The sequence below is a fragment of the Escherichia sp. 20412-1 genome, from assembly GCF_003027595.1.
Taxonomy (GTDB): Bacteria; Pseudomonadota; Gammaproteobacteria; order Enterobacterales; family Enterobacteriaceae; genus Escherichia; species Escherichia marmotae.
Map to the genome: position 1 here is coordinate 1 of NZ_PYQM01000019.1, position 82,343 is coordinate 82,343.

Consider the following 82,343-nt stretch of genomic DNA (forward strand, 5'->3'; position numbering starts at 1 on the left):
CTATATCGTTGGATATTACAGCGCACTAAGACCGCACGAATATAACGGTGGATTACCCCCAAACGAATCGGAAAATCGATACTGGAAAAACTCTAACTCGGTGGCCAGTTTTTGTTGACCACTTCAGGCGATATTTTCCGGTTGCCAGCCCAGTACATTGAGAATAAACGCACCGGACTTATTCAGCGTGACGGCACGGACATAAGAGTAAATCACATCTTCCGGGCGCACCGGATTACCGGAGGCAAATTTCGCATCGCTTTTGAGTTTTATGGTCAGCGTTTTTGCTACAGGATCAGCCTGCCAGCTTTCGGCCAGAATCGGAGTGATTTTCGCGGGATCGTTACGATCCGGCTGCACAACGCGTTGATACAAGCTTGGTACAGTCTGAATACTGGAGAGTTCATTAGCTTCTGCCGGATCCAGACTCACAATATCATCCAGTCCCTGGGCAACAACCAACGTATTCGGCGGTGTCGCGGCAAAGGCGGTGGCGGAAATTGCGCTTAATACCAGTAAAGATAATAGTTTTTTAATCATATGCTTCCCAATCCCTGAAGTTACTTTGAGGTTATCAATACGCTATCTGACGGGGCATTACTGCATAAATTGCGCCAAAATATCCCTTTAATAGAGCATGTTAGACGGTCGATGATTTCTCACCTTGCCGAAATTTTAATCATCAAATGTAAAGTATTATTACGTTAGGTCGCGATGAGAATTGAGTAAAGATAATTCTCATTTGCACTTGTGATTGGATGAGAATAACAACGGAGAGGATGTCGCTGATAACCAGGATGGACTGGTCTGACTGCGCGGGTATGTATAAAAAATCCGGAAACGGATGAGCGTTCCCGGATTGATACAAAGGCGTTGGGTAATACCGTCGCCTTTAACGTGAGTTAAAGCGGTATTACGCCAGCGCCGCTTCGCGCAGGCGAGTTTTCAACTTGTTGTACTCGTCAATCACGTACTGCTCGGCGGCGCGCTGATCGGAAATCGGCTCGACGCGCACGGCGCAGTATTTGTACTCCGGCGTTTTGGTAATCGGGCTTAAGTTTTCGGTAACCAGCTCGTTACAGGCACCAATCCACCACTGGTAGGTCATGTAAATCGCCCCTTTGTTCGGACGATCGCTGACCTGCGCGCGGGTGATAATTTTGCCTTTACGCGAGTGCACCCAAACTAGTGCCTCATCTTCAATACCCAGACGTTTTGCGTCTTCGGTATTGATTTGTGCGTAGCCAGGTTCATCAGCCAGAGCTGCCAGTGCCGCACAGTTACCGGTCATCGAACGACAGGAGTAGTGCCCAACTTCACGCACCGTTGACAGTACCATTGGATACTCGTCGGTGAGTTTGTCGATTGGCGCTACCCAGTCGCAGGTGAAGAACTGCGCCAGGCCGTTCGGGGTATCAAACTTCTCTTTAAACAGATAAGAAGTCCCCTGATCGGCATCTGAAGTATCGCGGCAAGGCCACTGAATGAAGCCCAGTTCGCCCATTTTCTCGTAAGTCGCACCGTAGAAATCCGGGCACAGATGACGCAACTCGTCCCAGATCTCCTGGGTATTGTTGTAGTGCATCGGATAACCCATACGGGTGGCAATTTCACTGATGATTTGCCAGTCCGTTTTCAGATCCCACTTCGGTTCAACCGCCTTGAAGAAACGCTGGAAACCACGGTCAGCAGCAGTATAGACACCTTCATGTTCGCCCCACGAGGTTGACGGTAAAATGACATCCGCCGCTGACGCAGTTTTGGTCATAAAGATGTCCTGGACGATGACCAGTTCCAGATCTTCAAAGGCTTTACGTACTGCCGACAGTTCCGCGTCAGTTTGCAGCGGATCTTCGCCCATAATGTACGCCGCACGGACTTCGCCATGCGCTGCGCGGTGCGGTAACTCGCTGATGCGGTAACCGGTATGGGCTGGCAGACTTTCTACACCCCAGGCTTTGGCGAATTTCTCGCGGTTAGCCGGATCTTTCACGTACTGATAGCCAGGATACGTATCTGGCAGTGCGCCCATATCGCAGGCACCCTGCACGTTGTTCTGACCACGAACCGGGTTAACGCCCGCATGCGGCTTACCGAGGTTACCAGTCAGCATTGCGAGGCTGGTCAGAGAACGCACGGTTTCCACGCCCTGATAGAACTGGGTAACACCCATGCCCCACAGAATGGATGCGCTTTCCGCCTGGGCATACATCCGCGCCGCCTGACGAATCTCACTGGCACTGACGCCGGTGATATCTTCAACCGATTCCGGCGTGTAGCCTTCAACGATTTTACGATACTCTTCAAAGCCTTCCGTACGGGAAGCGACGAACGCTTTGTCGTACAGATTTTCTTCAATAATGACATGGCCCATCGCATTTAACAGCGCGATGTTCGAGCCGTTTTTCAGTGCGATGTGCATGTCAGCAATGCGCGCAGTTTCAATTTTGCGCGGATCGCAGACGATAATTTTCGCCCCGTTACGTTTAGCGTTAATCACGTGATTCGCTACGATCGGGTGGGAATCCGCTGGGTTATACCCAAAGACGAACACTAAATCGGTATTATCAATTTCGTTAATGGCATTGCTCATTGCGCCGTTACCGACCGATTGGTGCAGACCTGCAACCGATGGGCCGTGTCAGACGCGAGCGCAGCAGTCAACGTTATTAGTACCAATAACGGCGCGCGCAAATTTTTGCATTACATAGTTGGTTTCGTTACCCGTACCGCGCGAGGAGCCGGTCGTCTGGATGGCATCCGGACCGTACTTCTCTTTGATGGCGCTCAGGCGCTCGGCAACGTAATTCAGTGCCTCATCCCAGGAAACAGGTTCGAGTTTGCCGCCACGCTGGCGACGGATCATGGGGGTTTTCAGGCGCGGGGTCAGGATCTGGGTATCGTTAATGAAATCCCAGCCATAATAACCCTTCAGACACAGAGTACCCTGGTTGGTTTTCCCCTGCGCTGCCTCCGCCCGGACGATTTTGCCGTTATCGACGACCAGGTTGATTTTGCAACCTGATGCGCAATATGGGCAAACCGTGACGACTTTTTTCATCGGTCTCGCTCCAGTTAATCAAATCACGCATACGCGCTCTCGACTACAGTATGCATCTTTTATGCCACCTTTTATTTGGGGACATTCCCTGATATTACGGGCGCTTTTTGTTCAAAACTCTGACGAAAAACAGGCTGTCGTCAGTTTTGACGTGACGAAACGATATGCCGCGTGACAGCCATCACGCGACGTCTGTTTTATTTCTTCTCAACGATCGGGGCAGTCTGATACCCGCCGCCCAGCGATTTCATCAACTGAATACTTTGAATCACGCGGCGACTATCCAGCATGAGTAAGGACATTTCTTCGGCAAGTACCGGCAACTGGGCTTCGGTTGCCTGTAAGCGGCTGGTTAATCCACGTCTGTAGGCGGCGTCGGCGGCGCGCTGGGTGAAGCGAGTTGCTTCTACGCGTTCTGCCTGCATCTCCCGTTCTTCATTCAGCGTTTGCAAACGCGTGCCATTGACTGCAACGTCGCGCACCGCGTTCAGTACTGACTGGTTGTAACGTTCAATCATTATGTTGCTGGCGGCGCGCGTGCCTTCGAGATTGGCATTCAGGCGTCCACCGTCAAACAGCGGCAATTTCAGACCTGGTATGAAGTTGAACTGGCGGCTGGTTTTTTTGAACAAGGTGTCCAGGTGAATGGAATCCAGTCCGAAAAACGCTTTGATATCAAAGCTCGGGTAGAACAGCGCCCGTGCGGAATCCACCTGATTTAATGACGCCTGAACATACCAGCGCATGGCTTGCAGATCCGGACGTCTGGCGAGCAACTCATAAGAGAGCGTCGCCGGAATGCCAGTCTGTACTTGCGGTAACGCCACCGGTTTGATCTCTGGCATATCGCTGGCTCCCGCGCCAATCAATGCGCGCAGGGATTCTCGCGTTTCGGTGATTTGCCCTTTGACGGCAGCAATTTGTTTATCGACCGCCAGAATCTGTGCCCGCGCGCCGTGGAAAGGCACTTGCGCTTCCAGACCATGCGTCACTTTACTCTGGTGCGCTCTCACCGCGTAATCAATCACACTGCGGGTTTGTTCTAACAGATCGAGCATCTGGTAGCTGGCCTGCATACTGTAATAAAGCTGCGCCACGCCAGTGGTCAGCGATAACTCCACCGCGGCGGTTTCTGCCAGAGCCGCGTTATGCGCGCCAATGGCGGCAGCAAGCGCTGAGCGATGCACACCCCACAAATCGAGATCCAGTCCAGCAAACAAACCTACTGTAGCTTCGGTATAGTACGGCCCGTCCATTTCCAGTGCGGGCGCATCCATCGCATAAGGGCTTAAAAAGCCGTTTGCCGAAACGCGCTGGCGGTTAAGCATCCCTAACGCCGCAACCTGTAATTGTGAACCGGCATCTAACAAATCAGCTTGCGACTGCGTTTTTTCCTCCCGCAATTTCGCTTCAGCGAGGGTGTGCGAACCGCTTAACGTCCGTTGGATCAGCGCATCCAGTTGTGGATCATGAAACTGTTTCCACCACTGTGCTTGTGGCCAACCGGAACTGGCCAGATGGATATCATCGGCAAGTTTGATTTGCTCTGGTTCAAGTTGTTGATGAGGGGCTGAATCCTTACGCACCAACGCACAACCGGAAATCAGCGTCGCGCTGCTGAGAATGCTGCACAACAACAAGCGTGAAAGTTGACGATTGATCATTGAGTGGCTCCTTGTGCCTGTTCCGTGGCGGGCGTTAATGCCGGGGCAGTCCAGTCTGGCAAGTGGGCGATGAGCTGACAGACGTGTTGCTCCTGTTTTAATAAGGTGGGCAGGATGGCCTGCGAGGCAGGTGTCTCTTCAAGCGCTATCACTGGCGAATGGCTGATTGTGGTTGCCAGACCCGTGGAGTATTTCTCCAGCGCCTCAGCAAACTGGCTTGCCCTGTCCGGCTGGAGCGCGTGATCCAGTGCCTGCGCCGAGTTCCAGGTAGCGTCCCAGGCGTGAAGAAGGTCACGGCTCTGGCGAATCACTGTTTGCGAACGTTCAACCAACAAAGCACGCTCTGAGCTATCTAGTTGACGCTCCAGCGCCACACGTTGACACATCTCTTCACAGGCATTAATCGCTGCATGCAGACCAATACGAATTTGTATATAGGTACGCAGCGTTGTAGCTTCCTGCTGGCGAGGAATACGCATCAGTTTGCTTAACATACCCAGCGCGCCAGCCAGTTTTTGCGGTAGTGTGCGCGCTTCGCTTTCAGGCCAGACAAAGGTGTAAATCACTGCCGATACCGCAGTGCCGATAAGAATACCGATGGCGCGATCGCGTATTTCCACCAGGTCATACACCGGATCAAAAACGTTTTCGAGTGTGGCGAGCGCGAAGGTCACCACCATCTGCGTTCCGATATAAGAAGAACGTTCAGAGCTGGTGGCAATCCACGCCCCCAACAGGAAAATCGGTGCCAGCACAAACAGCAATTCGACAATATTGTCCAGCCAGGGGATGACTAAAATGGTCATTAGCAGCGCCAGAATTGCCCCACAAAAAGCCCCGCCAAAACGCAACGCCATTTTCTGGTACGATGAACCAACATTTGGGTTAGCGACGATCACGCAGGTCAACATACAGGTGTGAATGCCTTCCCAGTCCACGCCGCTATAGAAGGTGTAACAGATTAAACAGGCCAGCAGCGTTTTCACTGCATAGCGCATATAGTCCGGATTGGTAAAGGCATCGGGTACAAATGAAGGTGGTTTGGCGGCGGGTGTCAGCGGCGTATGCGGGTCCATCTGACCAAGCTGTAACAGCGTCTGGCAGATATTCTCCAGGTTACATTCCCGCGCCGCCATTGCTTCCTCTTCACTTAGCCGCCAGTTGCTTTTCCAGCATTGACCTTGTGCAATAGCATGTTGCAGTTTGTTGATTTCCAGGGCTAGTTTTTGCCGGAACTCAATGATTGCCAGCGAGTCAGCAAACGCGGTGGGATCGTAGCGATTCAGCGTCGAGTAAATGTAGGTTACCGTTGCCACGCAGCTTTGCCACCATGCGCTATGGGTTCGCCAGTCGGCGTCATCCGCGAGGCAAAAGACACTGAGTTTTTGCAGCGCCAGCGCCTCTCTTTCAATCCGCGTTTCAGGTAGTGGCGTGAGGCTTTCTGTCATGTGGCTTACCACTTCATCAAGTCGGTCATTAAGTGCCTGATGCATTTGCGTGATGGCGCGGCTGGGAAACCACAACACGCCGATTAACGTCATCAATAACGTCGGGTAGAGGCCGACAACAATACACCACAGCGTTAAGCGCACGACGACTTCCGGATAATCGAGCATGGCGGGGAAGGTTTGCCCGTAAATGGCGACGATAGCGACGGCAAAAAAGACCAGCCCCAGCCGATGGGTGCGCATCAAAAACATACAGCCCATCAGGATCGGCCCGGCGATGATCAGTCTGATCAACGGTTCGCTGTAAGACCATTTGTAGATCAAAAACAGGCTGCCGATCTCCAGCACTGTGGCGACCACAAACAGGAACGCCACAAATTTGGTGTAAAACGCGTTCGACTGAATACCGTAAAACAGCACTGCCAGTGATAACGCCACGAAGGGGATCTCGAAGGTCATCGAGATTAGCACTACCAGCAGGCAGCCTACCCAGAGCTGCACGGTCTGCGGCACGCGACCTGGCCGTTGCTCGCTTAGCTCTTCATGAAAGAACGCCAGCAGCCTGACCACCGGTAATGGCAGGGAGTTGAGGGCGCTCATTATTGCGGCTCAAGATTAGCGACTGCCGATGCGCCGATACGGAACATTTCCGGGTCAGGTTTATCGACCATGATTTTGACCGGAAAACGCTGGGCAACGCGGACCCAGTTAATAGAACGAGACACTTTCGGCAGACCGCCAAGCACCAGACCACCATCATCCGGCAACACACCGTAGCCAATGGAATCTACTTTACCTTCGAAGGTTTTGCCGCTGTCGCTCATCAGGCGAATTGTCGCAGGCGTACCGGCATGAATGTTTTTCAGATCGGTTTCGCGGAAGTTGGCGATCACGTACCAGTGACGGGTGTCGATTAGCGTGAAAATAGGATGCATCGCGGAGGCAAATTGCCCAACCGAGGTTTTGAGGGAAATCACCCGACCATCGAACGGTGCGCGAACGGTGGCCATTTCCAGATGCAGTTTGGTTAGGGCAATATCCGCTTCGACCGCCGCGCGTTGCGCGACCAGTGCATCGACGCCGCTAACGGCGCTGGCGGCTGACTGTGCCTGCAACAATACAGCATTAAGATCGGCTTCTGCCGCACGCTGTGCGGTTCTCGCGCGGTCTACATCTTCCGCAGAGACAAAACCTTCCTTCAGTAGCGGCTCGGTACGGCGTAATGTATCGTTGGCCTGTTTGGCAGCGGCGCGAGCTTTTTCTACCGTGGCGTTAACCGAGTCAGCACCGAACTGTTGGGCATTAACGCTACGCTGAGTGAGCATAATTTGCTTATCCAGCGCGGCGAGGGAAGCTTCGGCTTTCGCCAGATTAGCTTCGTACGGGCGCGGGTCGATGCGAAACAGTAAATCACCTTGTTTAACTGCCTGGTTGTCGGTGACTGCCAGTTCTACAATGCGACCGCTGACTTCCGGTACTACATCAATGGTATCGGCTGACGCGTAAGCGTCGTTAGTTGATGGCGCACTGTCGACGCGCCAGATAACAAAAACAGCGGCAACCAGTGCCAGCGCAACCACCAGCAGGGCAGGGAATTTACTGCGAGGAGCTTTTTTCGGCGTACTTTCCATGAGCGCATCTCAAAATAGATTAGAAAAATGCCAGCCAGAACAGCATGGCGTAGAGAGCAAAAAGGGCTGTATAAATAATTCCGACAAATGCCAGATTGATATTTGCCCGCTGAATAATTCGCCTTGTGATGAGAGTCACAATAAGGCTGGCAATAACGCAGAAAAACCAGCCGGGATAATAAGCGCCGATTACCGGGATCGCCGGAGATAATGAGCATCCCGAAACCATGAAGACGGGAATTATCCAGGTTGCTTTTTTGAGTTGCATCACCATGCGAGAGAGAACTGTTGGCATAATAAATACATCCTGTCTGCTGCGAACAATATCTGTAGTGAATGTCAATATCCATTGAAGGCGTCAGTATGGCTATTTTCTTGTGGAATAAAAATAGCTTTATTCAGCCACCGCATTCATAACTTATTTATTTTATGTATTAGTTAATGATTTATATTTTTGATATAAATGCTTTCGGGAGCTTAATTGCCCCCGAAAGTGAGTGGAATTAATTTGGGGTAACGATACTCACCCACAAATCAAAATTATCCAGACAGGCAATAATTTCTTCCAGTTTCGCACCATTGCCAATAATTTTGGCTTTCTTCGCTTTTACCAGCTCTGCCATTTTCGCCTGTCCGGTCAGCACCGCGTGCAGATCTTCACGGCTGATGTAGAAAGCGGCGTTGGCTTCAGGCTGCAGCGTTTTACGGTAGTTAAGCACGCTATCGTTCAGCGTCAGGTTGAGGTTATCGCCGTTACTCATATTGAAGTTCAGGCTGATATTTTTGCCAGCGGCTTTTTCGCTATCGAGGCGCACGGACATAAAGTCGAACAGCATTTCGACTGACATCCCGCGAATGGTGTCCGGGGAACCGGTGGTGCCGTGGCTGAACTTATGTACTCCTTCGCGCAGCTCTTTCGCACCAGTCAGGTAGAAACCGCGCCAGGTGGCGGACTCGGCCTGATAACCAAGCTGTTCAAAGTTTTTGGCTTGCAGATTTTTCGCTACCTGGTCACCCGGATTGGCGGCAATCACCTGTTTCAGTAATTCTGCCGACCAGCGGTAATCCCCTTGCTTATTCGCTTCCTGTGCCAGGTTGATCACGCGCGCGGAACCGCCCAGCGCCTGTACATAACGCTTGCCCATCTCCACCTGACCATATGGATGCAGGTTAGCCGGATTGCCATCGTAGTAGCCAAGATAGAAGTTATACACCGCGCGGGCGTTATGGCTAACAGAGCCATAGTAGCCGCGGCTGGCCCAGTTGTTGGCAAGTGCTGGCGGCAACTTAATCATGTCTCCGATTTCATTCATGGTGTAGCCCTGGTTTGCCAGGTGCAGGGTCTGATCGTGAATGTACTTGATGGTATCGCGATATTTACCAATATAATCATTGATATGCTTATTGCCCCAGACTGGCCAGGTGTGTGGCATAAACAGTACTTCCGCTTCGTTACCCCACATATCCAGCGTTTCGTTCAGGTACTCGGTCCACTTGCTGGTGTCGCGGGTTTTCGCGCCGCGCAGGGTGTAGAAGTTGTGCAGGGTGTGAGTGGCGTTCTCGGCGGTGCACAGCGCTTTCAGGGCCGGAATATAGAAATGCATTTCCGCGGGTGCTTCGCTGCCTGGGGTCATCAGGAAGTCAAACTCCAGACCATCGATAATCATCTTCTCGCCAGTTCTGACAATTGTTTTGGTTGGCGCAATAATGCTCGGGTCGCCGGTCGCCAGCGTGATACCGAGGCCATTACCCACGTTGCCCTGTGCGTTGTGCGGCAGTAACAGGCCGTAAGAGTAAAGGGCTCGGCGGCTCATGATGTTACCCGCCAGCACGTTTTCGCTGATAGCTTCGTCCATAAAGCCTGCCGGAGCGATTACCTGAACTTTCCCTGATTTAACATCAGCTTCAGTGATAATGCCTTTCACTCCGCCATAATGGTCGGCGTGGCTGTGGGTGTAGATAACGGCAACAATTGGTTTTTGCGGACGATGCTGGAAGTAAAGGTCAAGTGCGGCTTTCGCGGCTGGCGGCGTCACCAGTGGGTCGATAACAATAATCCCTTTCTCGCCTTCAACGAACGTAATGTTAGAGATGTCCTGACCGCGCACTTGATACATTTTATCGGTGACTTTAAACAGGCCAGAAATGCCGTTGATCTGCGACTGACGCCACAGACTGGGATTTACGGTTTCCGGTGCGGCGGCATTAATATCAAATTTGTAATCATCTGCCCGATAATAAACTTTTCCGTTAGCATCACGCAGAATACCTTCATCCAGTAGCGGGGCGATAAATCCACGTTGGGCATCGTCAAAATCCTGACGATCGCTAAACGGCAATGATTTGGCGTAGTTCTGGTTAATTTGCTGAGTATATTGGCTGGCAGCCTGAGCTTCTTCCTTCGCGTCAGCGGTATTTACCATCATGCCGCTGGCGGCGGTTAATGCAATAACAATCCTGCTCAAACGGAATAACCGTGAGTTATTCATATAAATCTCCATTTATCATTTGTGTCGTAAATATATGACCCATACAAAATACGTCATTTGAAACTGGCGTTATCATAATTGGGAAACTTCGACTTTAATAAGAGTAAGTGTGAGTAGAACACGCTATTTTATTAGGCATTAGTGCTGAAGAAGGAAGACAGCGATAGTTTTATTTTTTCTATAAATAATATGAAACGGTTTATTCTTTAATTATATATATTAACGGTAATATCGTTAGCATAGCGGGATTTTGATTTGTGGTACAGGTGTCGGCATTTCGATAGCGGCGAACAAGTTTGCCGGAGTTCGTGCGGTCGTCTGTAGCGAACCTTATTCCGCGCAACTCTCGCGGCAACATAACGACACCAACGTGCTGGCTTTTGGTTCACGAGTGGTTGGCCTCGAACTGGCGAAAATGATTGTGGATGCATGGCTGGGGGCGCAGTACGAAGGCGGTCGTCATCAACAGCGTGTGGAGGCGATTATGGCAATAGAGCAGCGGAGGAATTGAGATTCATCCACTGTTTGCATGGATGAGTAATGACTAATGTGGATAGAGTCTCTTTCTGAGGTTAGTTAATGAAACGCTATCCGCTGTTATTTTTATTTACCCTGCTCACGCTGACCGCTGTTCCGGCTCATGCCGATATTATCGATGACACCATTGGCAATATTCAGCAGGCGATTAACGACGCTTATAATCCTGACCGTGGACGCGATTATGAAGATTCGCGTGATGACGGTTGGCAGCGTGAAGTGAGCGACGATCGTCGCAGACAATATGATGATCGCCACCGCCAGTTTGAAGATCGCCGCAGGCAACTGGATGATCGCCAGCGCCAGCTTGATCAGGAGCGTCGGCAACTGGAAGATGAAGAACGGAGAATGGAAGATGAGTATGGGCGTTAGTCGGATCGTTTTTGCCTGATTGCTGGTTAACCCCGGTTCCAGTTTATCCGCAACGATCGCCTTCAGAAGCGTAACTCACTCCTCGACTCTGTGTATAACAAAGTCACTTGTGACAATAACGTCTGCTCACATCGCGGGAGGACGAGCCTCCCGGTGGGGCTTATTTTGTGGGCTGTTGTTTAACAACATTAATCATCCACGGCACTCCATATTTATCGGTGACTTTGCCGAAGCCATGCGCCCAGAAGGTTTCCTGCCAGTCCATTTCGATTTTTCCATTGGCGGCAAGGTTGTCAAACCAGCGTTTCCCTTCTTCGACCTGTTGCGAATCGAGCACCAGCGTAAAGCCGGAGTAGCTGGCTTTTCCTGACGGTATGGCATCGCTCATCATGATATCGCTACCGGCAATGCGCACGTTAGCATGGGCGATGGCAGTATCCGGGAATTGCATTCCTGATGGGCAGCCTTCGGCGCTTTCCTGTGCGGGTTTCGGCATTTCTCCGAAGCTGATTTTATACAGCAGTTCCGCGTCCAACGTGCGTTGATAATAGGCTATTGCGTCGGCACAGTTACCGGCAAAAGAGATGTAGGGACTTAACGGCATGATGGTGACCTCAGTGAAGAGAAGTCAGTTAAGTGTAGTTTGAATTTTGTACAGATGAAGAGTAGGCCTGATAAGACGCGGTGAGCGTCGCATCAGGCATTTGGCACAGTTGCCGGATGGTGTGGGAATTTGTAGGCCTGATAAGACGCGGTGAGCGTCGCATCAGGCATTTGGCACCATTGCCGGATGCGGCGTAAACGCCTTATCCGGCCTACGGATAGCGCGGGAATTCCCCGGCCTGATACGATGTGCAAGCGTCGCATCAGGCATTGGCACAGTTGCCGGATGCTTCGCACCCGGCAATCGAAATCAGTTCTTTTTCACAAACTCAGATTTCAGTTTCATCGGGCCAAAACCATCGATTTTGCAATCGATGTTATGGTCACCTTCAACCAGGCGGATGTTTTTCACTTTGGTGCCGATCTTCAGCATCGAAGAGCTACCTTTTACCTTCAGGTCTTTAATGATGGTAACGCTGTCGCCGTCAGCCAGCAGGTTGCCGTTAGCATCTTTAACGATCAGCTCGTCGCTTTCCTGTGCAGGTTCAGCGTCGTTCCATTCGTAGGCGCATTCCGGGCAGATGTACATGCCGTTATCTTCGTAAGTGTATTCGGAGTTGCATTTCGGGCAGTTTGGTAATGACATGTGGATTTCCTCAAAGTCAGCAGGGCAAAAGCGCCAAAAAACGGCAGATTGCCGAAAAAGGCCGCAATTATACACAAAATCCCTGAGTTTGTCGGGGGTACTGCTGATTTTAGACGACAAACGTTTTCATTTGAAAGACAACGCAAAAAGAAAATAATCTTTTTGCCTCCATTTATTATTTAAGTTAAGGTTAACTCTCTTCTTGTTCTTTTTTTAATTCAATTATTATTTCTATCTTTCTGACATTTTAAATGTATCGGAAGAGGCTTATTCATTCGGATAAAAAGACTATATTAATTATAAGAGTTATTTACTGCTGTAATTATAAAATCCGAAAGCAGAACTAAAAAACAATCTGGCTAAATAAAAGTAATAAAATTTGCTTTAAGGAAGAATTTTCCATGTACACACAGACAATATATGAGTTAAGTCAGGAGGCTGAACGCCTGTTACAGCTTTCCCGACAACAGTTGCAGTTACTGGAAAAAATGCCTCTCTCTGTACCCGGAGAAGATACACCACCACTGACTTTGCCCTGGGGGCAGCATAATATCGACGAGCGTCATGCCATGTTGAGTAATGAGCTGCGTAAAATCTCCCGTCTGGAAATGGTGCTGGCGATTGTTGGCACCATGAAAGCAGGGAAATCAACCACCATTAACGCTATTGTTGGCACTGAAGTTCTTCCTAATCGCAACCGTCCTATGACTGCGCTACCGACGCTTATTCGCCATGCTCCGGGGCAAAAAGAACCGGTGTTGCATTTTTCGCATGTCGCGCCAATCGACCGTTTAATCCAACAATTACAACAGCGCTTGCGTGATTTCGATATTAAACATCTGACCGATCTGCTGGAAATAGATAAAGATATGCGCGCACTTATGCAGCGGATCGAAAATGGCATCGCTTTCGAAAAATATTATCTTGGTGCCCAGCCTATTTTTCATTGCCTGAAAAGTTTGAATGATTTGGTGCGTCTGGCGAAGGCGCTGGACGTCGATTTTCCCTTTTCTGCTTATGCCGCCATTGAGCATATTCCAGTGATTGAAGTGGAGTTTGTCCATCTGGCGGGGCTGGAGAGTTATCCCGGGCAGTTAACGTTACTGGATACTCCTGGGCCAAATGAAGCCGGGCAACCACATCTACAAGAAATGCTTAACGAGCAACTGGCGCGCGCCTCCGCAGTGCTGGCGGTACTGGATTATACGCAACTGAAGTCAATCTCCGATGAGGAGGTTCGTGAGGCGGTTTTAGCGGTGGGGAAATCAGTACCGCTGTATGTACTGGTCAATAAGTTCGATCAGCAGGATCGGAACAGTGACGATGCCGAACAGGTGAGGGCGCTGATTTCCGGGACGCTGATGAAAGGTTGCGTTACGCCTGGGCAGATATTTCCGGTGTCGTCGATGTGGGGCTATCTGGCGAATCGGGCACGCCATGAGTTAGTCAACAACGGTAAATTACCAGCACCGGAGCAACAACGCTGGGTGGAGGATTTTGCCCATGCGGCGCTGGGCAGGCGCTGGTGTAACGCCGATCTGGCGGATATCGACCATATTCGTCATGCTGCCGATCAACTGTGGGACGATTCGCTATTCGCCCAACCGGTTCAGGCGTTACTCCATGCCGCCTACGCTAACGCGTCGTTATATGCTCTGCGATCTGCATCGCATAAGTTGTTGAATTACGCCCTGCAGGCGCGGGAATATCTGGATTTTCGCGCACACGGGCTGAACGTCGCCTGCGAACAATTTCGGCAAAATATCCGCCAGGTTGAAGAAAATATGCAGCTATTGCAGCTCAATCAGGTGCAGGTGAGTGGCGAGATTAAACATGAAATCAAGGTGGCCCTGACGTCAGCCACCGACTTTCTGTGTCAGCAGCAAAATGAGGTGAATGCCCAGTTAGCTGCGCTGTTTCAACATGATTCGTGGCCGTTAAGTGAGATCCGCACCCGCTGCGAGACGTTGTTACAGACGGCACAAACCAAAATCAGTCGTGACTTCACGCTGCGTTTTACTGAACTGGAATCAACCCTTTGCCGGGTGTTAACCGATGTTATTCGTCCCATTGAGCAACGGGTTAAAACGGAATTGAGTGAGTCCGGGTTTCGTCCTGGATTTCATTTTCCTGCTTTTCACAGCGCAGCTCCCCACTTCAATACTCGTCAGTTGTTCAGCAATGCAATATCTCGCCAGGAAAAAACGGATGAGCAGATCACCCGTTTTGGCATTGTGCGTGAGACTTTCTCGCGCTGGCTGAATCAGCCCGACTGGGGGGCGGAGTAGTGAGAAATCTCCGCCGGAGGCTATTGATTACAGCGCGCTACAACGAATGTTAACCGCGGAAGTCGACCTTTATTGCCAACAAATGGCTAAAGCTTTGGCGGTTCAGGTCGATGATTCTGTCACGGCAGACATGAGCACTTTTTTTGCTGATTTCGCTTTATGCTTGACGGAATTACAGACGCGTTTACGCGAAAGCTTGGCTCTGCGTCAACAAAATGAATCTGTAGTTAAGATGATGCAGCAGCAATTGCAGCAGACTGTGATGACTCACGGCTGGATTTATACGGACTCTCAGTTGTTACGCGATGATATTCAAACACTTTTCACGGCAGAACGATATTGACTAAGACGTTACTGGACGGCCCCGGTCGCGTGCTGGAGTCGGTTTATCCCCGCTTTTTAGTGGATCTGGCGCAGGGCAATGACGCCCGCTATCCACAAGCCCATCAGCAGCAGTTTCGCGAACGGCTGATGCTGGAGATCCTTGCTCGCACACAGCTTCAGACGTGGGCGAACGCAGGAATGTTAAATGCGCCGCTTAGCCTGCGCCTGACATTGGTGGAAAAACTGGCGGCGATACTTGATCCCGCTCATCTGGCGCTGACGCAGGTCGCGCAACATCTGGCACTATTGCAAAAAATGGATCACCGCCCACAATCTGCTTTTCCGAAACTTCCGCAGCAAATTGCCGCGTTGTATGAGTGGTTTTCCAGCCGTTGTTGCTGGAAGGAAAAAGCGTTAATGCAACGAGGATTACTGGTGCAGGCGGGCGAGCAGAGCGCGCAAGTTTTTACCCGCTGGCGTGCTGGTGCGTATAACGCCTGGTCGTTGCCTGGGCGTTGTTTCATTGTTCTGGAAGAGTTGCGCTGGGGGGCGTTTGGTGATGCCTGCCGTCTGGGAAGCCCGCAAGCGGCGGTGTTGTTGCTTGACGATTTGCGCGTGAAAGCGACGCAATATCTGGCCGAAAGTATCAACGCAGCACCGACTACTCGTCATTATTACCCTCAGTGGTTTACCTCTCCCACTACCCCGACTGGCGGAGATTATGCTGACTTTTTAAGCTGGCTGGGCAAGTGGTCCGATGCCGATAAACAGCCCGTTTGCTGGTCAGTAACCCAACGCTGGCAAACTGTCGCGCTGGGGATGCCACGGCTCTGCTCAGCACAGCGTCTGGCGGGGGCGATGGTAGAGGAAATCTTCACTGTAAATTAAGTGTAAATAATCGGTTACACCAATGAGTGTTAAACGAAATCCATGTGTGAAGTTGATCACAAATTTAAACGCTGGTAGGGTAAAAAGGTCATTAACTGCCCAATTCAGGCGTCAACAGGTTTGGTTGTACAGTTCTTAATCAGAACGTGTAAATAAACCCGCTACGCTTGTTACAGAGATTGCACCCTGCAATTCCCGCTCCCCTTTTGCGGGCGCCACGTCGATTTGCCTGACGTGTGCGGAAATGGGCTTACTCTGCGAGGAAAGCTATGCTGAAAAGGAAAAAAGTAAAACCGATAACCCTTCGTGATGTCACTATTATTGATGACGGTAAACTGCGAAAAGCCATTACTGCAGCATCGCTGGGTAATGCAATGGAATGGTTTGATTTTGGTGTTTATGGTTTTGTTGCTTACGCATTAGGTAAAGTCTTTTTCCCTGGGGCTGATCCCAGCGTGCAGATGGTTGCTGCACTTGCCACCTTCTCCGTTCCCTTTCTGATTCGACCGCTTGGCGGGCTCTTCTTTGGTATGTTGGGCGATAAATATGGTCGCCAGAAGATCCTCGCTATCACCATTGTGATTATGTCGATCAGTACATTCTGTATTGGATTGATACCGTCCTATGCCTCGATTGGTATTTGGGCACCGGTTCTGCTGTTGATTTGTAAGATGGCGCAAGGTTTCTCGGTCGGCGGCGAATATACCGGAGCATCGATATTTGTTGCGGAATACTCTCCTGACCGCAAACGTGGCTTTATGGGTAGCTGGCTGGATTTCGGTTCTATTGCCGGGTTTGTTCTGGGCGCGGGTGTGGTGGTGTTAATTTCTACCATCGTCGGTGAAGAGAACTTCCTCGACTGGGGCTGGCGTATTCCGTTCTTTATCGCTCTGCCGTTAGGGATTATCGGACTTTATCTACGTCATGCTTTAGAAGAGACACCAGCGTTCCAGCAACATGTTGAGAAACTGGAACAGGGCGACCGCGAAGGTTTGCAGGATGGCCCGAAAATCTCGTTTAAGGAGATTGCCACGAAGCACTGGCGCAGCCTGTTGACGTGTATTGGTCTGGTGATAGCCACTAACGTGACTTACTACATGCTGCTGACCTATATGCCAAGTTATTTGTCGCATAACCTGCATTACTCCGAAGATCACGGGGTGCTGATTATTATCGCCATTATGATCGGGATGTTGTTTGTGCAGCCGGTAATGGGCCTGCTGAGTGACCGTTTTGGCCGTCGCCCGTTTGTGATCCTCGGTAGTGTTGCGCTGTTTGCACTGGCGATCCCGGCGTTTATTCTGATTAACAGTAATATCATCGGTCTGATTTTTGCCGGACTGTTGATGCTGGCAGTGATCCTCAACTGTTTTACGGGCGTTATGGCCTCAACGCTGCCAGCGATGTTCCCGACGCATATCCGTTACAGCGCGCTGGCGGCGGCATTTAATATTTCGGTGCTGATTGCCGGTCTGACGCCAACGCTGGCGGCATGGTTGGTAGAAAGTTCGCAGGATCTGATGATGCCAGCGTATTACCTGATGGTAGTGGCGGTGATTGGTTTGATTACCGGCGTGACCATGAAAGAGACGGCGAATCGTCCGTTGAAAGGCGCGACACCGGCGGCGTCAGATTTGCAGGAAGCGAAGGAAATTCTCGTTGAGCATTACGATAATATCGAGCAAAAAATCGAAGATATTGACCACGAGATTGCCGATTTGCAGGCGAAACGCACTCGCCTGGTACAGCAACATCCGCGAATTGATGAGTAACCTGAAATAGATTACCTGATGCGACGCTGTCGCGTCTTATCAGGCCCCCAATCGGTTTGGCCCGACTCTTAAGGTTCACTTAATCTCTGGCGTGCATACTCTCCTCCAGTTCAATGGAGGAGAGTGCAATGAAAAACCGTATTTATGAAAGTTTAACTACCGTGTTTAGCGTGCTGGTAGTAAGCAGCTTTCTTTATATTTGGTTTGCCACGTATTGATCTTTCTTCAGCCGTATCCAGGCGCGCGTGCCGGAAGTCTCTTCCCGGTTTTGCAGGAAAAACTGCCCGTGATGCAACTGCGTGATGCGGCTGACAATACTTAATCCCAGACCAATTCCGCCATAACGGCTGTCCATCCGTACAAACGCTTTGCTCAACTCTCCGCATTTACTCTCATCAATACCAGGCCCTTCATCTTCAACTGCCATTACCGCACCGCCATCTTCTTGCAGTTTAATCATAATGTTGCTGCCTTCGGGACTATAGCGATGGGCGTTTTCTACCAGGTTACGCAACAACATGCGTAGTAGAGTGGCGTCGCCCTGGACAGTGATGTCGGCGGCGCTTTCTGGCAACAGCAAGGTTTGCTGACGCTGGTCGAGCATGGTGCTGAGTTCGTCATAGGAGGGCAGGATCACATCATCCAGCAACTTTACATGCTGGTAATTACCCGAAGAGAATGACTGTCCGGCGCGCGCCAGTTGTAACAACTGGGAGACGCTGGCCATCATCTGATCGAGCCGCGCGACTAACGGCGCTACGTCAATGTTGTGCGTTTTCGCCATTAACTCTAGATGCAAACGTACCCCTGCCAGCGGCGTTCGTAGTTCGTGAGCGACGTCAGCGGTAAACAGCCGTTCGTTATCCAGCGTGCTGGTCAGGCGACTGACCAGATCGTTCAATGCAGAAACTACCGCTTCGATTTCGAGGGTGGCACTGTGAATAGCAATAGGTGTCAGGTTGTCGGCGGTACGCGCTTCCAGCTCTTTTTGCAGTTCCGCCAGTGGGCGGGTGATGCGAAGTACCGCCTGATAGCAGATAAACAGCGTCAGACTGACCATAAACACGCCAGGAACAATCAGACTGGCGACCGCCTCACGGATTTCACGCATGATGTGGCGATCGTTGTTGCGATTGTCGCGCAGCGCCTGCTCAAATAGCTGAATCTGCTCGGTGCTTTCATGCCATAGCCAGAAAACGCTGATCAGCTCAAATACCAGCAGAATTGCCCCAATGGTCAATATCAGCCGTTGACGCAGCGATATTGGTCGACGTAGAAAACGCATCAGGTTCAATTAGTTTTCCTCATTAGCGACCAGCATATAGCCAAAGCCGCGCACGGTGCGGATACGGGCTTTGCCCACTTTGTCGCGCAAGTTATGGATATGCACTTCCAGGGTATTCGTTGAGGGTTCGTTGTCCCAGTTGTAAATGTCGTTGTAGAGAATTTCCCGATGCACCGGACTACCCGCCTTGAGCATCAGGCGCGACAGCAGGGCATATTCTTTTGGTGTCAGGATCAGCTCTTCACCGCCCATCCATACCTGACGGCGACCCATATTCAGCGTCAGGTTGCCAACCTTCAGCTCGCTTTCGCCCTGATTATTATGGCGTCGCAGCAGGGCGCGGATGCGGGCGTGCAACTCTTCCAGCGCGAAAGGCTTCACCAGATAGTCGTCGGCACCGACATCCAGCCCGGCGATTTTATCGGTAAGCGTGTCGCGGGCGGTGAGGATCAGTACCGGCAGGGTGTATTTTTTCTGCCGGATACGAGCGAGAAAATGCAGTCCATCTTCGTCGGGTAAACCTAAATCCAGCACCACCAGGCTGTAATGACCGGCTTCCAGGCTTTGTTCCGCCATCCGCGCGGTCGTGACGCCATCACACGCGTAGCCTTCAGTTTGTGCCGCCAGAATCAATCCCTGCAATAACAGTGTATCGTCTTCAACAATTAGAATTTTCATTCAGTCGTTCTCCTGCATGCCTGCAGAATATCATCCGCGGCTTGATAATACTTCGTCTCGACGCCGGTTAATCCCAACAGGGTTGAGAATAAATTGTCCTGTGAATAGTGCTGCGTTTGTGCTTGTTTTTGCAGGCAGCTTTGATCAACCTGATACCGTTTTTGATAATCCTCCGACAACCACAGCAGCATCGGAACCTGCTTTTGGCTATCCGGGGCGATGCTATAAGGCAAGCCGTGTAGATAGATGCCATTTTCACCTAACGATTCACCGTGGTCAGAAAGATAAATCAGGCTGGTGGTAAATTTATCCTGATGTTCTTTCAGCAGATTAATCGCTTTATCAACAATATAGTCGACGTAGAGCAACGTATTGTCGTAAGTATTGACCAGTTGCTCTTTGGAACAGGTCTGGATCTCGTTGGTGTCGCAGGTGGGAGTAAATTTCCTGAACTGCGGTGGATAGCGGTTGTAATAGGTCGGGCCGTGGCTGCCGATGGTGTGTAAGACAATCACCCCATCGCCTTGCAGATTATTGATGTACTCCTCCAGCCCGTGGAACAGCACTTCGTCATAGCATTCGCCGTTGATGCACTGACCGGGTAAGTTCAGGGCAGTGACGTTCTGATGAGGTACGCGGTCACATGCGCCTTTGCAGCCGCCATCGTTGTCATTCCATAGTACGTTGATGCCTGCCCGCTGAATGATATCCAGCACGCCTTCCTGGTGTTGTGCCAGCTCTTCTTTGTAATGCTCGCGCGGCATATCTGAGAACATGCACGGTACGGAGACAGCCGTTGCTGTGCCGCAAGACGCAGTATTAGGAAAATAGATCACGTTATCTTTCGCCAGTCGCGGGTTGGTTTCACGCGGGTAGCCATTGAGTGAGAAATTCTCCGCCCGCGAGGTTTCCCCGACGATCAAAATGGTTAGGTTTTTCCGGTTTCCTTTTTGCATTAACGGGTTGCGGTGTGCGTCCTCACCAATGCGTACCTGTGGCAGATTTGCCAGTCGCTGGTGGGAATACCATGACCAACTGGCAACAATGCTGTTGGAGGGGCTTAAAGATTTCACCAGCTCTTTGTTGTTGCGAAACAGCGAGGCGTAGTCTTTATAAAAAAGCACGGCAACCAGCACAATCAGCAGTACAGATATCAGGATACTGGCTCCACGGAAAAGAACACTGCGCAGGCGCGAGGCAGCAGGTTTGATTTTTATCCAGCAGGCAATCAGCGCAGCAAGTACGCCGCTTAACCCTAGCGTTAGTAACATGCGTGGCGTCATCAACGCATAACTTTCCGCCGGTGTGGTATCAATGATATTGGCAATCATCGAACGGTCGATGACGATGCCATAAGTCATGATGAAATATTGCGCAGATGCGCCAACGAGAATAAACAGACAGGCTAGTGGTCGATTAAGCCATAAGAAAGAGCCTAGTGTCAGAACAATATTAATCACGCTGAACGCGACGACTGGCATCGACAAGAAAACCAGCACGTTATGCAGCGAATCCAGCGGTAACGCCTGTAACACCTGTTTAAAAAAGGCAATGTTCAGGCAGATAGCAATATAAAAAGAGGCCAGCAATAGCCAGGCGAGTAAATTCAAAGAGGGGCTTTTTAAAAGGCGCTTTAACATCACGGTGTTTCCATCGAACAAAGTGCGCATATGCTCGCAAAGCAAAGTTAAGCCAACCTTAAGTTCTTAAGGTTGGCTTTTATGTTTGCTGGATTAAGGAGGCTTAATCTTTGCTAATGGGTGGATCTAAAGGATACGGGTTTTTATGCAGCCGGTTGTAGTTCAGCGTGTACATAGCGGTGATCACCATCAGAGTGACAAATGACCACATGACTTCTTGTGCACCAGAACCAACCACCGCCCAGATGCAATAAAGGAAGGCGATAGTTGTGATGACCAGATACGCCGGACGCGCTTTGCCAAAGTGACCGTGGCCTAAAAGCAGTAAAGCTGCACAGGTATAAAGATAAGGCACCAGGGTAAAGATAACCGATACGGAAGAGACCAGACCGAACTCTTTGGTTGCGTTTGGTGAGATGCTGCTGAACTGGAAGATAGTCATCAGGATACCAACGATAATCAACCCGGCTACCGGTGTGCCTGCTTTGTTGACGCGGGCAAAAATCGGTGGGAACAAACCGTCATCGGCAGCGGCTTTCGCCGTTTGTCCAGCCAGTAACGTCCAGCCGCCGAGCGAACCCAGGCAACCAGCCGCCGCACAGAAGGAGACAATGGCTCCTGCGGTATCACCCAGCGCCATCCGTGCAGCATCACCGAATGGCGAGGCGGAAACGCGCAGTGCGGCATTCGGGATCATCCCCATAATTGCCGTGGTCGAGAGCACATAGCAGACGGCAGCAATCAGTACCCCACCAATGGTGGCAATAGGGACGTTGCGTTTCGGGTTTTTCACTACACCCGCTGCAACAGAAGCACTTTCTACCCCGATAAATGACCACAGCGTTACGTTTAAGGTGCTTTGAATTGCGCCGAAAGTGCCCAGACCGCTAACGTTCCAGGCCGCCATATAGGTTTCTCCGTGGAACCAGAACCAGCCGAATACGGCAATCCCGACGATGGGGATCAGCGCCAGTACAGTGGCGATGGCCTGCACGCGGGTAATCATTTTCGGCCCGACGATATTAAGCAGAACGAAGATCCACAGCACCACAACACAGGTGATAGTTAATACCAACGGATCTTTCAGTACCGGGAAGAAATAGCTCAGGTAGCCGACGCCAATGACCACCATAGCAATATTGCCGATCCAGCAGGCCAGCCAGTAGAGAACGTTAGTTTGATACCCGAGGAAAGGACCAAAACAGCGGCGCGCGTAGGCATATGAACCGCCAGGGCTGGGATCGAGGAACGACATTTTGGCGTAAACCATCGATAAAGCCAAAGCACCGATAATTGTCACCAGCCAACCATATATAGCAATCCCCCCCGTCGAGGCCAGATTTGCAGGTAACAGAAAAACACCTGACCCCATAATATTCCCCGACACCATTAGGGTGACGGGGATTAAGCCCACTTTGTGAGCATCAGCATCCGAAGACATAATAAAACTCCTGCGAAGGCGAGCTTCGTGACAATAAATTACGTCATATCATACGCCTGCATTCGCGCGTTGAATTATCGTCGGCTGGCTTATCGCTGATGCTGTTATTAATATATCTCTTCGTTAAGGTTATAAATCAGGCGATAGAACGTTCTCTATGCTGGCTAACATAATGGAGTGGGGTCATGCCATAGAAATCTTTAAATACAGAAATAAAGTAAGACGTACTGTTGTAGCCACAGGACTGTGACACCTGTGAGATATTTTTACCATCCATCATTAATTCATTTACGGCATAACGCATCCGGCAGGTGGTTATTATTTGGCTATAACTGGTGTTTTCGCTTTTCAGCTTTTTCTTTAACAAACTTGGGCTAAGGCATAAACAACTGGCTACCATACTAAGATTCCAGTCTTTATGGATATCGCTTTCAATGATTTGATAAACGCTGTCGCTAACACAATTACGTAACATATGCATTAGCAGTGAAAGGAATTTTTTACTATCGAGAAAACGAGATAGTACAGTGAATAATAATGCACGTGTTCGTTCCTTTTCCGACTCTGTTTCAGCGGGCATTATGCTGTGTTGCGCTGCGACGCGAAACACCTCTGGTGTCAGGCATGACAGGGAAATAAAAGGCGTGGCGCTACGCTGCCAGACCGGTATTTTCGAGAGATCTTTATTCAGAAAACGGAGATAATCTTTGATGATGTCGAGGCTAATATACGCAACCAAAGTGTTATTCAGAGAGGAGACGTCGATAATATTGTTTTCACAACTTAATAACGTTATATGGTTAGCTTTCAAACTTATAGGTTCTTTCCCATTCACTCTTAGCCAGACATCTTTTTCAGTTAATAAAACTATACAAGGTTGGTTGCTGCAAATCCTCATACATGTACTCCTGAAATGCAAAGAAAATAGTGGATCTCGCCAACATAGAGAGATACCGGGGACTGGTTATATAATTGTATGACGAATCAAAACATGCATAAAAATAACGTGTTTTGCTAATATTACAAATTTTTATAGTAATTTCTCATGTACAAAAATTTTTACAGAGTGAAGAAGTGTAAATAACAAACAAAAAAAGCGCGGGGTGGGACCGCGCAAAAAGTATGACATTTTTGTTTGCAGCAATTTTTATGAAAACGTTGCCATACTCAAAAGGCCTCAGGCCAGGCGGCGTAATGTTATTTAAACAATTACGCCTTCAGCGGAATAGTGGTTACGCTTTCACACACATTACGTGGTAAATACCGTCAATAATTTCGGTGCCTTCCGTTTCGTGTTCAAAACCAGGGAAATGATGATCCCAGGATTGCAGTGAGCGTAAATAGCTTACTTGTGGGCTGTTTTTATCGCCAAAGTTTTCACCGGAAAGCAGCATTGGGATCCCGGGCGGATATGGGATGACTGAGTTCGCCGCAATACGTCCCGGCAGGTTTTCAATGGATACCAGTTCAACGTTGTTATCGACAATTGCGTTGTATGCTTCGCGCGGAGTGATTTCTGCCACCGGCAGGCCGGAATAGGCTTCGTTCAATCGTGCGCCAGGATTGTTTTCTTTCAGCCAGGCAAACATTTTGTCGCCCAGATCGTGAATGCCCATGTTCGCATAAGTGTCAGGATATTGTTCAACAAGTTCCGGCATTACCTGAGCCAGCGGGGTGTTAGCGTCGTAGTGGCGTTTGAAGGAACAGAGGGTGTTAGCCAGCGTTCCCCATTTCCCACGGGTTACGCCCATTGAGAACAGGAACATAATCTGGAAGTCGGTGGTACGGGTGGGCACAATGCCGTGGCGACCCAGCCATGCGGTAACCAGTGCTGCCGGAACACCGGTTTCTTCCAGTTCACCGTCTTCACCCATCCCCGGAGCGAGGATGCTGACTTTAATCGGGTCAAGCATACTCCAGTTATCCGGAATATCTTTGAAGCCGTGCCAGCTTTCGCCCGGATGCATTACCCAGCAGTCCTGAACGGTGGTCAGCAGTTTGTGCGGTGCGTCGGCAAAGTCATAGGTTTTGCCGGTTTCCGGATCGGTAACCACTTCTTTATTCCACGGCTTAAAGAACCAACTACCTTCGTCAGCAAACTCTTTATACAACCGTGCCATTGCCTGGCGGAAATCGACCGCTTCGTCGATCACTTCCTGAGTCAGCGACAGGCCGCTGTTGCCGTCCATCATTGATACAGCCACATCGTTTGACGCGCAGATGGCATATAACGGGGAAGTGGTGGCATGCATCATGTATGCCTGATTAAAGCGGGAGAAGTTAATCGCGCCGCGGCCTTCACGTACATGAATATAAGACGCCTGCGACAGTGCATTCAGCAGTTTATGAGTGGAGTGAGTGGCGAAAACGGTCGGACCGCTGTGATCACCCGGCTCACCGCGCATCGCGTAGTGATCGGCATAGATCGGATTAAAACGTGCGTAACCGTACCAGGCTTCGTCGAAGTGCAGACGATCGGCGGTTTTTTCCAGCAGATCCTGCGCGTCTTTGGCGTTATAGCATACGCCGTCATAGGTGCAGTTGGTTACCACGCAGTAAGAGGGTTTTTGCCCGACTTTGTCTTTGGTCAGCGGGCTTTCGCTGATTTTCTTCTGCAAGGTTTCAGGCTGCATTTCCTGCGGATAGATTGGCCCGATAATGCCGTAGCGGTTGCGGCTTGGCACCATGTATACCGGTTTCGCGCCAGTCAGCATTAAACCTTGTTCGATGGATTTGTGGCAGTTACGGTCAACAACAACCACGTCGTTATCTGTCATGCAGGCTTGCATGATGGTGCGGTTAGACCCTGAAGTGCCGACGACGACGGACCAGGAGTGGTCGGCACCAAATACGCGCGCGGCATATTTTTCGCTTTCGCCAAATGCGCCAGTATGGTCAAGTAAAGAACCGAGGGAAGTTCGTTCGATGCCCATGTCGGTGCGGAACAGGTTTTCACCATAGTAGTCATGGTAGAAACGTCCGGCGGGGGTTTTAGTGAAGCCAACACCGCCCTGGTGACCTGGCGCGGCCCAGGAGTACTCATGGATGTCGCTATATTTCATCAGCGCGCTGAACAGTGGCGGCAATAGCTGTTGGCGGTAGCGGGATATCGCTGCGATGGCGCGTCCGGCGATAAAGTCAGCGGTATCTTCCAGAATCCAGGCGAATTCATCGACAAGCTCCAGCAGATCGCGATCCAGCGCGGCGATTGATTTTTCCCGGTCGCCTAACAGGAATACCGGCACATTTTGCTGACGCTCATGAAGCTTACCGATCAATTCTCTGACATTTTGGTGTTCGTCCGGATGCTCCATTTGATAACTGAACATCAGACAATCAATGGCTTCATTTGAAGAGAGAATGGCAAAGCCATCATCAAAGGAGGTGGATTTAATCACGGTAACATTTTGTTGGCTCAAGGCATTTGCCAGACGCTCAACGGCGCTACCGACCCAGGTGTCCTGATGTAGAAACTCGCTTTCAACAATTAATACTTTCATCATTGCTTACCCGGTTGTGAAGGAATCTTCGCTGCGGGCAAGTATCTTCCGGGCATTTCAGGCTGTAAAGTGATTGAAAAACAAGCGTTTTTAAAATTTTTATATTATAAACAAAAGTTTAAATTAATTTTTTAATTAATTTTCAATGTTTATTATCGACAGCTAAATTATTTTTTTGGCTGATACTGATATCGTTTTTAGCCGGGAAGCATCTGGCGGCGTTGTTGGCTAAGTTTTCGGTATTGTTGCGGCGACATGCCGACATATTTGCCGAACGTGCTGTAAAAACGACTACTCGAACGAAAGCCTGCCGTCAGTGCAATATCGAGAATACTTTTATCGGTATCGCTCAGTAATGCGCGAACGTGGTTGATGCGCATCGCAGTAATGTACTGTTTCATCGTCAACTGCATGACCCGCTGAAATATCCCCATTGCATAATTGGCATTAAGTTTGACGTGCTCGGCCACATCGTTGATGGTCAGCGCCTGATCATAGTTATCCGCAATAAAGCCCAGCATCTGGCTGACATAAAACTGCGCATGGCGCGAGACGCTATTTTTGTGCGTGCGCGAAGTTTTATTGACCAGAATAGGCTCCCAGCCGGAGAGGCTAAATCGCTTGAGCATCAGGCCAATTTCATCAATGGCGAGCTGGCGGATTTGCTCGTTTGGGTTGTTCAACTCCTGCTGCCAGCGGCGTACTTCAAACGGACTAAGTTGCTGTGCCACCAGTGATTTAATCACCATGCCGTGAGTCACATGGTTTATAAGGTCTTTATCCAGTGGCCAGGAGAGAAACAAATGCATTGGCAGATTAAAAATTGCCATGCTCTTGCAGGTTCCGGTATCGGTTAGCTGGTGCGGCGTACAGGCCCAGAACAGCGTGATATGGCCTTGATTGATACTTACGTGTTCATTGTTGATCAGGTATTCCACATCGCCATCGAAAGGCACATTTACCTCAACCTGACCATGCCAGTGGCTGGAGGTCATGACATGCGGCGCGCGAAATTCAATTTCCATCCGCTGATATTCCGAGTATAGCGACAGCGGGCTGCGGGTCTGCTTTTCATCACTGCTGCACATAAATGTGTCTGTATTCATCGATAGCCCTCTTTCCTGGATTATCAGAATCATGGCAGAAGTTGGCAGGGGTGACTGCGAATGACGACACAAAACGTAAAGAGAGAGGAATGGACAGGGTTTTATAAGGGCTAATTACTCTGTTTTTTAGGCAATTTATTCCCGAAAACTAAGATTTACTGCTAAGCAACCCAGGATCTGAGTTTTTGGGAATGCTCAACGGGGAAGCCGGAGGTTTTCTGCGAAATCGCCTGCCATGATGAAATCATTCAAGCAAGCCAGGAGACCTGAATGATGTCTGCACCCAAAATTACTTTTATCGGCGCTGGTTCGACGATTTTCGTTAAAAATATTCTTGGTGATGTGTTTCATCGCGAGGCGCTGAAAACGGCGCATATTGCCCTGATGGATATCGATCCCACCCGCCTGGAAGAGTCGCACATTGTGGTGCGTAAGCTGATGGATTCAGCAGGAGCCAGCGGCAAAATTACCTGTCATACCCAACAGAAAGAAGCCTTACAGGATGCTGATTTCGTGGTGGTGGCATTTCAGATTGGCGGTTATGAACCCTGTACGGTCACCGATTTTGAGGTTTGTAAGCGTCACGGTCTGGAACAAACTATTGCCGACACGTTGGGGCCGGGCGGCATTATGCGCGCGCTGCGTACCATTCCGCATCTGTGGCAGATTTGTGAGGACATGACGGAAGTGTGCCCCGACGCCACCATGCTGAACTACGTTAACCCGATGGCGATGAATACCTGGGCAATGTATGCCCGCTATCCGCATATCAAACAGGTAGGGTTGTGCCATTCGGTGCAGGGAACGGCGGAAGAACTGGCGCGCGATCTCAATATCGATCCCGCTACACTGCGTTATCGTTGTGCAGGTATCAACCATATGGCGTTCTACCTGGAGCTGGAGCGCAAAACCGCAGACGGCAGTTACGTGAATCTCTATCCGGAACTGCTGGCAGCCTATGATGCGGGCCAGGCACCGAAGCCGAATATTCATGGTAATCCCCGCTGCCAGAATATTGTGCGCTATGAAATGTTCAAAAAGCTGGGCTACTTCGTCACGGAATCATCAGAACACTTTGCTGAATATACGCCGTGGTTTATTAAGCCAGGCCGTGAGGATTTGATTGAACGTTATAAAGTGCCGCTGGATGAGTACCCGAAACGCTGCGTTGAGCAACTGGCGAACTGGCATAAAGAGCTGGAGGAGTATAAGAATGCGTCCCGGATTGATATTAAACCGTCGCGGGAATATGCCAGCACAATCATGAACGCTATCTGGACCGGTGAACCGAGTGTGATTTATGGCAACGTTCGTAACGATGGCCTGATTGATAACCTGCCGCAAGGATGTTGCGTGGAAGTCGCCTGTCTGGTTGATGCTAATGGCATTCAGCCGACTAAAGTCGGTACGCTACCTTCGCATCTGGCAGCACTGATGCAAACCAATATCAACGTACAAACGCTGCTGACGGAAGCGATTCTCACGGAAAATCGTGACCGTGTTTACCACGCCGCGATGATGGATCCGCACACCGCCGCTGTGCTGAGCATTGACGAAATTTATGCTCTTGTTGACGACCTGATTACCGCCCACGGCAACTGGCTACCCGGCTGGTTGCACCGCTAATACGCTACTGCGCCGGGGTATGTCTTCCGGCGCACACCTATGACGATACCAATAACAGAAGGCGGGCGTTGGTAACAGCGACCCGATACCCTATGAGCATTTCAATGACGACAAAACTCAGTTATGGATTTGGAGCGTTCGGGAAGGATTTTGCGATCGGCATTGTGTATATGTACCTGATGTATTACTACACCGATGTTGTCGGGCTGTCGGTTGGTTTGATTGGTACTTTGTTTCTGGTGGCGAGGATCTGGGATGCTATTAACGATCCGATTATGGGGTGGATTGTAAATGCTACGCGATCGCGATGGGGTAAGTTTAAGCCCTGGATCCTGATCGGTACGTTGGCTAACTCTGTAATCTTATTTCTTCTCTTTAGCGCGCATCTGTTTGAAGGTACTACTCAGATTGTCTTTGTTTGCGTGACCTACATTCTTTGGGGCATGACTTACACCATAATGGATATTCCCTTCTGGTCACTGGTTCCAACCATAACCCTCGATAAACGTGAGCGAGAACAACTGGTTCCTTATCCGCGCTTTTTTGCCAGTCTGGCGGGTTTTGTTACGGCAGGCGTGACGCTGCCATTTGTTAATTATGTCGGCGGCGGCGATCGGGGATTTGGCTTTCAGATGTTCACACTGGTGCTGATTGCGTTTTTTATTGTGTCGACCATCATCACTCTGCGTAATGTGCATGAAGTCTTTTCGTCAGATAATCAATCGTCTGTCGGAGAAAAACACCTGACACTAAAAGCCATCATTGCGCTTATTTATAAAAACGATCAGCTTTCCTGCCTGTTGGGAATGGCTCTTGCTTATAATATTGCCAGCAACATTATCACCGGCTTTGCTATCTATTATTTCTCGTATGTTATCGGTGATGCGGATCTGTTTCCCTATTACCTGTCGTATGCGGGAGCAGCTAACCTGGTGACGTTAGTGTTCTTCCCGCGTTTAGTTAAATCATTATCCCGACGTATTTTATGGGCCGGAGCCTCTATTCTTCCGGTATTAAGCTGTGGTGTTCTTCTGTTGATGGCATTAGTGGGCTATCACAACGTCGCTCTTATTGTGATAGCCGGTATTTTGCTGAATGTGGGGACGGCGCTGTTCTGGGTATTACAGGTCATCATGGTGGCAGATACCGTTGACTACGGTGAATATAAATTGCACATCCGCTGTGAGAGCATTGCTTATTCCGTGCAGACGATGGTGGTGAAGGGGGGGTCGGCATTTGCGGCTTTTTTCATTGCAGTTGTGTTGGGGATGATTGGCTATGTCCCGAATGTTGAACAGTCTACGCAAGCCATATTAGGTATGCAGTTTATTATGATTGCTCTACCTGCTCTGTTCTTCATGGTCACGCTGATTCTCTACTTCCGTTTCTATCGCCTCAATGGCGACACGCTGCGCAGGATCCAGATCCATCTGCTGGATAAATATCGTAAAGTGCCCCCCGTACCTGTTCATGCTGATATTCCGGTCGGTGCAGTGAGCGATGTGAAAGCCTGACGGACGTTGGCAATAGCGAATGAAAACATTGCCTGATGCGACGCTGGCGCGTCTTATCAGGCCTACAATAAGAAATTCAATTGATTGAATTTGCACATTTTGTAGGCAGAATAAGGCGTTTACGCCGCATCCGGCATAAACAAAACGCAGGTTGTCATCCGGTTATCAAGCCATAGCGCCGTAACTGGTGGCAGTGAAAGCGAGCGAGGAATATCACCGCGGTTAGTGCGCCCAGCAGCGCACAGAACATATCGGATTGCGTATCCCACTGGTCGCCCTGGGTGCCGAGAAAATCATCCGCGCCCTGGCCCATCGCCAATGCTGCCCACCACTCAACCAATTCATACATTGCGCTTATCGCCAGCGCCACGCAGCAGACCAGAAACGCTACCATTTTACGTCCGCGCACGTACATCCCACGCACAAGGATCTCTCGCGCCACCAGTGCAGGCACCAGCCCCTGAAAAAAGTGCCCCAGCTTGTCATACGGATTACGACTCAGCCCCAGCCATTCCTGCACTTCAAAACCGATGGGAACTTTTGCGTAGGTATACTGACCGCCAACCATCAGGATGATGGCGTGAAAGAAAATCAGCGTATAGAGCAAGGGCGTTAATGGATAACGTCTGGCGGTGGCAAGCAGCAACGGTACGACAATAATCACTGGCGTCACTTCCATCAACCAGGTCAGTTTGTCATGAGCCGAAATGCCGGTGTAAATCAGGATGAATGTTAGCGCCAACGCGCCAGTGTTAAGAATTAACGGCTTGAGTGTGCGGATCATGGTGAGTTCGCAAGTCAGGGAAAATACTGACTATTCACCAGTAAGCGTGAAATTACAATCGCAAAAGAGGTGGCCCGGGGGGATCACCTGGCAGTATACCGCCAGGCGCCGGGCCGAAGAGGTTACTTAGTGCAGTTCGCGCACTGTTGATTGACGATCTGCTGGAAGAAGTCGTTGCCCTTGTCATCGACCAGGATAAACGCCGGGAAATCTTCCACTTCGATTTTCCAGATAGCTTCCATACCCAGCTCCGGATAGGCAACACATTCCAGATGCTTAATGCTCTGCTGTGCCAGCACTGCCGCCGGGCCGCCAATGCTGCCGAGGTAGAAGCCGCCGTGTTTATGACAAGCGTCGGTGACCTGCTGACTGCGGTTACCTTTCGCCAGCATGATCATGCTGCCGCCGTAGGATTGCAGCAGATCCACATAGGAGTCCATACGTCCTGCGGTAGTTGGGCCAAGTGAACCGGAAGGATAACCAGCAGGCGTTTTGGCCGGACCTGCGTAGTAGATCGGGTGATCTTTGATGTACTGCGGCAGTTCTTTACCGGCGTCGATCAGTTCTTTCAGCTTAGCGTGCGCAATATCGCGACCAACGATAATCGTGCCGGTGAGCGACAAACGGGTGGAAACCGGATACTGCGAAAGCTGGGCGAGGATCTCTTTCATCGGACGGTTAAGGTCGACTTTCACCGCTTCGCCTTCACCTGCCTGACGTAGCTCTTCCGGAATGTACTGGCCTGGGTTGTGCTCCAGTTTTTCTATCCAGATACCTTCGCGGTTGATTTTTGCTTTGATGTTACGGTCAGCGGAGCAGGAGACGCCCATACCTACCGGGCAGGATGCGCCGTGACGCGGCAGACGGATCACGCGGATGTCGTGGGCGAAGTATTTACCGCCAAACTGCGCGCCGAGGCCGAGTTTCTGGGCCTCTTCCAGTAGTTCCTGTTCAAGCTGGACATCGCGGAATGCCTGACCGTGTTCGTTCCCTTCCGTCGGCAGTTCATCGTAATAGTGAGCACTTGCTAACTTAACGGTTTTCAGGTTGGTTTCAGCGGAAGTTCCACCAATCACAAATGCGATATGGTACGGCGGGCAGGCTGCGGTGCCGAGGGTGCGCATTTTCTCAACGAGGAAGTTTTTCAGTTTGCCGGGGGTTAGCAGGGCTTTCGTTTCCTGGTAGAGATACGTTTTGTTGGCAGAGCCGCCACCTTTGGCAACGCAGAGGAATTTGTACTCGTCGCCATCTACCGCGTACAGGTCGATTTGCGCAGGCAGGTTAGTGCCGGTGTTAACCTCTTTGTACATATCCAGCGGCGCGTTCTGTGAATAGCGCAGGTTATCTTCGATATAGGTGTTATAGACACCTTTTGACAGGGCTTCTTCATCACCGCCGCCGGTCCATACGCGCTGACCTTTTTTACCGACAATGATCGCGGTGCCGGTATCCTGGCAGGTCGGCAGCACGCCTTTGGCAGCGATTTCAGAGTTTCTCAAGAATTGCAGCGCCACATACTTATCGTTTTCGCTGGCTTCTGGGTCGTTAAGAATAGACGCAACCTGTTTCTGGTGGGCCGGACGGAGCATGAAAGATGCGTCGTGGAAGGCTTGCTGCGCCAGCAGGGTCAGGGCTTCTGGTTCCACTTTCAGAATGGTTTCACCGTCAAATTCGGCAACGCTGACGTAATCGGAGGTGAGCAGATAATATTCGGTATTGTCTTTCCCCATCGGGAAAGGTGCCTGGTAGATAAATGGTTTGTTTGACATAGCTTCCAGCCTGTAACTCTGTATTTGTTATACGAAAATGGCGTGCCGCACAGCGACGGGCAGCACGCATAGTGCAATTACAAGAACCCGTACATCGCGGCGAAGATCCAGCCAAAGACGCAGGATACGCTCACGCCAATCAACCCTGGCAGAATGAAGCTGTGGTTGATGACGAAGCGACCGATGTGGGTGGTTCCGGAACGGTCAAACTGAATCGCTGCCAGGTCGCTAGGATAGGTCGGCAGGATGTAATAACCGTAGCAAGCCGGTGCTGAAGCCACGATGTATGCCGGGTCAACGCCGATCGCCAGTGCAACCGGAACAATGGCTGCCAGCGCTGCGGCCTGGGAGTTCACAAACTTGGAGACCAGCAACAGAACAATGGCATAAGCCCACGGATACTCTTTCACCATTTCGCCCAGTACGCCCTGAATTTCAGACATATGCGCACCGAACATGGTTTCCGCCATCCACGCGATACCGTACACCGCCACGATGGCGATCATACCGGAACGGAAGACTTCGTTTTTTGAGATAGACGCGGGATTGGTTTTGGTCAGGATAATAATCAGCGCCCCGGTCAGCAGCATAAACATCTGAATAACCAGTACCATTGATAGCGGTTTGCCACCAAAAGATGGACGCAGGTCTGAATCAGCACCGAGAAGCGCGACCACGGCGATTGCCCCGAGGAAGATCCACATTGCCAGCCAGTTGCTTTTCGGCAGTTTTTTATCCAGCAGCGTAGCGGTATCACCGTAAACATACTCTCGGTTTTCCGGTACAGAGATGAATTTCTGGAATTCTTCGTCTTTATCCAGATCTTTACCGCGGAACCAACTGAAGATACCGATCGCCAGGATTCCTAACAAGGTAGATGGGATGGTGATAGCGAGCAGGTCAAGGAATTCAAGATGACGACCGTCAAAGGTGACGTTACCCAGCATTGCGACGAGTGATACTACCGCAACGGACACCGGACTGGCGATAATTCCCATTTGCGCGCCGATAGAACTCGCCGCCATCGGGCGTTCCGGGCGAATGTTGTTCTTAATGGCGACGTCATAGATGATCGGTAGAATGGTGTAGACCACGTGGCCAGTACCGCAAAGAATGGTCAGTATACAGGTGACAAACGGCGCGACAATGGAGACATATTTCGGGTTGCGGCGCAGCAGTTTTTCGGCAATTTGCAGCATGACGTCAAGGCCGCCAGAGGCTTGCAAGGTCGCAGATGCCGCCACCACCGCGATGATGACCAGCATTACATCAACGGGGGGTTTACCCGGCTGAAGGTGGAAGACGAAGACCAGAATGACCAGGCCGATACCGCCTAATAACCCCAGCGCGATACCGCCCTTTCTGGCACCATAAAACAGACATATCAGTATTATGATAAGTTGGATAGTAAATAACATGTGTGAACCCTCGCGATAATCCCATTTAAATTCTTGTCGAATAGATCACAGTCACGTTCTGTTTTGGATGAACTGTTTTCAGAGCCTGACTAAATATCCGTTTGGTCGTTACTGGCTTGAGTAAATACTTCACAGTAAATATTGGCTGATTAAAACAGCAGAAAATTTATGCACTGTGATAAGTGACTTTTTCAGAGAGAAATACTCTCTGGCGATGGGTTTATCGTTTATGTTTTGCAGATGTTAATGACTTGTTTGTTTGCTATCTTGTTGATATTTATCGGTCTGTTTTTGTTCTACAGGAAGATGCCATTAAGTTTATAGATTATTCTGATCTACCTATTTGTGGGTAAAAATACACATAATGCAGGTAACATAATAGTTAATTAACTTTTGTTAGCGTTTTGAAATTAAAAACTCTATTTATCCGAAAGGATATTAATTTGCTGGACTGAAGAAGGGAAATTATATTTGATCTGGCACAAGTTTTACTGATAGGGGATGTAACTTGTGCCAGTGCTGGTTTGCGTTACTACAATAATTGTTACTTCCAGATAACGAATAACGCTTTATTGACAATATTGCTTCAGTAATGAGTAATGCTCTGCCTGAATACGGTAACGATAAACCGGACGACCAGTGACACCATAATGGATGCTGGTAACTAAGATGTGGCAATTCACCAGCCAGATCAAATATTTACGGCACGAAACGCGTGAGATGTTAACCTCGTTGGCCAACTCGTCGGTTGAAAACTCATAGTCCTGATGAGCGTCAATCCACTGGCACAGCGTGCGTAAAGTCTGTGGCGTTAAGCCTTTCGGCAGACGACGCGTATCCTGTTCGTTGGATGAACTGCCATGAATTAGCTGGTCCAGTTCCGCCTGGTCGTAATACTGCTGCTTCTCCAGCGCCATTTTCTTTTGTCGCCAGCCGGTGAGTGCCTCTTCAAAACGTGATGCCTGGAAGGGTTTAATCAGGTAATCAACGACGCCGTAATGTAGTGAATCTTTAATAGTTGCGGCATCGGCAGCGGAAGAGATGACAATCACATCGCTTTTGCAGTGAGCGTTGTGCAGGGCGGGCAGTAAATCGAGTCCATTCTCTTTTTGCATATAGATATCGAGTAATATCAGGTCGATGGAGGTGTCGCTGTTGAAGATAATCTCTTTGGCTTTCTCAAGCGTAGAGGCAGTGCCGCAGCACTGAAAGCCCGGTATCTGTGCGACATAGCGGCGATTTAGTTCCGCTACCATTGCGTCGTCATCGATAATTAATACATTAATCATTTGCTCGACCTCTCCCCATCCCAGGGTAATTGGACAAAAAATTGTGTGAAAATTCCGGGTTCTGATTCCACGGCAATGCTGCCGCCGAGATTTTCAACCTGTTGTTTGACAAGTGCCAGACCGATGCCTCGTTCGCTTCCTTTTGTCGAGACACCTTTGTCAAAAATGTGATCGATTTTATCGGGGGGAATCCCCGGCCCATCATCGTTAATTTCACAGTGCAGCAAGCCGTGACGGTAGTGTAACGTGACGCTGATTTCGCCACCAGGTTGCGGCCCTAATGCCTCCAGCGCGTTTTCTATCAGGTTTCCCAGCGTGGTAATTAGCGTCGCGACCTGATCTTCACTACCACTGTCTGGCAACTGGCTTTCACTGTTTAAAATCAGCGTATGGCCTAAATCGGTCGCACGGTTAATCTTGCTGATTAAAAAACCAGCGATAACCGGAGATTTGATCTTACCCAGCAGAGAGCCAATCTCTTCCTGATAGTTGTTGGCTGTTTTGAGAATGTAATCTTCCAACTGCTTATAACTCTTCAGATGCAATAATCCGAGAATCACGTGCAATTTGTTCATAAATTCGTGGGATCGTTCACGAAGGGCATCGGCATAGTTGACCAGACCGTCCAACCGTTGCATCAGCTTACGAACTTCTGTTTTGTCTCTGAAGGTAGAGATAGCTCCGATGATAATGCCATTACTGCGCACCGGAACGGTGTTGATCAGTAAGAGTCTGTCTTTAACGGTCACCTCTTCATCTCGTCGCGGCGTGCCGTCGCGTAACACTTCCGAGACATCAACTACCTGCGACCATGCCTGACTAAGTGTCGATAACTTTTCGTCATCCTGCGATTTGTGGTAGTTGAGCAGTTCTTGCGCGGCATCATTAATTAGTGTGACTTCGCCACGAGCGTCCACGGCAACGACGCCTTCCTTGATCGATTGCAGCATTGCCTGGCGTTGCTCAAACAGAGTAGAGATTTCGTAGGGTTCCAGGCCGAACAGGATGCGCTTAAGTACTTTGACCAGTATCCAGGTGCCCAGACCGCCAACCAGCACACCGAATAAAATTGACCAGATAATGCTCCAGCGGCTGTCATTGATCTGCTGTGTTACACGGCTTAACTCCAGACCAATCGCCACCACGCCGATCTGTTTATGATTTTCGTCGTAGACAGGGGTAAATACGCGTAAGGCTTGCGCCAGAAAACCGTGATTAATAGCAACATTTTCCTCGCCGTTCAAAGCTTTAAGGATGTCATCACCTTTAAATGGCTGACCAATTCGCGGGGCTTCAGGGTGTGAGTAGCGAAGACTTTGCATATCGGTAATGACAATAAACAGCAGATCGTTCCGTTTGCGTACATCTTCAGCGATGGCCTGGATACCGCTCTCCTGCGGTGTTTTTTGTAAGCCCTGGCGGATTTCCGGCGAGTCAGCAAGGGTTCGCGCCACAGCCAGCGCCTTGTTGGCTAGTCCGTCACGCGTCATATCGCTGATCTGCGAGAAGTAAATCAGATGCACTACCAGCAACACCGAGAACAGCACTGCGCTGACCATTAAGATCACCGTGGTACTGAGTTTCATCGGACGTTTGCGTAACATGCGGCAGGGCAGTGAATGTCTCATCAGCTTCCTTGTATGACAAATTTCCTAAGCATTATCCCTGATGATGCGGGTAATTCAAAGGGAGTAAGGGGGATTGGCTATTTGGAGCAGAGGAGCTGGTCATTGAAACTGCCAGTGTCGTCTGGCGATTCGGGAGCTATGCTTATAGCGAAAACCATACTTTTGATAGGGGAAGGTCATGGATCAAGCTCTACTGGATGATGGTTATCGCTGCTATACCGGCGAAAAGATAGATGTCTGGTTCAACACCGCGATGTGTCAGCATTCCGGCAACTGCGTACGTGGCAACGGCAAGTTATTTAATCTCAAACGTAAGCCGTGGATTATGCCGGATGAAGTTGACGTCGCTACCGTAGTGAACGTTATTGATACGTGCCCAAGTGGCGCACTGAAATACCGTCATAAATAAGCGAGGGAAAAATGGAAATACGTGAGGGCCATAATAATTTTTATATTAATGATGCGCAGGGAAAGCAAATAGCAGAAATTGTCTTTGTGCCAACCGGAGAAAATTTAGCCATTATCGAACATACCGATGTTGATGAAAGTTTGAAAGGGCAGGGGATTGGTAAACAACTGGTGGCAAAAGTCGTGGAAAAAATGCGCCGGGAGAAACGAAAAATTATCCCGCTGTGTCCGTTTGCGAAACACGAATTTGATAAAACGCGTGAGTATGATGATATTCGTAACTGATGGGAGAGTGTGGAGTAATGATATTTTCATGTTCTGCGTAACGTCATTCAGGAGAGTATCTGAAGGGTAGGGGGATGCACAAATAATGGTCAGAGAGAGCGTTTTTTTGTCCCAAATCATCCCCTCTATTGAGCAAAAAAAAAAGAATATCTCCTATATGAGAATCATCAATCGGGGTTAATAAACTTTGCATCCCCAGGGCGTATAATATTGATAGGAGTCATTTTATGGAAGGTATAAACAGGTTCAAAACTTACGTTGTTTCTTTTGATTATCCATCATCTTATTACTCAGTTTTCTTAAGGTTAAGGTCGTTAATGTATGATATGGATTTCTCCTCTATAGTTGCTGATGAATATGGAATACCACGACAATTGAATGAGAATGCTTTCGCAATAACGACATCATTAGCCGCAAGTGAAATTGAAGATTTAATCAGGCTCAAATGCTTAGACTTACCAGATATTGATTTTGACCTCAACATTATGATAGTCGATGACTATTTCCGTCAGTTCTACAAATAGATGGGAAGGATAAGAAGATATTCAAAATGGCACTATTCTCTAAAATATTAATTTTTTATGTGATTGGTGTGAACATATCCTTTGTCATTATCTGGTTTCTCTCACATGAGAAAACACATATTCGTTTACTTAGTGCATTCCTGGTAGGAATAACCTGGCCAATGAGCCTGCCCGTGGCATTACTTTTTTCTCTCTTTTAGGAGCTGTGGTTGAGTGGACCCGCTGGTTATCTTGAAACGAAGCGTCTCTCCTCAAAGCTGGACTTGCGGAACGACGAACGAAGCAGTCATCAGGCTGCTTCGTTCATTAAAGTAAAACTTATTTCTGTGGGCGCATAGCCGGGAAGAGAATAACGTCGCGGATAGTATGACTGTTAGTAAACAGCATAATCATTCGGTCGATACCAATACCTAAACCAGCGGTTGGCGGCAGACCATATTCCAGCGCAGTAACGTAATCTTCATCGTAGAACATGGCTTCGTCGTCACCTGCAGCTTTAGCGTTAACCTGCTCCTGGAAACGTTCTGCCTGATCTTCTGCGTCGTTTAATTCGCTAAAACCATTACCGATTTCACGACCACCGATGAAGAATTCAAAACGGTCGGTGATTTCCGGGTTAACATCATTACGGCGCGCCAGCGGCGACACTTCCGCCGGATACTCAGTAATAAAGGTTGGCTGAATCAGATGTGCTTCTGCCACTTCATCAAAGATTTCGGTGACAATACGTCCCAGCCCCCAGCTTTTCTCTACCGTAATACCGATAGATTCGGCTAATGCTTTAGCGGCATCAAAATTATCCAGGTCTGCCATATCGGTTTCTGGACGATATTTTTTGATTGCTTCGCGCATGGTGAGTTTTTCAAACGGTTTGCCAAAATCAAACACATGCTCACCATAAGTGACTTTAGTTGTACCCAGTACCTCTTGTGCCAGGGTGCGGAACAGTGACTCCGTCAGTTCAATCAAATCGTGGTAATCCGCATACGCCATGTAGAGCTCCATCATCGTGAACTCAGGATTATGACGAACAGAAATACCTTCATTACGGAAGTTACGGTTGATTTCGAATACTCGTTCAAAACCACCTACAACCAGGCGTTTCAGATACAACTCTGGCGCAATACGCAGGTACATATCCAAATCAAGAGCATTGTGATGGGTAATAAATGGGCGAGCAGATGCCCCACCTGGAATTACCTGCATCATCGGGGTTTCTACTTCCATAAACCCACGAGCGACCATGAACTGGCGGATAGCGGCCAGAATTTTTGAACGAACAACAAAAGTTTGACGGGATTTATCGTTAGCGATCAGATCCAGATAACGTTGACGATAACGGACTTCCTGGTCCTGTAAGCCATGAAATTTATCTGGCAAGGGACGCAGTGCCTTAGTCAGCAGGCGTAACTCAGTACAGTGAATGGAAAGCTCGCCAGTTTGTGTCTTAAACAGCGTACCGCGTGCGCCGATAATGTCACCCAAATCCCATTTTTTAAACTGGTCGTTATAAACACCTTCTGGCAGGCTATCTCGCGCAACGTACAGTTGAATACGGCCACCTACATCCTGCAACGTTACAAAGGAGGCTTTCCCCATGATGCGACGGGTCATCATTCGGCCAGCAACCGAGACTTCAATGTTTAAGGATTCCAGTTCCTGGTTATCCTTCGCATCAAATTCCTCGTGCAACTGGTCAGAGGTATGGTCGCGGCGAAAATCATTGGGAAACGCCACACCTTGCTGACGCAGTGCTGCCAGTTTTTCGCGACGATTTCTCAGTTCATCATTAAAATCAATAGCCTCATTGGCTCCCCGTGTTTCTTGTTCAGACATTTTGGTTCCTCTAAATCCAGCTTTCAATTTAGCGTAGATAAAGAGACAGATCGGTACACTGTATTATCTGCCTCGACTATTAATAACTCAGTTTATCTTATCGAAACCAACGCTCACCTCAAGTTGATATCACTAATAAATAATCATAAAAATAGTTTAAATATCTTATTAATCTTGATTTGCTAGTGTGATTAACTAAAACTCAATTGATTCATAACCAATTGTTTTCACGGCAGTTAATCGTTGCTTTCCTGTATCATATTGGTCGGCGTGCTAAACAGAAATCGGGTAGCAAAGGCCAATACCACGATGATCGCGACACAAGCCAACGTCCACTCTCCCATCTGGGAAAAGAATCGCTGGTAAGCTGCAATTGCCATACCGCTAATTTGCGACTCTGTCGTCTGTTGTGCCACTACGCCTGCCAGCCAGTTGGCGACCGCGCCTGTTGCCAGCATATAAATACCGGTTAATACGCCAGACATTTTCAGGCGCGTGATTTGCGCAATTGCCACCGGATCAATAAAGAGTTCGGCAAAGCCCATTAGCGCCAACCCGGATATCATCACGCCCATTGACGCTTGACCGCCAGTCGCTGCATGTCGGGCATCAAATGCCAGCAACATAAAGCCACAAGCCATCAGCAGTAAGCCAAAGGCAAACTTCAGCCAGACGCGCAATGTTGAGTTGCCGCGGCTTTCTGGCGACGCCAGCCAGGCAAGTACAACCCCAGCGAGCATCACCGCAATTGCATTCACCGACTGGAATAGCGCAGTAGGTACTTCAATATTGAATGCCTGACGATTCACAAAGCGATCGATAAACAAGCTGATGGTACTGCCGCCCTGTTGTGCCAGTACCCAGAACAACGTCCCGACAAACATCAACAATACAATTTGCCAAAGAGCACGGCGGTGTTCGGGGAATTTGATCATCATGCGGGCAATGATTTGTGCAGCAATAAGGCAAACGATCGCCAGCAAATATCCGGACCAGTCGTTTTCCAGCAATAGGGTAAAAAATACCGGGGCTAAACAGAGTATCACCACCAACCAACTCCATACCGGCAAGGCAAACTTCACGCGAGTGAGCGCTTTTTTATCCATACCTCGCGTGGATTGGAAATGACGATGACCACTCAGGAATATCAACAAACCGATAAACATGCCGCCGCCCGCAAGGGCAAAGCCAACATGCCAACCATACCACTGTGCAGCCAGGCCACAGGCGATGGGGGCGGCGATAGAACCGATATTGCCCGCGGCATATAGCAGCGAAAAACCACCATCACGTCGATGATCGTCCGCGTCATAGAGCTCGCCAAGTAAACAGCTAATGTTTGATTTGAATAAACCGTAACCACAAATAATGATTGCCAGCGCCAGATACAGGCTAAAGGTTGAATTTGTATCAATGCCCAGTACCACATGGCCAAGGGTCATTAACAGCGCGCCGGCAATTACTGCAGTGCGGTTGCCGAGCAGGCGGTCGGCAAGCCAGCCGCCGAGAATAGGGGTAACATAAACCAGAGATGCATATGCGCTGAACAGGCTGATGGCATGGTTATCATCAAAACCAAGCTGATGGGTGAGATAGAGAATGAGTAAGGCACGCATGCCGTAAAAACTGAAGTACTCCCAGATCTGGATCGCCACGATATAGTATATCGCGCGCGGCTGTGAGGGTGTTTTCATGTGTTCTCCTTATGAGCAAAAAAGGGAAGTGGCAAGCCACTTCCCTTGTACGAGCTAATTATTTTTTGTTTTCTTCTTTCAATACCTTAACGGTATAGCGGCCATCAGCCTGACGGTATGCACCGTGAATGTCGGTTTCAAAGCCCGGATAGTGAGCGCCGATTTCACACAGCATCTGCAGGAACTCCAGAACCGGACGGCTTTCTTCGGTGATCATTTCACCCGGCATTACCAGAGGAACTCCCGGCGGATACGGAAGGATCATATTAGCGTTAATACGACCTACCATTTCGTCGAGGTAAACTTCTTCGGTCATACCGTGCAGCTCTTTCTGGAACGCAGCATACGGAGTCATTACCATCGTCGGCAGAACTTCAAATGCGCGATACATCAGATCCGGCAGATTGTGGTGAACAATCAGTTTGTGGATATTCTGCGCCAGTTCCTGAATACGCATGTTTTCATAGAATTCAGGATCTTCACGATACAGAGACGGCAGCATGTTTTTCACACGCAGGTTCAGGTCGAACGCACGTTTGAAGTCAGTCAGAGCACGCAGCAGGCTCAGTGCTTTGGTCTTATCGATACCGATGCTGAACAGGAACAGCAGGTTATACGGACCGGTCTTCTCAACAACGATGCCATGTTCGTCGAGGTATTTCGCCACGATGCTGGCCGGAATACCGAACTCGCTCATGGTGCCGTCTTTTTCCATCCCCGGAGTCAGCAGGGTGACTTTGATCGGGTCAAGATACATGTGTTCATTATCGATGTTTTTGAAGCCGTGCCAGGTGCTGTCAGAACGCAGCGGCCAGCATTCAGTGGTATCGATATGATCCGGCTGCCATACATCAAAGAACCAGCCATCAGATTCCGTTCTCAGGCGTTTGATCTCTTTACGGAACTTGATCGCACGTTCAATGGAACCGTTGATCAGACGCTTACCGGCATTACCTTTCATCATCGCCGCAGCGGTTTCAGTGGAGGCCACGATACCGTAGTGCGGAGAGGTGGTGGTGTGCATCATGTAGGCTTCGTTAAAGGTTTCTTCGTTTACATCACCTTTAACGTGGATCATGGAAGCCTGAGAGAATGCCGCCAGCAGTTTATGAGTGGACTGGGTTTCATAAATCACTTTCCCTTCTACACGGCCACCGCTCATACCACATTTACCTTCGTAAATTGGAGAGAAGTTGGTGTAAGGCACCCATGCGGAGTCAAAGTGGATGGATTTTACATCCAGTGTTTTCTTGATGAAGTCGGTGTTGTACAGCAGACCATCATAGGTAGAGTTAGTAATTACGGCATGTACCGGCCAGGTTGCGTTTGGTGTTTCTTTAACGCGCTTAGCAATGGTAGCGTGCTGGAATTCACTCTGTGGGATACCACCAAGAATACCGTAAGCGTTACGGGTCGGGCGGAAATAGATTGGTGTAACATCGCTCATCATCATCAGATGGGTCAGCGATTTGTGGCAGTTACGGTCAATCAGAATGGTGCTGCCTGCCGGAGCCGAGTACATACCGACAATTTTGTTGGCAGTGGAAGTACCGTTAGTCACCATGTAGCTGCGGTCTGCGTTAAATACGCGGGCGATATACTGTTCTGCTTCTTTGTGTGGACCGCTGTGATCCAGCAGAGAACCCAGTTCAGATACTGAAATGGAAATATCAGATTTCATGGTGTTCGGACCAAAGAAATCATAGAACAGGCTACCTACCGGGCTTTTCTGGAATGCAGTACCGCCCATGTGACCAGGAGTACAGAAAGTATATTTACCTTCACGAACATATTTAAACAGTGCTTTGGTCAGCGGAGGCAGAATAGTGTTGATATATTCGTCAGTGGTCTGCTTGATCTTGTTAGCAATATCATCAGCAGCACCCAGCGCATATTCAAAGAAGCTAATCTGTAAACGCAGATCGTTCAGGCTTACATCGAGAGTGGAATACGTATTAGCGAACGCGTACAACGGCAGGTTCTCGTTCATTTTGCTAATTTCTTCGCACAGCTCGAGATTATATTTATCCCAGTCAAAAATAACACCGCACAGACGCGCATTGTTTTCGATCAATTTTAATAAGTCGTCACGGTCGTTCGGGTAAACAATCTGGAAGTTCAGACGTTCAAGCGCGCGATGAAGTTCACGGATGGGTTCTTCTTTAAAATAAACCCCCATGTGATTCAATATTGCAATAACGTTCATAGTCATATCTCCAGGTAAAGAAGGCCCCTCCCAACACATGGGACAAAATGAAAGGAGGAGCCTCGGAAAATACTTTTAATTAATGTGCGTTAGATGCTGTGTGGTTATCCATTGAGTGGCTCTGGCGCTCGTGCATTTTGCGAGCGTAGAACATCAGGATAATCAGGCTGACGATGAAGGTTCCTGCCAGCTCGAAGGAGCTTGCACCCATCAGAGCGATGAAGCAGAACACGCAACCCAGTACAGAGCAGATCAGGCTGACAAAGTTGCGGATGTTAACGCCTTCAAAACGAATCAGGTCAACGCAAGAGTAGAAGTACGGCAGCATAGTCAGCAGTACTGCGATACCGGTCAGTTCACCAAACAGGTCAGATGCTTTACCACCGGCAGAGTTCATCAGGGTGATCAGGATCATCAGGGCAGTCATTTTCACAGCAGCCAGCAGCAGACCTTTTTTCGGAATACCGTTGCTGTCGACTTCGCCATAAACTTTCGGGAAGTTACCGTCGTTAGCGGCACGCACACCTGCCTGGCCTACCAGCATCATCCAGGAACCCAGAGACGTCAGGCATGCAAAGGCGGTGAATGCAGAAACCAGCGGCGCAGCCCAGTTACCCAGGATAGTAGAAGCACTGATTGCAAACGGAGCACCGGAAGCTGCCATTACAGAAGACGGATACATACCGGAAAGCACTTGAGTTGCAGCAATATAAACAATACCTGCTAAACCAGTACCCAGCATGGTTGCCAGTGGAACGGTACGTTTCGGGTTTTTAACCATACCCGTACTTACCGCTGCGGATTCCACACCCACAAAGGCCCACAGGCAGAGCAGAATACTTTTAATGATCGCATGGCCATCAGTGGTATTAGCAGTGTTCCAGTTAGCTGCATAAGTTGCAGCATCAAACCAATGCCAGCCAACAATAGCAGTCATAACTACAGGAATAAGAACCAGCACCAGACCAATAGTGGTTAAACGGCTTACCCAAGTACCGCCGAGCATATTTACAAAGGTAAATATCCAGACGATAGCAATACAGGCGATACCCGCCGGGACAGGATCATTTAATACCGGGAAGAAGGTGGAAAGATAAGATACAGCGGTAATACCAATCGCCAGGTTACCAATCCAGTTAGCATGGTAATAAAGAACACCTGTCTGAAAACCAAATGCAGGAGAAATCTCTCCGGCATAAGCAATTGGGCCACCTTGTTGCGGGTTTTTTGTTGCCAGTCGGGCATATACATAAGCCAACGACATTGCACCAATAATAGAGATAATCCAACCCCAGATAGCAATACCACCGATACTTGCAAGGTTCGCAGGTAATAATGCAATACCGCTCCCCATCATATTACCGGCAACAACACCGGTACAGGCAAATAGCCCGATCTTCTTGGCAGAACTCATGCTCTTCTCCTAATTTCATTTTTGAATTTGGAGTCCGGGTCATGATGCGTAACTATTTACTGACCAGACCAAACTGGCGACAAGATTACTCAAAAAAAAAGATTAATCCTAAAGATTAGGTGAAATAATACAAAAGTTTATGTAAGTGAGAATTTGAGCTCTCCATTAACAGATAAGAATCGCAAGTTGATATCATGAAAAGATAAACATTTAATGTTTACAATGGGTTATGTGCAGATTTGTGGTTAAAATTATGTAATAAAAATTATGCGACAAATAAAATGCCGCAACATATTACACCAATAAAAACACACAAAAATTCAACATCCAGTATTCCCGTGCATGAATCAACGCGGGAGTCACTTATTCTGAAGCGAGAAATTTGTCGAGATAAGGAACAACATAAGGAACAGAAGTCTGGAATATACCATTTTCAATCCAGTAAAGGGTGTTTGTACCAGGGCGTAAATTAAAGGCTGTGAGATATGCATCAGCAGCTTCACGGTTCATCCCCTTCATTTCGTAAACTTTGCCAAGCAACACATAGTTTAGCCAGGACATTTCAAGATCAATTCCAGTATTTATCGCCTGATACGACTCCTCTATTTTTCCATTTTCCAGGGCACTGACAGCTTTTATTTGATAGAAAATGGCTAGATTATTCATGCCCGGCATTGTAGCAATGTTATCAATTTCTGTATTCAGTGCTGCTAATTGTTTTTCATCTAAAGGGTGCTGAGAATGACGTACTATATCAACTAATGCTTTTTCTGCTCTCGCATAGATAAATTCAGGAGATGATTCAATAATCTTACCTAATAATTCACTGGCACGGTTCAATGATTTTTCATCACCATGCATTAAATAATCATGCGCTTGATAAAAATTAGTTAATAAAGCACCTCGATGAGGCAATATTTGTTGGAACATCTCCTGCATTCGTTGTGGCCACGGTTGATTCAATGCCTTTGATAAACTCTCAAGTAAATCATTTTGAATTGCCAACTGGTTACCGTTAGTGATGACATAACGTTTATCCAGCATGGTTGAACCATCTGCATTGTCTACCAATTTCACCGACATAAAGCACTGCTGAGCGCGGTATTGGCGTTGATTAACAAATGCAATAGATAACGTTTTACCAGAGCTGCTCGGTTCATCAATGTTGTAGTTAATTTTGTCATGCACCATAAAGGTGGAGAAGGTATTAAGTGACGTAGCCACCAAATCGCCCACACCTATCGCGTAAGAGCGCTGATACGGAGAAGTCCAATTGTTACAACTGTTATTCACCATATTAATGTCAATATCGCGTGGATTGAGCAAAATACGCGATTTACTCAAAGGAAGACGCGTTTCCAGGCTGGAGAATGCCACGAGTACGACACAGATACCTAACGACAACAGGAAAAAAAACCATACCCAAAAGGCAGTTAATCGTTTGCATCTAACTGGGGGATGTTCAGGTGGCTTTGGGGGGTATTGGATATCTGGACTGTGGATGGGGGGATCTGTGTCAGGAGTCGCCTCTGGTATAGGAGGAGACGAAGATAACATCATTTCCTCCCCTTCCTCTTCGCTGCACCATATAACCGGAACCATTAATTTATAACCGCGCTTCGGTACAGTAGCGATATAGACAGGACTATCTTCATCATTATCTTTTAATGACTTACGCAGTTCTGAGATACTCTGTGTTACAACGTGATTGGTGACGATACTCCTCTTCCACACATTATCGATAAGTTCATCTCTACTAAGTACTTCACCACTATGTTGAGCAAAGAAAACCAGAAGATCGATTAATCGTGGCTCCAGGGTTAGTTGACGCCCGTTGCGACTTATTTGGTTTATGGACGGAGTAACAAGCCATTCGCCAACGCGAACTACAGGTTGTTGCATAATAGAAACTCACTCGAAAAGGGACTGGCCCAATGATAATTGCCATAACCTATTTTTACCATCTATTGATGAATGTCTTTACATATTATTGGTGAATAGAATACGTTATTCTTACCAGCCATAAACTTCTTGATTACATAGCCTTACGAAAGAACTTTAATGAGAACCAGAAGTAATTTGCCTTACCATCAAAATTCATCATCTTTGCCAAAGAAAAATGTTCAGAAAATAATTCCCGGAAAATGGCCCGAAGCGCTTACTATTTTAATGGATTGTTAGTCTTTGCATGAGCAAACGGACTGATACATTTTTCTTTGTTCGCATTCAGAATCTCATCAGTCGGCGTTCTGTTTATGGATGCATTACGCTCCTGATGACGTCATTTGACGTTCAACAGCATTACGGGGCCGCGCGACATTTCGCGTCAGTCAGTGCTATAGCTTAGGGACAAATTTTCTCGAACCGGGATATACCCGCAAAATGCTGGTGATGTGGGGGAGAATCGGGTTGAGTTCGGCAGAATTGATTTGGAGGCAGAACGCTTAAATTGTGGCGTCCTGAAACGAAAAATGAACCTCCGTGGAGGTCCGTTTATATGAATTTGGTGCCCGGACTCGGAATCGAACCAAGGACACGGGGATTTTCAATCCCCTGCTCTACCGACTGAGCTATCCGGGCAACGGGGCGCATTAAACCGTAATCTGCACATCTCGTCAACCTAATTTCAGTAAAAACGATTCAATTGCTTAAGTTTGCGGCAAATCGCTTGTTTTCTGTATTTCTGTCAGGTCAGTGCCCCGCCCTGACGGCAGCGGGCGAAGCGCAGGATATCTTCCGCCAGTCGGTGTGCGGTGTCGACATCCGCCTGGCTGCGATTCACCAGCATGCGACTTAAACACCCTTCCAGCACCAGTTCCATCTGCTTTGCCACCATTGCCGGGTCGTCAACTTCCAGGGTGGTTAACAGTTCGTGGGTGAAATCATACGCCGCGCTTTTTTGCTGATCGGCCAGTTGATGGATAGGGTGGTCGGGATCGGGATAAAACGTGCAGGCAGCGATAAACAGACAGCCCGGATAGCGGTTGTTTTTAACGCATTCTGATAATGCCTGATAACGCGCCAGCAGCTTTTGTTCAGCAGATTGCGTTTCATCCAGCATCAGTTGACGACGCCAGACATCTATCTGTTGGCTAAGATAGCGCAGCGCATCGTAGAGGATGGCCTCTTTGTCTGGCCAGAAACGCTGGAGCGCTTCCAACGGATAATCCACTCGTTCAGCAACCATCTCCAGCGTAGTGTTAGCAATCCCTTGTAACTCTAATAATTTCAGGGCTTCTCCCAGTACATCTTCACGTTGCACGCTATTTTCCTCCGTCTTTCCCACTGAAGTGTCGTTCACGGTTGGCGATCGCGCAAATGTGCGCTGAAGGTTTCTGCATCCATAAAGCCCGTGACTCGTGCTTGTGGATGCTCCTGACCTTGTCCGTCAAAAAACAGAATCGTCGGTAGGCCAAGGACATTTAGATGTTTTAACAGCGCCACATCTTGTGCGTCGTTGGCAGTGACGTTGGCCTGAAGTAATACCGTGTCTGCTAACGCTTTTTGCACCTGCGGGTCACTGAAGGTGTATTTTTCGAACTCTTTACAGGCGACGCACCAGTCGGCATAGAGATCTAGCATTACCGGTTTGCCTTTGGCTGCAACGAGCGCCTGATTTAACTCATCTACTGTTTTGATTTTTTTAAAGTTGAGATGGGTTTGAGATTGTGCCGTGCTCGTCGCGCCAAACGCCCAATCCTGGAGTGGGCGCACGCTTACCAGCGCGGCTGCCAGCAGGATAATTTGTACCATGCGCATCCAGCCGCGTTTGGCTTGTAAGCTGGTGACAAACGCCCAGCCAAAGAACGCGACGCCAAGCGCCGACCACAAGCGTAATCCCCAGGCATCGCCAATCACCCGCTCCAGCAGGAAGACCGGCAGCGCCAGGATTACAAAACCAAACGCGGTTTTGACCTGTTCCATCCACGGACCGCTTTTCGGCAGCAGACGGTTGCCGAAGACAGTAATGAGTATCAGCGGTAGTCCCATGCCCAGCGCATAGAGATAAAGTGTACCGCCGCCCAGCCACATGTTCCCGCTTTGGGCGATATACAGCAGAATCGCGCTAAGTGGCGCGGTAGTGCATGGTGAACAGATCAATCCGGCAATTGCGCCCATAACAAACACACCGCCAGGCGAGCCGCCTTGCTGGCGATTACTCATCAGCGTGAGGCGTGTTTGTAGGGAAGAGGGAAGTTGCAGGGTAAACAAGCCAAACATCGACATCGCCAGCAAGGTAAAGACGATAGCGAGGCCGATAAGCACGTAAGGATGCTGTAGCGCCGCCTGGAACTGTAATCCCGCGGCGGCAACCACCAGACCCAGTGCCGTGTAAGTCAGCGCCATCCCCTGAACATAAATAAAGGTCAGCAGCAATGCTCTGGCGGTGGATAGCCGCTGTTTACCGCCCAGTACGATGCCGGAAATCAGCGGGTACATCGGCAGCACGCATGGTGTGAAGGCGATGCCGATACCGATCAACAGCGCCCAGAGTGCAGAAAAGGGCAGTTGCGCGGCGGGTTGCTCTTGCTGCGGAACTGGCGCAGGTTGTGGCGCCGCGTTGTTGGCGAGCACTTTGCTTAACGGCACTATTTTAGTTTCTGGCGGATAACAGAAACCGGCGTCGGCGCATCCCTGGTAAGTAATCGTCAACGTCGCACCAGCACCCGCCTGATTGATGGTAACGGGAAGCGTCAGCCGCCCACGGTAAATCTCGCTTTTGCCGTAAAACTCATCTTCATGCCAGACACCTGACGGCAGTTGCACGTCGGCAATCTTCGCCTGTTCAGGCGTAATACGGATCTGTTTACGGTAGAGGTAATAACCGTCTTTGATCTGCCAGCTCAGATTAAGGTCATGCTGGTTTTGCTGAAAATCAAAAGCAAAGGCTTGATCCGCGGGGACAAATTGGGAACGTCCAGGCGCGTCGAATAATCCGGCAAAAACGGAAGTGCTGCAAAATAGCAGGATCAGCGTAAAGATGCGTTGAGCCATGAGAGGTAATCTGTGTCTCCATGTGTAACAGGTAAAACCAGAAGTTCAGGTGTTTGATAAGGATGATGAGCCTTCAGGCATTCCAGCAGTGCCTGCTGGTGAGCTTTATCGGTTTTTAAGATCATCTGTACTTCATATTCCTGTTCCAGCTTACCCTCCCAGTAATAGAGAGAGGTTGCACCGGGGATCAGGGTTGCGCAGGCTGCCAGTTTTTCTGCCAGCGCTTTGGCAGCCAGATCCTGGGCTGTCGCTTCATCCGGCGCGGTACACAGCACCACGACAGACGCGGTATTCGAACTTTTTTCATCAAGCATAAACACCTCGCTAGAACAGATGGAACCGCAAGAGAGAGGTCACTATACAACGGACGAGGGAAGGATGTTAGTCGGTGGGAAAGAAAGCGGGGCGTGAACGCCCCGCGATTTGTTATTACAGCATCACACTGCCCAGCAGGAAGCCGAAGCAAACGGCCAGGGCAACACCCAGAGTACCCGGGATGAAGAACGGATGGTTGAAGACGAATTTACCGATACGAGTTGTACCCGTGTCATCCATCTGTACCGCAGCAACCAGCGTCGGGTAGGTCGGCAGAATGAACAGGCCAGACACGGCTGCGAAAGAAGCAACAGCGGTCAGCGGAGAAACGTTCAGCGCCAGAGCCATCGGCATCAGTGCTTTTGCGGTTGCAGCCTGAGAGTACAGCAGAGCAGAAGCAAAGAAGAAGATGACAGCCAGCAGCCACGGATGACCCTGAATCACTTCACCAGCGGTATCTTTGATCCAGTCGATGTTGTTGGAAACGAAAGTATCGCCCAGCCATGCAACACCCAGGATACAAATACAGGCGCTCATACCTGCTTTGAAGGTGCTGGAGTTGAGGATGTTGTCGGTATCCACTTTGCAAAGAATAGTGGTCAGGGTTGCAACACTCAGCATGATAATCAGGATGGCGTTAGTGGTGTTCATCAGCGGTTTCTCAACCAGACCCATGCTCGGGCTGTTGATGATCGCATAGATAACCACGCCGACTACGCCCAGCAGGAACAGCCAGACGGACGCTTTCGCGCCTTGTTTGATTTCAATCTGCTTCTCACCGCGCAGTTCAACTAAACCTTCTTCCAGACGCTTGCGATAAATCGGATCGTCAGACAGCCTGGAATTGAACAGCATGGTGACCAGGAAGGACATCACCAGAACCGCCAGCAAGGTGGACGGGATGACCACGGAGAGCAAATGGAGGTAGCTGATGCCGTGACCTTCCATTACGGAAGACATGTAAACCACTGCCGCAGAGATTGGCGATGCGGTGATCGCAATCTGCGCGGAAACTACCGCAGTAGACAGTGGACGGCAAGGTTTAACGCCTTGTTCCTTCGCTACTTCAGCGATAACTGGCAGCGTTGCCAGAGAGATGTTGCCAGTGCCCGCAAAGATGGTCAGGAAATAGGTCACGATCGGTGCGAGGATCGTGATGTATTTCGGGTTACGGCGCAGCAGCTTTTCTGTCTGGTGAACCAGATAGTCCAGACCGCCAGCAACCTGCATGGCAGAAATAGCAGCGATAACCGCCATGATAATGGAAATTACATCGAACGGAATGTTACCAGGCTTGACGCCGATAGCGGCAAGAACCAGCACCCCCAATCCACCTGCAAAACCAATACCAATTCCCCCTAATCTGGCGCCCAAAAAGATCGCCAGCAAAACGATGATGAGTTCTACAACTAGCATATTAGCCTTCCTTGTTTTTTAACAAGTTGATATCAGGTTGTTGTTTTTAAGTTACTGCTCACAAGAAAAAAGGCACGCCATCTGACGTGCCTCTTTTATTTGTACTACCCTGTACGATTACTGTTCGCTTTCATCAGTATAGCGTTTTGCTTTGTAAGCCGGATGCATCAGGTTCTGTACGGAGAAAATATCGTCTAGTTCCGCTTCAGTCAACAGACCGCGCTCCAGAACGACTTCGCGCACGCTCTTACCTGTTTCGGCACAGATTTTACCCACGATGTCACCGTTGTGGTGACCGATGAACGGGTTCAGGTAAGTGACGATACCGATAGAGTTGTAAACGTAACCTTCACACACTTCTTTGTTAGCAGTGATGCCGTTAATGCATTTTTCCAGCAGGTTGTAGCAAGCATTGGTCAGAATGTGAACGGATTCAAACATCGCCTGGCCAATGACCGGCTCCATAACGTTCAACTGAAGCTGACCTGCTTCTGCTGCCATGGTAACAGTGGTGTCGTTACCGATGACTTTGAAGCATACCTGGTTAACTACTTCCGGAACTACCGGGTTTACTTTTGCTGGCATGATAGAAGAGCCTGCCTGCAGTTCCGGCAGGTTGATCTCATTCAGGCCGGCACGTGGGCCAGAAGAGAGCAAGCGCAGGTCGTTACAGATTTTGGACATCTTCACAGCCAGGCGTTTCAGCGCGCCGTGAACCATAACGTAAGCGCCGCAGTCAGAGGTCGCTTCGATGAGGTCTTCAGCCGGAACGCATGGGAAGCCAGTGACTTCAGCCAGTTTTTTCACTGCCAGCGGAGAGTACTCTTTCGGCGTGTTCAGGCCAGTACCGATGGCAGTTGCGCCAAGGTTAACTTCCAGCAGCAGTTCAGAGGTACGTTGGATGTTTTTCACTTCCTCTTTCAGCAGGATGCTGAAAGCGCGGAATTCCTGACCAAGGGTCATTGGTACTGCGTCCTGCAGTTGGGTGCGACCCATTTTCAGGATGTCCTGGAATTCGACAGCTTTACGCTCAAAACCTTCGCGCAGTTGGTTAATAGCATCTACCAGTTTAATCAGGGAAGAGTAAACTGCGATGCGGAAACCGGTCGGGTAGGCGTCGTTGGTGGACTGACATTTGTTAACATGGTCGTTCGGATTCAGGTACTGATATTCACCTTTCTGGTGTCCCATCAGTTCCAGACCGATATTGGCCAGCACTTCGTTGGTGTTCATGTTTACGGAAGTACCTGCGCCGCCCTGGTAGACGTCTACCGGGAACTGATCCATGCATTTTCCGTTATTCAGGACTTCATCACATGCAGCAATGATTGCATTCGCTACACTTTTAGGAATGGTTTGCAGCTCTTTGTTTGCCATAGCTGCGGCTTTTTTAACCATTACCATACCGCGAACAAATTCAGGAATATCGCTGATTTTGTTGTTGCTGATATAGAAGTTTTCAATCGCTCTCAGAGTGTGAACACCATAGTAGGCATCAGCTGGAACTTCCCTGGTACCCAACAGATCTTCTTCGATACGAATGTTGTTTGACATGTGAACCTTCTTTTTCAAGCTGCCAATGATTTGCTTTAAACACACAGAATATATGTGGTTTCGAATGTTTTTCGACCGACGATTATCCCCTGCATCAGTCGAATACTTGGGATCATATGTTGCTTGAGGATTTCTACCGTAATCTGGATCACTTTAAGTGTCGGTTTTTACCCCTTAATTATTAATTTGTGAAATAGATCACCGCTTTGGGATTACTACCAAAAATAGTTGCGCAAACGTCTTGAAATTTTGCTAATGACCACAATATAAGCTGAACGCGATTCGCAACCCATTCAGGCGGCCGGATTTAACCGGTTGCTATTACAGGAGAAACCTTTGCGCTGGTTACCTTTTATTGCCATTTTCCTTTATGTCTATATTGAGATTTCAATCTTTATTCAGGTTGCCCACGTATTGGGGGTATTACTCACTCTTGTGTTGGTTATATTCACGTCAGTTATTGGTATGTCGCTGGTACGTAACCAGGGATTTAAGAATTTTGTGCTGATGCAACAAAAAATGGCGGCGGGAGAAAATCCGGCGGCGGAAATGATTAAAAGTGTTTCGTTGATCATTGCCGGTTTGCTGCTTTTATTACCGGGCTTTTTCACCGATTTCCTCGGTCTTCTTCTTTTATTGCCACCAGTGCAGAAACATCTGACCGTGAAGTTGATGCCGCATTTGCGTTTTTCCCGTATGCCGGGCGGTGGATTTAGTGCCGGAGCCGGTGGCGGCAATACTTTTGATGGTGAGTATCAGCGTAAGGATGACAACCGCGATCGCCTTGATCATAAAGACGATCGTCAGGATTAATGTTGAAACGCCGGATTATGTGGTTATGCCATTTTCCGGCGTTTTTCGTTTCGGCAGGAACAACCACAGCCCCGCCAGCATGATCAATGCATACACGCTTTTCCAGCCGACCATCGCCAGCAACAGGATGCATAGCAGTCCGCCAATCACCGCCAGTAGCCGATAACGTCCCTTCAATAATTTACAGCCAGCCAGCATGCACAGCAGATAGATCATAATAAAGATGCCGTTGGCATAAATGATGAGTGCGTCCAGATTGATCTCTAAAGTGTGAATCACCAACGTGCTCACCACGCAACAGCCGAGCACTGCATTGAGGGCATTGTTCGGGATATGGCGAGAAGAGAGGCGCGCCAGGTAGTGGTTGGGTTTATCTTGCGCCTGCGACCAGACCAGGCGGGCGAAACTCTGTATATAAATGTTGAGGCTGGCAAAGCAGGCCAGATAGCCAATCACGCAGGCAATCCACAGCGCCCCTACACCGAACAGTTGCACCACAATTTCCGGAAGCGATGCTGCCGCCGCCATTTTTTCACCGTAGGCGTCGAAGTGTAAGACGACAACCGTACACCCCCAGTAGACTAAACCTGCCAGCACCAGACCAATCATCAGAGCGCGGGGGAAATCACGCTCCGGATTTTTAAATTCTGAGGCAAGGTGAGCAAACGCCTCCAGACCGACAAAGCACCAGAACATTACCGATAACGCAGCAAATAGCCCGGAAAGTTCGATATCACCTGGCGCAGGGAAGGGGATATTCGCAGGTTTAATATCGGCCGCCCACCAGACGGCGACAATCAGCGCGACGATAAGTCCGGCAATAACCGTTTGTAGATTCGCACTGGAACTGGCACCGCGAGTACCGATATACCACACCAGCGCCAGCGTACCGAGTTCAGCCATCAACAGTTGCCAGCCATACCAGCCAAACATCGCCTGGCCGAATCCGGCGGCAATTTGCAGCGCAGCGGGCAAGCCAACGGGAATAACTGATAAAAATAACCAGCCTGTGACTCGCTCAAGCCGCGAACCGAACGCCATGCCGACAAAATGCGCCACACCGCCCGCGCTGGGGTAGTGGCGACCCAGAATCGCAAACACGATCGCAATCGGGAAAACTAAGATTATCAGAACAGGCCAGGCCCACAGGCTATTATTGCCTGCCACCAGGGCGGCTAAGGCAGGAACGGCAAACACGCCGGTGCCTAACAATGAAGTCGATAACAGGCCGATGCCCTGGGCCAGCCCCAGTTCTTGTTTGAGTCCACTCATGGGTTGATGTCCGATTGCGCCCAAATTTTGGGCAACTGCGCAGGTTTTTGATGGTAGCACAATCAGATTCGCTTATGACGACGATGTCGAAATTGCGATGAAACGTGAGGTGAATCAGGATTTTTACCCGATTTTGTGCTGATCAGAATTTTTTTTCATTTTCCCCCTTGAAGGGGAGAGGCCTCATCCCCATTTCTCTGGTCACCAGCCGGGAAACCACGTAAGGTCCGGCGTCACCCATAACAGATACGGACTTTCTCAAAGGAGAGTTATCAATGAATATTCGTCCATTGCATGATCGCGTGATCGTCAAGCGTAAAGAAGTTGAAACTAAATCTGCTGGCGGCATCGTTCTGACCGGCTCTGCAGCGGCTAAATCTACCCGTGGCGAAGTGCTGGCTGTAGGCAATGGCCGTATCCTTGAAAATGGCGAAGTGAAGCCGCTGGACGTGAAAGTTGGCGACATCGTTATTTTCAACGATGGCTACGGTGTGAAATCTGAGAAGATCGACAATGAAGAAGTGTTGATCATGTCCGAAAGCGACATTCTGGCAATTGTTGAAGCGTAATCCGCGCACGACACTGAACATACGAATTTAAGGAATAAAGATAATGGCAGCTAAAGACGTAAAATTCGGTAACGACGCTCGTGTGAAAATGCTGCGCGGCGTAAACGTACTGGCAGATGCAGTGAAAGTTACCCTCGGTCCGAAAGGCCGTAACGTAGTTCTGGATAAATCTTTCGGTGCACCGACCATCACCAAAGATGGTGTTTCCGTTGCTCGTGAAATCGAACTGGAAGACAAGTTCGAAAATATGGGTGCGCAGATGGTGAAAGAAGTTGCCTCTAAAGCGAATGACACTGCAGGCGACGGTACTACCACCGCAACCGTACTGGCTCAGGCCATCATCACTGAAGGTCTGAAAGCTGTTGCTGCGGGCATGAACCCGATGGACCTGAAGCGTGGTATCGACAAAGCTGTTACCGCTGCAGTTGAAGAACTGAAAGCGCTGTCTGTACCGTGCTCTGACTCTAAAGCTATTGCTCAGGTTGGTACTATCTCCGCTAACTCCGACGAAACCGTAGGTAAACTGATCGCTGAAGCGATGGACAAAGTCGGTAAAGAAGGCGTTATCACCGTTGAGGACGGTACTGGTCTGCAGGACGAACTGGACGTGGTTGAAGGTATGCAGTTCGACCGTGGCTACCTGTCTCCTTACTTCATCAACAAGCCGGAAACTGGCGCAGTAGAACTGGAAAGCCCGTTCATCCTGCTGGCTGACAAGAAAATCTCCAACATCCGCGAAATGCTGCCAGTTCTGGAAGCTGTTGCAAAAGCAGGCAAACCGCTGCTGATCATCGCTGAAGATGTTGAAGGCGAAGCTCTGGCAACTCTGGTTGTTAACACCATGCGCGGCATCGTGAAAGTGGCTGCGGTTAAAGCACCGGGCTTCGGCGATCGTCGTAAAGCAATGCTCCAGGATATCGCTACTCTGACCGGTGGTACTGTAATCTCTGAAGAGATTGGTATGGAACTGGAAAAAGCAACCCTGGAAGACCTGGGCCAGGCTAAACGTGTTGTGATCAACAAAGACACCACCACCATCATCGATGGCGTGGGTGAAGAAGCTGCAATCCAGGGCCGTGTTGCTCAGATCCGTCAGCAGATTGAAGAAGCAACTTCTGACTACGACCGTGAAAAACTGCAGGAGCGCGTAGCGAAACTGGCAGGCGGCGTTGCAGTTATCAAAGTGGGTGCTGCTACCGAAGTTGAAATGAAAGAGAAAAAAGCACGCGTTGAAGACGCCCTGCACGCGACCCGTGCTGCGGTAGAAGAAGGCGTGGTTGCTGGTGGTGGTGTTGCGCTGATCCGCGTAGCGTCTAAACTGGCTGACCTGCGTGGTCAGAACGAAGAGCAGAACGTGGGTATCAAAGTTGCACTGCGTGCAATGGAAGCTCCGCTGCGTCAGATCGTACTGAACTGCGGTGAAGAGCCGTCAGTTGTTGCTAACACTGTTAAAGCTGGCGACGGCAACTACGGCTACAACGCTGCAACCGAAGAATACGGCAACATGATCGACATGGGTATCCTGGATCCAACCAAAGTAACTCGTTCTGCTCTGCAGTACGCAGCTTCTGTGGCTGGCCTGATGATCACCACCGAGTGCATGGTTACCGACCTGCCGAAAAACGATGCGGCTGACTTAGGCGCTGCTGGCGGTATGGGCGGCATGGGTGGCATGGGCGGCATGATGTAATTGCCCTGCACCTCGCAGAAATAAAGAAACCCTCAGGCAGAAATGTCTGGGGGTTTTTCTTTTAGTCATCTTTCTAGTATAAGATTCAAACACGGACGACGCGAGGGGCGTCCAGCTCATTGATTATGGGGAATAACATGCACGTAAAATACTTAGCAGGGATTGTCGGTGCCGCGCTACTGATGGCGGGTTGTAGCTCCAGTAACGAATTGAGTGCTGCCGGTCAGAGTGTTCGCATTGTGGACGAGCAACCAGGCGCAGAGTGCCAACTTATTGGTACTGCGACAGGTAAGCAAAGTAACTGGCTTTCCGGACAACACGGCGAAGAAGGCGGTTCTATGCGTGGTGCGGCAAACGATCTGCGCAATCAGGCTGCCGCAATGGGCGGTAACGTGATTTATGGTATTAGCAGCCCGTCGCAGGGGATGTTGTCCAGCTTCGTTCCGACTGATAGCCAGATTATCGGCCAGGTTTATAAGTGCCCGAACTGATGTGATTCCGAGGCTGGGTGACAAACGTATAATTGCCTGATGCGCTTCGCTTATCAGGCCTACATCAGGCATTGCAACTGATTGAATGCTTGAGAATTTATAGGCCGGATAAGGCGTTTACGCCGCATCCGGCATGATCAACGATCACGTTATCAGTCATTTCAGGCTGGATGGCTCCAGCCTCGCATTAGCAAAGATGGGATTATTTCGCTTGTGGCGCGGCTTTGCTGATGGACTGAACGCGTAGGTGATGCAGTACGCGTAAGCATTGATCCTGGGTCAGCGGTTGGGCGTTATTTGCCGCTACGGTGCGAACGTAGACCTGACACGGCACTCCAGCGAGCTTTTTCAGTCGAGGGCTGAAATCAAGCATCCGGCGGGTGATGGCCTCCACTTCTTTACCTGCTGTCGCTTCACGTGTTTTCACCACTGCACCGCTAAATTGTTCTTTGCCACTTTCATCTTTAAAGCGATAAAGCACCGCCAGATAATGGCTAAACAAGTTTTGTTTCCATTCTGGCTGTGAATAGGTGTCATATTCCAGATTACCATTATCCTGGCAGTCGACGTCATATAATGGCAGGAAATCTAACAGCGATGTAATACGTAATGCCAGTTCACGCATTTCCGCATTATTAATTGCGTGAATGATTGCTCGCGCCAGCATTTCAATTTGCAGTTCATTGACAACTAATTCAGATTTGCTGCCGTCATGCAGAGTTAATAGGAATGTGAGATTTTCACCCTGATTATCGGTAAGTGCCAGTGTATTTACACGGCGATTAATATCAGCATTTTTAAGTTCTTCAATCTGAATTTGAGGAATATTTTCTGCCATCTTTTTCATGGCCTTATCGCGCGCTTGCTCATACTGAAGACGGTGATCAGCCTCCAGTTTATGCTTTTGATGCAGACGGCTTTCCAGCGCTATCAGCAGGTCGCGCAGTTCCATCACAGACATGAAGAACAACGATTCTTTATTGCGAGGCTCTTTTATTTTCAGTGCCAGTGCAATGAAGTTATTACTCTTGCGAATAACACCAGTGTTAACACCCTTGATGCTTATGGCCATGTAGGTTCTCCCTAACCATTTCTCAATAAAATAAATAATATTAATTTATAAGCCAGATAAATGGGCTTGGTAGTAATAGTTGTTAAAATAACATAAATAGCGGCGCTCGCTCTATATAAACAGAAAAGAAAGGTTAATTATTGATATCAGCTATATAAATAATAAAAATAGCAAAGCATATGAATAATTAATGGTTATGCAACGGAAAAGATTAAACTTCCCTATTTAATGGCAGGTCGCTGTACGCGTGTTCGTTGCTCTTGCCGGATGCGACGTAAACACCTTATCAGGCCTACAGTTCATTGAAAATTCAATCAGTTGCAATGCATCATGTAGGCCTGATAAGCGCAGCACATCAGGCAATTTCACATTTATCATCAGCTTCAACTTCCCTGTTGAATCAGTTATTGCTGACGTAGCTGCAAATCCAGCGGTGTTTTGCTGGGTTCTCCGCCTATCTCACGCGCCAGTTTTGGCACCAGATATCCCGACACCAGCGTCAGCAACTCACGCATAATCTGCCGTGCTTCATCATCGCTCACCATGAAATGCGCCGCGCCCTGCACTTTATCGAGCACATGCAGGTAATAGGGCATCACGCCCGCGTCAAACAACGCATTACTCAGGTTTGCCAGCGTTTGCGCGTTGTCGTTCACGCCACGTAACAGAACACTCTGGTTAAGCAGGGTGACGCCCACGCATTTTAACTTAGCCATCGCCTGACGGAATGTTTCATCCACTTCATTGGCATGGTTGATGTGATTCACCAGCAGGATTTGCAGCGTAGAACGGGCAAAGCGTTCAACCAGCGCCTCAGTGATGCGCGCCGGGATCACAATCGGCAGACGGCTGTGAATACGCAGACGTTTGATGTGCGGGATGGCTTCCAGTTGCGTGAGCAACCAGTCCAGTTCGCGATCTTTCGCCATCAGCGGATCGCCGCCGGAGAAAATGATCTCGTCCAGTTCTGGATGTGCGGCAACATACTCAAGTGCAGTCTGCCAGTTACGCTTGTTGCCCTGATTTTCGGCATACGGGAAGTGGCGACGGAAGCAATAGCGACAATTTACCGCACAGCCACCTTTCACCAACAGTAATGCCCGGTTGTGGTATTTATGCAACAAACCAGGCACCACGCTGTGCTGTTCTTCCAGCGGGTCGGTGGAAAAACCGGGGGCAGTGATATACTCATCTTGCGAGGTAAGTACCTGACGCAAAAGTGGATCGTCAGGATTACCTTTTTCCATGCGATCGATAAATGAGCGGGGCACGCGCAGGGCAAACAACTTTTTGGCGCTGCGTCCGGCCAACAGTTTTTCGTCCGCGTCTATATTCAAAAGACGCAGAAGTTCATCAGGATCGGTCACAACATCGGCAAGTTGCGCTAACCAATCTTCTCTGGATGGGGTGTTTAGGGTTACAATATGCGCCATTTTGTGGCTTAGCTACCAATTAACAAATTTCAGAGGGCCTTATGGCAACGTACTATAGCAACGATTTTCGTGCTGGTCTTAAAATCATGTTGGACGGCGAACCTTACGCGGTTGAAGCAAGTGAATTTGTGAAGCCGGGTAAAGGCCAGGCATTTGCTCGCGTTAAACTGCGTCGTCTGCTGACCGGTACTCGTGTAGAAAAAACCTTTAAATCTACGGATTCCGCTGAAGGCGCTGATGTTGTCGATATGAACCTGACTTACCTGTACAACGATGGTGAGTTCTGGCACTTCATGAACAACGAAACCTTCGAACAACTGTCTGCTGATGCAAAAGCAATTGGCGACAACGCGAAATGGCTGCTGGATCAGGCAGAGTGCATCGTGACTCTGTGGAACGGCCAGCCGATTTCCGTTACTCCGCCGAACTTCGTTGAACTGGAAATCGTTGATACCGATCCAGGTCTGAAAGGTGATACCGCAGGTACTGGCGGCAAACCAGCTACCCTGTCCACTGGCGCTGTGGTTAAAGTTCCGCTGTTCGTACAGATTGGCGAAGTTATCAAAGTGGATACCCGCTCTGGTGAATACGTATCTCGCGTGAAGTAATACGGTTGTGGTGCGGCCTGCTGGCTGCACCATCACTTTTCAGGTCAGAGATGATGAAACGCCTTATCCTTCTTGTTTTGCTTGCCAGTACGCTGCTCACGGGCTGTAACACCGCTCGCGGTTTCGGTGAAGATATCAAACATCTCGGCAATTCCATTTCCCGCGCTGCCAGCTAATTTCCTCTTCACTTCCGAAAAATCATCAGATTCCCGTCATTTTTGGTGATGTTGTCTATTATTAATTTGCTATAGGCAAACACAAATAACATTACCTAAAAGGAAGATATTATGGTGAAGAAGACAATTGCAGCGATCTTTTCTGTTCTGGTGCTTTCAACAGTATTAACTGCCTGCAACACCACGCGTGGCGTTGGTGAAGACATCTCTGATGGTGGTAACGCGATTTCTGGCGCAGCGACGAAAGCGCAGCAATAAGCAATAACGGTACGACAGGTTTGTCGTGCCGTTTGTTTTTCCCGGCGGTAATCACTGCTGTAACCGTTGAAATTTCCTCTTAAATCGGCAGAATACTTCTTTCACTATCAGCTTTGCGGGACGACCCGCAAACGCATCGTTTCACCGGGGACGGCCCCATTTCTCCGGAGTATTATATGTCCTGGATTATCCTGTTTATTGCTGGTTTGCTGGAAGTTGTCTGGGCGGTAGGCCTGAAATACACCCACGGTTTTAGTCGTCTGACGCCAAGCGTAATTACCGTGACGGCGATGATTGTCAGTATGGCGTTGCTCGCCTGGGCAATGAAATCGCTACCGGTAGGTACAGCTTATGCTGTCTGGACGGGGATTGGCGCAGTCGGGGCGGCGATCACCGGTATTGTGCTGCTCGGTGAGTCTGCTAGTCCGATGCGCCTGGTGAGTCTGGCGTTAATCGTACTGGGGATAGTTGGTCTGAAACTCAGCACCCATTAACTGCCGGGTTGCTGTACCCAGATAAACTTACTGACATCAAATCCTTCCCGGGTTGCGACCGCCAGCATCTCCTGTTTAACTTCGCTAGAAATAGTTGGCGTGCGGGAGAGTATCCACAGGTAGTCGCGATCCGGACCGCAAACCAGCGCGTGGCGATACTCCCGGTCGAGCGCAATGACGTTATAGCCGCCATAGAAAGGGCCAAAGAATGACACTTTCAGCGCTGCGCGATGCGGATCTCCGGTAAAGTACGCTTTCCCTTCGCTCTGTTGCCACATCTCCCTGTCCGGATTATAGCCTTTGTTGATGACATTCAATCCACCATCATCCCGCAGGCTATATGTCGCGGTGACTTTCTCCAGTCCGCGTTCAAAGCGGTGATCAAAACGGGCAATCTCATACCAGGTGCCAAGATAGCGCTTAGCGTCGAAATTATTTACTACGGTCACGCCACGCGGCGGCGTAGGTGAACTACAGGCAACGACAAGAAATGCTGCTGTCGCTGCGGCAACAAGAGGGAGCAGGCGCATAGATGTTTCCTTACTGGTTTTTTTCTAAGTGTAGATGACAGCAAGGAAAAGCGGAGAAAAGGCCCGTAAATTCGGGCCATCTTCGTTGTTATTGCAAAGCGTTGAGGATCTGCCAGGCGGCGGCGACTCTCACCGGGTTTGGATAGTTTTTGTTAGCCAGCATCCACAATACCCAACTCTTTTTCTGGGATAAATGCGACATAGCTACCAAATCCGCCGGTCGCCCCTGTTTTATGTACCCATGATGCGCGCACAGCAGGAGCAGGGGGCGTAATCGCTTTTACTGGTCGTGCTGCCAGTGCAATTTTATTGTCGCTGCCATTAATGATGCTGTCAGGATTTACCGGCCAGTCCAGCATTTCCCAGCCCAGGCCTTGATACATATCGCCAATTTTCCAGTAGCGAGATTGCGCCAGTTGGATACCTTGCTGAAGTGTTTTGTCGTTGATATTACGAGGATCTATATTGCTTTGTAGCCAGCGGGCCATGTCTTCAATCGTCGATTTCACACCGTAAGCTTCAGCATCTAACGCCCCTGGCGAAACATGCACCGCCTTACCTTCGCGATATCCCCAGGCGTAATTCTTTTCTTCTGCAGGCGGCACATTAATCCACGTATGGGTGAGTTTGAGTGGCTGGAAGACACGGGTATCCATTGCCTGTTCAAAGCTCAAACCAGACGGCTTCACAGCTAGCGAGCCGAATAAACCGATACTGGAGTTGGCATACAGACGTTGTGTTCCTGGCGTCCAGTCAGGCTGCCAGTTTTGATAGAAGCACAGCAAGTCGCTTGAGGATTTAACGTCATCCGGCACTTGCAATGGCAGGCCGCCAGCGGTGTAGGTTGCGAGATGTAATAGCGTGATCCCGTTCCACTGTTTAGCGGTAAGTTCAGGCCAGTATTTTGTGACGGGATCGCTTAGATTTATTTCCCCTCGAGCAATAGTGTCGCCACCAAGTACGCCCGTAAATGTTTTGCTGACCGAGCCTAACTCAAACAACGTTTGCTGCGTGACGGGCTGCTTTTTATCTACGTCCGCATAGCCCCAGGTAAAGTAATAAGGTTTGCCCTGATAAATCACTGCAACGGCCATGCCCGGGATTTTTTGTTGTTCTATAAGCGGAGTCATTGTGCGATGCACAATATCGTTGAGCTGTTGGGGGGCGGCAAGTGCGGAGCAAGAGGCGGTAATCAGTAAGGCGCAGAGCGTCATTTTGAGCATAAGGTCTGGTTCCCATACAAAACGGCCCGCCATAGGCGGGCCGGATTTACATTGGCGATGCGTTAGATTGTAACGACACCAATCAGCGTGACAACTGTCAGGATAGCAGCCAGACCGTAGAAAACCCATTTGCCCGCAGGCACGTGGATTTTCAGATCGTGCATCGCGTGGTGCATACGGTGTAAACCACACCACAGCGGCAGAACGATCATCAGGAACAGGAATACGCGACCAATGAAGCTCTGCGCGAACGCCAGAACGCGTTCGTAGCTCAGAGCATCACCCGGAAACAGTCCCAGCGGCAGCATAATGCCGACCAGCAGGATCATTACCGGTGCAATGATTGCGCTCCACATACCACCGGCCCCGAAAAGGCCCCAGAATACCGGTTCGTCAGAACGCTTTGGATTTGGATTAATCATCTCAGGCTCCTTACCAGTACAGGGCTACAAACAGGATTACGATGGTGGCAACCACGGTTACCGCCCAGAGACTTTTGATAATTGGCTCTGGTCCCATTTTTTCGTCTTTTACAATGATATTGGCCGCTTTCGGTGCCAGTTCAAACCAGGTTTTGGTGTGCAGCAGAGCTGCCGCCAGAGTGATCAGGTTAATGATCACGATAACCGGGTTTTGTAAAAAGTCGACGAATCCCGCCCAGGCTTCCGGGCCATTTTTCAGGGCAAACAGCCCGAAAATCAGTTCAATGCTGAACCACACAGCCGGAACCGCCGTGCCTTCGCGCAGCATGTAAAAGCGATAAAACGGCAATTTTTTCCACCAGGTGGACGTCATTGGCCGTACATACGGTTTACGTTTAGTCGTCATGTTGCACTCCTTAGCGTGGTTTCAGGGTCGCGATAAGAAAGTCTTTCGAACTTTCTACTTTGCCCTGCTGAATGGCCGCAGCCGGATCGACGTGTTTCGGGCAGACTTCGGAGCAGTAGCCCACGAAAGTACAGCTCCATACGCCGTTCTGGCTGTTCAACTGCGCCATACGCTCCTTCTTACCGTGGTCGCGGCTATCTTCGTTATAACGATGCGCCAGCGTAATGGCAGCCGGACCGATGAACTCTGGGTTCAGGCCAAACTGCGGGCACGCGGCGTAGCACAGACCACAGTTGATGCAACCGGAGAACTGATGATACTTCGCCATCTGCGCCGGGGTCTGGATGTTAGTACCCTGATCCGCGGTGCGGGAGTTGCCAATGATGTATGGTTTGATCGCTTCCAGACTTTCGATGAAGTGGGTCATATCGACGACCAGATCGCGTTCGATCGGGAAGTTAGCTAGCGCTTCAACCTTCATACCGTCGGTGTAGTCACGCAGGAAGGTTTTACATGCCAGTTTCGGCACGTTGTTGACCATCATGCCGCAGGAACCACAAATCGCCATACGGCAGGACCAGCGGTAGCTCAGATCCGGTGCCAGGTTGTCTTTGATATAGCCCAGCGCATCCAGTAATGAGGTGGTTGCGTCATAAGGCACTTCATAAAATGCGCTATGCGGTGCGGTATCGACTTCCGGGTTATAGCGCACCACCTCGATTTTCAGGTTCTTCATCTCAGCCATTCGCCTTCTCCTTCTTATTGGCTGCTTCCGCCTTATCGGCTGCATCCGCTTCGCCACCGTAAACGCGTTTAGCTGGCGGCAGCGTAGTAATCTTCACGTCGCTGTACTCCAGGCGAGTAGTGCCATCAGCATCGCGGAAGGCGAGGGTGTGTTTGAGGAAGTTGACGTCGTCACGCTCGGTGCAACCTTCGTCCAGACGCTGGTGCGCGCCGCGAGACTCTTTACGCGCCATTGCGGAGTGCGCCATACATTCGGCAACGTTCAGACCGTGGCCCAGCTCGATGGTGTAGAGCAGGTCGGTATTGAACACGCTGGAGGTGTCGGTGATGCGCACGCGCTTGAAGCGTTCTTGCAGCTCCGCCAGTTTGTCGATGGTTTTCTGCATCAGTTCCGGCGTACGGTAGATACCGCAGCCTTCTTCCATGGCCATGCCCATTTCGTCGCGGATCTTCGCCCAGTTTTCGCCGCCGTCCTGGTTAACCAGATCTTTCAGACGCTGTTCAACGGCAGTAGCCTGTGCATTGATTGCCGCATCGTTGCCATTACCAGCGGTAGATGCGCGCTCCATAGCTTGCTCACCGGCCAGACGACCGAAGACCACCAGTTCTGCCAGTGAGTTGGATCCCAGACGGTTTGCACCGTGCAGACCTACAGAGGAACATTCACCGACGGCGAACAGACCCTTAATACGGGTTTCGCAGTTCTGATCGGTTTCGATACCGCCCATGGTGTAGTGCGCGGTCGGACGTACCGGAATCGGTTCTTTAACCGGATCGACGCCAACGTATGCTTTTGCCAGTTCGCAGATAAACGGCAGACGTTCGTGCAGTTTTTTCTCACCCAGGTGACGCAGGTCGAGGTATACCACATCGCCGCGTGGTGTGGAGATGGTGTTGTCTTTACGCCATTCGTGCCAGAAGGCCTGAGAAACTTTGTCGCGCGGACCCAGTTCCATATATTTGTTTTTCGGCTCGCCCAGCGGAGTTTCCGGGCCCATGCCGTAATCTTGCAGATAACGGTAGCCATTTTTGTTGACCAGAATACCGCCTTCACCGCGGCAACCTTCGGTCATCAGGATACCGGAACCCGGCAGACCGGTCGGGTGATATTGAACGAATTCCATGTCACGCAGCGGAACGCCGTGGCTCAGTGCCATGCCCATACCGTCGCCAGTAACAATGCCGCCGTTGGTGTTGTAGCGATATACGCGACCCGCGCCGCCGGTAGCCATAACCACCGCATTAGCACGGATTTGCACCAGCGTACCTTCCATCATGTTCATTGCCACCAGGCCGCGAACGTGACCATCATCGACCAGAATATCCAGCACGAAGTGTTCATCAAAACGCTGGATCTGCGGGAATTGCAGAGAGGTCTGGAACAGCGTGTGCAGCATATGGAAGCCTGTCTTATCGGCGGCGAACCAGGTACGCTCGATTTTCATACCGCCGAAGCGACGTACGTTGACGCTACCATCCGGGCGACGGCTCCATGGGCATCCCCACAGTTCCAGTTGAGTCATTTCAGTTGGGCAGTGGTGGACGAAATAATCCACGACATCCTGCTCACACAACCAGTCGCCACCCGCTACTGTATCGTGAAAGTGATATTCGAAGCTGTCATGATCCTGCGCGACAGCGGCGGAGCCCCCTTCTGCGGCAACGGTATGGCTGCGCATCGGGTATACTTTTGAGATTAGTGCGATTTTTGCATTTGGATTTGCCTGCGCGGCAGCAATTGCAGCACGTAATCCCGCGCCACCGGCACCTACAATGGCAAGATCGGCTTGAAAGGTTTGCACGACATTCCTCCAGATTGTTTTTATCCCGCAGCACCGTACTTCAGGGTAAGTGTCTGAAAGCTACGGTCTGCGAACGCTATTCCACTGCTCCTTTATAGGTACAACAGTATAGTCTGATGGATAAGTCTGAAATTTGACGAGATCGATTTTTTTAGCGTGCCGGGAGGCTAAATTATCACTGAAGATGATTAATTTAATTACTAAACCATCATATTGCGGTTTTTTTAGTCACTGCCCACCGTTGATTGATTTCTGCGTAAAATTTGTCTCGCCGTCGCGTTGCGAGTAGACTTCGTGCCCTTGTCAAAAACTGGAGATTTTACTATGAGCGAAACGGCATCCTGGCAGCCGAGCGCATCCATTCCTAACTTATTAAAACGCGCGGCGATTATGGCGGAGATCCGTCGTTTCTTTGCCGATCGTGGAGTGCTGGAGGTGGAGACGCCTTGTATGAGCCAGGCGACGGTAACCGATATTCATTTGGTCCCGTTTGAGACACGTTTCGTAGGCCCCGGGCACTCGCAGGGGATGAATCTCTGGTTAATGACCAGCCCGGAATACCACATGAAACGCCTGTTGGTTGCCGGTTGTGGTCCGGTATTCCAGTTGTGCCGCAGCTTCCGTAATGAAGAGATGGGACGTTATCACAACCCTGAGTTCACTATGCTGGAGTGGTATCGACCGCATTATGATATGTATCGGTTGATGAATGAGGTGGACGACCTCTTGCAACAGGTGCTGGACTGCCCGGCGGCAGAAAGCCTTTCTTATCAACAAGCTTTCTTGCGTTATCTGGAAATAGACCCGCTTTCTGCTGACAAAACGCAACTGCGAGAAGTCGCGGCGAAACTGGACTTGAGTAACGTTGCAGACACCGAAGAAGACCGCGACACGTTGCTGCAACTGCTGTTTACCTTTGGCGTGGAACCGAACATTGGTAAAGAAAAACCAACGTTTGTGTACCATTTCCCGGCCAGCCAGGCATCACTGGCACAAATTAGTACGGAAGATCATCGGGTCGCGGAACGCTTCGAGGTCTACTACAAAGGTATTGAGCTGGCGAATGGTTTCCATGAATTGACGGACGCTCGTGAACAGCAACAACGCTTTGAGCAGGATAACCGTAAACGTGCGGCGCGTGGTTTACCACAACATCCTATCGACCAGAACCTGATTGACGCCCTGGAAGTTGGTATGCCTGACTGTTCCGGCGTGGCGTTAGGTGTTGACCGCCTGGTGATGCTGGCATTGGGCGCTGAGACACTGGCGGAAGTCATTGCCTTTAGTGTCGACCGGGCATAATTCTGAAAAGCTAGCTCAATCGCAACACAGAATGGCGTAGCTGACGCCATTCTGTAGCAGATGTTTTCATTTTCCCGCTAAAGCGCACAATTTAAGACTGGATGTTTGCTATCATCCAGGTATCAATTCTGTATTAGTTTTATTGTTGCCTGCCAATCGGTGGGTAGTGCAGTTAATTGGCGCGTTTAATATATGCGCTGAAATGAAGGATGATTCCATGCCTCACACGATAAAAAAGATGAGTCTAATTGGGCTCATATTGATGATCTTTACTTCAGTATTCGGTTTTGCGAATAGCCCATCGGCTTATTATTTAATGGGTTATAGTGCGATTCCATTTTATATATTTTCTGCATTATTATTCTTTATTCCATTCGCCTTAATGATGGCTGAAATGGGGGCGGCCTATCGCAAAGAAGAGGGCGGTATCTATTCCTGGATGAATAATAGCGTTGGGCCACGTTTTGCTTTCATCGGCACCTTTATGTGGTTTTCCTCTTATATCATCTGGATGGTGAGTACTTCCGCTAAAGTTTGGGTGCCGTTCTCAACATTCCTCTATGGTAGCGACATGACTCAGCACTGGAGTATTGCCGGGCTGGAGCCTACGCAGGTTGTTGGTCTGTTGGCTGTCGCATGGATGGTTCTGGTTACCGTCGTCGCCTCAAAAGGGATTAATAAAATAGCCCGTATTACTGCGGTAGGTGGTATAGCAGTAATGTGTCTTAATTTAGTATTACTGTTAGTGAGCGTTGCTATTTTGTTATTAAATGGTGGTCATTTCGCACAGGATATTAATTTTGTGGTATCTCCAAATCCGGGATATCAGTCCGGTCTGGCGATGTTATCTTTTGTCGTATTTGCTATTTTCGCTTACGGTGGAATTGAAGCTGTTGGCGGTCTGGTTGATAAAACGGAAAATCCTGAAAAGAATTTTGCTAAAGGTATTGTTTTTGCCGCTATTGTTATTTCGATTGGTTATTCCCTGGCAATATTCTTATGGGGCGTCAGCACTAACTGGCAGCAGGTATTAAGTAATGGTTCGGTTAACCTTGGCAATATTACTTATGTACTGATGAAGAGCCTTGGGATGACGCTGGGTAATGCACTGCATTTGTCGCCCGAAGCATCATTGTCGCTGGGGGTATGGTTTGCGCGTATTACCGGACTTTCGATGTTCCTTGCTTACACGGGGGCGTTCTTTACGCTTTGCTACTCGCCGTTGAAAGCAATCATCCAGGGGACGCCGAAAGCATTGTGGCCGGAACCAATGACGCGTCTGAACGCGATGGGAATGCCGTCTATTGCGATGTGGATGCAGTGCGGGTTGGTTACTGTCTTCATCCTGCTGGTTTCGTTTGGCGGCGGCACCGCATCGGCGTTCTTTAACAAGCTGACGCTGATGGCGAATGTCTCCATGACTATTCCGTATCTGTTCCTTGCCCTGGCATTCCCGTTCTTTAAAGCGCGTCAGGATCTCGACAGACCGTTTGTTATTTTCAAAACGCACATGTCAGCAATGATTGCCACAGTGGTTGTCGTATTGGTGGTGACGTTTGCTAACGTCTTTACCATCATCCAGCCAGTAGTCGAAGCCGGAGACTGGGATAGCACATTGTGGATGATTGGCGGCCCTGTCTTCTTCTCGCTGTTAGCAATGGCGATTTACCAGAACTATTGCGGCCGCATGGCGAATAAGCCTGAGTTAACCTTAGATTGATTGTATGCAATAACAACTCATCGCCAGCCCGGCGATGAGTTGTCTGAAAAGGAAGATGTCATGGATGGCACGGGTCGGGGCCCGCTGATAACCGAAGATCAAGTCAGAGCACTGCAATTTTCTGCTGGGGATGTAGCGGAAATAGAGCAGACTATTCTCTCTTTTTTCGATGCCTGCCACACCCGTAAAATAGCGATGGTGGTCGGCAATACCATTAATACCCTCAAAGATCGAGACCGGAATCGGTGGCGAAACCTGTCGGATATTTATTGCGCTTACCTTATCAGGTTCCTGGTTTTTCGTGGCGAATTGGTCGGATACGGTGATTTGTTCAGAATGCGTTTTAGCGAAATGAAACTGTCGGTTGAAACGTCATGAGTGCACATCAGTTTATTTTATGCTGCATTTGGTTCTTCGTATCTGTTCTCTGGATTCTGATACTGTCCACGCTGGACAAAGAATGGATGATTGATGGACGCGGGATTAACAACATCTGCGATGTGTTGGAGCATCTGGAAAATGACGATACTCGCGATGTCGGTGTGATAATGACGTTGCCGCTGTTTTTCCCTTTTCTGTGGTTCACGCAGTGGCGAAAAAAACGCGGCTGGTTTATGTACGCCACCGCACTGGCGATCTTCGGCTACTGGCTATGGCAGTTTTTCCTGCGCTATCAGTTTTGTTGGTGATTGAAACTGCCAGAGTCGCCTCCGGCAGTTTCTCACGTTACAAGCTTCCTGCCTGACGCCCTTTACCCGCAGACGTTAATGTTCTGCCCGTTTGTTTACCGTTCAGACTTTCCAGACGCATCTGGAACGGCGGGAATGGCATATCGATACCGTGGGCGTGGAAGCCCGCCAGAATTAACTGGTGGATCTCGTGGCGCAGCGGCATACGGTGACCCATTTCCGCGGCGTAAATACGCAACTCGAAAATCTGAATCCCCTGTTGTAGATCGACCAGGAAGACTTCCGGTGCCGGGTTGTCGATGACCAACGAGCAGCGACGCGCTGCGGTTAGCAAGATTTCCGTCACTTCTTCACTGTTGGCATCGGCAGGAGCCGGAATCGTCAACACCACGCGCGTGACCGAGTCAGAAAGCGACCAGTTGATAAACTGCTCAGTAATGAACGCTTTGTTCGGCACAATAATCTCTTTGCGATCCCAGTCGCTGATAGTGGTGGCGCGGGTGTTAATTTTCGTCACACTGCCAGTAAGATCGCGAATTGTCACCGTATCGCCAATGCGAATCGGTTTTTCGAACAGGATAATCAGACCAGAGATAAAGTTGGCGAAAATCTCCTGCAAACCAAAACCGAGACCAACACCGAGTGCAGCGACCAGCCACTGCAATTTCGACCACTCAATACCAATCATCGAGAAGCCGACCAGCCCGCCAATCAGCATCAGCAGATATTTGGTGATGGTGGTGATGGCGTAACCTGTACCTGGCGTTAAATCAAGGTGCTGCAAAATCGCCAGTTCCAGCAGCGCGGGCAGGTTGCGCACTAGTTGCGTGGTGATGATAAACACCAGAATGGCAATCAGCACTGCACCGAGAGTAATCGGTTCCAGACTTTCCACGCCCTGCACTGTGGAGGTGACATCCCACAGCGAAATATTTTCGAGGAAGCCAAAAGCGGAATGAATTTCTGACCACAGCACGATGACTGAAAGAAGGGCGATCAGCATCAGGATTGAACGCACCAGCCGCAAGGATTGTGCACTGATAGCATCGAGATCGACTTCGCTTTCATCCACTTCAATCGCCCCTTCCGGGCTACTGTGATGATGCGCTTCTTCTTCGCCACGCGCGCGTTGTGCCAGCATTTCAGCACGGCGATGCTTCGCCCGGTCAAACGCCAACCTGCGGCGTTGGATCAGCATCCAGCGGCGGATAACGTGATAAATCACCAGTAACAGGAACCAGATGGCGACCGATGTTTCCAGCCTTGCCAGCAGAGCCTGCGCTGTTGCCAGATAACCCACGGCTGCGGCGAGAATAGCGACCAGTGGCGCGCCAATCATCATGTTCCACAGCATATGGTTGGCAATGTTGTCACCACTGCCTTCTTTGTTAAGATACAGTGGGATCCCGGCTTTTTTCAGGCTGAGCGTGACCACTGCCAGTGCACCGCAAATGAGGATAAAGCAAAGACGTCCCAGTGAGCCGGAAAACTCGCGGTCGTCGAGATTATCAAACATCATCAGCGCCATAATCAGTGGCACGATAAGCCCAATGCTCATCAGGTAGTAGCGCATACCACGGGAAACACGTTCGCGCGGCCAGCCGAAATGGGCGATAAACAAGCCGTTCGGGCGAGCAAAGGTGGCGCAAATCATCACCACCCACAGCAGTGGCACGGTGGCCGTTACACCATCGCCAATCGCTACCGCCAGCGGATAAGGCCACGCCTCGCGCAAGCCGTAACCCAGCGTCATCCACAGCACTGGTAGCGGCGAAGCGACGAGGATCGACCAGAAAAGCGTCCGTAACGTCAGCCAGAAATGATCCTGAGTGACTTTGCCGACTTTAGCCGCCGAACGTTCAAGAAAACGGGTGAAATAGCGGCGCGAGTAAATGCTGCAACCGACCAGAATCAACGCGCCAAACAGCGGTAAAATAGTCTCTTTGCTGGTCAGCATCATCATGGTGGCTTTACCTAACTGACTGAAGGTGTCCAGCGAGATCAGACGACGCAGATCCTGGGCGATTTCCAACGGCCAGGCGATGGTCATCGGGCGCACATCAGAGGTCCAGAACAGATAGCGGTGTGTCGCTTCGTTGACCTCTTTCAGCGCATCTTCCAGTTGCCCGTTGGAAACTTTCAGCTTGGTTAGCTCAAGCAGTAGCGTGTCGCCGCCCTGGAGTAATGAGTTAAGCAACTCGCGCTGAGTACGCAATTGAGCTTCGAGTATCCGGTTTTGCTCGGCAGTCAGCGGCTGGCCGTCGGCCTGAAGGATCTGTCGCAGTTGTGGCTGTTTATTGAGGAGATCTTCATAATGCAACCGTTGCACGCGCAACTGAGCCATCTCGGTATCAAGCTGTTGCGGTTTCGGCATTTCCGGCAGGCGTGCCACCTGCGCCCGCAGTGCTTCACCGAGCAAGTTTGATGAACCCAGCCATTGCGACTGTTCACGCAGCGTATTCAGCGCCTGCCGGACTTGCAACGTCTGGCTGGCAGCCTGACGCTGCTGTGAGGCGACGAGATCCATCCGCTGCGCTTGCTGATTCAACGCCGCCGATAGTTCACGGTTAATTTTGAATTGAGCAACGATATCTTCCGGCAAATCGGCACTGCTTTCTGCCAGTAATTCAGTGCTTTCCAGCGCCCGCTCTGCCTCAAGCTGGCGTTGGCTGTTCAACTGGTTGCGCAGGGCCTGCAAATACGCATCCAGTTGCTGACTCTCTTTTTCTGCCAGTGCCGAGCGCAGACGAGCCAGTTCCTGACGGTTATTGGCAGAAAGTTGCGCCAGCTCGAGTTCATCGACCAATGATTTCAAACGTGCGGAGTCGGCCTGCAACGCGAAATTTTGTGCCTGATTAAGCGGACTATTTCCCGTGAGTGTCCCCAGTCGGCGCTCAATTTCATTCAACTGGCGGCGGGCGTCAGTTTGCTGTTGTGGTAATTGATTAAGCGAATCCGCAATCTCGCGGGCGCGTTCCTGCTCTTGCTGGGCCTGACGGCTTTTATCCAGCAACTGACTGCTGACCTGGAGTATTTCCTGATTCAGCGCGTCGGTAGACATCCCCGGCGACACGCTGCGCGGCTCATCACGCATATTGTTTAACTGTGCGCGCAGAGTAGCGGAGAGTTTCGGGTAGTTATCAATGACTTCTTGATATTGCTTGATGCGCTCAAGGGAACCTTTACGTTCCTCAAGCGCATTTAAGGCAGACTGGAGCGCCTCTACGACTTCCGGCTGCGCGGGTTTCGCCGCTTTTGCCTGCTCCAGTTCCTGGGTGATTTGTTTACTATCGGGGGCCGTCGCGGCGTACGCCCCCCAACTGAGGCACCAGGCCATCAGAAAAGTGATAATCAGGCGCACGTCAGCGTTTCCTTTGATGGATTAGATCTGGTCTTTTTTGTCGTCAACCAATGGGCTGGCGTCGTGTTCTGCCTCGATCTCTTCAGCAGGAAGCGGGGCCGGTTCAGTTTCTGGCGTAACAAAGGTTTCGGTAGATACAGCCAGCGGCTGACCAATCTTAGTGACAGAAAGGCTTGCCTGTTGCTCAACCAGATTCACTTTACCCGGCGCAAACAGGTTGATAACAGTAGATCCGAGTTTAAAGCGCCCCATTTCCTGGCCTTTCAGTAGCGCCACAGAATCGTCGTTTTCCCCGGCAGGCCAGGTCCAGCGTTTGATGATGCCTTCGCGCGGTGGCGTAATGGTGCCTGCCCAGACAGTTTCAATGCTACCAACAATCGTCGCACCGACCAGAATCTGTGCCATCGGGCCGAATTCGGTATCGAAGAGACAGATTACGCGTTCGTTACGGGCAAACAGATTTGGCACGTTCTGGGCTGTGAGATGATTCACCGAGAAGAGATCGCCCGGCACGTAGATCATCTCACGCAGGATACCGTTGCACGGCATATGTACGCGGTGGTAGTCACGCGGGGAGAGGTAAGTGGTCACAAACGTACCGTTGCGGAAGAGATCCGCCATCAGGTAGTTACCCGCCAGCAGGGCTTCAAGACTGTAGTTGTGGCCTTTGGCTTGCAGGATTTTATCTTCTTCGATTTTACCTAACTGGCTGATAACACCATCGGCAGGCATGACCAGAACATTCGGGTCGGTATCGACCGGGCGCACATCGTCACGCAGCGGACGGACAAAAAATTCGTTAAAGGTACGGTAGCTGGCGGTGTCCGGTTTCTGCGCCTCTTTCATGTCGACCTTGTAGTATTTAACGAACAGATCGATAACCAGTTTTGTCAGCCATCCTGCCCGCTTGCTTGCACCCCAACCCGCCAGGCGAGTAAGCCATAGTTTCGGCAGAATATACTGTAGCGAAAGTTTGAATGAATTTAACAAGGTAGCCTCCAGGCCATTGTTTTGTCGTTCCTGATCCGGCGTACATGCCGGATCCTGAAAAAAGGGGACGATTCTAACGACGGTTAGCTTAATTGTCAGTCATCCGTATCAGAAAAGTTTTTACGCGTTTTTACCTGCGCCATGCTTTCCAGAATACGGTGATAGTTTTCGAAACGAGTTTCCGCGATTTTCCCATCTTCAACCGCTTCACGGATAGCGCAGCCCGGATCGGTATCGTGTTTGCAATCGCGATACTTACACAGGCCTAAGTAATCATGAAATTCGACAAAGCCTTGAGTGATTTGTTCCGGTGCCAGGTGCCAGAGACCAAATTCACGCACGCCAGGGGAATCAATCACATCACCGCCGTGCGGGAAGTGATACAGCCGTGCGGCGGTGGTGGTGTGCTGACCCAGACCAGAGTTGTCCGAAACATCGTTGGTCAGGATCTCTTTTTGCAGCCCCAGCAACGCGTTCAGCAGACTGGATTTACCGACGCCAGACTGCCCGGCAAAGATGCTGATCCGCCCGGTCAACGCCTCTTCCAGCGGTTTCAGGCCATCCTGAGTATGGCTGGAAACCATTAATACGCGATAACCAATGTTGCGGTAAATATCCATCTGCTCGTTGACAAATGCCATACCGTCATCGTCCAGCAGGTCGATCTTGTTGAGCACAATAATCGGCTCAATCTGCAAGGTTTCGCAGGCCACCAGGTAACGGTCGATAATATTGAGCGACAGCTCCGGCAAAATGGCGGAGACAATGACGATCTGGTCGATGTTGGCGGCAATGGGCTTCACGCCGTCGTAAAAATCCGGGCGCGTCAACACCGAGGTGCGCTCATGCACCGCTTCAACGATCCCTTTGACATTAATACCTTCCGCCGCCGGTTTGCCCGGACGCCAGACAACGCGATCGCCAGTCACCAGCGAACGGATAGTGCGGCGAATATTGCAGCGGTGAACTCCGCCATCGGCGGATTCCACATCAGCATGCATGCCAAAACGGCTGATGACGATACCTTCATCAGGCTCGCCAAACAGATTGTCGTCGTAGTCGGGCTTCTCCTTAGACGTTTTAAGACGACGCTGGTGATTGGCGTTCACACGGCGCTGCTGGCCTTTGGAGAGTTTATTTTTACTCAATCGTACTGACTCCTGGTCGCCCCTGATGGGCAAAACATCTATGATACACGCAATTGCGAATCAATATAGTCACTGTGAATGGGTGGAAAATAGCATGAGTGCCAATGAAAACAACCTGATTTGGATCGATCTTGAGATGACCGGTCTGGATCCCGAGCGCGATCGCATTATTGAGATTGCCACGCTGGTGACCGATGCCAACCTGAATATTCTGGCAGAAGGGCCGACCATTGCAGTACACCAGTCTGATGAACAGTTAGCGTTGATGGATGACTGGAACGTGCGCACTCATACCGCCAGTGGGCTGGTGGAGCGTGTGAAGGCGAGCACGATGGGCGATCGGGAAGCGGAACTGGCGACGCTCGAGTTCTTAAAACAGTGGGTGCCAGCAGGAAAATCACCGATCTGCGGTAACAGTATTGGTCAGGATCGTCGCTTCCTGTTCAAATACATGCCGGAACTGGAGTCGTACTTCCACTACCGCTATCTCGATGTCAGCACGCTGAAAGAGCTGGCGCGCCGTTGGAAGCCGGAAATTCTTGATGGTTTTACCAAACAGGGGACGCATCAGGCGATGGATGATATCCGTGAATCGGTGGCGGAACTGGCTTACTACCGCGAGCACTTCATCAAGATGTAAAATTTTTCCTGGTCACGTAACCGCCGAAATCCACTTGCGGCGGCGTGATTTTGACGCTAAATTGAACGTCTTGCCGATAATTTCAGCACTTGAGATAAAAACTCAAAAAAATTTTTTTAGGGGGGTTGCAGAGGGAAAGATTTCTCGTATAATGCGCCTCCCGTAACGACGCAGAAATGCGAAATTACGAAAGCAAAAATTAAGTAGTACGCGGGAATAGCTCAGTTGGTAGAGCACGACCTTGCCAAGGTCGGGGTCGCGAGTTCGAGTCTCGTTTCCCGCTCCAAAATTTGAAAAGTGCTGAAAGGCACAGACCACCCAATCGCAGTATTTCGAATTGCGACAAGGCGGCAACTGAACGAATCCTTCGGAGCTTACAAAAGTAAGTGACTAAGGTGAGTGAAGGCAGCCAAGGCAGTAGCGATTTGAAAGACGAAGATTAAGCGGGAATAGCTCAGTTGGTAGAGCACGACCTTGCCAAGGTCGGGGTCGCGAGTTCGAGTCTCGTTTCCCGCTCCAAAATTTGAAAGTGCTATAAAGCACAGACCACCCAAGCGGGAATAGCTCAGTTGGTAGAGCACGACCTTGCCAAGGTCGGGGTCGCGAGTTCGAGTCTCGTTTCCCGCTCCAAATTCTCCTCTCAATAAAATATCCACAGCGATGCGATGCGTTATTGCTGGTTTTTGTTATCTCTGACAAACTCTTGTAAACAGAGTTATCCACAGTGTCGGGCTGTAATCTTAATTTCAGGAAAACTTCGCACGGTGAATAGTAATTTTTTAACGTGTTGATATTTAAGTTGAAAAATAAGGTTTTGATTTGTCGTATTGATCACTTGACGATTTTTTCTGGCTTGAATTGCAATGTGTTTTTAATTTTATTCACAAGCTGTGGATGAATCAGGCGTCACGTGGTAGGCCTTTTTCTATCACGCGAACCAGACGCTGTTTTTTCGGTAGTTGCACCTCGACCACGCAGGCATTTCGTCGCTCGATTTGCTGCGCAATCGCCCACTCTATGTGTTCATCGAGAAGTGGGTGTTCACCTTTCCGACTGTTCAGTGCCGCCAGAATCGCTTCATCCCAGGGCGCATTTCCTAGTGCTACGGCGATATTTCGCAGCCAGCGTAAGTGACCAATCCGCCTAATCGCTGATCCTTCCGTGACTTTTAAAAACTTCTCTTCGCTCCAGGCAAAAAGCTCAATGAGCTCCGGCGCATGTAACGGTTTACGCGGGCTGAAATCATCTTCAGTTGTCAGTTGTGAATAGCGATTCCACGGGCAGATAAGCTGACAATCATCGCAACCGTAAATACGGTTTCCCATTAATGGCCGTAGTTCTTCCGGGATTGCTCCTTCCAGTTCAATGGTGAGATAAGAGATACAGCGGCGAGCATCGACGGTATATGGTTCCACGATGGCTCCGGTCGGGCAAATCGTCATGCAGGCAACGCATTTACCACATCCTTCCTCAACCGGTTGATCCACAGGTAGCGGAATATCAACCAGCAGTTCGCCTAAAAAGAAGAACGAACCAGCTTCGCGATTAAGAATAAGTGAGTGCTTACCTGTCCAGCCAAGACCTGCTTTTTCAGCTAACGGACGCTCAAGAATAGGCGCAGAGTCGACAAACGGTCTAAAATTCAGCGAAACACAATGTTGCTGAATCATCTCGCCCAGCTTTTTGAGTCGGTTGCGCAGAAGTTTGTGATAGTCACGGCCCAGCGCATAACGGCTAACATAGCCGAGTTTGGGATTTTTCAGCGTGCTGGCAAATGCGGCGTTGGCAGGAAGATAATTCATCCGCACGCTGATCACGCGCAGTGTACCGGGCAATAACTCGTGGGGGCGGGCGCGCAGCATACCGTGACGCGCCATCCAGTCCATTTCGCCATGGTATTGTTTGTCCAGCCATGCTTGCAGTTTTGGCTCGGACTCGCTGAGATCGGTATCGGTAATACCTACTTGCTGAAAGCCCAGTTCCAGCCCCCACTGTTTAATTTTTTGCGCTAACTGATTGAGATCGAGGGGCTCTGACATGACGGACCATACAATGAAGAAAAACCCCGTAAGTATACCACACACCGTCTGGCACGCCGACGATATCCGCCGTGGCGAACGCGAGGCGGCGGATGTGCTGGGGCTAACGCTCTATGAACTGATGCTTCGTGCGGGGGAAGCCGTGTTTCAGGTGTGTCGTACCGCTTATCCTGACGCCCGTCATTGGCTGGTGCTGTGCGGTCATGGCAATAACGGTGGCGATGGGTATGTGGTCGCGCGGCGGGCAAAAGCCATCGGCATTGAGGTCACGCTGCTGGCCCAGGAGAGCGACAAACCGTTGCCAGAAGAGGCCGCACAAGCGCGCGATGCATGGTTAAACGCGGGAGGCGAGATTCATGCTTCGAATATTGTCTGGCCTGAGTCGGTGGATCTGATAGTTGATGCGCTGCTCGGCACCGGATTGCAGCAAGCGCCCCGTGAACCCATCAGTAAATTAATCGATCATGCCAATACTCATCCTGCGCCGATTGTGGCAGTTGATATTCCTTCCGGCCTGTTAGCACAAACCGGAGCCACGCCAGGTGCGGTGATCAACGCCTCTCACACCGTGACCTTTATTGCCCTGAAACCAGGCTTGCTAACCGGGAAAGCGCGGGATGTAACCGGGGATCTGCATTTTGACTCGCTGGGGCTGGATAGGTGGCTGGCAACTCAGGAGGCGAAAATTCAGCGCTTTTCCGCATCGCAACTTTCTCACTGGCTGAAACCGCGTCGCCCGACATCACATAAAGGCGATCACGGGCGACTGGTGATTATCGGTGGCGATCACGGCACGGCGGGCGCGATCCGTATGGCGGGCGAAGCGGCGCTGCGTGCTGGTGCTGGTTTGGTCAGAGTGCTGACGCGCAGTGAAAACATTGCGCCGTTGCTGACCGCGCGCCCGGAATTGATGGTATACGAACTGACTGCGGAATCCTTAGCTGATAGCCTGGAATGGGCCGATGTGGTGGTGATTGGCCCTGGTCTGGGTCAGCAAGAGTGGGGGAAAAAAGCCCTACAAAAAGTCGAGAATTTTCGCAAACCGATGTTGTGGGATGCCGATGCATTGAACCTGCTGGCAATCAATCCCGATAAGCGTCACAATCGCGTGATCACGCCGCATCCTGGCGAGGCTGCACGGTTGTTGGGCTGTTCCGTGGCTGAAATTGAAAGTGACCGCTTACATTACGCACAACGTCTGGTACAACGTTATGGTGGTGTAGCGGTGCTGAAAGGTGCCGGAACCGTGGTCGCTGCACATCCTGATGCGTTAGGTATTGTTGACGCCGGAAATGCAGGTATGGCCAGTGGCGGCATGGGCGATGTGCTCTCTGGTATTATTGGCGCATTGTTAGGGCAGAAACTGACGCCGTATGATGCTGCCTGTGCCGGTTGTGTTGCGCACGGTGCGGCGGCCGATGTGCTGGCAGCGCGTTTTGGTACGCGCGGGATGCTGGCAACCGATCTCTTTTCCACGCTACAGCGTATTGTTAACCCGGAAGTGACTGATAAAAACCATGATGAATCGAGTAATTCCGCTCCCTGACGAGCAGGCAACATTAGACCTGGGCGAACGGGTAGCTAAAGCCTGCGATGGCGCTACCGTAATCTATCTGTATGGCGATTTAGGGGCAGGTAAAACCACCTTCAGCCGGGGTTTTTTACAAGCTCTGGGCCATCAGGGTAATGTCAAAAGCCCCACCTATACGCTGGTCGAACCCTATACGCTCGACAAATTAATGGTTTATCACTTTGATTTGTACCGCCTTGCCGATCCCGAGGAGCTGGAGTTTATGGGGATCCGCGATTATTTTGCCCACGATGCCATCTGCCTGGTGGAATGGCCACAACAAGGTACAGGTGTTCTTCCTGACCCGGATGTCGAAATACACATTGATTATCAGGCACAAGGCCGTGAGGCGCGCGTGAGTGCTGTTTCCTCTGCGGGTGAATTGTTGCTGGCGCGTTTAGCCGGTTAACCTTTAAAAGGTGGCGGGATGATGTATCGCATCAAAAATTGGTTGGTGGCGGCATTGGTGCTGTTGTGCGCACAGGCTGGTGCCGCTACGCTCTCTGATATTCAGGTTTCTAATGGCAGTGAGCAGGCGCGGATAACGTTGAGTTTTATTGGCGATCCTGATTATGCCTTTAGCCATCAAAGCAAACGCACTGTGGCGCTGGATATTAAACAAACCGGTGTAATTCAGGGGCTACCGTTGTTGTTCAGTGGCAATAATTTGGTAAAAGCTATTCGCTCTGGCACGCCAAAAGATGCGCAAACGCTGCGGTTGGTGGTCGATCTTACCGAAAACGGTAAAACCGAAGCGGTGAAGCGGCAGAATGGTAGCAATTACACAGTCGTCTTTACGATTAACGCCGATGCACCGCCACCACCCCCTCCAC

Annotated in this window: 68 protein-coding genes, 4 tRNA genes and 4 pseudogenes; 31 read left to right on the plus strand and 45 right to left on the minus strand. The window is 49.9% G+C overall.

The annotated features are described in order from the left end of the window. Positions 1-126: 126 nt before the first annotated feature. The 7 genes and pseudogenes from C7B16_RS14010 to yjcS all read right to left on the minus strand — a co-directional run. Positions 127-540, minus strand: a pseudogene (locus C7B16_RS14010) (ABC transporter substrate-binding protein); the annotation flags it as partial. A 373-nt stretch (positions 541-913) separates the two neighbouring features. After that, positions 914-3,061: a formate dehydrogenase subunit alpha gene (gene fdhF / locus C7B16_RS14015; RefSeq protein ID WP_077627668.1), complete on the minus strand. Its 2,148-nt coding sequence runs from the start codon at positions 3,059-3,061 to the stop codon at positions 914-916. Positions 3,062-3,258: 197 nt separating this feature from the next. Further along, the gene (gene mdtP, locus C7B16_RS14020; protein ID WP_107179833.1) at positions 3,259-4,725 is read right to left on the minus strand and encodes a multidrug efflux transporter outer membrane subunit MdtP; all 1,467 of its coding nucleotides are present in this window, start codon (positions 4,723-4,725) and stop codon (positions 3,259-3,261) included. Next, positions 4,722-6,773, minus strand: a complete 2,052-nt coding sequence (gene mdtO / locus C7B16_RS14025; protein WP_107179834.1) for a multidrug efflux transporter permease subunit MdtO — start codon at positions 6,771-6,773, stop codon at positions 4,722-4,724. Before mdtO ends, mdtP begins: the two co-directional genes overlap by 4 nt. Continuing rightward, a complete protein-coding gene (gene mdtN, locus C7B16_RS14030; RefSeq protein ID WP_000446339.1) occupies positions 6,773-7,804 on the minus strand; it encodes a multidrug efflux transporter periplasmic adaptor subunit MdtN in 1,032 nt (343 codons plus the stop codon). The genes mdtO and mdtN overlap by 1 nt, the downstream gene beginning before the upstream one ends. Before the next feature lie 19 nt (positions 7,805-7,823). Next, the gene (locus C7B16_RS14035; RefSeq protein ID WP_001517588.1) at positions 7,824-8,099 is read right to left on the minus strand and encodes a YtcA family lipoprotein; all 276 of its coding nucleotides are present in this window, start codon (positions 8,097-8,099) and stop codon (positions 7,824-7,826) included. Between the two features lie 208 nt (positions 8,100-8,307). After that, positions 8,308-10,293 (minus strand): alkyl sulfatase YjcS, encoded by a 1,986-nt coding sequence (yjcS, locus tag C7B16_RS14045; protein WP_107179835.1) that lies wholly within the window; start codon positions 10,291-10,293, stop codon positions 8,308-8,310. A 244-nt stretch (positions 10,294-10,537) separates the two neighbouring features. Here yjcS and rpiB point away from each other — a divergent pair. Together rpiB and yjdP are read left to right on the plus strand one after the other, a co-directional pair. After that, a pseudogene (gene rpiB / locus C7B16_RS14050) lies at positions 10,538-10,804 on the plus strand (bifunctional allose-6-phosphate isomerase/ribose-5-phosphate isomerase RpiB); the annotation flags it as partial. A gap of 68 nt (positions 10,805-10,872) precedes the next feature. Next, positions 10,873-11,202, plus strand: coding sequence for a DDRRRQL repeat protein YjdP (gene yjdP / locus C7B16_RS14055; protein ID WP_061090609.1), 330 nt, complete (start codon positions 10,873-10,875; stop codon positions 11,200-11,202). A 160-nt stretch (positions 11,203-11,362) separates the two neighbouring features. On the opposite strand, the gene yjdN is transcribed toward yjdP, so the two are convergent. Then, positions 11,363-11,806 carry a VOC family metalloprotein YjdN gene (yjdN, locus tag C7B16_RS14060; RefSeq protein ID WP_001131293.1) on the minus strand — a complete coding sequence of 148 codons (444 nt, stop codon included), beginning with the start codon at positions 11,804-11,806 and terminating at the stop codon, positions 11,363-11,365. Between the two features lie 309 nt (positions 11,807-12,115). After that, entirely contained in the window at positions 12,116-12,451 is a 336-nt protein-coding gene (locus C7B16_RS14065; protein ID WP_000056775.1) for a zinc ribbon domain-containing protein YjdM, read from the minus strand. 401 nt (positions 12,452-12,852) lie between these two features. Between C7B16_RS14065 and crfC the strand changes: the two are divergent. From crfC to pmrR, 4 genes and pseudogenes are all read left to right on the plus strand, one after another. Then, positions 12,853-15,082: pseudogene (gene crfC / locus C7B16_RS14075) on the plus strand (clamp-binding protein CrfC). After that, positions 15,079-15,951 (plus strand): diguanylate cyclase regulator RdcB family protein, encoded by an 873-nt coding sequence (locus tag C7B16_RS14080; RefSeq protein WP_000169201.1) that lies wholly within the window; start codon positions 15,079-15,081, stop codon positions 15,949-15,951. The pseudogene crfC and the gene C7B16_RS14080 overlap by 4 nt, the downstream one beginning before the upstream one ends. Before the next feature lie 269 nt (positions 15,952-16,220). Then, complete coding sequence (gene proP, locus C7B16_RS14085; RefSeq protein WP_001517596.1) at positions 16,221-17,723, plus strand: glycine betaine/L-proline transporter ProP; 1,503 nt, start codon at positions 16,221-16,223, stop codon at positions 17,721-17,723. 128 nt (positions 17,724-17,851) lie between these two features. Continuing rightward, a complete protein-coding gene (gene pmrR, locus C7B16_RS14090) occupies positions 17,852-17,941 on the plus strand; it encodes an LpxT activity modulator PmrR (protein ID WP_001517597.1) in 90 nt (29 codons plus the stop codon). Here the strand turns inward: pmrR and pmrB are convergent. The 7 genes from pmrB to melR form a co-directional block, all read right to left on the minus strand. Further along, the gene (pmrB, locus tag C7B16_RS14095) at positions 17,917-19,017 is read right to left on the minus strand and encodes a two-component system sensor histidine kinase PmrB (RefSeq protein WP_001052120.1); all 1,101 of its coding nucleotides are present in this window, start codon (positions 19,015-19,017) and stop codon (positions 17,917-17,919) included. The genes pmrR and pmrB overlap by 25 nt on opposite strands. After that, positions 19,018-19,686 carry a two-component system response regulator BasR gene (basR, locus tag C7B16_RS14100; protein ID WP_000697920.1) on the minus strand — a complete coding sequence of 223 codons (669 nt, stop codon included), beginning with the start codon at positions 19,684-19,686 and terminating at the stop codon, positions 19,018-19,020. Further along, positions 19,683-21,326, minus strand: a complete 1,644-nt coding sequence (gene eptA, locus C7B16_RS14105) for a phosphoethanolamine transferase EptA (protein WP_107179836.1) — start codon at positions 21,324-21,326, stop codon at positions 19,683-19,685. The genes basR and eptA overlap by 4 nt, the downstream gene beginning before the upstream one ends. A gap of 103 nt (positions 21,327-21,429) precedes the next feature. After that, entirely contained in the window at positions 21,430-22,767 is a 1,338-nt protein-coding gene (gene adiC / locus C7B16_RS14110; RefSeq protein WP_000093135.1) for an arginine/agmatine antiporter, read from the minus strand. 136 nt (positions 22,768-22,903) lie between these two features. Then, the gene (locus C7B16_RS14115) at positions 22,904-23,665 is read right to left on the minus strand and encodes an AraC family transcriptional regulator (RefSeq protein WP_001217088.1); all 762 of its coding nucleotides are present in this window, start codon (positions 23,663-23,665) and stop codon (positions 22,904-22,906) included. Between the two features lie 334 nt (positions 23,666-23,999). Next, positions 24,000-26,267, minus strand: coding sequence for an arginine decarboxylase (adiA, locus tag C7B16_RS14120; protein WP_107179847.1), 2,268 nt, complete (start codon positions 26,265-26,267; stop codon positions 24,000-24,002). A gap of 197 nt (positions 26,268-26,464) precedes the next feature. After that, positions 26,465-27,373 (minus strand): transcriptional regulator MelR, encoded by a 909-nt coding sequence (gene melR, locus C7B16_RS14125; RefSeq protein WP_016249487.1) that lies wholly within the window; start codon positions 27,371-27,373, stop codon positions 26,465-26,467. A gap of 270 nt (positions 27,374-27,643) precedes the next feature. On the opposite strand from melR, the gene melA reads away from it, so the two are divergent. Together melA and melB are read left to right on the plus strand one after the other, a co-directional pair. Further along, a complete protein-coding gene (gene melA, locus C7B16_RS14130) occupies positions 27,644-28,999 on the plus strand; it encodes an alpha-galactosidase (protein ID WP_000986613.1) in 1,356 nt (451 codons plus the stop codon). Positions 29,000-29,091: 92 nt separating this feature from the next. Continuing rightward, entirely contained in the window at positions 29,092-30,513 is a 1,422-nt protein-coding gene (gene melB, locus C7B16_RS14135) for a melibiose:sodium transporter MelB (protein ID WP_000028086.1), read from the plus strand. 154 nt (positions 30,514-30,667) lie between these two features. On the opposite strand, the gene C7B16_RS14140 is transcribed toward melB, so the two are convergent. The 5 genes from C7B16_RS14140 to C7B16_RS14165 form a co-directional block, all read right to left on the minus strand. Further along, a complete protein-coding gene (locus C7B16_RS14140) occupies positions 30,668-31,297 on the minus strand; it encodes a DUF2238 domain-containing protein (protein ID WP_000621498.1) in 630 nt (209 codons plus the stop codon). A 122-nt stretch (positions 31,298-31,419) separates the two neighbouring features. Continuing rightward, entirely contained in the window at positions 31,420-33,066 is a 1,647-nt protein-coding gene (gene fumB / locus C7B16_RS14145; RefSeq protein WP_107179837.1) for a class I fumarate hydratase, read from the minus strand. A gap of 77 nt (positions 33,067-33,143) precedes the next feature. Continuing rightward, a complete protein-coding gene (gene dcuB, locus C7B16_RS14150; protein ID WP_000899515.1) occupies positions 33,144-34,484 on the minus strand; it encodes an anaerobic C4-dicarboxylate transporter DcuB in 1,341 nt (446 codons plus the stop codon). A gap of 569 nt (positions 34,485-35,053) precedes the next feature. Further along, positions 35,054-35,773 carry a two-component system response regulator DcuR gene (gene dcuR / locus C7B16_RS14160; RefSeq protein WP_000611294.1) on the minus strand — a complete coding sequence of 240 codons (720 nt, stop codon included), beginning with the start codon at positions 35,771-35,773 and terminating at the stop codon, positions 35,054-35,056. Beyond that, positions 35,770-37,401: a sensor histidine kinase gene (locus C7B16_RS14165; protein WP_038355161.1), complete on the minus strand. Its 1,632-nt coding sequence runs from the start codon at positions 37,399-37,401 to the stop codon at positions 35,770-35,772. Before C7B16_RS14165 ends, dcuR begins: the two co-directional genes overlap by 4 nt. 178 nt (positions 37,402-37,579) lie before the next feature. Between C7B16_RS14165 and yjdI the strand changes: the two genes are divergently transcribed. From yjdI to ghoT, 4 genes are all read left to right on the plus strand, one after another. Next, a complete protein-coding gene (gene yjdI, locus C7B16_RS14170; RefSeq protein ID WP_000371696.1) occupies positions 37,580-37,810 on the plus strand; it encodes a 4Fe-4S mono-cluster protein YjdI in 231 nt (76 codons plus the stop codon). 11 nt (positions 37,811-37,821) lie between these two features. After that, on the plus strand, positions 37,822-38,094 hold the full coding sequence (locus tag C7B16_RS14175; RefSeq protein WP_000405652.1) for a GNAT family N-acetyltransferase: 273 nt from the start codon (positions 37,822-37,824) through the stop codon (positions 38,092-38,094). A 227-nt stretch (positions 38,095-38,321) separates the two neighbouring features. Further along, positions 38,322-38,618, plus strand: coding sequence for a type V toxin-antitoxin system endoribonuclease antitoxin GhoS (gene ghoS, locus C7B16_RS14180; RefSeq protein ID WP_001517605.1), 297 nt, complete (start codon positions 38,322-38,324; stop codon positions 38,616-38,618). A gap of 26 nt (positions 38,619-38,644) precedes the next feature. Further along, positions 38,645-38,818, plus strand: coding sequence for a type V toxin-antitoxin system toxin GhoT (ghoT, locus tag C7B16_RS14185; RefSeq protein WP_001173345.1), 174 nt, complete (start codon positions 38,645-38,647; stop codon positions 38,816-38,818). Positions 38,819-38,936: 118 nt separating this feature from the next. Here the strand turns inward: ghoT and lysS are convergent, their stop codons facing one another. The 11 genes from lysS to aspA form a co-directional block, all read right to left on the minus strand. After that, positions 38,937-40,454 carry a lysine--tRNA ligase gene (gene lysS / locus C7B16_RS14190; protein WP_001295074.1) on the minus strand — a complete coding sequence of 506 codons (1,518 nt, stop codon included), beginning with the start codon at positions 40,452-40,454 and terminating at the stop codon, positions 38,937-38,939. A 236-nt stretch (positions 40,455-40,690) separates the two neighbouring features. Beyond that, on the minus strand, positions 40,691-42,148 hold the full coding sequence (gene dtpC / locus C7B16_RS14195; protein ID WP_107179838.1) for a dipeptide/tripeptide permease DtpC: 1,458 nt from the start codon (positions 42,146-42,148) through the stop codon (positions 40,691-40,693). A 58-nt stretch (positions 42,149-42,206) separates the two neighbouring features. Continuing rightward, positions 42,207-44,354: a lysine decarboxylase CadA gene (cadA, locus tag C7B16_RS14200; protein ID WP_001517607.1), complete on the minus strand. Its 2,148-nt coding sequence runs from the start codon at positions 44,352-44,354 to the stop codon at positions 42,207-42,209. 79 nt (positions 44,355-44,433) lie between these two features. Continuing rightward, on the minus strand, positions 44,434-45,768 hold the full coding sequence (gene cadB / locus C7B16_RS14205; RefSeq protein ID WP_001517608.1) for a cadaverine/lysine antiporter: 1,335 nt from the start codon (positions 45,766-45,768) through the stop codon (positions 44,434-44,436). A 363-nt stretch (positions 45,769-46,131) separates the two neighbouring features. Beyond that, entirely contained in the window at positions 46,132-47,670 is a 1,539-nt protein-coding gene (gene cadC, locus C7B16_RS14215) for a lysine decarboxylation/transport transcriptional activator CadC (RefSeq protein ID WP_105265859.1), read from the minus strand. A 602-nt stretch (positions 47,671-48,272) separates the two neighbouring features. Continuing rightward, positions 48,273-48,348 (minus strand) — tRNA-Phe (locus tag C7B16_RS14220). A 106-nt stretch (positions 48,349-48,454) separates the two neighbouring features. Then, the gene (locus C7B16_RS14225; RefSeq protein WP_001188522.1) at positions 48,455-49,030 is read right to left on the minus strand and encodes a transcriptional regulator; all 576 of its coding nucleotides are present in this window, start codon (positions 49,028-49,030) and stop codon (positions 48,455-48,457) included. A gap of 35 nt (positions 49,031-49,065) precedes the next feature. After that, positions 49,066-50,763: a protein-disulfide reductase DsbD gene (gene dsbD / locus C7B16_RS14230; RefSeq protein ID WP_107179840.1), complete on the minus strand. Its 1,698-nt coding sequence runs from the start codon at positions 50,761-50,763 to the stop codon at positions 49,066-49,068. Further along, a complete protein-coding gene (gene cutA / locus C7B16_RS14235) occupies positions 50,739-51,077 on the minus strand; it encodes a divalent cation tolerance protein CutA (protein ID WP_001517610.1) in 339 nt (112 codons plus the stop codon). The genes dsbD and cutA overlap by 25 nt, the downstream gene beginning before the upstream one ends. A gap of 115 nt (positions 51,078-51,192) precedes the next feature. Beyond that, complete coding sequence (gene dcuA / locus C7B16_RS14240) at positions 51,193-52,494, minus strand: anaerobic C4-dicarboxylate transporter DcuA (protein WP_000961962.1); 1,302 nt, start codon at positions 52,492-52,494, stop codon at positions 51,193-51,195. Between the two features lie 117 nt (positions 52,495-52,611). Continuing rightward, a complete protein-coding gene (gene aspA / locus C7B16_RS14245; RefSeq protein ID WP_001517611.1) occupies positions 52,612-54,048 on the minus strand; it encodes an aspartate ammonia-lyase in 1,437 nt (478 codons plus the stop codon). Positions 54,049-54,384: 336 nt separating this feature from the next. Here aspA and C7B16_RS14250 point away from each other — a divergent pair, with 336 nt between their 5' ends. After that, positions 54,385-54,861, plus strand: coding sequence for an FxsA family protein (locus C7B16_RS14250; RefSeq protein WP_001267441.1), 477 nt, complete (start codon positions 54,385-54,387; stop codon positions 54,859-54,861). A gap of 15 nt (positions 54,862-54,876) precedes the next feature. Here the strand turns inward: C7B16_RS14250 and yjeH are convergent, their stop codons facing one another. Beyond that, complete coding sequence (gene yjeH, locus C7B16_RS14255; RefSeq protein ID WP_001517612.1) at positions 54,877-56,133, minus strand: L-methionine/branched-chain amino acid transporter; 1,257 nt, start codon at positions 56,131-56,133, stop codon at positions 54,877-54,879. A gap of 275 nt (positions 56,134-56,408) precedes the next feature. On the opposite strand from yjeH, the gene C7B16_RS14260 reads away from it, so the two are divergent. The 3 genes from C7B16_RS14260 (at position 56,409) to C7B16_RS14270 (ending at position 58,883) form a co-directional block, all read left to right on the plus strand. Next, complete coding sequence (locus C7B16_RS14260) at positions 56,409-56,702, plus strand: co-chaperone GroES (protein ID WP_001026276.1); 294 nt, start codon at positions 56,409-56,411, stop codon at positions 56,700-56,702. A 43-nt stretch (positions 56,703-56,745) separates the two neighbouring features. Then, positions 56,746-58,392, plus strand: coding sequence for a chaperonin GroEL (gene groL, locus C7B16_RS14265; protein ID WP_000729132.1), 1,647 nt, complete (start codon positions 56,746-56,748; stop codon positions 58,390-58,392). Positions 58,393-58,529: 137 nt separating this feature from the next. Then, positions 58,530-58,883, plus strand: coding sequence for a DUF4156 domain-containing protein (locus tag C7B16_RS14270; RefSeq protein ID WP_000558209.1), 354 nt, complete (start codon positions 58,530-58,532; stop codon positions 58,881-58,883). Positions 58,884-59,085: 202 nt separating this feature from the next. Here C7B16_RS14270 and C7B16_RS14275 read toward each other — a convergent pair whose 3' ends face one another. Then, on the minus strand, positions 59,086-59,955 hold the full coding sequence (locus tag C7B16_RS14275; protein ID WP_061090612.1) for a YjeJ family protein: 870 nt from the start codon (positions 59,953-59,955) through the stop codon (positions 59,086-59,088). Positions 59,956-60,359: 404 nt separating this feature from the next. Next, complete coding sequence (epmB, locus tag C7B16_RS14280; RefSeq protein WP_107179841.1) at positions 60,360-61,388, minus strand: EF-P beta-lysylation protein EpmB; 1,029 nt, start codon at positions 61,386-61,388, stop codon at positions 60,360-60,362. Between the two features lie 41 nt (positions 61,389-61,429). On the opposite strand from epmB, the gene efp reads away from it, so the two are divergent. The 4 genes from efp (at position 61,430) to sugE (ending at position 62,924) form a co-directional block, all read left to right on the plus strand. Next, the gene (gene efp / locus C7B16_RS14285) at positions 61,430-61,996 is read left to right on the plus strand and encodes an elongation factor P (protein ID WP_000257278.1); all 567 of its coding nucleotides are present in this window, start codon (positions 61,430-61,432) and stop codon (positions 61,994-61,996) included. Positions 61,997-62,046: 50 nt separating this feature from the next. Further along, positions 62,047-62,172 carry a lipoprotein antitoxin entericidin A gene (ecnA, locus tag C7B16_RS14290; protein ID WP_000977753.1) on the plus strand — a complete coding sequence of 42 codons (126 nt, stop codon included), beginning with the start codon at positions 62,047-62,049 and terminating at the stop codon, positions 62,170-62,172. A gap of 111 nt (positions 62,173-62,283) precedes the next feature. Next, positions 62,284-62,430: a lipoprotein toxin entericidin B gene (ecnB, locus tag C7B16_RS14295; RefSeq protein ID WP_000239596.1), complete on the plus strand. Its 147-nt coding sequence runs from the start codon at positions 62,284-62,286 to the stop codon at positions 62,428-62,430. A 176-nt stretch (positions 62,431-62,606) separates the two neighbouring features. After that, positions 62,607-62,924, plus strand: a complete 318-nt coding sequence (gene sugE, locus C7B16_RS14300) for a quaternary ammonium compound efflux SMR transporter SugE (protein ID WP_107179842.1) — start codon at positions 62,607-62,609, stop codon at positions 62,922-62,924. Here sugE and blc read toward each other — a convergent pair. The 6 genes and pseudogenes from blc to frdA form a co-directional block, all read right to left on the minus strand. Then, positions 62,921-63,454 carry a lipocalin Blc gene (gene blc, locus C7B16_RS14305; RefSeq protein ID WP_001238372.1) on the minus strand — a complete coding sequence of 178 codons (534 nt, stop codon included), beginning with the start codon at positions 63,452-63,454 and terminating at the stop codon, positions 62,921-62,923. The two genes, sugE and blc, sit on opposite strands and share 4 nt — an antisense overlap. Positions 63,455-63,542: 88 nt before the next feature. Beyond that, a pseudogene (locus C7B16_RS14310) lies at positions 63,543-64,677 on the minus strand (BlaEC family class C beta-lactamase). Positions 64,678-64,739: 62 nt separating this feature from the next. Further along, positions 64,740-65,099 (minus strand): fumarate reductase subunit FrdD, encoded by a 360-nt coding sequence (frdD, locus tag C7B16_RS14315; RefSeq protein WP_000609664.1) that lies wholly within the window; start codon positions 65,097-65,099, stop codon positions 64,740-64,742. Positions 65,100-65,109: 10 nt separating this feature from the next. Then, entirely contained in the window at positions 65,110-65,505 is a 396-nt protein-coding gene (frdC, locus tag C7B16_RS14320) for a fumarate reductase subunit FrdC (protein WP_000208757.1), read from the minus strand. 10 nt (positions 65,506-65,515) lie between these two features. Beyond that, the gene (gene frdB, locus C7B16_RS14325; protein WP_000829498.1) at positions 65,516-66,250 is read right to left on the minus strand and encodes a fumarate reductase iron-sulfur protein; all 735 of its coding nucleotides are present in this window, start codon (positions 66,248-66,250) and stop codon (positions 65,516-65,518) included. Then, positions 66,243-68,051, minus strand: a complete 1,809-nt coding sequence (gene frdA / locus C7B16_RS14330; protein WP_107179843.1) for a fumarate reductase (quinol) flavoprotein subunit — start codon at positions 68,049-68,051, stop codon at positions 66,243-66,245. The genes frdB and frdA overlap by 8 nt, the downstream gene beginning before the upstream one ends. Positions 68,052-68,375: 324 nt before the next feature. On the opposite strand from frdA, the gene epmA reads away from it, so the two are divergent. The 4 genes from epmA (at position 68,376) to C7B16_RS14350 (ending at position 71,762) form a co-directional block, all read left to right on the plus strand. Further along, positions 68,376-69,353, plus strand: a complete 978-nt coding sequence (gene epmA / locus C7B16_RS14335) for an elongation factor P--(R)-beta-lysine ligase (protein WP_000004769.1) — start codon at positions 68,376-68,378, stop codon at positions 69,351-69,353. A gap of 217 nt (positions 69,354-69,570) precedes the next feature. After that, positions 69,571-71,073 (plus strand): glutamate/gamma-aminobutyrate family transporter YjeM, encoded by a 1,503-nt coding sequence (gene yjeM, locus C7B16_RS14340; RefSeq protein WP_016262797.1) that lies wholly within the window; start codon positions 69,571-69,573, stop codon positions 71,071-71,073. 60 nt (positions 71,074-71,133) lie between these two features. Continuing rightward, the gene (gene yjeN / locus C7B16_RS14345; protein ID WP_000349123.1) at positions 71,134-71,451 is read left to right on the plus strand and encodes a protein YjeN; all 318 of its coding nucleotides are present in this window, start codon (positions 71,134-71,136) and stop codon (positions 71,449-71,451) included. After that, positions 71,448-71,762, plus strand: coding sequence for a YjeO family protein (locus tag C7B16_RS14350; protein ID WP_001272717.1), 315 nt, complete (start codon positions 71,448-71,450; stop codon positions 71,760-71,762). The genes yjeN and C7B16_RS14350 overlap by 4 nt, the downstream gene beginning before the upstream one ends. Positions 71,763-71,799: 37 nt before the next feature. Here the strand turns inward: C7B16_RS14350 and mscM are convergent, their stop codons facing one another. The 3 genes from mscM to rsgA form a co-directional block, all read right to left on the minus strand. Continuing rightward, positions 71,800-75,123, minus strand: a complete 3,324-nt coding sequence (gene mscM / locus C7B16_RS14355; RefSeq protein WP_001236833.1) for a miniconductance mechanosensitive channel MscM — start codon at positions 75,121-75,123, stop codon at positions 71,800-71,802. 21 nt (positions 75,124-75,144) lie between these two features. Beyond that, entirely contained in the window at positions 75,145-76,113 is a 969-nt protein-coding gene (gene asd / locus C7B16_RS14360) for an archaetidylserine decarboxylase (protein WP_107179844.1), read from the minus strand. A 95-nt stretch (positions 76,114-76,208) separates the two neighbouring features. Then, the gene (rsgA, locus tag C7B16_RS14365; RefSeq protein ID WP_107179845.1) at positions 76,209-77,261 is read right to left on the minus strand and encodes a small ribosomal subunit biogenesis GTPase RsgA; all 1,053 of its coding nucleotides are present in this window, start codon (positions 77,259-77,261) and stop codon (positions 76,209-76,211) included. A 94-nt stretch (positions 77,262-77,355) separates the two neighbouring features. Between rsgA and orn the strand changes: the two genes are divergently transcribed. The 4 genes from orn (at position 77,356) to C7B16_RS14385 (ending at position 78,531) form a co-directional block, all read left to right on the plus strand. Beyond that, positions 77,356-77,901: an oligoribonuclease gene (gene orn / locus C7B16_RS14370; protein ID WP_001517620.1), complete on the plus strand. Its 546-nt coding sequence runs from the start codon at positions 77,356-77,358 to the stop codon at positions 77,899-77,901. A 210-nt stretch (positions 77,902-78,111) separates the two neighbouring features. Further along, a tRNA-Gly gene (locus C7B16_RS14375) sits at positions 78,112-78,187 on the plus strand. A gap of 157 nt (positions 78,188-78,344) precedes the next feature. Then, positions 78,345-78,420 (plus strand) — tRNA-Gly (locus C7B16_RS14380). 35 nt (positions 78,421-78,455) lie between these two features. After that, positions 78,456-78,531, plus strand: a tRNA-Gly gene (locus tag C7B16_RS14385). 269 nt (positions 78,532-78,800) lie between these two features. Here C7B16_RS14385 and queG read toward each other — a convergent pair. Beyond that, positions 78,801-79,940 carry a tRNA epoxyqueuosine(34) reductase QueG gene (queG, locus tag C7B16_RS14390; RefSeq protein ID WP_001294210.1) on the minus strand — a complete coding sequence of 380 codons (1,140 nt, stop codon included), beginning with the start codon at positions 79,938-79,940 and terminating at the stop codon, positions 78,801-78,803. Here queG and nnr point away from each other — a divergent pair. From nnr to C7B16_RS14405, 3 genes are all read left to right on the plus strand, one after another. After that, on the plus strand, positions 79,939-81,486 hold the full coding sequence (nnr, locus tag C7B16_RS14395; protein WP_107179846.1) for a bifunctional ADP-dependent NAD(P)H-hydrate dehydratase/NAD(P)H-hydrate epimerase: 1,548 nt from the start codon (positions 79,939-79,941) through the stop codon (positions 81,484-81,486). The two genes, queG and nnr, sit on opposite strands and share 2 nt — an antisense overlap. Further along, positions 81,458-81,919 carry a tRNA (adenosine(37)-N6)-threonylcarbamoyltransferase complex ATPase subunit type 1 TsaE gene (gene tsaE / locus C7B16_RS14400; RefSeq protein ID WP_000981973.1) on the plus strand — a complete coding sequence of 154 codons (462 nt, stop codon included), beginning with the start codon at positions 81,458-81,460 and terminating at the stop codon, positions 81,917-81,919. The genes nnr and tsaE overlap by 29 nt, the downstream gene beginning before the upstream one ends. A gap of 18 nt (positions 81,920-81,937) precedes the next feature. Beyond that, the coding region (locus tag C7B16_RS14405; protein WP_324782219.1) for an AMIN domain-containing protein at positions 81,938-82,343 on the plus strand (406 nt) is incomplete at its 3' end.

Excerpts from the sequence above, each read along its gene's own strand:
- mdtP (WP_107179833.1), bottom strand. The coding sequence starts at position 4,725 with ATGATCAATCGTCAACTTTCACGCTTGTTGTTGTGCAGCATTCTCAGC.
- mdtO (WP_107179834.1), bottom strand. The coding sequence starts at position 6,773 with ATGAGCGCCCTCAACTCCCTGCCATTACCGGTGGTCAGGCTGCTGGCG.
- mdtN (WP_000446339.1), bottom strand. The coding sequence starts at position 7,804 with ATGGAAAGTACGCCGAAAAAAGCTCCTCGCAGTAAATTCCCTGCCCTG.
- C7B16_RS14035 (WP_001517588.1), bottom strand. The coding sequence starts at position 8,099 with ATGCCAACAGTTCTCTCTCGCATGGTGATGCAACTCAAAAAAGCAACC.
- yjcS (WP_107179835.1), bottom strand. The coding sequence starts at position 10,293 with ATGAATAACTCACGGTTATTCCGTTTGAGCAGGATTGTTATTGCATTA.
- yjdP (WP_061090609.1), top strand. The coding sequence starts at position 10,873 with ATGAAACGCTATCCGCTGTTATTTTTATTTACCCTGCTCACGCTGACC.
- yjdN (WP_001131293.1), bottom strand. The coding sequence starts at position 11,806 with ATGCCGTTAAGTCCCTACATCTCTTTTGCCGGTAACTGTGCCGACGCA.
- C7B16_RS14065 (WP_000056775.1), bottom strand. The coding sequence starts at position 12,451 with ATGTCATTACCAAACTGCCCGAAATGCAACTCCGAATACACTTACGAA.
- proP (WP_001517596.1), top strand. The coding sequence starts at position 16,221 with ATGCTGAAAAGGAAAAAAGTAAAACCGATAACCCTTCGTGATGTCACT.
- pmrR (WP_001517597.1), top strand. The coding sequence starts at position 17,852 with ATGAAAAACCGTATTTATGAAAGTTTAACTACCGTGTTTAGCGTGCTG.
- basR (WP_000697920.1), bottom strand. The coding sequence starts at position 19,686 with ATGAAAATTCTAATTGTTGAAGACGATACACTGTTATTGCAGGGATTG.
- eptA (WP_107179836.1), bottom strand. The coding sequence starts at position 21,326 with ATGTTAAAGCGCCTTTTAAAAAGCCCCTCTTTGAATTTACTCGCCTGG.
- adiC (WP_000093135.1), bottom strand. The coding sequence starts at position 22,767 with ATGTCTTCGGATGCTGATGCTCACAAAGTGGGCTTAATCCCCGTCACC.
- C7B16_RS14115 (WP_001217088.1), bottom strand. The coding sequence starts at position 23,665 with ATGAGGATTTGCAGCAACCAACCTTGTATAGTTTTATTAACTGAAAAA.
- adiA (WP_107179847.1), bottom strand. The coding sequence starts at position 26,267 with ATGAAAGTATTAATTGTTGAAAGCGAGTTTCTACATCAGGACACCTGG.
- melR (WP_016249487.1), bottom strand. The coding sequence starts at position 27,373 with ATGAATACAGACACATTTATGTGCAGCAGTGATGAAAAGCAGACCCGC.
- melA (WP_000986613.1), top strand. The coding sequence starts at position 27,644 with ATGATGTCTGCACCCAAAATTACTTTTATCGGCGCTGGTTCGACGATT.
- melB (WP_000028086.1), top strand. The coding sequence starts at position 29,092 with ATGAGCATTTCAATGACGACAAAACTCAGTTATGGATTTGGAGCGTTC.
- C7B16_RS14140 (WP_000621498.1), bottom strand. The coding sequence starts at position 31,297 with ATGATCCGCACACTCAAGCCGTTAATTCTTAACACTGGCGCGTTGGCG.
- fumB (WP_107179837.1), bottom strand. The coding sequence starts at position 33,066 with ATGTCAAACAAACCATTTATCTACCAGGCACCTTTCCCGATGGGGAAA.
- dcuB (WP_000899515.1), bottom strand. The coding sequence starts at position 34,484 with ATGTTATTTACTATCCAACTTATCATAATACTGATATGTCTGTTTTAT.
- dcuR (WP_000611294.1), bottom strand. The coding sequence starts at position 35,773 with ATGATTAATGTATTAATTATCGATGACGACGCAATGGTAGCGGAACTA.
- C7B16_RS14165 (WP_038355161.1), bottom strand. The coding sequence starts at position 37,401 with ATGAGACATTCACTGCCCTGCCGCATGTTACGCAAACGTCCGATGAAA.
- yjdI (WP_000371696.1), top strand. The coding sequence starts at position 37,580 with ATGGATCAAGCTCTACTGGATGATGGTTATCGCTGCTATACCGGCGAA.
- C7B16_RS14175 (WP_000405652.1), top strand. The coding sequence starts at position 37,822 with ATGGAAATACGTGAGGGCCATAATAATTTTTATATTAATGATGCGCAG.
- ghoS (WP_001517605.1), top strand. The coding sequence starts at position 38,322 with ATGGAAGGTATAAACAGGTTCAAAACTTACGTTGTTTCTTTTGATTAT.
- ghoT (WP_001173345.1), top strand. The coding sequence starts at position 38,645 with ATGGCACTATTCTCTAAAATATTAATTTTTTATGTGATTGGTGTGAAC.
- lysS (WP_001295074.1), bottom strand. The coding sequence starts at position 40,454 with ATGTCTGAACAAGAAACACGGGGAGCCAATGAGGCTATTGATTTTAAT.
- dtpC (WP_107179838.1), bottom strand. The coding sequence starts at position 42,148 with ATGAAAACACCCTCACAGCCGCGCGCGATATACTATATCGTGGCGATC.
- cadA (WP_001517607.1), bottom strand. The coding sequence starts at position 44,354 with ATGAACGTTATTGCAATATTGAATCACATGGGGGTTTATTTTAAAGAA.
- cadB (WP_001517608.1), bottom strand. The coding sequence starts at position 45,768 with ATGAGTTCTGCCAAGAAGATCGGGCTATTTGCCTGTACCGGTGTTGTT.
- cadC (WP_105265859.1), bottom strand. The coding sequence starts at position 47,670 with ATGCAACAACCTGTAGTTCGCGTTGGCGAATGGCTTGTTACTCCGTCC.
- dsbD (WP_107179840.1), bottom strand. The coding sequence starts at position 50,763 with ATGGCTCAACGCATCTTTACGCTGATCCTGCTATTTTGCAGCACTTCC.
- cutA (WP_001517610.1), bottom strand. The coding sequence starts at position 51,077 with ATGCTTGATGAAAAAAGTTCGAATACCGCGTCTGTCGTGGTGCTGTGT.
- dcuA (WP_000961962.1), bottom strand. The coding sequence starts at position 52,494 with ATGCTAGTTGTAGAACTCATCATCGTTTTGCTGGCGATCTTTTTGGGC.
- aspA (WP_001517611.1), bottom strand. The coding sequence starts at position 54,048 with ATGTCAAACAACATTCGTATCGAAGAAGATCTGTTGGGTACCAGGGAA.
- yjeH (WP_001517612.1), bottom strand. The coding sequence starts at position 56,133 with ATGAGTGGACTCAAACAAGAACTGGGGCTGGCCCAGGGCATCGGCCTG.
- C7B16_RS14260 (WP_001026276.1), top strand. The coding sequence starts at position 56,409 with ATGAATATTCGTCCATTGCATGATCGCGTGATCGTCAAGCGTAAAGAA.
- groL (WP_000729132.1), top strand. The coding sequence starts at position 56,746 with ATGGCAGCTAAAGACGTAAAATTCGGTAACGACGCTCGTGTGAAAATG.
- C7B16_RS14270 (WP_000558209.1), top strand. The coding sequence starts at position 58,530 with ATGCACGTAAAATACTTAGCAGGGATTGTCGGTGCCGCGCTACTGATG.
- C7B16_RS14275 (WP_061090612.1), bottom strand. The coding sequence starts at position 59,955 with ATGGCCATAAGCATCAAGGGTGTTAACACTGGTGTTATTCGCAAGAGT.
- epmB (WP_107179841.1), bottom strand. The coding sequence starts at position 61,388 with ATGGCGCATATTGTAACCCTAAACACCCCATCCAGAGAAGATTGGTTA.
- efp (WP_000257278.1), top strand. The coding sequence starts at position 61,430 with ATGGCAACGTACTATAGCAACGATTTTCGTGCTGGTCTTAAAATCATG.
- ecnA (WP_000977753.1), top strand. The coding sequence starts at position 62,047 with ATGATGAAACGCCTTATCCTTCTTGTTTTGCTTGCCAGTACGCTGCTC.
- ecnB (WP_000239596.1), top strand. The coding sequence starts at position 62,284 with ATGGTGAAGAAGACAATTGCAGCGATCTTTTCTGTTCTGGTGCTTTCA.
- sugE (WP_107179842.1), top strand. The coding sequence starts at position 62,607 with ATGTCCTGGATTATCCTGTTTATTGCTGGTTTGCTGGAAGTTGTCTGG.
- blc (WP_001238372.1), bottom strand. The coding sequence starts at position 63,454 with ATGCGCCTGCTCCCTCTTGTTGCCGCAGCGACAGCAGCATTTCTTGTC.
- frdD (WP_000609664.1), bottom strand. The coding sequence starts at position 65,099 with ATGATTAATCCAAATCCAAAGCGTTCTGACGAACCGGTATTCTGGGGC.
- frdC (WP_000208757.1), bottom strand. The coding sequence starts at position 65,505 with ATGACGACTAAACGTAAACCGTATGTACGGCCAATGACGTCCACCTGG.
- frdB (WP_000829498.1), bottom strand. The coding sequence starts at position 66,250 with ATGGCTGAGATGAAGAACCTGAAAATCGAGGTGGTGCGCTATAACCCG.
- epmA (WP_000004769.1), top strand. The coding sequence starts at position 68,376 with ATGAGCGAAACGGCATCCTGGCAGCCGAGCGCATCCATTCCTAACTTA.
- yjeM (WP_016262797.1), top strand. The coding sequence starts at position 69,571 with ATGCCTCACACGATAAAAAAGATGAGTCTAATTGGGCTCATATTGATG.
- yjeN (WP_000349123.1), top strand. The coding sequence starts at position 71,134 with ATGGATGGCACGGGTCGGGGCCCGCTGATAACCGAAGATCAAGTCAGA.
- C7B16_RS14350 (WP_001272717.1), top strand. The coding sequence starts at position 71,448 with ATGAGTGCACATCAGTTTATTTTATGCTGCATTTGGTTCTTCGTATCT.
- orn (WP_001517620.1), top strand. The coding sequence starts at position 77,356 with ATGAGTGCCAATGAAAACAACCTGATTTGGATCGATCTTGAGATGACC.
- nnr (WP_107179846.1), top strand. The coding sequence starts at position 79,939 with ATGACGGACCATACAATGAAGAAAAACCCCGTAAGTATACCACACACC.
- queG (WP_001294210.1), bottom strand. The coding sequence starts at position 79,940 with ATGTCAGAGCCCCTCGATCTCAATCAGTTAGCGCAAAAAATTAAACAG.
- tsaE (WP_000981973.1), top strand. The coding sequence starts at position 81,458 with ATGATGAATCGAGTAATTCCGCTCCCTGACGAGCAGGCAACATTAGAC.